The sequence below is a fragment of the Bacillus sp. 2175 genome, assembly GCF_057812155.1.
In genome coordinates this window covers 737,844-853,186 of record NZ_CM173819.1, presented here as the reverse complement: position 1 = coordinate 853,186, position 115,343 = coordinate 737,844, and the positions used below count along the sequence as shown (strand labels likewise).

General features: G+C 34.7%; 114 protein-coding genes, 5 pseudogenes and 1 riboswitch (1 of these 120 only partly in view). Of the genes and pseudogenes, 36 read left to right on the top strand and 83 right to left on the bottom strand.

What is annotated here, in order from left to right; genetic code table 11:
* Window positions 1-5: 5 nt before the first annotated feature.
* Window positions 6-995: a lipoate--protein ligase gene (gene lplA / locus ACXKY9_RS04585; protein ID WP_000897275.1), complete on the bottom strand. Its 990-nt coding sequence runs from the start codon at window positions 993-995 to the stop codon at window positions 6-8.
* 9 nt (window positions 996-1,004) lie between these two features.
* Window positions 1,005-1,739 (bottom strand): MBL fold metallo-hydrolase, encoded by a 735-nt coding sequence (locus tag ACXKY9_RS04580; RefSeq protein ID WP_000784680.1) that lies wholly within the window; start codon window positions 1,737-1,739, stop codon window positions 1,005-1,007.
* 180 nt (window positions 1,740-1,919) lie between these two features.
* Between ACXKY9_RS04580 and yhfH the strand changes: the two genes are divergently transcribed.
* Entirely contained in the window at window positions 1,920-2,048 is a 129-nt protein-coding gene (gene yhfH / locus ACXKY9_RS04575; protein WP_000567010.1) for a protein YhfH, read from the top strand.
* A gap of 39 nt (window positions 2,049-2,087) precedes the next feature.
* Here the strand turns inward: yhfH and ACXKY9_RS04570 are convergent, their stop codons facing one another.
* Entirely contained in the window at window positions 2,088-3,101 is a 1,014-nt protein-coding gene (locus ACXKY9_RS04570; protein ID WP_000103715.1) for a LacI family DNA-binding transcriptional regulator, read from the bottom strand.
* Window positions 3,102-3,295: 194 nt separating this feature from the next.
* Window positions 3,296-3,805: a GNAT family N-acetyltransferase gene (locus tag ACXKY9_RS04565; RefSeq protein ID WP_000620467.1), complete on the bottom strand. Its 510-nt coding sequence runs from the start codon at window positions 3,803-3,805 to the stop codon at window positions 3,296-3,298.
* Between the two features lie 133 nt (window positions 3,806-3,938).
* Here ACXKY9_RS04565 and ACXKY9_RS04560 point away from each other — a divergent pair, with 133 nt between their 5' ends.
* Window positions 3,939-4,292 (top strand): PH domain-containing protein, encoded by a 354-nt coding sequence (locus ACXKY9_RS04560; RefSeq protein WP_001068226.1) that lies wholly within the window; start codon window positions 3,939-3,941, stop codon window positions 4,290-4,292.
* Window positions 4,293-4,318: 26 nt separating this feature from the next.
* Here the strand turns inward: ACXKY9_RS04560 and ACXKY9_RS04555 are convergent, their stop codons facing one another.
* From ACXKY9_RS04555 to ACXKY9_RS04545, 3 genes are all read right to left on the bottom strand, one after another.
* Entirely contained in the window at window positions 4,319-4,624 is a 306-nt protein-coding gene (locus tag ACXKY9_RS04555; protein ID WP_000140294.1) for a DUF2087 domain-containing protein, read from the bottom strand.
* Between the two features lie 36 nt (window positions 4,625-4,660).
* On the bottom strand, window positions 4,661-4,876 hold the full coding sequence (locus ACXKY9_RS04550) for a hypothetical protein (protein ID WP_001988614.1): 216 nt from the start codon (window positions 4,874-4,876) through the stop codon (window positions 4,661-4,663).
* 138 nt (window positions 4,877-5,014) lie between these two features.
* On the bottom strand, window positions 5,015-5,209 hold the full coding sequence (locus ACXKY9_RS04545) for a hypothetical protein (RefSeq protein ID WP_000254586.1): 195 nt from the start codon (window positions 5,207-5,209) through the stop codon (window positions 5,015-5,017).
* Between the two features lie 51 nt (window positions 5,210-5,260).
* Between ACXKY9_RS04545 and ACXKY9_RS04540 the strand changes: the two genes are divergently transcribed.
* Window positions 5,261-6,013, top strand: a complete 753-nt coding sequence (locus ACXKY9_RS04540) for a hypothetical protein (protein WP_003283506.1) — start codon at window positions 5,261-5,263, stop codon at window positions 6,011-6,013.
* Window positions 6,014-6,201: 188 nt separating this feature from the next.
* Here ACXKY9_RS04540 and ACXKY9_RS04535 read toward each other — a convergent pair whose 3' ends face one another.
* The 4 genes from ACXKY9_RS04535 to ACXKY9_RS04520 all read right to left on the bottom strand — a co-directional run bounded on the left by ACXKY9_RS04535 (window position 6,202) and on the right by ACXKY9_RS04520 (window position 12,843).
* Window positions 6,202-9,537 (bottom strand): YhgE/Pip domain-containing protein, encoded by a 3,336-nt coding sequence (locus ACXKY9_RS04535; protein ID WP_000676867.1) that lies wholly within the window; start codon window positions 9,535-9,537, stop codon window positions 6,202-6,204.
* 217 nt (window positions 9,538-9,754) lie between these two features.
* Window positions 9,755-10,327: a TetR/AcrR family transcriptional regulator gene (locus ACXKY9_RS04530; protein WP_000963381.1), complete on the bottom strand. Its 573-nt coding sequence runs from the start codon at window positions 10,325-10,327 to the stop codon at window positions 9,755-9,757.
* Window positions 10,328-10,540: 213 nt separating this feature from the next.
* Window positions 10,541-12,439 carry a M56 family metallopeptidase gene (locus ACXKY9_RS04525; RefSeq protein ID WP_002133329.1) on the bottom strand — a complete coding sequence of 633 codons (1,899 nt, stop codon included), beginning with the start codon at window positions 12,437-12,439 and terminating at the stop codon, window positions 10,541-10,543.
* A 2-nt stretch (window positions 12,440-12,441) separates the two neighbouring features.
* Window positions 12,442-12,843: a BlaI/MecI/CopY family transcriptional regulator gene (locus tag ACXKY9_RS04520; protein WP_000184503.1), complete on the bottom strand. Its 402-nt coding sequence runs from the start codon at window positions 12,841-12,843 to the stop codon at window positions 12,442-12,444.
* A 229-nt stretch (window positions 12,844-13,072) separates the two neighbouring features.
* On the opposite strand from ACXKY9_RS04520, the gene ACXKY9_RS04515 reads away from it, so the two are divergent.
* On the top strand, window positions 13,073-13,918 hold the full coding sequence (locus ACXKY9_RS04515) for a hypothetical protein (protein WP_000984162.1): 846 nt from the start codon (window positions 13,073-13,075) through the stop codon (window positions 13,916-13,918).
* A 54-nt stretch (window positions 13,919-13,972) separates the two neighbouring features.
* On the opposite strand, the gene ACXKY9_RS04510 is transcribed toward ACXKY9_RS04515, so the two are convergent.
* The gene (locus ACXKY9_RS04510) at window positions 13,973-14,272 is read right to left on the bottom strand and encodes a hypothetical protein (protein ID WP_001176844.1); all 300 of its coding nucleotides are present in this window, start codon (window positions 14,270-14,272) and stop codon (window positions 13,973-13,975) included.
* 132 nt (window positions 14,273-14,404) lie between these two features.
* Window positions 14,405-16,771, bottom strand: a complete 2,367-nt coding sequence (locus tag ACXKY9_RS04505) for a DUF6359 domain-containing protein (RefSeq protein WP_000279281.1) — start codon at window positions 16,769-16,771, stop codon at window positions 14,405-14,407.
* A 239-nt stretch (window positions 16,772-17,010) separates the two neighbouring features.
* On the opposite strand from ACXKY9_RS04505, the gene ACXKY9_RS04500 reads away from it, so the two are divergent.
* Window positions 17,011-18,363, top strand: coding sequence for a DUF4026 domain-containing protein (locus ACXKY9_RS04500; RefSeq protein WP_000453717.1), 1,353 nt, complete (start codon window positions 17,011-17,013; stop codon window positions 18,361-18,363).
* A gap of 56 nt (window positions 18,364-18,419) precedes the next feature.
* Here the strand turns inward: ACXKY9_RS04500 and hemY are convergent, their stop codons facing one another.
* The 4 genes from hemY to ACXKY9_RS04480 form a co-directional block, all read right to left on the bottom strand.
* Complete coding sequence (gene hemY / locus ACXKY9_RS04495; protein WP_001228110.1) at window positions 18,420-19,841, bottom strand: protoporphyrinogen oxidase; 1,422 nt, start codon at window positions 19,839-19,841, stop codon at window positions 18,420-18,422.
* 19 nt (window positions 19,842-19,860) lie between these two features.
* Window positions 19,861-20,796, bottom strand: coding sequence for a ferrochelatase (gene hemH / locus ACXKY9_RS04490; protein ID WP_000726800.1), 936 nt, complete (start codon window positions 20,794-20,796; stop codon window positions 19,861-19,863).
* A 14-nt stretch (window positions 20,797-20,810) separates the two neighbouring features.
* Window positions 20,811-21,857, bottom strand: a complete 1,047-nt coding sequence (gene hemE / locus ACXKY9_RS04485; RefSeq protein ID WP_000252605.1) for a uroporphyrinogen decarboxylase — start codon at window positions 21,855-21,857, stop codon at window positions 20,811-20,813.
* Window positions 21,858-22,034: 177 nt separating this feature from the next.
* Entirely contained in the window at window positions 22,035-24,152 is a 2,118-nt protein-coding gene (locus ACXKY9_RS04480; protein WP_000756296.1) for a transglycosylase domain-containing protein, read from the bottom strand.
* A 127-nt stretch (window positions 24,153-24,279) separates the two neighbouring features.
* Between ACXKY9_RS04480 and hmoB the strand changes: the two genes are divergently transcribed.
* Window positions 24,280-24,783, top strand: a complete 504-nt coding sequence (gene hmoB, locus ACXKY9_RS04475) for a heme-degrading monooxygenase HmoB (protein ID WP_000644052.1) — start codon at window positions 24,280-24,282, stop codon at window positions 24,781-24,783.
* 185 nt (window positions 24,784-24,968) lie between these two features.
* Here the strand turns inward: hmoB and ACXKY9_RS04470 are convergent, their stop codons facing one another.
* From ACXKY9_RS04470 to ACXKY9_RS04410, 13 genes are all read right to left on the bottom strand, one after another.
* Window positions 24,969-26,384 (bottom strand): PH domain-containing protein, encoded by a 1,416-nt coding sequence (locus tag ACXKY9_RS04470; RefSeq protein ID WP_000278151.1) that lies wholly within the window; start codon window positions 26,382-26,384, stop codon window positions 24,969-24,971.
* A complete protein-coding gene (locus ACXKY9_RS04465) occupies window positions 26,377-26,853 on the bottom strand; it encodes a PH domain-containing protein (RefSeq protein WP_001182725.1) in 477 nt (158 codons plus the stop codon). Before ACXKY9_RS04465 ends, ACXKY9_RS04470 begins: the two co-directional genes overlap by 8 nt.
* A gap of 230 nt (window positions 26,854-27,083) precedes the next feature.
* On the bottom strand, window positions 27,084-28,025 hold the full coding sequence (locus tag ACXKY9_RS04460) for a DMT family transporter (RefSeq protein ID WP_000939630.1): 942 nt from the start codon (window positions 28,023-28,025) through the stop codon (window positions 27,084-27,086).
* 88 nt (window positions 28,026-28,113) lie between these two features.
* A complete protein-coding gene (locus ACXKY9_RS04455) occupies window positions 28,114-28,860 on the bottom strand; it encodes an SDR family NAD(P)-dependent oxidoreductase (RefSeq protein ID WP_001208941.1) in 747 nt (248 codons plus the stop codon).
* Window positions 28,857-29,594 carry a 2OG-Fe dioxygenase family protein gene (locus ACXKY9_RS04450; protein WP_000144819.1) on the bottom strand — a complete coding sequence of 246 codons (738 nt, stop codon included), beginning with the start codon at window positions 29,592-29,594 and terminating at the stop codon, window positions 28,857-28,859. The genes ACXKY9_RS04455 and ACXKY9_RS04450 overlap by 4 nt, the downstream gene beginning before the upstream one ends.
* Before the next feature lie 477 nt (window positions 29,595-30,071).
* Complete coding sequence (locus ACXKY9_RS04445) at window positions 30,072-36,125, bottom strand: SpaA isopeptide-forming pilin-related protein (protein ID WP_038415558.1); 6,054 nt, start codon at window positions 36,123-36,125, stop codon at window positions 30,072-30,074.
* A 60-nt stretch (window positions 36,126-36,185) separates the two neighbouring features.
* Window positions 36,186-36,278, bottom strand: a riboswitch (cyclic di-GMP riboswitch).
* Window positions 36,279-36,450: 172 nt separating this feature from the next.
* Complete coding sequence (locus ACXKY9_RS04440; RefSeq protein WP_000028010.1) at window positions 36,451-36,987, bottom strand: TetR/AcrR family transcriptional regulator; 537 nt, start codon at window positions 36,985-36,987, stop codon at window positions 36,451-36,453.
* A gap of 449 nt (window positions 36,988-37,436) precedes the next feature.
* Entirely contained in the window at window positions 37,437-37,862 is a 426-nt protein-coding gene (locus ACXKY9_RS04435; RefSeq protein WP_002098741.1) for a hypothetical protein, read from the bottom strand.
* A gap of 224 nt (window positions 37,863-38,086) precedes the next feature.
* Entirely contained in the window at window positions 38,087-38,740 is a 654-nt protein-coding gene (locus ACXKY9_RS04430) for a DUF975 family protein (RefSeq protein WP_000625400.1), read from the bottom strand.
* A 200-nt stretch (window positions 38,741-38,940) separates the two neighbouring features.
* A complete protein-coding gene (locus ACXKY9_RS04425; RefSeq protein ID WP_000278202.1) occupies window positions 38,941-40,383 on the bottom strand; it encodes a PH domain-containing protein in 1,443 nt (480 codons plus the stop codon).
* Complete coding sequence (locus ACXKY9_RS04420) at window positions 40,376-40,852, bottom strand: PH domain-containing protein (protein WP_000371346.1); 477 nt, start codon at window positions 40,850-40,852, stop codon at window positions 40,376-40,378. The genes ACXKY9_RS04425 and ACXKY9_RS04420 overlap by 8 nt, the downstream gene beginning before the upstream one ends.
* 79 nt (window positions 40,853-40,931) lie before the next feature.
* Window positions 40,932-41,099, bottom strand: coding sequence for a hypothetical protein (locus ACXKY9_RS04415; protein ID WP_000783813.1), 168 nt, complete (start codon window positions 41,097-41,099; stop codon window positions 40,932-40,934).
* A 2-nt stretch (window positions 41,100-41,101) separates the two neighbouring features.
* On the bottom strand, window positions 41,102-41,683 hold the full coding sequence (locus ACXKY9_RS04410) for a TetR/AcrR family transcriptional regulator (RefSeq protein ID WP_000164832.1): 582 nt from the start codon (window positions 41,681-41,683) through the stop codon (window positions 41,102-41,104).
* A 155-nt stretch (window positions 41,684-41,838) separates the two neighbouring features.
* On the opposite strand from ACXKY9_RS04410, the gene ACXKY9_RS04405 reads away from it, so the two are divergent.
* Complete coding sequence (locus tag ACXKY9_RS04405; RefSeq protein ID WP_000522761.1) at window positions 41,839-41,982, top strand: YjcZ family sporulation protein; 144 nt, start codon at window positions 41,839-41,841, stop codon at window positions 41,980-41,982.
* Between the two features lie 40 nt (window positions 41,983-42,022).
* On the opposite strand, the gene ecsC is transcribed toward ACXKY9_RS04405, so the two are convergent.
* From ecsC to ecsA, 3 genes are read right to left on the bottom strand one after another with little or no spacing between them, the layout of a single operon-like run.
* Entirely contained in the window at window positions 42,023-42,730 is a 708-nt protein-coding gene (ecsC, locus tag ACXKY9_RS04400) for an ecs operon protein EcsC (protein WP_000634139.1), read from the bottom strand.
* 13 nt (window positions 42,731-42,743) lie between these two features.
* Complete coding sequence (ecsB, locus tag ACXKY9_RS04395) at window positions 42,744-43,955, bottom strand: ABC transporter permease EcsB (RefSeq protein ID WP_001089103.1); 1,212 nt, start codon at window positions 43,953-43,955, stop codon at window positions 42,744-42,746.
* Window positions 43,948-44,691 carry an ABC transporter ATP-binding protein EcsA gene (gene ecsA / locus ACXKY9_RS04390; protein ID WP_001292595.1) on the bottom strand — a complete coding sequence of 248 codons (744 nt, stop codon included), beginning with the start codon at window positions 44,689-44,691 and terminating at the stop codon, window positions 43,948-43,950. Before ecsA ends, ecsB begins: the two co-directional genes overlap by 8 nt.
* A 562-nt stretch (window positions 44,692-45,253) precedes the next feature.
* Between ecsA and ACXKY9_RS04385 the strand changes: the two genes are divergently transcribed.
* From ACXKY9_RS04385 to ACXKY9_RS04375, 3 genes are all read left to right on the top strand, one after another.
* Complete coding sequence (locus tag ACXKY9_RS04385) at window positions 45,254-45,688, top strand: HIT family protein (protein ID WP_001016834.1); 435 nt, start codon at window positions 45,254-45,256, stop codon at window positions 45,686-45,688.
* 179 nt (window positions 45,689-45,867) lie between these two features.
* Window positions 45,868-46,230, top strand: coding sequence for a YtxH domain-containing protein (locus ACXKY9_RS04380; protein ID WP_000030299.1), 363 nt, complete (start codon window positions 45,868-45,870; stop codon window positions 46,228-46,230).
* 299 nt (window positions 46,231-46,529) lie between these two features.
* A complete protein-coding gene (locus tag ACXKY9_RS04375; protein ID WP_000834924.1) occupies window positions 46,530-47,087 on the top strand; it encodes an HTH-type transcriptional regulator Hpr in 558 nt (185 codons plus the stop codon).
* Window positions 47,088-47,092: 5 nt separating this feature from the next.
* Here ACXKY9_RS04375 and ACXKY9_RS04370 read toward each other — a convergent pair whose 3' ends face one another.
* The gene (locus tag ACXKY9_RS04370; protein WP_000383653.1) at window positions 47,093-47,428 is read right to left on the bottom strand and encodes a YhaI family protein; all 336 of its coding nucleotides are present in this window, start codon (window positions 47,426-47,428) and stop codon (window positions 47,093-47,095) included.
* A gap of 115 nt (window positions 47,429-47,543) precedes the next feature.
* On the opposite strand from ACXKY9_RS04370, the gene ACXKY9_RS04365 reads away from it, so the two are divergent.
* The 3 genes from ACXKY9_RS04365 (at window position 47,544) to helD (ending at window position 51,804) form a co-directional block, all read left to right on the top strand.
* Complete coding sequence (locus ACXKY9_RS04365) at window positions 47,544-47,738, top strand: hypothetical protein (protein WP_000172690.1); 195 nt, start codon at window positions 47,544-47,546, stop codon at window positions 47,736-47,738.
* A gap of 423 nt (window positions 47,739-48,161) precedes the next feature.
* Window positions 48,162-49,034 (top strand): peptidylprolyl isomerase PrsA, encoded by an 873-nt coding sequence (gene prsA, locus ACXKY9_RS04360; RefSeq protein WP_000710068.1) that lies wholly within the window; start codon window positions 48,162-48,164, stop codon window positions 49,032-49,034.
* A gap of 433 nt (window positions 49,035-49,467) precedes the next feature.
* Window positions 49,468-51,804, top strand: coding sequence for an RNA polymerase recycling motor HelD (helD, locus tag ACXKY9_RS04355; RefSeq protein WP_001035432.1), 2,337 nt, complete (start codon window positions 49,468-49,470; stop codon window positions 51,802-51,804).
* A 6-nt stretch (window positions 51,805-51,810) separates the two neighbouring features.
* On the opposite strand, the gene ACXKY9_RS04350 is transcribed toward helD, so the two are convergent.
* The 3 genes from ACXKY9_RS04350 to ACXKY9_RS04340 are packed head-to-tail and all read right to left on the bottom strand — an operon-like array spanning window position 51,811 to window position 54,020.
* Window positions 51,811-53,067: an FtsW/RodA/SpoVE family cell cycle protein gene (locus tag ACXKY9_RS04350; RefSeq protein ID WP_001034651.1), complete on the bottom strand. Its 1,257-nt coding sequence runs from the start codon at window positions 53,065-53,067 to the stop codon at window positions 51,811-51,813.
* A gap of 7 nt (window positions 53,068-53,074) precedes the next feature.
* On the bottom strand, window positions 53,075-53,482 hold the full coding sequence (locus ACXKY9_RS04345) for a PadR family transcriptional regulator (RefSeq protein ID WP_000390089.1): 408 nt from the start codon (window positions 53,480-53,482) through the stop codon (window positions 53,075-53,077).
* Window positions 53,483-53,486: 4 nt separating this feature from the next.
* Entirely contained in the window at window positions 53,487-54,020 is a 534-nt protein-coding gene (locus ACXKY9_RS04340; protein ID WP_000344021.1) for a sigma-70 family RNA polymerase sigma factor, read from the bottom strand.
* A gap of 288 nt (window positions 54,021-54,308) precedes the next feature.
* Between ACXKY9_RS04340 and ACXKY9_RS04335 the strand changes: the two genes are divergently transcribed.
* Window positions 54,309-54,464, top strand: coding sequence for a hypothetical protein (locus tag ACXKY9_RS04335; RefSeq protein ID WP_000469930.1), 156 nt, complete (start codon window positions 54,309-54,311; stop codon window positions 54,462-54,464).
* A 424-nt stretch (window positions 54,465-54,888) separates the two neighbouring features.
* Here ACXKY9_RS04335 and ACXKY9_RS04330 read toward each other — a convergent pair.
* From ACXKY9_RS04330 to ACXKY9_RS04260, 15 genes and pseudogenes are all read right to left on the bottom strand, one after another.
* Window positions 54,889-55,095: pseudogene (locus tag ACXKY9_RS04330) on the bottom strand (hypothetical protein); the annotation flags it as partial.
* Between the two features lie 57 nt (window positions 55,096-55,152).
* Window positions 55,153-56,835: an aerobic glycerol-3-phosphate dehydrogenase gene (gene glpD / locus ACXKY9_RS04325; RefSeq protein ID WP_000672799.1), complete on the bottom strand. Its 1,683-nt coding sequence runs from the start codon at window positions 56,833-56,835 to the stop codon at window positions 55,153-55,155.
* Between the two features lie 133 nt (window positions 56,836-56,968).
* Window positions 56,969-58,459, bottom strand: coding sequence for a glycerol kinase GlpK (glpK, locus tag ACXKY9_RS04320; protein ID WP_000760011.1), 1,491 nt, complete (start codon window positions 58,457-58,459; stop codon window positions 56,969-56,971).
* A 13-nt stretch (window positions 58,460-58,472) separates the two neighbouring features.
* Window positions 58,473-59,294: a glycerol uptake facilitator protein GlpF gene (gene glpF, locus ACXKY9_RS04315; protein WP_001272195.1), complete on the bottom strand. Its 822-nt coding sequence runs from the start codon at window positions 59,292-59,294 to the stop codon at window positions 58,473-58,475.
* Window positions 59,295-59,520: 226 nt separating this feature from the next.
* A complete protein-coding gene (gene glpP, locus ACXKY9_RS04310) occupies window positions 59,521-60,081 on the bottom strand; it encodes a glycerol uptake operon antiterminator GlpP (RefSeq protein WP_000394285.1) in 561 nt (186 codons plus the stop codon).
* Window positions 60,082-60,178: 97 nt separating this feature from the next.
* Window positions 60,179-60,628, bottom strand: a complete 450-nt coding sequence (locus tag ACXKY9_RS04305) for a helix-turn-helix domain-containing protein (RefSeq protein WP_000577638.1) — start codon at window positions 60,626-60,628, stop codon at window positions 60,179-60,181.
* 385 nt (window positions 60,629-61,013) lie between these two features.
* Window positions 61,014-62,210 carry an oxalate decarboxylase family bicupin gene (locus ACXKY9_RS04300; RefSeq protein WP_000747522.1) on the bottom strand — a complete coding sequence of 399 codons (1,197 nt, stop codon included), beginning with the start codon at window positions 62,208-62,210 and terminating at the stop codon, window positions 61,014-61,016.
* Window positions 62,211-62,439: 229 nt separating this feature from the next.
* Complete coding sequence (locus ACXKY9_RS04295) at window positions 62,440-62,610, bottom strand: hypothetical protein (RefSeq protein WP_002100810.1); 171 nt, start codon at window positions 62,608-62,610, stop codon at window positions 62,440-62,442.
* On the bottom strand, window positions 62,570-63,235 hold the full coding sequence (locus tag ACXKY9_RS04290) for a DUF7018 domain-containing (lipo)protein (RefSeq protein ID WP_000644831.1): 666 nt from the start codon (window positions 63,233-63,235) through the stop codon (window positions 62,570-62,572). Before ACXKY9_RS04290 ends, ACXKY9_RS04295 begins: the two co-directional genes overlap by 41 nt.
* Window positions 63,236-63,632: 397 nt before the next feature.
* A complete protein-coding gene (locus ACXKY9_RS04285) occupies window positions 63,633-63,833 on the bottom strand; it encodes a sporulation YhaL family protein (RefSeq protein ID WP_000449223.1) in 201 nt (66 codons plus the stop codon).
* 78 nt (window positions 63,834-63,911) lie between these two features.
* Window positions 63,912-64,782 (bottom strand): annotated as a pseudogene (locus ACXKY9_RS04280) (alpha/beta fold hydrolase).
* Window positions 64,783-65,022: 240 nt separating this feature from the next.
* Window positions 65,023-65,214 carry a hypothetical protein gene (locus tag ACXKY9_RS04275; protein ID WP_001227132.1) on the bottom strand — a complete coding sequence of 64 codons (192 nt, stop codon included), beginning with the start codon at window positions 65,212-65,214 and terminating at the stop codon, window positions 65,023-65,025.
* Window positions 65,214-66,302, bottom strand: a complete 1,089-nt coding sequence (locus ACXKY9_RS04270; protein WP_000500592.1) for a response regulator aspartate phosphatase — start codon at window positions 66,300-66,302, stop codon at window positions 65,214-65,216. Before ACXKY9_RS04270 ends, ACXKY9_RS04275 begins: the two co-directional genes overlap by 1 nt.
* A gap of 256 nt (window positions 66,303-66,558) precedes the next feature.
* Window positions 66,559-67,536 carry a ring-cleaving dioxygenase gene (locus ACXKY9_RS04265; RefSeq protein ID WP_001072572.1) on the bottom strand — a complete coding sequence of 326 codons (978 nt, stop codon included), beginning with the start codon at window positions 67,534-67,536 and terminating at the stop codon, window positions 66,559-66,561.
* Between the two features lie 43 nt (window positions 67,537-67,579).
* Window positions 67,580-68,524, bottom strand: coding sequence for a ring-cleaving dioxygenase (locus tag ACXKY9_RS04260; protein ID WP_000276675.1), 945 nt, complete (start codon window positions 68,522-68,524; stop codon window positions 67,580-67,582).
* A 621-nt stretch (window positions 68,525-69,145) separates the two neighbouring features.
* Between ACXKY9_RS04260 and ACXKY9_RS04255 the strand changes: the two genes are divergently transcribed.
* Window positions 69,146-69,334, top strand: a complete 189-nt coding sequence (locus ACXKY9_RS04255) for a hypothetical protein (protein ID WP_000712159.1) — start codon at window positions 69,146-69,148, stop codon at window positions 69,332-69,334.
* Window positions 69,335-69,356: 22 nt separating this feature from the next.
* Here ACXKY9_RS04255 and ACXKY9_RS04250 read toward each other — a convergent pair whose 3' ends face one another.
* The 5 genes and pseudogenes from ACXKY9_RS04250 to ACXKY9_RS04230 all read right to left on the bottom strand — a co-directional run bounded on the left by ACXKY9_RS04250 (window position 69,357) and on the right by ACXKY9_RS04230 (window position 77,075).
* Window positions 69,357-69,557, bottom strand: a complete 201-nt coding sequence (locus tag ACXKY9_RS04250) for a hypothetical protein (protein ID WP_000858032.1) — start codon at window positions 69,555-69,557, stop codon at window positions 69,357-69,359.
* Window positions 69,558-70,205: 648 nt separating this feature from the next.
* Window positions 70,206-71,632, bottom strand: a pseudogene (locus ACXKY9_RS04245) (serine hydrolase domain-containing protein).
* A gap of 294 nt (window positions 71,633-71,926) precedes the next feature.
* The gene (gene yhaM, locus ACXKY9_RS04240; protein WP_000726639.1) at window positions 71,927-72,871 is read right to left on the bottom strand and encodes a 3'-5' exoribonuclease YhaM; all 945 of its coding nucleotides are present in this window, start codon (window positions 72,869-72,871) and stop codon (window positions 71,927-71,929) included.
* Window positions 72,872-72,912: 41 nt separating this feature from the next.
* The gene (locus ACXKY9_RS04235; RefSeq protein ID WP_001217601.1) at window positions 72,913-75,837 is read right to left on the bottom strand and encodes an ATP-binding protein; all 2,925 of its coding nucleotides are present in this window, start codon (window positions 75,835-75,837) and stop codon (window positions 72,913-72,915) included.
* Window positions 75,834-77,075, bottom strand: coding sequence for a metallophosphoesterase family protein (locus ACXKY9_RS04230; protein WP_000815698.1), 1,242 nt, complete (start codon window positions 77,073-77,075; stop codon window positions 75,834-75,836). The genes ACXKY9_RS04235 and ACXKY9_RS04230 overlap by 4 nt, the downstream gene beginning before the upstream one ends.
* A gap of 208 nt (window positions 77,076-77,283) precedes the next feature.
* On the opposite strand from ACXKY9_RS04230, the gene ACXKY9_RS04225 reads away from it, so the two are divergent.
* Window positions 77,284-77,469 (top strand): YhzD family protein, encoded by a 186-nt coding sequence (locus ACXKY9_RS04225; RefSeq protein WP_000539552.1) that lies wholly within the window; start codon window positions 77,284-77,286, stop codon window positions 77,467-77,469.
* A gap of 26 nt (window positions 77,470-77,495) precedes the next feature.
* Here ACXKY9_RS04225 and ACXKY9_RS04220 read toward each other — a convergent pair whose 3' ends face one another.
* On the bottom strand, window positions 77,496-77,858 hold the full coding sequence (locus tag ACXKY9_RS04220) for a hypothetical protein (protein WP_000582775.1): 363 nt from the start codon (window positions 77,856-77,858) through the stop codon (window positions 77,496-77,498).
* A 154-nt stretch (window positions 77,859-78,012) separates the two neighbouring features.
* On the opposite strand from ACXKY9_RS04220, the gene ACXKY9_RS04215 reads away from it, so the two are divergent.
* Entirely contained in the window at window positions 78,013-78,153 is a 141-nt protein-coding gene (locus tag ACXKY9_RS04215) for a YflJ family protein (RefSeq protein WP_000273536.1), read from the top strand.
* A gap of 121 nt (window positions 78,154-78,274) precedes the next feature.
* On the opposite strand, the gene bsh is transcribed toward ACXKY9_RS04215, so the two are convergent.
* Window positions 78,275-79,261: a choloylglycine hydrolase gene (gene bsh / locus ACXKY9_RS04210; RefSeq protein WP_000337594.1), complete on the bottom strand. Its 987-nt coding sequence runs from the start codon at window positions 79,259-79,261 to the stop codon at window positions 78,275-78,277.
* A gap of 149 nt (window positions 79,262-79,410) precedes the next feature.
* On the opposite strand from bsh, the gene ACXKY9_RS04205 reads away from it, so the two are divergent.
* The 4 genes and pseudogenes from ACXKY9_RS04205 (at window position 79,411) to ACXKY9_RS04190 (ending at window position 82,818) form a co-directional block, all read left to right on the top strand.
* Window positions 79,411-80,403, top strand: coding sequence for a zinc-dependent alcohol dehydrogenase family protein (locus tag ACXKY9_RS04205; protein ID WP_000901744.1), 993 nt, complete (start codon window positions 79,411-79,413; stop codon window positions 80,401-80,403).
* 112 nt (window positions 80,404-80,515) lie between these two features.
* Complete coding sequence (locus ACXKY9_RS04200; protein ID WP_001056899.1) at window positions 80,516-81,196, top strand: FadR/GntR family transcriptional regulator; 681 nt, start codon at window positions 80,516-80,518, stop codon at window positions 81,194-81,196.
* Window positions 81,197-81,266: 70 nt separating this feature from the next.
* A pseudogene (locus ACXKY9_RS04195) lies at window positions 81,267-82,456 on the top strand (MFS transporter).
* A 56-nt stretch (window positions 82,457-82,512) separates the two neighbouring features.
* On the top strand, window positions 82,513-82,818 hold the full coding sequence (locus ACXKY9_RS04190; protein WP_000264240.1) for a hypothetical protein: 306 nt from the start codon (window positions 82,513-82,515) through the stop codon (window positions 82,816-82,818).
* Between the two features lie 96 nt (window positions 82,819-82,914).
* Here the strand turns inward: ACXKY9_RS04190 and ACXKY9_RS04185 are convergent, their stop codons facing one another.
* From ACXKY9_RS04185 to ACXKY9_RS04165, 5 genes are all read right to left on the bottom strand, one after another.
* A complete protein-coding gene (locus ACXKY9_RS04185; RefSeq protein ID WP_000498632.1) occupies window positions 82,915-83,061 on the bottom strand; it encodes a hypothetical protein in 147 nt (48 codons plus the stop codon).
* A 352-nt stretch (window positions 83,062-83,413) separates the two neighbouring features.
* Window positions 83,414-83,725 (bottom strand): heavy metal-binding domain-containing protein, encoded by a 312-nt coding sequence (locus tag ACXKY9_RS04180; RefSeq protein WP_000637506.1) that lies wholly within the window; start codon window positions 83,723-83,725, stop codon window positions 83,414-83,416.
* A gap of 142 nt (window positions 83,726-83,867) precedes the next feature.
* Window positions 83,868-84,071, bottom strand: a complete 204-nt coding sequence (locus ACXKY9_RS04175) for a DUF4028 family protein (protein WP_000635852.1) — start codon at window positions 84,069-84,071, stop codon at window positions 83,868-83,870.
* Between the two features lie 138 nt (window positions 84,072-84,209).
* Window positions 84,210-84,740 (bottom strand): general stress protein, encoded by a 531-nt coding sequence (locus ACXKY9_RS04170; RefSeq protein ID WP_001100090.1) that lies wholly within the window; start codon window positions 84,738-84,740, stop codon window positions 84,210-84,212.
* Between the two features lie 36 nt (window positions 84,741-84,776).
* A complete protein-coding gene (locus tag ACXKY9_RS04165) occupies window positions 84,777-84,917 on the bottom strand; it encodes a hypothetical protein (RefSeq protein WP_001004570.1) in 141 nt (46 codons plus the stop codon).
* A gap of 235 nt (window positions 84,918-85,152) precedes the next feature.
* On the opposite strand from ACXKY9_RS04165, the gene ACXKY9_RS04160 reads away from it, so the two are divergent.
* From ACXKY9_RS04160 to ACXKY9_RS04150, 3 genes are all read left to right on the top strand, one after another.
* On the top strand, window positions 85,153-85,404 hold the full coding sequence (locus tag ACXKY9_RS04160; protein ID WP_000991345.1) for a hypothetical protein: 252 nt from the start codon (window positions 85,153-85,155) through the stop codon (window positions 85,402-85,404).
* 204 nt (window positions 85,405-85,608) lie between these two features.
* Window positions 85,609-88,299, top strand: a complete 2,691-nt coding sequence (locus ACXKY9_RS04155) for an ATP-binding protein (RefSeq protein ID WP_001084954.1) — start codon at window positions 85,609-85,611, stop codon at window positions 88,297-88,299.
* Window positions 88,300-88,315: 16 nt separating this feature from the next.
* Window positions 88,316-89,173 (top strand): CheR family methyltransferase, encoded by an 858-nt coding sequence (locus ACXKY9_RS04150; protein WP_000429042.1) that lies wholly within the window; start codon window positions 88,316-88,318, stop codon window positions 89,171-89,173.
* 39 nt (window positions 89,174-89,212) lie between these two features.
* Here ACXKY9_RS04150 and ACXKY9_RS04145 read toward each other — a convergent pair whose 3' ends face one another.
* The 5 genes from ACXKY9_RS04145 to ACXKY9_RS04125 form a co-directional block, all read right to left on the bottom strand.
* Window positions 89,213-90,355, bottom strand: a complete 1,143-nt coding sequence (locus tag ACXKY9_RS04145) for a fused response regulator/phosphatase (protein ID WP_000025534.1) — start codon at window positions 90,353-90,355, stop codon at window positions 89,213-89,215.
* A gap of 167 nt (window positions 90,356-90,522) precedes the next feature.
* Entirely contained in the window at window positions 90,523-90,963 is a 441-nt protein-coding gene (locus tag ACXKY9_RS04140; protein ID WP_000017765.1) for a ferritin-like domain-containing protein, read from the bottom strand.
* A 69-nt stretch (window positions 90,964-91,032) separates the two neighbouring features.
* Window positions 91,033-91,809: an RNA polymerase sigma factor SigB gene (gene sigB / locus ACXKY9_RS04135; protein ID WP_002100806.1), complete on the bottom strand. Its 777-nt coding sequence runs from the start codon at window positions 91,807-91,809 to the stop codon at window positions 91,033-91,035.
* The gene (gene rsbW / locus ACXKY9_RS04130; protein WP_000970579.1) at window positions 91,772-92,254 is read right to left on the bottom strand and encodes an anti-sigma B factor RsbW; all 483 of its coding nucleotides are present in this window, start codon (window positions 92,252-92,254) and stop codon (window positions 91,772-91,774) included. Before rsbW ends, sigB begins: the two co-directional genes overlap by 38 nt.
* Window positions 92,255-92,260: 6 nt before the next feature.
* On the bottom strand, window positions 92,261-92,599 hold the full coding sequence (locus tag ACXKY9_RS04125; RefSeq protein ID WP_002060869.1) for an STAS domain-containing protein: 339 nt from the start codon (window positions 92,597-92,599) through the stop codon (window positions 92,261-92,263).
* Window positions 92,600-92,795: 196 nt separating this feature from the next.
* Between ACXKY9_RS04125 and ACXKY9_RS04120 the strand changes: the two genes are divergently transcribed.
* Window positions 92,796-92,996, top strand: coding sequence for a hypothetical protein (locus tag ACXKY9_RS04120; protein WP_000391011.1), 201 nt, complete (start codon window positions 92,796-92,798; stop codon window positions 92,994-92,996).
* Between the two features lie 181 nt (window positions 92,997-93,177).
* On the opposite strand, the gene ACXKY9_RS04115 is transcribed toward ACXKY9_RS04120, so the two are convergent.
* The 3 genes from ACXKY9_RS04115 to ACXKY9_RS04105 form a co-directional block, all read right to left on the bottom strand.
* Entirely contained in the window at window positions 93,178-93,429 is a 252-nt protein-coding gene (locus ACXKY9_RS04115) for a GlsB/YeaQ/YmgE family stress response membrane protein (protein WP_000522903.1), read from the bottom strand.
* A gap of 75 nt (window positions 93,430-93,504) precedes the next feature.
* Window positions 93,505-93,705, bottom strand: coding sequence for a CsbD family protein (locus tag ACXKY9_RS04110; protein WP_001293468.1), 201 nt, complete (start codon window positions 93,703-93,705; stop codon window positions 93,505-93,507).
* 50 nt (window positions 93,706-93,755) lie between these two features.
* On the bottom strand, window positions 93,756-94,145 hold the full coding sequence (locus tag ACXKY9_RS04105) for a YflT domain-containing protein (RefSeq protein WP_000448802.1): 390 nt from the start codon (window positions 94,143-94,145) through the stop codon (window positions 93,756-93,758).
* Between the two features lie 213 nt (window positions 94,146-94,358).
* Between ACXKY9_RS04105 and ACXKY9_RS04100 the strand changes: the two genes are divergently transcribed.
* Window positions 94,359-94,814: a hypothetical protein gene (locus tag ACXKY9_RS04100; RefSeq protein ID WP_000720859.1), complete on the top strand. Its 456-nt coding sequence runs from the start codon at window positions 94,359-94,361 to the stop codon at window positions 94,812-94,814.
* Between the two features lie 81 nt (window positions 94,815-94,895).
* Here the strand turns inward: ACXKY9_RS04100 and ACXKY9_RS04095 are convergent, their stop codons facing one another.
* Window positions 94,896-95,309 (bottom strand): hypothetical protein, encoded by a 414-nt coding sequence (locus ACXKY9_RS04095; RefSeq protein ID WP_000120205.1) that lies wholly within the window; start codon window positions 95,307-95,309, stop codon window positions 94,896-94,898.
* 279 nt (window positions 95,310-95,588) lie between these two features.
* Here ACXKY9_RS04095 and ACXKY9_RS04090 point away from each other — a divergent pair, with 279 nt between their 5' ends.
* The 3 genes from ACXKY9_RS04090 (at window position 95,589) to ACXKY9_RS04080 (ending at window position 97,857) form a co-directional block, all read left to right on the top strand.
* Complete coding sequence (locus tag ACXKY9_RS04090) at window positions 95,589-95,696, top strand: YjcZ family sporulation protein (protein WP_000505670.1); 108 nt, start codon at window positions 95,589-95,591, stop codon at window positions 95,694-95,696.
* Between the two features lie 649 nt (window positions 95,697-96,345).
* Window positions 96,346-96,876 carry an RNA polymerase sigma factor SigX gene (locus ACXKY9_RS04085; protein ID WP_000955501.1) on the top strand — a complete coding sequence of 177 codons (531 nt, stop codon included), beginning with the start codon at window positions 96,346-96,348 and terminating at the stop codon, window positions 96,874-96,876.
* Between the two features lie 3 nt (window positions 96,877-96,879).
* Window positions 96,880-97,857, top strand: a complete 978-nt coding sequence (locus ACXKY9_RS04080) for a DUF4179 domain-containing protein (protein WP_000650408.1) — start codon at window positions 96,880-96,882, stop codon at window positions 97,855-97,857.
* 376 nt (window positions 97,858-98,233) lie between these two features.
* Here ACXKY9_RS04080 and ACXKY9_RS04075 read toward each other — a convergent pair whose 3' ends face one another.
* The 4 genes and pseudogenes from ACXKY9_RS04075 to ACXKY9_RS04060 form a co-directional block, all read right to left on the bottom strand.
* Window positions 98,234-98,845: a DUF2812 domain-containing protein gene (locus tag ACXKY9_RS04075; protein WP_002100804.1), complete on the bottom strand. Its 612-nt coding sequence runs from the start codon at window positions 98,843-98,845 to the stop codon at window positions 98,234-98,236.
* A 13-nt stretch (window positions 98,846-98,858) separates the two neighbouring features.
* The gene (locus ACXKY9_RS04070; protein WP_001078063.1) at window positions 98,859-99,173 is read right to left on the bottom strand and encodes a PadR family transcriptional regulator; all 315 of its coding nucleotides are present in this window, start codon (window positions 99,171-99,173) and stop codon (window positions 98,859-98,861) included.
* Window positions 99,174-99,348: 175 nt separating this feature from the next.
* Window positions 99,349-99,573 (bottom strand): annotated as a pseudogene (locus tag ACXKY9_RS04065) (hypothetical protein); the annotation flags it as partial.
* Window positions 99,574-99,698: 125 nt separating this feature from the next.
* Window positions 99,699-101,432 carry an S-layer homology domain-containing protein gene (locus ACXKY9_RS04060; protein WP_000288181.1) on the bottom strand — a complete coding sequence of 578 codons (1,734 nt, stop codon included), beginning with the start codon at window positions 101,430-101,432 and terminating at the stop codon, window positions 99,699-99,701.
* A 1,206-nt stretch (window positions 101,433-102,638) separates the two neighbouring features.
* Here ACXKY9_RS04060 and ACXKY9_RS04055 point away from each other — a divergent pair.
* Window positions 102,639-103,529, top strand: coding sequence for a helix-turn-helix domain-containing protein (locus ACXKY9_RS04055; RefSeq protein WP_000395458.1), 891 nt, complete (start codon window positions 102,639-102,641; stop codon window positions 103,527-103,529).
* A gap of 419 nt (window positions 103,530-103,948) precedes the next feature.
* Here ACXKY9_RS04055 and ACXKY9_RS04050 read toward each other — a convergent pair whose 3' ends face one another.
* The 3 genes from ACXKY9_RS04050 to ACXKY9_RS04040 form a co-directional block, all read right to left on the bottom strand.
* On the bottom strand, window positions 103,949-104,101 hold the full coding sequence (locus ACXKY9_RS04050; RefSeq protein WP_000942238.1) for a DAK2 domain-containing protein: 153 nt from the start codon (window positions 104,099-104,101) through the stop codon (window positions 103,949-103,951).
* A 43-nt stretch (window positions 104,102-104,144) separates the two neighbouring features.
* Window positions 104,145-104,534 (bottom strand): hypothetical protein, encoded by a 390-nt coding sequence (locus tag ACXKY9_RS04045; RefSeq protein ID WP_000940662.1) that lies wholly within the window; start codon window positions 104,532-104,534, stop codon window positions 104,145-104,147.
* Between the two features lie 268 nt (window positions 104,535-104,802).
* On the bottom strand, window positions 104,803-104,931 hold the full coding sequence (locus ACXKY9_RS04040) for a hypothetical protein (protein ID WP_000733538.1): 129 nt from the start codon (window positions 104,929-104,931) through the stop codon (window positions 104,803-104,805).
* A gap of 980 nt (window positions 104,932-105,911) precedes the next feature.
* Here ACXKY9_RS04040 and ACXKY9_RS04035 point away from each other — a divergent pair.
* The 4 genes from ACXKY9_RS04035 to ACXKY9_RS04020 all read left to right on the top strand — a co-directional run bounded on the left by ACXKY9_RS04035 (window position 105,912) and on the right by ACXKY9_RS04020 (window position 109,347).
* Entirely contained in the window at window positions 105,912-106,370 is a 459-nt protein-coding gene (locus tag ACXKY9_RS04035) for a hypothetical protein (RefSeq protein WP_000464469.1), read from the top strand.
* A gap of 257 nt (window positions 106,371-106,627) precedes the next feature.
* Window positions 106,628-107,923, top strand: coding sequence for an IS21-like element IS232 family transposase (gene istA / locus ACXKY9_RS04030; RefSeq protein ID WP_000275580.1), 1,296 nt, complete (start codon window positions 106,628-106,630; stop codon window positions 107,921-107,923).
* Window positions 107,913-108,665 carry an IS21-like element IS232 family helper ATPase IstB gene (gene istB / locus ACXKY9_RS04025; protein ID WP_000798699.1) on the top strand — a complete coding sequence of 251 codons (753 nt, stop codon included), beginning with the start codon at window positions 107,913-107,915 and terminating at the stop codon, window positions 108,663-108,665. Before istA ends, istB begins: the two co-directional genes overlap by 11 nt.
* Before the next feature lie 379 nt (window positions 108,666-109,044).
* Window positions 109,045-109,347 carry a hypothetical protein gene (locus ACXKY9_RS04020; protein ID WP_000717611.1) on the top strand — a complete coding sequence of 101 codons (303 nt, stop codon included), beginning with the start codon at window positions 109,045-109,047 and terminating at the stop codon, window positions 109,345-109,347.
* A 1,130-nt stretch (window positions 109,348-110,477) separates the two neighbouring features.
* On the opposite strand, the gene dhaK is transcribed toward ACXKY9_RS04020, so the two are convergent.
* The gene (gene dhaK, locus ACXKY9_RS04015) at window positions 110,478-112,229 is read right to left on the bottom strand and encodes a dihydroxyacetone kinase subunit DhaK (RefSeq protein WP_176887148.1); all 1,752 of its coding nucleotides are present in this window, start codon (window positions 112,227-112,229) and stop codon (window positions 110,478-110,480) included.
* 178 nt (window positions 112,230-112,407) lie between these two features.
* On the opposite strand from dhaK, the gene dhaS reads away from it, so the two are divergent.
* Together dhaS and dhaQ are read left to right on the top strand one after the other, a co-directional pair.
* Window positions 112,408-112,974 carry a dihydroxyacetone kinase transcriptional activator DhaS gene (gene dhaS / locus ACXKY9_RS04010; RefSeq protein WP_000204212.1) on the top strand — a complete coding sequence of 189 codons (567 nt, stop codon included), beginning with the start codon at window positions 112,408-112,410 and terminating at the stop codon, window positions 112,972-112,974.
* Between the two features lie 19 nt (window positions 112,975-112,993).
* Complete coding sequence (gene dhaQ, locus ACXKY9_RS04005; protein WP_000723344.1) at window positions 112,994-113,992, top strand: DhaKLM operon coactivator DhaQ; 999 nt, start codon at window positions 112,994-112,996, stop codon at window positions 113,990-113,992.
* A 204-nt stretch (window positions 113,993-114,196) separates the two neighbouring features.
* On the opposite strand, the gene ACXKY9_RS04000 is transcribed toward dhaQ, so the two are convergent.
* Complete coding sequence (locus ACXKY9_RS04000; protein WP_000274243.1) at window positions 114,197-114,826, bottom strand: LysE family translocator; 630 nt, start codon at window positions 114,824-114,826, stop codon at window positions 114,197-114,199.
* 181 nt (window positions 114,827-115,007) lie between these two features.
* On the bottom strand, window positions 115,008-115,343 hold the 3' portion of the coding sequence (locus ACXKY9_RS03995) for a DUF2306 domain-containing protein (RefSeq protein ID WP_001080302.1). Its footprint extends 318 nt past the window's final position; the window shows 336 of its 654 coding nt (coding positions 319-654); its start codon lies beyond the right edge, outside the window; its stop codon occupies window positions 115,008-115,010.

Sequence of the window (115,343 nt, the reverse complement as noted above, 5' to 3'; positions counted from 1 at the left end):
CATTTTTAGAAGAATAAATGTAAGAAATCTTCTGTTGTAATGTTACCGAAGTAGCGTGCGATATCTACGCCTTCTAAAGCTGCAGTGAATGCATCTTTATCGAACTGAACGCCTGTTAGACGCTCTTCGATATCATGAACATCTAGTGAACCGAAGAAGTCGCCGTAAATTTTACATTCTGTTACTGTTCCCTTTTTCACTTCAAGACGAACGTCAACTTGTCCAACTGGGAAGCGGTGTGAATGTTGTAAGTTGAACTTCGGTGATTTTCCGTAGTTCCAATCCCAATTTTGGTAACGTTCTTCAGAAAGTTTATGGATTGCTTTCCAATCCTCTTCTGTTAATTCATACGTTGGGATTTCTGTTTCTCCTTCGAAAATTGTTTCTAGAAGAAGTTGTCTAAACTCTTCTGTCGTCATTTCTTCGTTTAAGAACTCTGTAATGTTCGCAACGCGGCTACGGATTGACTTAATTCCTTTTGATTGAATCTTATCCATTTTTACTTTTAACGCTGATACGACGTGATCGATTTCAGAGTCAAATAGTAACGTACCGTGGCTGAACATACGACCTTTCGTTGCGAACTGTGCGTTACCTGAAATTTTTCTACCTTCAGCTAAAATGTCGTTACGACCACTTAGTTCTGCATTTACGCCTAATTTACTAAGCGCTTTCGTTACAGGTTCTGTAAATTTTTTGAAGTTGCTGAAACTGTCTCCATCATCTTTCGTAATAAAACTGAAGTTTAAGTTTCCTAAATCATGATATACTGCGCCTCCGCCTGATAGACGACGAACGACATGAATACCTTTTTCTTTTACGTAATCTGCATTAATTTCTTCTACTGTGTTTTGGTTTTTACCAATGATAATCGAAGGTTCGTTAATGTAGAACAGTAAATATGTTTCGTTAATATCTAAATTTTTCACACAATATTCTTCAATCGCTAAGTTTATTCTAGGATCTGTAATTCCTTTATTATCAATAAATAACATCGTATCACCTCATGAGTTCCATACGTAGCCACTATGCGCTAGCGTAATGTGGCCACTGAAAATTTGTTTTGCTTCTGTTACTAAATCAGATGGGTTGCCTGTATGCGGTAAGTGCGTTAATAAAAGTTCTTTTACATTCGCATCTTTTGCAATACTTGCTACTTCTGTACTATTCATATGCCCTGCTTTTGCAGCCTCTTGATGTGCATACATATTACACTCACAAATGAAAAGATCAGCATCTTTCGTGAATGGAATGAATTCAGGAATATAACTTGAATCAGCGCTGTATACTACAGCATCATCTCCAGCTGTAATACGCATCGCAAAGCATGTAACAGGATGAACAGTTTTTAAGAACGAAATCGAGAATGGTCCAACTTGAAGTGTTTCTTCTGGATTGTACGCGATTCCTTTCGTATGTGGTTCATGCGTTAAAGAATGGAATCCATTCTCGTCAAAGGTATGGCCGTATATTGGTAATTCCGGTAGTTGCCCCTTCGCCCCGCTCATAATTAATCTCGCATATTGCAATACCCCGATATCCGCAACATGATCATGATGATAGTGTGACAGTACAACTGCATCTATATGAGATGGTGTTATATATTTTTGAAGCTGTGCTAGTACACCACTACCACAGTCTACAAGTAAACGAAAACCATCGTGTTCAAACAAATACCCCGACGTTGCTTCTCCCGCTTCTGGAAAGCCGCCCCAAAAGCCGACAACAGTCATTTTCATATGTATCCATCCTTTCTAAAACCGAGTAGAAATGCATGTTTTACTTACATCCTACATTGTTAACTATAATCCATTTCCTAAACTTTTTCATTAATTTTCAATTTTGTTATAAAACAGTTGTTGACTTTTATTTTTTGTACTAATACAATGATAGTAAGAAATGGAAATGGAGGGATTGACATGATCGATCAACCAATGGAGTTTTTCAGAAATTTACCGACGAAAACTTGTGCGCACTGCGGGAAAGAAATTGATGAGCAACACGAAGCATACCATAACAAATGTGACGATTGCGTTCACGAAGAATAGTAGTTTGTGAACATAAAAAAACCTAGCAGACATAGTCTACTAGGCTAATAACATCTTATCCTTCATCGTTGAACCTTTCACCAAGAGCTCCAGTTCAAACTCATACAATTCTTTTTTTCGATAATTTTTCGTATGGATTTTATCCATCATCAGGTCGACAACTTTTCGGGCCATTTCATCAATTGGCTGTTCAATTGTCGTAATACCTGGTTCTGTAATCTGCGATAATATTTGATTATCAAAACCGATAACAGCGAGATCATCTGGAATGCTCCAGTTATGGCGTTTCGCCTCTGAGATAATTCCAGCTGCTACCTCATCGCCTCCTGCCAAAATCGCGGTAGGATTTTTTTTGTCCTTTAATACTTCATGGAATATTCGTTTTCCATCTTCCCAAGAGAAAGCGTTTTCAAGAAAGTCAATCGCTTCTACTTGGCGGCTCTTCTCAGTTATTGCACGTAAAAAGCCCATTTTTCGCTGCTGGCTAACGACTTTGGTTTCGTTACCACGGCAAAAAATAAGATTACGATATCCTTGATCTAACACATGCTTCGCAGCTATGTATGCTCCTTGCGCATGATCAAACTTCACTGTTGGAATATTTGCTTCCTCAATATATTCATTACACAACACGATTGGACCGTGCTGTAAGTATGGCTCTACATCTTCCCACGGATTTTCTAGTGAACATAGAATAATCCCATCTACTTGTTTCGTAGATAATAATTGTAAATACTCCATCTCTTTTTCCGGTAAATATCTTGTTTGACAAATAATCAGTTTATATTTATGTTCAGAAGCAGCAATCTCGATTGCTTCAATAAATCTACTGAAGAAAGGATTTGTAATCCTTGGAACTAGCACCGCAATTGTTTCCGTTTTTTGTTTACGAAGCCTTCTCGCCGCAGAATTAGGAACGAAGCCTAAATGCTTCATTGCTAATTGAACCCTTTTTTTCTTCTCATCTGAAACATATGGATGATTATTAATCACCCTAGAAACCGTTGTCCTTGATAACCCCGCTAATTTCGCCACGTCCTCTATAGTCGACACGAAATTCTCCCCCTTTGCATGAAAACGTTTTCTTAAATTGATTATATAGTATATTATTGGAAACTGCAATATCGGTTGTTATGATTTTACTATATTAATATTATACATAGGTAAAAGTCTGTTAATGCATGGGCAATATACTGCTTTTAGAAATTTACGTTATGTACATTCCTTTTCTTAATACCATATATCCTTTATTCAATATAAAACCCCATCAATACGTCATCTCCATATGATCCATCTTCATACTTTATTTGCTTTCGTTGTCTGCCTTCTTCTACAAAGCCCATACGTTTGTACACTTTAATTGCCCGATCATTAACAGAAACTACACCTAAACAAATTTTCTCTAAACCTTTCTGCCCTTTCGCCCAACTAATAAGAAATTCAATTAATTTCGTGCCGATGCCTTGATTACAATACGCCTCTTTAATCCCCATTCCCATTGTGCCTGCGTGTTGTAACCGTTCTAGTTCATATCGGTTGAAAATTAAAAAGCCAACTACCTTCCCATCTACTTCATACACGATATAAAGATTACCTTTCTCATTACTTTTCCGTATCTTTTCTCTTTCTGCATTCATATCATTCGGTAACTTCTTTGGGGATACTATGAAAAATTTTGTAGTAGTTTCCGATAATATAATTTCTTTTCTAATATTCATAATTGCTTCTGCATCAGTCTCTTTTACTAACCGTATCATTAAATCACCTCGTACTTTTTCTTTTGAAAAATAATATTACAACTATAAAACGCCCAATATGCAATATTACATATTGAGAATCTTTTTACTCTTGATACAATATTCATACATCAAAATAAAAGGAATGTATGCAATGAATCCAATCTTAACAGCTGCAAAACAACTATTACATAAAGAAGAAAAGGTTTTATCTACTTTAAAATGTTCACTTACTGGCTATATGATTACGCATAAAGTCCCGTATCCTGGCATGTTACTTGCTACTAATCAAAGACTTCTCTTTTTTAGCCAATATAAAAACACATTCATTGCCGAATTTGATTATGAAAAAATTCTATCCATAGAAACGAAGAGAAGAATCTTTGACAAAAAAATAATATTTTACTATGAAGATGAATATATAACGCTTGGATACATTACAAGTTCGAATGTTGAAGCGTTCATAGACTTACTACAAAGAAACAGCAAGACTAGCACAGGCTTATAATCAGCGGGGATCCCCTCGCTGATTCATTATTTTAACTCCTCCCACTTCGTCCAAACTTCCCTCCCGTTTATACAGTACATATTATCCTCTCTATTCATAAACCCCTGTACAATAAATTCACGTCTAATTGTACAAAAATCATCATGATATTGTTTTATAAATGTATTCATTTCTTTTTCTGTATATTGATTTTCAGCATTTAACTTGCTAATTAAATGCTCTAACAATACTAGTTTTTTCTTCTTTTGACCTGGAATCGATTTTAAACGATCCTCTTTATCGAAAAAGTTACGAATGGTCGTATCCCGGAATTTCATTTCACTTTCAGTCATTTTATTGTCCTCCATTAATTTTTATACAACAAAACTTTATTGTTTGTCCTTACTATTCTTCTTCATTCTTTCACTTACAACATCCATAAAGTAATACCCACTAATAAGCACATAGTAAACTACAAGTATTCCTAGTGCATCTTTCATATTTATATATTTTTCTTTATGAAATAAGATAGGTGAAAGGGCGTAAACAAGAAAGATGATTAGCGGATTTAAGATAAAATAATAAGTAAGATTTCCTTTCATCATATCAACTCCTCTATTCTAGTTTTCTCTGTAAATTGTTGTAAATCCTTTTCTTTCGTTTAAACTGCACATGCGATATGGTGAAATTAAGGAGAAGGATGATTATAAATGATATTTCACTCTAAAATTGATAAATTTTTCTTATTCATTATCTTTTTTGCTATTTTTCACCATAGGTGCTTCAACACTGCTTCCTCTCTTATTCGATAATGAAGCTACTACGACAGACGTATATATTCTACTACCTATTTTCTTTGTATCTTCTGGTTTCCTATTATGGAATTCCTTTTCATTTTTACTCCTCTCACCCACACTTTCTTCAAACTGACTTACCACTTTTACATTTGCAACCTATTATTCAAATTAACAAATTAAAAATGGTAAATTATGTTACAATTAACTTATACATACTTTGGAGGGTACATAGTGAAAAAAGCTATTATAGTATTAAGCATTCTATATCTTATTTTAACCGTACATACAGGAGCTGTTCTTTTAGGAAAAGAAGATTATAGAAGTGCTATCAATACATTAAAAGAAACGAAAGAAGTCTCTTCATTTCAATCTGCAAAAGACGGTGTGATTTTATTAAAAGGAGCATTAACTACTGCGCAACCTATTACAGAGGAAAAACTTCAAAATAAAGAATTCGCACTCCTTGAAATTAATACGTATAAACGACGAAAAGCAAATTGGATAAACATTGATACAGAGCAACATATTGCAAAGCAGCTCTTACTAAATAATGAGGTTCTTCCTGCATTAAAAGAAATTCGTTTTTCGATGGAACCAATTACACTGTCAGGAAAAGATATTTCCATCGAAGATTACTCACTAAAAAAGGATGATACTCAATTAACAATTAAAAGTAAAGGATACCGATATACGGGAATAGAAAACAAATCAGACACTCTTATTTTTGGCATAAAAAAGGGGGATACCCTTGAAGGGTATAGTGGTTCTGAAATTCTAATAGGAAAAACAAAAGAGGAAATTGCTAGTAATATGAAACTATATACTTTTGCTGAAAAATATGGTCCATTTATTTGGATTGTAGCTACAATTATTCTTATAAGTATCGTTATATACTTGTTCCGTAAAAACAGAAAAACAAATGAACTTTCTCAACCAATGAAGTGAAACTTTAATCAGTGGGGGTTTCTTCATCCCCCACTGATTATTAGCCCTCACCAATCGGGCTTTAATGGGCAGTTGATCCCCACCTAACTTCTTTGCTTTCGCTGAATTTTGAGGTGGGGTCTTACTGCCCATCATTAAAGCGGGATAAAACAAAACTAATAAAAAAAGCACCAAAAAGGTGCTTTTATCTACGCTTCAACCGATTGATTTTCAAGCACATTTTTAAATTTTCGTTTGTGCATCAAAGTTAAAGAAACGATTGTTCCAAATGATAATACAACGATAAAAATCATGAGTATTCCTATGTTTTTCCACATGAAGTCAAAGTCTCCACTCGATACGACTGCTTTCAATCCTGATACAGAGTATGTCATCGGTAACCAAGCATTGAATGGTTGTAAAAACTTCGGAATCAATTCTAGCGGGAATGTTCCGGCACTCGTTGTAAGCTGCATAATTAATGTGATGATGGCGATAAAACGGCCTGCATCACCGAATGCTGTTACTAAACATTGAATTAATGCGATAAATGCTAAACTTGTAATGATACTAAAGAGTATGAAGTATGGAATGCTTTGTACTTCTACACCCAATCCGAACAGTAATATAACATCTGCTACTATCGCTTGAATAATACCAACTGATAGTAAAACACCGAACTTACTAATAAACCAACTAAATCCTGATTTTGGAACGCCTACTGTATCACGTAATGGGTATACGATAGATAATAATAATGCCCCAACAAATAAACCGAGTGATAAGAAATACGGCGTAAATCCAGTTCCGTAGTTAGGAACTTCCGCCATTTTCTCTGTCTTCACTTTTACAGGACTTGCAAACATATCATACGTTTTATCCGTTCCTTTTACTTCCCCAGTTTTCTCTGCCCCTTCGCCAAGTTTCTCTGCAAGTTCACCTGAACCGTCGTTTACTTTTACGAGACCATCTGTTACTTTTCCTGAGCCATCTGCTAGTTTATTTACGCCGTCGATTAGCTGGGTTGAGCCATTTGACATTTGATTTAGGCCACCATTTAGAGTACCTAAGCCCGTTGTTACTTGACCAGATCCGTCTGCTAATTGATTTACTCCACCTGCCATTTGATTTGCTCCTACAGATAATGTCCCTAAACCGCCTGTTACTTTACTCGAGCCATCTGCTAATTGATTTACTCCACCTGCCATTTGGTTTGCTCCTGCAGATAATTGACCTAGGCCGCCTGTTACTTGACTTGAGCCATCTGCTAATTGATTTACTCCAACTGCCATTTGATTTGCTCCTGCAGATAATGCACCTAAACCGCCTGTTACTTTACCCGAGCCATCTGCTAATTGATTTACTCCTGCAGATAATGTTCCTAAACCACCTGTTACTTGGCTTGAGCCATCTGCTAATTTCGTTACACCTACAGATAATGTCCCTAAACCGCCTGTTACTTGACCAGACCCATCTGCTAATTTGGATACTCCTACAGATAATGTTCCTAAACCGCCTGTTACTTGACCAGACCCATCTGCTAATTGATTTACTCCTGCAGATAATTGACCTAATCCTGCTGTCACTTTTCCAGAGCCACTTTGCAATTGCGTTACTCCATCAATTAATTGAACTGATCCATCTTTTAATTTATCGGCACCTATTTTTGCATTATCTAATCCCTCACCAAATCCATGAAACTTACTAACAAATTCATTTTGTGCGCTCGTTAGTTTCTCAATAGCACCTGCTAGAGTTTTTATCCCTGCTGGATTTGGTAAGTTTTTTTGCAACCCATTTGTTGTTTGATGTATTTCACCTTTTAATTGTTTCACTTCTTCATTTAATTTATTTGTTCCACCTGCTACTCCGGCAGCTTTTTGCTGAACTGTCGCTGTACTTTTTACAGCACTTGTTACGAATGGCTGTAACTGCTCTTGATATTCTTTTGGTAAACTTTCAATTTGCTTTTGTAAATTCGCTACCTCTTGTGCTGCATTTTTTGCATCTCCTGCTGTTGATTGTGTAAGTTCATTTAACTGATTTACATTCGCCCCAGCTCCATCTATTTTTTCATTTACTGTATTCAATATAGAAGGAACTTTCGACTGCATTTCCTCTAAGCCTGCAGCAGACTTTTGTACGTTACTATTTAACTCTTGCAATCCCTTTTGGATCGCTTGAGAACCTTCCTCTAATTGGCTTTGCCCTTCAACAAGTTTTCCCATACCATTTGATAGATCCGTTGTTCCTGTTTTTAATTCACCGGATTTACTTACTAATTTGTTCAAGCCACCGGTCACTTTCTCAGATCCATCACGCAACTCACCCGTTTTACTATTTAACGTATTTAAACCGTCTGTTACTTTGCCCGATCCGTCTACTAACTTCCCAATACCTGCATTGCTATTTAATGCATGTAAACCATCTGTTACTTTGCCTGATCCATCTACTAGTTTCCCAATACCTGCATTGCTATTTAATGCATGTAAACCATCTGTTACTTTGCCTGATCCATCTACTAATTTTCCGATACCTGCATTGCTATTTAATACGTGTAAACCATCTGTTACTTTGCCTGACCCATCTACTAATTTCCCTATACCTATCTGCATTTCACCTGTTTTGCTATTTAGTGTATTTAAACCATTTGTTACTTTGCCTGACCCATCTACTAATTTCCCTATACCTATCTGCATTTCACCTGTTTTGCTATTTAGCGTATTTAAACCATTTGTTACTTTGCCTGACCCATCTACTAATTTTCCGATACCTACCTGCATTTCACCTGTTTTACTATTTAGCACATTTAAACCGTTTGTTACTTTGCCTGATCCATCTACTAATTTATTAGATCCATCTGCTAATTTCTGAACTCCATCCTTCATCTCCCCAGAATTCCCTTGAAGTGTATGAAGGCCATCCGTCACTTTACTTGAACCATCATGCAGCTCACTTGATCCGTCGTGTAGTTTATTTGCTCCTTCCGCCCCATCTGCTAATCCTTTTGAGACGTCTTGAATGGAATCAAACATTTTCTCTGCATATGTTTTCGTTAACGTGCTTGATACTTCAGTTTTAATCTTTTCAATGGCTGTTCCTCCAATTTGTGAAGATAAGAAGTTTAAGCTTTCGTTTGGAATGTACTCTAAGTTTAATGGCTTTGGATTGTCTTTTAGTAACGTTGTAGCGTTACTTGAGAAGTCATCTGGAATGCGCACTAACATGTAATACTTTCTAGCTTCCATTCCTTTCTTCGCTTCTTTTTCACTTACGAACTCCCATTTAAAACTTTTATTATCTTTTAAATTATCAACGAGCCCTTTTCCGACCTCAATTGATTTCCCATCAAATACTGCGCCTTTATCTAAATTGACTACTGCAACTGGTAAGTCATCTAACTGTTTATACGGATCCCAAAAAGCCCACAAAAACATCCCTGCATATAAAATTGGTACGAATAAGACCGCAATAATTGGAATTAATATTTTTTTACTTTTTATAATTTCCGTGAACTCTTTCCGAAGTAACTGCTTCCCTTTCATAATTTCTCCCCCTTTTATAAAATGACCAAAATGTTCATATAGTCATTTTTACCCAAACAAAAAGGCTATACTTGTTCATACATATGCCTTATCCCTGAATTTATTACTATGCAATTTTTTCTTATTATGATTATAATTTTTCTATATCCCCCCTTAACTTAAATATATGACCGAATTGTTCATTTGGTCATTTTTTTATAAAATTAAAAGGATTATCTTAGTTTGACAATCCTTTTAGTAAATAAAGTTCAAATAACTCTGCAATTTTTTCTTTTTCTAGCGGTTCGTGATTTTTTTCCCAATCAAAAATAAGCGATACATATAGACGAAGCATAATAAATGCTGTAATTTCTGGATCACATTTGCTAATTTCACCTTTTTCAATCGCAATCTTTAAATACGATTGAATAACAGAAACGATTTCCACATCAACTTGTTGCATCACTTCTTGTACTTCTTTCGTTCCCATATCGCGCTCTTCTTGAATTAATTTAATCATGAGCTGATGTTCTTTTCTAAATTCCAAGATGCTATATAATGCTCTATGTACATTTTCAAAAAATGAAACATCTGAACGAATTGCACTTTCTGCAACTTGCTTCATTTCTGTAATTAAATTAGAAATAATTTCACCAAATAACTCTTCTTTATTTTTGAAAAAAGTATAAATCGTTCCTTTCCCTACATTCGCTAACTTCGCTACTTGATCCATCGTTGTTGCTTTATAGCCGAACGCTGAAAAAGACTTTGTTGCAGCTTCAATAATAGAACGTTTTCGATCTATCGCCACATTGTCACCTCCAAAAATGACCAATTGGATAATATAGTCAATCAGTACATCTTTGATATTACCACACGCTTACATTCTATACAAGTTCTCTTTTTATTATTTCCAGTATAAAAAAATTTCAGTCAGTGTATATCATACTTTCCATAGTTTATCAGAAGAAAAGAGAAAAGGAAAAGATGTTCTAGAGATATACATCTTAAGAACACCTTTTTGCTATTTCAACATAGAAAGCATAATTTTCTCTAATTCTTCTTTATTTACATTCTTATCGAATACTGCTTCTCCTGGGTTCTCTAAACTATGATTAATAATAACGATTTGGTATGCACGATTTTTCCCTTTTGCTGGAACAATCATCTTCATACCTTGTAAATTCCTATCCGAGTTATGAGTCGCATAGAATATTTGATTACCTTCTAATTCGTACTGTTCAATATTTTCTTCTACAACAAATAAACCATGGAACGGATCTTTACTTTCTCCAAATACTTGTGATTGATAAGTTGTATAGTTTCCTTTTCCGTTTGTATACTCTAATTCTATAATTAACTCGGGTCTTCTCTTAATAAAACAACTTACCTTTTCATCCTTTAGATCGTAGCCTTCAATTGTGTAAGTTGGCTTCTTAATTTGAAAATCTACATGTTCCTGCGCTTCCTTTACCGTGTAATTTAAAGATTCTTCCACTTTGTCATTAAACGGTTTTGATTGATCATAAAGTGCATATAATTTTTCACGATCAGTTTCTGTTAAACGTTCTTCCCTAAAAAATATTGACTCGTAGTCAGAATCTCTCGGAGCACCTTTTTTCTGTATATTAATAATTTCTTTATACAATTTTATGTACTGTTGGAACTCATCTGTTGTTAAAGCCTTTTCAGCTAAATATAAATAATCTGTCTTATTTTCATACACTCTTGCTGAATACCTATATTCTTTTTTTGCATTTTCTTCTGTACCAAACAGCATATCTACAGCATGTTGGAAAGCATCCTTTGACTGCTCTACTTTATCCTTTTGTTTTTCTTTCCCTTCCGTTGCACGTGCGTTGAATAAAGAAAGGGATGCTATAGCAACTATGACAATAACTCCAAGTAAAGAAAGACGATACGATTTCTTTTGGAATTTTTTAATCATAATGATTCTCCTTTTTAGTGTTCGTTTATTTCTACTTAAATTTGCCAGGCTTGGTAATTGATAGGAATAGTGTTCTAAAAGGGTAATAATTGTATGACCGTATGCAATTTGTTCCTCTTTATCTATAAAAGTAAGTGCATATGCATCACAGGCTAATTCTTGATCTTCTCGCATACAAAAATAGGCGTACCAAAGAATTGGATTGAACCAATTTAATAGGATTAAACTGTACATAATCCAATTTACAGCTACATCGTTTCTCTTAATATGAGCTAACTCATGGTAAAAGACATATTGTAATTGTTGTTCATTTAATACTTTCATATGTTTTTTTGATAGTAATACTTTCGGGCGAAAGAAACTAAAAACCGTTGGACTTGCAATCTTTCCTGCAAGACGTAATGAAACTGCCTTCTTCATTTTCATAGACTGCTTACAGCGATTAAACACTGTAGTGACCTGTTCGTCCGTAATATCCGGTTGTTTCTTTATGTAAGAATATAAACGTCTATTTGTAAGAAACGTGATGGCTGCTAATATGATTACCCCAGCTAGCCACACATACAAAGCAAGTTTGTATAAAGAAAATGTAGTCTGTTTTTCCGAACTGACTTTTACTTCCGGTTCGCTAGTTTTTGTCACCATTTTAGAATTTGATTCCAATTCCACTTTTCGGTCGCTTTCTATGTTCACTATATTCTCAGTAGCCGGCATATTTTTTGGAATAACTTCCGATACGCTAGAACTATAAGAAAGTAATGAGTAAATGCTATAAGAGCTATCTGGCGACCACGGTAAAAGGAGTCTTATCATTAATACGATCCACAGCATATATTGCCACCGGGGGGTTAATTTATTTCTGAATAGAACTTTTATACACAAAATAAATCCGACTAATATGCTAGCCATAAGTGACGTTTCTATAAGCCAATCAAAAAAATGAGGAAGGTATACATTTATAAGCGTGTTTATCATTTTTATCGATCCTTCCTCTTATTCTCCTCTGTCTTCTCATCTAAAATGCGTTTTAATTCATTAATATCTTCTGAAGATAATTTCTCCTCTTTTAAGAAATTAACAAGTAATGGCTTAAACGCTGCACCGCAAAAACGCTTTAGTAAAGATTTCGTTTCCACTTGCAAATAATTATCTTGTGATACTAACGGGTAATAAGCGTACATACGCCCTTTATCTTGATGGTAAGAAACGGCTTCCTTTTGCACTAATCGATTAATTAATGTGCGGATTGTTTTCGGTTTCCAGTCCATTGCATCTTCCAGTTCTTCTATAATTTCATTCGCTGTTTGCGGAGAATTCGACCAAAGCACTTTCATAATTTCTAATTCTGCTTCAGATATTTTAGGTAATTGATTTGTCATAGTATATTTCACTCCTAAGTATTACATTTGTAATCTATAATTAAGATTACAAATGTAATACTTAATTGTCAACCATATTTTAGAAAAATTAATTTCAGCTAAACCTTACTTACCAACAACAAAATTCCTCTTTTTCAAATAATCAAATAAAAAAACAAGAAAATCTTTACAATTAATAGTAATATAGAAAATAGACAAGTTTATCAAAACAGTGGAGGCTTTTTCAGTCATGATGCGTGCACTTCGTTTAAATATAAAGCAAGCTTTTTGTAATCGTGTTTCTTTAATTATTATGTTTAGTGGACTAGCTCTTATTTTTATTTACCATTATTATTATGTAATTCGTTACATTGGGGATGGAACGGATGCGTTTGTAACAACAGCTTTTAAATGGATTGGATTTCGCGACAATGAAATGGATGTTTATTTATTATTAATGCCCGTTATTGCCAGTTTCCCCTTTAGTACAAGTTACAATTCGGATAAATCAGATGGTTTTAAACCGTTTGTAAGTAAAGGGATTTCTTTGTTCCCTTATTCAGTAACGAAATATATTGTTACATTCTTTTGTGGCGGACTTCTTTATACATTCCCGTTCATCTTATCGTTATTATTTTGCAAATTAACCATTCCAGACGGAGAACCGACGGCTGGTTCAGGCATTATAAATGATAATGGGATGTTTGCAAACTTATATTACGAATCTCCCCTCACTTACATTACTGTATATATCGGAATTAATTTTTTATTTGCAGGTTTAATGGCCCTTTTAGGACTTGCTGCATCTGCGTGGTCACAAAAGGACTATATGGCGATTCTTTTCCCATTTGCAGTTGCCTCCATTCCATACGTCCTGCTAAATACGATATTCCCTACAATAGGCGGAGCTCCTTTTCATTTATATGACCCAAAACAACCTTTGCATGGCATGTCGCCGTATATTTTGACAATACAATGTGCATTCTTCCTCCTCGTTAGCTTAATCATGTATATACAAGGAGTAAAACGTGATAAAAAAAAATATAGAAGAAGGTTGCAAAAAAGAGAGCGGTGTAGAAAAGCGTTTCAAGTATAATAAAACCCTAATTTCCTTACTATATTGGAAATTAGGGTTTTATTTACTATTCACTTACGGTGTACCAGCCAATCCCCATAAAATAACAACCGCTACAAAATAAATCGCTTTAATACCTACAACTAAACATAATGAAACAATTGCATATTTACTTAATTCTCTTCTTGCACCTATTAAAGTGAAAATAACCGCCAAACTAAATGTTATATAAGAAGCTGCTGTATGTATTAAGTTATACGTAATATCTAGATTGCTTGTAAGTCCTGTTATATCAGCTACAAACTGAAGCATGATGATCGTACTAAAAAAAATTGCAAACTGATTCATTACCTTTCCATTTATTTGTAACTGCATTGTTGTCCCCCTTATTAAAAACTAAATATTCAATCAATTTTATCGTTAGATTACAAAAAAAGGAATCATCTCTTTATACTATTCTATAACGATGCAAAAAAAGAACGCTTAGTCACCTAAGCGTTCCCCACTTTAAGAAGCCTTCTTCAAATCAATTTGAGCAAGTACTGGGTCGTGGTCACTTACACGTCCGTGTTCTTTCATAATGTTTGAGTTTAAGTGTACTGGGTCTACAATTGTGTGTGGTGCGATGTTGTTTGTTACTAAAATATGATCTAACACTTGTGCATTTCCTTCGTGAATGTACGTGTAACGATTCTCTTTCGGCACTGTGTTTAACATATCTTTTAAGATTGTTCCCTCTAGTGTTTTTAGTGGTTTAGAGAATTCGAAATCGTTCATATCACCTAACACAACAACTGGTGCATTTGTATTCTTTTTCTGAATTCCTTGCACGAAATAATTTACTTCTTGTGCTAACTGAATTCGTTTGTCTTCACTCTTTAATACGAGCGGCTGCACTTTTCCAAATGGCGTTGCATCTCCTAGTTTTGAGTTTAAGTGATTTGCAACGACAACAATGTTTTGTCCTTGGAACGTAAATTCTACCGCTAGCGGTTTACGTGTACTTTCAAACAATGGATTTTCGTCTCCAATACGAACAACATTCTTATCAAGTAACTTCGGTACCGTCGCTAATTTCACGCGTGATGGATTATAGAAGAAGCCGACGCGAATATTCGCTCCTGGTGCTCCTCCATCTTGATTATTGTTTGGAGCGATTTCTACATACTCATACTTCGGTCCACGAATTTCTAGAACTGCATCAATGATACGTTTTGCGCTTAATGACGCATCTGTTGTACCGTCATTAATTGATCCGTTATTATCTTGCATTTCCTCTACACCGATAATATCTGGCATTTTTAAATTGTATTTAATAGAATACGCTAACGCTTTTACTTTTTCATCTGTTGTTTCTTTTTTATTCGCCGAGAAGTTTTCAATGTTATATGTAGCAACCGTTAACTTATCAAGACGTGGCTGAATATTTGCCCCTACTTGCTTAAATCCACCATCCACTACAGCTGGCAGTTCTGTTATTGGCGAAATACGGAAAGAACCGTAATCATATCCTACTACCCCTGTTATATCTCCAGTAAAAGTATCTCCTACTTTTGCTACATAATCGCGAGGTACTTTTACAGAAAGGCGCTCTGGGTTTAATTGATTTTCATCTAATAGAGGTGTGCCATATTGTGTTACTATTTTATCTCCACCATTTTTTACTGTTACATATAAATTTCCGTTTTTCTGAGGTGTAATAATTTTTGGTGTTGGCATCGTAACACGCATACCTTCTATACTTTCATAGAAGTCGATTGCATCTTCATTTGGATCAAATAAACCAAATGCATCATTATCAATAATCTGGTCCGGGATTTTCACACCGTTTTCCCCAAGTACAATCGGTGCTGGCAAAGATTGATCTTTTGCGATTACAGCAACGCGGCTCGCTTTAATTTCAGTCGTCGTTAAGTCTGTTTCAAATCGCTCTGCATATCCTGGTCCAACATATTCTTCTACTACTCCATCAACTTGAATAAGATCTCCTACTGCTACATTCACATCTTTTTTATATACGTACATACCTTCTGAAGTAGCTGGGTCATTATCTGGCTGATTATCTTCTATATAAAAGCCGTTTTTATCAAGCGCTGTGACAACGCCTTCCACATTGTTTACTTTCTTCCCGTTGTAAGGAGACATATGTGATTTCCCTTGAATGTCATGAATACGAACCTGTTCATTATTTACGATAATAAATGAAAATGTCGAAATTGCTGAAGGAGTAAGTCCTTCTTTTTCTGCGATTGCTTTCACTACACTATTTTCATTGACTATAATTTGTCCATTATAACGAACGCTTTTATTAGTAGGATTAGAGCCATCTAACGTATAGTAGATTGTTGCGCCTTCTGTATTCGTCGTTAATGTTACCGCTGTTCCTTTAGCAACTTCTCCACCGTTCGGTGAAGCTACTACATCGCTAACACGGTTTTGTCCTTCACCTTGAAACTTATAAGCTGTTACTGATTTTAGACCTGGGTTACTAAAATATAATTCAAGGGTCCCAGTCAAACTAACTTTCTTCCCGATATTTTCAGGGTGATCTTTTACATTCACTGCCGTTCTCACATCACCTTTCGGTAACTGAACGGGCATGATTTTGTCTGGATTCGTTTCGTTTGGCGAATCTGCAATTGCTACGTTTGTATCATCAAACTTAGCTGGATCCTTCGTATATTTAGAAGAACTTTGCGTATATCCAACAATATATCCTTCTACTATCCCCTTCGTTTTCCCTTGCTGCTTAAATACTTGAATTGCTTTTTCTACTGACATAGAAGCAGTTTCTTCTGCTTGCGCTAAAGTTCCAGTAAATGAAAGCAATAGCAAGAATGATAAAAAGACACTTAACAATTTCTTCACAGCCATTTTCCTCTCTCTATTTCATATTTTCTCAGCATTTCTATCATAACAAATGATTCGTTATATAGAACTATATTTCGACAAATTTTACAAAAGATTTATTTAATTTACAAGCTTTCAAACTATAATACAAAATAATAATTTTACACCTTCTACAAATACACTCTATAATGTTAGAGAGAAAACAGAAAATATCGAAAGTTTATTGGCATGTAAAATGGATTCATTTGAATAGGAGTGATTGGATGGAAGTGCAAACAGAAACATACCGCGCAGCTATGAATGGAACATTAGAACGTCATTTTTCAGATATGATTGCCGTTATACCAACTAGAATTACAATTGAGCAGTTAAAACAGCGACTAGAAACGATCGCTACTAAAGTTGATGATTTAAAAATTGTTTATAGTGATGAGACAAGCCTTATTGTTGAATTACATATGGGTGAAACAGTCATACCGTATGAACTGCATATTGATGAACCGAACGATCCAGAAGGATATAAAATGTACAATAGACAAGATGCTACAATCGTAGATCGTAATTTTGAAGATGCAGCTTTCGGCACTGAAATTTTCACTCGTACGCTATTTGTAGGCGATGTACTGGACTGCTTTTTCCAGCAGTTACAGTTCTTATGGAATCTCGCCCCAGATTTGTTATTTGTAATCGATTCAAGTGCAGCAATGAAAGTGATATCTAGAAGCTATATTGAATATCACGTTGAAAATGAATTATTACCTGACATTCCTGACTTATACGTTATTCATTCCATTTATGAAGACGATAAAGACGGTGAGCCTACGCAATATTGGTTTCATACACACGGTCTTTTAAGAGCAGGCGTAACTGAAATAGAGTTAATTATTCCAAATCGCATTTCTTCCTACTACGGCATTAGCGATCTCTTTCAAACATTTGCTAATAATGCCGTTGAGAATGGACAAGTCCCTATAAATGAGCCTATCGTTATCGCACATAGTCAGCAAGGTTCTATACATACAGTCGCTGTTCCGTGGGAAAAAGGATTATCTTATATAGGGCATAAAACGAGTATGGACCAATTATCTTCAATCGAGGATGAAGAAGTGAAACTACAACCAATAGATGCACAAAATACATTCTTAGGCGGTATGGATGACCGAGATGAATACCATCAATCTCCATCTGTTCTCTTATTCAAATTTAATACTTCAGAAGAATATATTGAAAGCTTTTTCCAAGAACACGAGGAAGCTACAGGGCTCATGTTCTATAAAACAAATAGTGAAACTGATCGTATGGCTTACAATGCGAAGAATACTTTCGGGTATTTCAGCAACATTTTTCACATTGAACAATCAAATGAAGATTTTCGTTTCCTTGCTAAATTTGGTGTATCCTACGAAGAGGGAAAAAGTGAACATATGTGGTTTGAAATGCAAAACATTACGGAAGATTTCATTCAAGGAATACTCATTAATGAACCATATTTTATAGAAGATATGAGTGAAGGAAATAGTTATCATTTAGATTTTGATAACTTAACAGAGTGGGTTATTTATGCAGGAGATGCTGTTATAAAGCCAAATAACTTATATATGTTTATTGGCGAATAAGTATTTTATATAATAAACGAAACGCCTTCAATATGATTGAAGGCGTTTCTTATAATTTATTGTGCGATTAATTCAGCATCTATTACTTTCTCCAAATGAGATAATACACGCTTTGCAGCTTCCTCACCTTGATTAATACAGTCTGGAAGTCCAGCGCCAGCATAGGAGCTACCTGCCAAGTATATACCTGGCAACTCTTTCTCCATAAATGTTGTGAGCTGTTTCATTCGCTCGTTATGGCCTACTGTATATTGAGGCATCGCTTCTTTCCAGCGACTTACAATTGTAAACTCTGGATCCTCTGTAATGTCCATCGTCTTCTTTAAATCTTCTAGTACGAGCTGAACGAGTTCTTCTTCAGTTTGTTCTACAACCGCTTCATCACCAGCACGCCCGACGTAGCAACGAAGGAGTGTTTTTCCTTCTGGCGTTGTATGCGGCCATTTTTTATGCGTCCACGTACATGCTGTAATGGTGTAATCGCTATTTCGTGATACGACAAATCCTGTACCATTAATATCACGCTGGATTGCAGACTTTTGGAAAGCAAGTGCCACATTTGCAACGGATGTGGATGGAATATTACGGAAGAAACGAAACTGCTTGTACTGAGCAAACATGGACGGCAATACTTTATGCGAAGTTGCCACTACGATGGCGTCCGCTTCTATTTCTTTTCCGTTACTAAGAGTAATTGTATAACCATCACCCTGTTTTGCAACTTTTTCAATGCGAGTTCCCTTTATTATCGTACCTTCATGCATCTTTACTTCGAGAGATTTTACGATAGATTCTAAACCTGTTTTCACTGTTTGGAACATTCCCTTTTTCGGTTCAGCTTTCTCTTCTTTCGGAGCGAGCGTACGCATACCGAGTGAAATACTGCGATGTTTCTGCTCAATCTGATACATTTGCGGGAATGTTGACATTAAGCTCATTTGATCAATATCCCCTGCATAAATACCCGATAGTAACGGTTCTATTAAGTTTTCAACCACTTCGTTTCCAAGACGATGTCTGAAAAATTGTCCGAGTGATTGGTCAGATACTGGCTTTGACCTCGGCATTAATAGATCAAAACCAGCTCTTAGTTTACCAATTGGGGAGAACAGCCCGGAAAATAGAAACGGCGTAATTTGCGTTGGAATTCCCATCATTGATCCAGTCGGCATTTTATGTAACCGATTGTTTACGAGGATAAATGATTGACCAGCTTGATTATTTACAAGTTCATCGCCGAGACCCAATTCTTTCACTAATCTAGCTGCACTTTCTTTTCGTGCTAAGAAAGAATCCGGTCCGCGCTCAATTGTAAACCCATCTTTTCGAACGGTTTGAATTTTTCCGCCAAGTTTACCCGATGCTTCTATAAGTAATGTATCAATCGGCAAGTTTTTTTCATGAATATTTTTTTGTAAGTTATACATTGCTGTTAATCCAGTAATACCTCCGCCGACGATCACAACTTTTTTCCTCAAGCAGGCTCCCCCTTTCTTCTTACAGTACAGATTCTTTTTTCTTTAATACAACATCTGTTAAACAATCAATAAATGCGTCCGATGCATTTGGCATTTCTGGACGATAATATTTCGCACCAATTTCATCCGTTACAACTTTACACTCAAAGTCGTTGTCATATAAAACTTCTAAATGTTCCGCAACAAATCCAACTGGTGCATATACGAATGAAGTATAACCGTGCTTTTCATTTAGTTCTCTCGTTAAATCTTGTACATCTGGACCAATCCAAGGATCTGGTGTGTTTCCTGCACTTTGCCAGCCTACTGCATAGTTTGCTACTTCAGCTCCGCGCGCGATATAATCCGCTGTTTCATTTAATTGATCTGGATATGGATCGCCCATTGCAATAATTTTCTCTGGTAAGCTATGTGCAGATACGATTAATACTGCTTTTTCACGCTCTGCATCTGACATACCGTTATATATACCTTTCACTGCATCAACCCAGTACTGGATGAATTTCGGCTCTTTATACCAGCTATCAATGCCGTGAATTGTTAAGTTTCCAAGTTTCTCAGCTTCTTCTTGTGCTCGTCCAACGTATGATTTCACGCTAAACGTAGAATAGTGAGGTGCAAGAACAAGTGCGATTGCATCTTGTATTCCGTCGTTATGCATATCTTTCACCGCATCTTCAATAAACGGTTCAATATGTTTTAAACCAAGATACATATGGTACTCTACTTCATCTTGTACTTCATTTAAACGCTGTTCTAACTTCTTAGCTTGCTCTAATGTAATAGTAGCTAAAGGAGAAATACCACCAATTGCACGGTAACGCTCTGTTAAATCTTCCAGCATTTCAGGACTTGGCTTTCTTCCTCTACGAATATGTGTATAGTAACGTTCAATATCTTCTTCTTTATATGGCGTTCCGTATGCCATTACAAGCAAACCAATTTTCTTTTTCATACAGCAATTCTCCTTTACTTCGCTAACTGCCCTTTAGAGTATTCATGAATAAATGTAGTTAAACGTTTTAATGTATCCGGATTTACTTCTGGGAATACACCGTGACCTAAGTTAAAGATATAACCCGGCTGTTTCATCCCTTGATCTAAAATACCTTTTACATGTTCTTCAATAACAGACCATGGTGCAAGTAAGAATGAAGGGTCCATATTACCTTGTACCGCCTTATGAACGCCACGTGCACGTGCTTCTTCAATCGGTAAGCGCCAGTCTAAGCCGACTACATCAAGCGGTAAGTCGTGCCACTCATTCACTAAGTGTGCAGCTCCTACGCCGTGCATAATCATCGGTACACCCATCTTACGAACTTCTGCAAAAATACGCTCCATTGCTGGTTTAATAAATACGCGATAATCTGCTACATTTACTGTTCCAACCCAAGAATCGAAAATTTGAACTGCTTTTGCTCCTGCGTTTATTTGCGCTTTTAAATATGTAATAACCATATCTGCTAGTTTATCCATTAAAGCAAACCAAGCTTTTGGCTCTGCATACATGAACGCTTTCGTATTATGGTAGTTACGAGATGGACCGCCTTCAATCATATAGCTCGCTAATGTAAATGGAGCTCCTGAAAAACCGATTAACGGTACGTCTAACATTTCTGTCGTTAATAAACGAATTGTATCTAGTATGTACGGTACGTCATCTTCTGGATTGATTTCCCCTAGTTTTTCTACGTCTTGTAAAGAACGGATTGGATTATCAATAACTGGGCCAATACCTGATTTAATTTCTACATCCACACCAATTGCAGGTAGTGGTGACATAATATCTTTATAAAGAATTGCTGCGTCTACGTTATATTGATCAACCGGCAATTTTGTAACGTAAGCACATAACTCTGGATTATGTGTAATTTCAAATAAAGAATACTTTTCTTTAATCTTTCTATATTCCGGCTGTGAACGACCTGCTTGACGCATATACCATGCTGGTACATAATCGGTACGTTCCCCCCTACATGCTTTTAAAAATGTCTCATTTATAGTTCTTACCAAGACCCTTGCTCCCTTCCTTACCAATGCTTCGAATACGTTCGATATTTATCTTTTTTTACTATACAGCTTGTAAAAACAAAATGCATAATATTATGTACGTTGTTCATTAAATTGACACAAACATTCTTAAAAACGCTTACTATTTTCACAACATTCTTATTATAACACAGAGAAAAACTATGGTTTAGCTACTTTTGACTTTTCTCCTTCACGATTCGTTTGTGTATTATATGGTACAACGTAAAAGCTCGGTTTTGAAAATATGTTAACGAACTTTTCCTCATATTCCCCAGCACCATTTACAGTGCTAACATGTGTATGAATTCCGTTCTCCACTCTATAGATTCGGTACATAATTCTGTTATCTGGAAGTGGTTTCCAACTTAATTTTGCTTTAAATAAACCGAAAGGGCTAAATGATAGTTTCATTTTTACATCTTCAATTTTGCGCAGTCGAATCGGAGCGCCGATTGTTTCCACACCTTCAGGCTTCATAAACTTCTCTTTATGTTCTACATTAGCCTTCGTTAAAATTTTCTTAAACAATTTTGTCGCAGATGCACTTTCTCCTTGCAACTGATGCTCCTTATCCGTACGGTCATAACCAATCCAAACAGCGCCTACTAAGTTAGGTGTATAGCCGACGAACCACATATCTCTTGCTCCCTTATCGTCATTTGGCAATGAAGTTGTACCTGTTTTTCCAGCTAGCGCACCGTTATATACACCAACTCTCGCTGTCCCTTCCTTCACAACTCCTTCTAGCATTTTCGTCATATACCATGCTGTCTGCTTCGAGAAGATTTTCGTCTCTACTTTTGGAGATTCCCCAATGACTGCACCGTGTCTATTTAATACTTTATCAATAACGTGCGGCTCAATTATATTTCCATTTGCTAAAAATGAACGATACATTTTTACAAGATCAAATGTTGAAACGCCATTTTTTAGTCCCCCAAGAGCTGTACTTAAACCAGCATCTGCAATATGGACATTTCCTTTTTCTAAATATTGCTTTCCTTCTTCTACCCCTAACTCATTTAATAGAGAAACTGCCGGTACGTTTGCCGACTCTAAAATCGCATCATACATCGTCATTTCTTTTGAATACTCATGATTATAATTTCGAGGTTCATACCCTTCAAAAGAATTTCTTTCATTTGTTAATAAAGAATACGGATTATACTTTTTCGTTTCTAGTGCTGGTGCATAAACGATAAGTGGTTTTAAAACAGATCCGGGCTGCCTTTTGGCAAAAACACGATTAAATCCTCTCGGGACGTACTTTCTTCCCCCAATCGCCGCTTTAATCCCTCCCGTACGATTATCCATTAATAAGAAAGCACCTTGCGCCCCTTCTTCTTTCCCAGGAAAATTCCTTGCATCTTGAAACTGGTTATATGCTACCTTTTGAATCTTTTCATCCATAGGTACGACAAACGTATATCCTCCGCGAAGTACTTCTTGATGAGACAACCCGTATAAACGAGCGGCTTCATCTATGACCATATCAATATACGGCATATATGCAAGCTCATTCTCATCTAAATTTTTATATAGAGCAATTGTCTTCCCTTGATAACGAACGCTTTCTTCTGCAGTCAAATAGCCTTGTTTATGCATAAGTGACAATACTAGATCGCGGCGTTCCTTACTCTTCTCTGCAGAATAGTACGGTGAATATCCGTTTGGTGACTTCGGAAGGCCTGCAAGCATTGCCCCTTCCTCTACTGTTAAATCCTCAACATTTTTATTAAAATACAACTTTGCTGCCGCTTGAATACCGTAAGCCCCATGACCAAAATAAATATGATTCATATACATTTCAAGAATTTGTTGCTTCGTATATTTTTGCTCTAATTGAAGAGAAATTGCGACTTCCTTCAATTTGCGCGTAAATGTTTTTTCACGAGTTAAAAAGACGTTTTTAGCGAGTTGCTGCGTAATGGTACTACCGCCCTCTACCTTCTCTCTAGCTAACGTATCTTTATAAAGAGCACGGAATATCGACGGATAATCAATCCCTTGATGCTCATAAAAACGAGAATCTTCCACCGCAACAAACGCCTGCTGCACATACTTCGGAATTTGCTCGATCGGTACAAGGTCTCTATTTTCTACGTATAATTTCGTAATTTCTTTCCCTTTCTGGTCAACGATACGTGATGAAGAGTGGAAAACGAGCTGCTTTTCATCCATCATATAGCCACCAGCTAACACGATAAGTTTATAGAGTACAATCGCTACTACGAACGTTGCGACGCCGCCTAATAAAGTCCACTTTACTTTCTTCATACATCGTCCTTCTTTCCAAATGATGGTACATTTATTATTTGAAAAAGAAGTATCTTTATGTATATAATCTTCGAAGTTTTTTAAGAGAGTTGATATAATAGAAACAAACTAGTAAGGGGGCATTAAAATGAAGGCTATTATTTCATACGAAACACCTCTAGAACAAGCACATTTCACTGCAAAAAATGATGAGGAAAATATGTTTTATAAAGAAAATACAGAAGAATCTGTAGAAGGTTCACTTCAGTATGACGTACTAGATGCTGTCGGTGAATTCAAAGGACAACCTGGCTATATCGTTTGTAACAACATTTCTGTAACAGACGAAGGTCGCCCTGTATTTGAAAACCGCTTTAAAAACCGCGCAGGCCTTATCGAAAACGAACCAGGATTCCAAGCGATCCGTGTTCTACGCCCATTAAGTAACGATACATATGTCATCTTAACGATGTGGGAAACAGAGCAAAACTTTAAAGACTGGACAGAATCACGTTCATTCGAAAACGCTCATAAAAAACGTCCCACGCAAGTAGAAGGAAAACCTCAGGCTCAAGCGCATCCACATGCAGAACAGCAAAAGAGTATTTTCTCTCGCCCTTCTTTTGTGACTACTTTTGATGTGTTAGTTTAATTTTTTTGAGTTTGGAGTTCGGAAACCACGGTATGTGAAATTATATCGGCGATTTTTCGAATATATCGGCGCAACTCGAATTATATCAGCGTTTTTCTGAATATATCAGCGCAACTCGAATTATATCAGCGTTTCTTCGAATATATCGACTTATCGACAAATCATGACACAAAAAGGAAACACCATTACACACCGGTGTTTCCTTTTTCTTTGTACCAATTATATATACGAAGTGAATCTTTTTTTCTCATATGCTTTACTTCATAACCCCGCCCAGCTACCGCTACAAGAGTTGTACATAATTCATCCTTTCTTTGAAAATACGATTGATTATAACCTACTGCTTGAACATGTCTTCTTCGCATTATTCCTGTATATTTCGAAAAATTACGATATACAACCGTTAGTTGATTTTCTCTTAATTCATAACCACCACTTTTATATCTAGCATACGCAAGTAACGAAAACACGATAAATAACGGTAAAATAAAAAATAAAGCAATATATTGTTTCAAATATATACTCACGCTAGCAATTAGAACTGTGAGTATGATACTTATTAACCAGCTCATAATGAAATAACGACGCAACGCTGTTTTTGGTAAGTGAGCGATCTCCGCCTCAATTTCATAAGGTAACTCTAAATATGTGAGCAGGTGCTGTACATCTTTTTTCTTCATAAAAGGATGCAACATCACTTCATTACTTGCTGCTCCAATACTGTGAATTGCTTCCACTTCAACAGCGCAATAACCAAATGGCTGGCGAAGCATACATTCTTTTACAGTAATCGCTTGAATTCGGTGCAATTTTAAGACAAATTCTTTCTTTTCAAATAACCCTTGAACGATACGAATTTCTTCCCCTTTTCGCTCAATTTTAAAGTTTGCATATTTCAACACATATCCAGCCGTGGAAATAATCCATGAAATTGCCATTAAAATTAATGCTATTACAATTAGTTTATAAACACCGTTTCCCATCACATACGCTTCTACTTTACTTGTGAATCCTTCAGGAAGAACAAAATCAAACTTTGTGTAAAGAAGTACCAGTCCAGAAAACACTAGTCCGAACCGACCAGATGTAATCGCTGCTGCTAAAACCTCTTTCGCTGTTAACTGATAAACCGTCTTGCTTTCTTCCTCTTCTATTTCTTCTTTTACAGTAGTTTCTTTCTTATGTAATAAAGAGATTAAATGTTTTGCCTCGTCTTCTTTAATACCAGCCAACATCACTTCTGGTTCACTACCACCACCCGCTACTTCTATATTTAACTTCATAAGCCCAAGCATCTGATAAATGACGTTAGAAGACGTACTAACATTTTGCACACGTTCTTTATTTAAATAACTTTCCTTCTTTACAAAAACACCGTGCTTTATATGTAAAATATTATTCTCAATCCAGTACACTTTAAAATACCATTTAATTGCTGAAAAAATAGCCATGATGAATAAAACAACCAGAAGGAAAAGATAAAATAAATACCAAGGTTCCACTTGTTCATCAGGTTTAAATAAAACAAGAATAATAAGTGGCAACAAACTCGCAACTCTAATACCTAACAATATCGTAATCGGATGTTGCCTCTTATACATCCTTATCACTCACTTTCGCAAGTTCTCCAATTTGTCTTTTTAGCTGTTCTGCTTCTTCTTTCGTTAAACCTGGAATACTATGAGAAGTTGCGGCTGTTGAAATGTGTAATTCTGCTAAATTATACTTTCTCATGATCGGCCCTTGCTCAATCGTTACGTGCTGCACACGGATCATCGGAATAAGTACGCGTTTTACAACGAACATTCCCTTTTGAATCTCAATCTCTTCTTCATTTAATCTGTAACTATAATAGCGCTGACGTAAATTTGGAAACACAAAATAATCAAGTGGAATAAATGTAATAGCTCCTGTTACTAATAGTCCAAACAACCAGCCCCACCAGTTAAAGTTAATCATAAAAAAGAAATACGCAATTACGACTGTTAGTATAACTGCCGTCCCAATTAAAGCGTGAATTCGCCACACTTTCAGCATATTAGAATGAATCTCCCTTTCTAACGGCTGCATCTCATCACTCCAATTCTATGAATTTATTACTTATATATTATCAAAAAATAAGATTTCATATACATTTTTGTAAATTTATAGTCAAATAAAAATATATGAATCAAAAGCAGATTAAAGAAAAACATACCTCAGTTTTGAAAATTATATATTATAAATATGAATTATATTGAACTAAAATAAACCTTACATGATTCATGTAAGGTTTATCGTTTTATACACAATATATTTCATTATTGTTGAGATATACTAGCATCGCTTTCAATTCGCTTTTCTTTTTGGCTCAGTTTTTTATCTTTAGATTTTTTTAATGTTAAAGTCATACCAATAAAAATAAAAAGAATTCCTGTTATTTGCATTAAAGTTGGACGGAATCCAGTAAGTACAGTATCTAATAATATTGCCACTGCCGGATCCAAAAAAACTAATATTGAGATTGTTTTTGTAGATAAATAGCGTAAACTATCAAAAAACAGATAATATACTATCCCTGTGTGAATAAAACCAGTAGCTATAATATATGTCCAATTACTTTGAGTGAGGCCACTAAAAGCATCTAAATCTATAAATGGTATTAAAAGAAATATCCCCAAGAATGTTTGTAAAAATGTCATTGCATACGCACTCATTTTGTTAATCCCTTTACCAAATAAAGTTGTAAATGCATAAAAGAGAGCTGCAAGAAATCCCCATATCATACCTGAAGACATTAATGAACCGACAGAGAAACTTCCATCGATACCAGCAATTAATAAAGCTCCTGCAAAACACACAACTATTGAAATGATAGATATTAATGTTAATTTTTCTTTAAAGACGATACTTCCAATTAACAGTACAATTACTGGTGCAAGATGATAAACCGAGATAGCAATTGTAACTGACATATTTTCAAAGGCTTTAAATAAGAAAACCCAATTAAATACTAAGAAAAAGCCACATATTAAAACTTGAATAACTTCTTTTCGTTCCCATTTATCTTGTTTATATTGCCCTGTAAGCAACCAGCATACACTTAAAAATATTGTCGCAAAAATACACCTTACAAACACTAATTCAAACGAAGGTAAGTTTGTTTGAACTGAAAAAAATCCAACTGATCCAAAGATAACCATTGATGCTATCATCTTTAAAGCCGGTACCGTTTTCTCTTGCTTAAAACTTTTTTGAAGCAAATTAATCCCCCTCCAATAAAAACTCGGTTTATAGTGAGAAAAACACCAGCCTAAAAAAGGACAGGTGCTTTTCCTCAAAAACACTCAATTATAAATTTTTCCCAGCAGTCCAACCACCATCAATTACAAAATTAGAACCAGTAATAAAGCGGGCCTGATCAGAAATCAAGTACTCAATACATGAAACAATATCCTGCGGCAACCCCCAAGTATCTAAAGATTGATTACTTTTTATCATAGACATCAAGGCTGTATTACTAAAGTATTCTTCTGTAAGTTCAGTTCTAATAACACCGGGAGAAATGCTATTCACCCTTATATTTTGCTTTCCAAATTCCATAGCCATCTGTTTAGTCAATCCGATTAAAGCATGCTTTGATGCAACATAAGCAGCTCGCTCTGGTTCAGCCATTAATCCAGAAACCGATGCTATATTCACAATACAACCTTTTATTTTCGATTCACACCATCGCTTAGCTACTTCCCTAGAAAGGATAAATGGGGCTACTAAATTTACATCAATTACTTTTTTAAACATATCATCGGATAAATGTAAAACAGGTGTTATCTCTCGAATACCAGCTGCATTTATTAATATATCAGGAGAAAGCTTTTCTAAATCTAATTGAGTAAACAGATTATGAATCGCTTCGCTATTACTTAAATCAATTTGCACTACTTTCAAAGGCATATCTGTTTTCATATAATCTATTAAGTTATTATTATTAATATCAAGCGCTATTACATGAAATGATTTTTCTAAAAAGTATTTTATACAAGCATGACCTATACCGCTATTGGCTCCAGAAATCATAATTATTTTATTCTCTCTCATTTTGTCTCCTTATAAGAAAATGTTACTAATAAAATATCACGAAAAGCCTCCGTACTACATTCTGTTCCAAGTGGCGTTACGGCATGGAAGACCTTTTGTCCAAATACTAAAGTTTCTAAAGGCTCCTTCAAACTTATAAACTGATTAATTTCCCGAGGAGAATTAGCTATTAAATTATCTCCACCAATAGCTGTATTACTTAAATTCATAAGGTGTAAAAACACTACTGGTTCATCATCTTTATGTAACCAAATAGGTGAACTAAAAGATGGTCTTTCTTTAGTAGCTTTATATCTTACTTGATGTAAACCTATAATTAAGTCTTTACTTGTATCTATTATATTTGTTTTAAATGCAAATTCAGTATCGAAGCGCACGATATTTTGAATTAAAGGATTACATAAAAAGCTATCATTTATGCTATTGAACTGTCTAACTTTCCCGCCATCGTCATAGTTATATTCTTTAGATTGGAAGTAATCATTACTATTATCTAAAATATAATCTGGTGAATCAACATACTTTATATACCTTGAATAAGATCTAGCACGACATTCACCGTATGCATCATCTTCCAAATTATAATAATCTAACTGTGCTTGTGTTAATAGACGATGATTCTCTTCCTCTTGTAAAAAGATTTCATTTGAAATTTCAAGGAATCCTTTAGATTCAAATTCATGTACCTTTTCTTCTATGCTAAAGCCACTCATTTTACTAAGAACAAACGTCATTATAAAAACCTCCACACTATTGTATTTTTCTATCTCACCCTATGTTAGAAATGCAATAAGTAACCGAGATTCTTGCTTAATAAAATTAAAAATTATGATATTCAATTAATACACCAAATGAAATATACGTAATTCATTAAAATTATTTATTAAGCAATATTATATATCCTTTCGGGTATTTTTTCTAATTATCTGAAGATTTATCAACATTAGTCTTAATATTCAAAAATAAAGAAATAGATTTTTCAGAAAGATAAAACTGCGCGTATTGCAATTATTTATGTATATAACTTTTTTTAAAATTATATTTTAAATATAGCTAGTTTTTTATAAATTTTTTGATATAATTACATACGGGAAAAGGGAAGAACTTTGTCTTCCCTTGTGTTTTTATTTGCATCTAGTACTTTTGCTAGATGCTTTTTTTATGCTAAAAAAGGTATCCTCAAATACTTTGAGGATACCTTTTCACCTTTATTATCTCTGCTGTTTTCTACCTAATATGAGTAATCCAAAACTCATCATTACAAGAAGTGCTCCCATATATGGTTCCACAGGCATTTTCTGCCCTGTCTTCGGTAATTCTTTTTCAGGTTTCTCTGGATTCGGTGTCCCAGGCTTTTCTGGATCTGGTGTCCCAGGTTTTTCTGGATTCGGTGTTCCAGGCTTTTCTGGATTCGGTGTTCCAGGTTTCTCCGGATTCGGTGTTCCAGGTTTCTCCGGATTCGGTGTTCCAGGTTTCTCCGGATTCGGTGTTCCAGGTTTCTCCGGATTCGGTGTTCCAGGTTTCTCCGGATTCGGTGTTCCAGGTTTCTCCGGATTCGGTGTTCCAGGTTTTTCTGGATCTGGTGTTCCAGGTTTTTCTGGATCTGGTGTTCCAGGTTTTTCTGGATCTGGTGTTTCTGGGCCTGGTGGCGCTAAATGATTCAATTTGTTTAATACTTCTAATTGAACTGCATTTATCATTCCATTTGTAATTTCAAATGGAATTGGATTAGTTAATTTTTCATATCCTTTTGGTGCTTCTACTTCTACTAGTGTGTAGTTACCTACAGATAGATCTGTGATTTTTGCCTTTCCATCTTTATCTGTTGTTACTTTCACTACTACTTTTCCCTTTTCATCATGAACCTCAAACACAGCTCCTGATAAGACTTCCTTGCTTTCAGCGGCCATTTTTATAATCTCCACTGAACCTTTGTCTAACTGTTCATTCTCTACTTTCAATGATAAGACTTTTGTCATACCTTTTGTAATTTCGAATGATACTGGTTCCGTTAACTTTTTGTAACCTGGTAAGCTCTTCGTCTCTACTAATTTGTATTTTCCTACTGATAGATCTGAAACGTTTGCTTTTCCTTCTTTATCCGTCGTTACTTTCGCAACTACTTTTCCTTTTGAGTCACGTACTTCAAATACAACATTTTCTAATGGTGCTTTACTGTCTTTATCTATTTTTGTGATTTCTACATTCCCCGTATCTACCATTTCATTTTCTACAGTGAACGCTAAAGATTTTGTCATACCTTTTGTAATTTCAAATGGTACAGGCTTTTCTAATTTTTTGTAGCCTGGTAAACTCTCTACTTCTACTAGCTTGTACTTTCCTACTGATAAATCTGAAACTGTTGCTTTTCCAGCTTTATCTGTCGTTACTTTCGTTACTACCTTGCCTTTGTCGTCTTGTACTTCAAAGACTACACCTGCTAACGGTGCCTTATTATCTTTATCTATTTTTGTAATTTCTACATTTCCCGTATCTACCATTTCATTTTCTATGTTTAATGATAGAACTTCTGTCATACCTTTTGTAATTTCAAACGATACTGGTTCTGTTAATTGTTTGTAACCTGGTAAACTTTCTTTCTCTACTAATTTGTACTTTCCTACAGATAAGTCTGAGATTTTTACTTTACCATTTTTATCTGTTTTTACTTCTGTTACTACTTTGCCTTTGTCGTCTTGTACTTCGAAGACTACGCCTTCTAATACTTTTTGACTATCTTTATCTACTTTTGTGATTTCTACTGAACCTTTGTCTAACTGTTCATTCTCTACTTTTAATGATAAGACTTCTGTCATACCCTTTTTAATTTCGAATGATACTGGCTCTGTTAGTTTTTTGTAGCCTGGTAAGCTCTCTTTCTCTACTAATTTGTACTTTCCTACAGATAAGTCTGAGATTTTTGCTTTACCATTTTTATCTGTTTTTACTTCCGTTACTACTTTTCCTTGTTCGTCTTGCACTTCGAAGACTACGTCTTCTAATACTTTTTGACTATCTTTATCCACTTTTGTGATTTCTACTGAGCCTTTGTCTACTAGTTCATTCTCTACTTTTAGTGATAAGACTTCTGTCATACCTTTTTTGATTTCAAATGATACTGGTTTCGCTAGTTTTTTATATCCTGGTAAGCTCTCTACCTCTACTAGCTTATATTTTCCTACTGATAAATCAGCAATCTTTGCTTTTCCTTCTTTATCTGTCGTTACTTTTGTTACTACTTTGCCTTTTTCATCTTGTACTTCGAAGACTACGCCTTCTAATACTTTTTGACTATCTTTATCTACTTTTGTGATTTCTACTAAACCTTTGTCTAACTGTTCATTCTCTACTTTTAATGATAAGACTTCTGTCATACCCTTTTTAATTTCGAATGATACTGGCTCTGTTAGTTTTTTGTAACCTGGTAAGCTTTTTTTCTCTACTAATTTGTACTTTCCTACAGATAAGTCTGAGATTTTTGCTTTCCCTTCTTTATCTGTCGTTACTTCTGTTACTACTTTGCCTTGTTCGTCTTGTACTTCGAAGACTACACTTGCTAATGCTTTTTGACTATCTTTATCTACTTTTGTTACTTCCACATTTCCCTTGTCTAACATTTCGTTTTCTACTGTTAAAGCAAGAGATTTTGTCATGCCTTTTTCAATTTGGAAAGTAATCGGATCTACTAATTGTTTATATCCTTTTGGTGCTTTTACTTCTACTAACTTGTATGTGCCGACTGATAAATTAGTAACTTGTGCTTGTCCTTTTTTATCTGTCGTTATTTTAGCGACTACTTGTCCTGCTTCATCTTGAATTTCAAAGACTGCATCAGCTAAAGCATCTTTATTTTCTTTATCTACTTTTGTAATTTCTACATTTCCTGTATCCACTAATTCATTTTCTACAGTCAATTGTAATGCTGTTACTCTACCCTTTTCAATTTCGAATGAAATTGGCTTTTCTAGTGGTTTGTATCCTGCCGGTGTTTCTACTTCTACTAACTCATACTTTCCAATAGATAAATCTGAAACGTTTGCTTTTCCTTCTTTATCCGTCGTTACTTTTGCAACTACTTTTCCTTTTAAATCACGTACTTCAAATACAACATTTTCTAATGGAGCTTTACTATCTTTATCTATTTTTGTTATCTCTACATTCCCTGTATCCACCATTTCATTTTCTACTTTCAATGATAGAACCTCGGTCATGCCTTTTTTGATTTCAAATGATATTGGTTTTTCTAATTTTTTATAACCAGGTAAACTTTCTACCTCTACTAATTCATACTTTCCTACAAGTAAATCTGAAACATTTGCTTTTCCATCTTTATCTGTCGTTACTTTTGTAACTTCATTACCCTTTTCATCTTGGACGATGAATGTTACTCCCGCTAACGGTGCTTTATTATCTTTATCTATCTTTGTTATCTCTATATTTCCCGTATCTACCATTTCATTTTCTATTTTTAATGATAGAACTTCGGTCATGCCTTTTTTGATTTCAAATGATACTGGATCTGTTAGTTTCTTATAGCCTGGTAAACTTTCTTTCTCTACTAATTTGTACTTTCCTACTAATAGATCTGAGATTTTTGCTTTACCATCTTTATCTGTTTTTACTTCCTTTACTACTGTTCCAGCTTCATCTTGCACTTCAAAAACTACGCCTTTTAATGCTTTTTTGCTGTCTTTATCTATTTTTGTAATTTCTACTGAACCTTTATCTAACTGTTCATTTTCTACTTTCAACGATAGGACTGTTGTCATACCTTTTTTAATTTCGAATGATACTGAATCTGTTAGCTTTTTGTAGCCTGGTAAACTTTTCGTCTCTACTAATTTGTACTTCCCTACTGATAAATCAGAGATTTTTGCTTTACCATCTTTATCTGTTTTTACTTCTGTTACTACTTTTTCTTGCTCATCTTGCACTTCGAAGACTACGCCTTCTAATACTTTTTGACTATCTTTATCTATTTTTGTAATTTCTACTGAGCCTTTGTCTAACTGCTCGTTTTCTACTTTTATTGCTAAAGCTTTTGTCATACCTTTTTTTATTTCAAATGGTACTGGTTCTGTTAGCTTTTTATAACCTGGTAAGCTTTTCGTCTCTACTAATTTGTACTTTCCTACTGATAGATCTGAAACATTTGCTTTTCCATCTTTATCTGTTACTACTTTTCTTACTACTTCATCTTTCTCATCTTGGACTTCAAATTCGACACCCGCTAATACTGCTCCGTTTTCTTTGTCCACTTTTGTAATTTCTATATTACCTTTGTCTACCATTGCATTTTCCACTTGTATTGGGAATATGCCGTCCCCTGTTACACTTACTTCGAACTCTGTTTCTTTTAATTGGTAGCCTTCAGGCGCTTTCGTTTCTTTTAAAATATATTTTCCTAGTGCTAACGGTTTAGAGATTGCCTTACCATCTTTATCTGTAACAATATGTTCGACTACTACACCGTCTTTTACTATATCAAACTCTGCATTTGCTAATGGTTTTTCACCATTTTCCGAATCAATTTTCTTTATTTCAATTTGACCCTTTTGCACAGTATTTTTAATTTCAATTGTTTTTGTTTCTCCAGCTTGAAGTGTAACCTCTACTGGGCTTGTTAATTTTTGATATCCTTCTGGTGCTACTGTTTCATAAACTTTATACGTCCCAGGAGCTAAAGTTTGAGGTACTGAAAAACCTTTTTCGTCCGTTGTCAGTTTTGCAACAACTTCATTTGCACTATTTCGAACTTCAAATTCGGCACCTTTCAACCCTTTGTTCGGATTCTCAGAATCTATTTTATGAAGCGATACTGTACCATCTTTTGGAGCTTCAGGCGGTGTAATAGTTACTTCTTTTGATGTTAATGTTTTATCATCAAAATGTAATTCCGCTTTATTAGGAATCTTCTTATCTACGTAAGAAGATAAGTCTGCATTATTTTTAATTTTCGCCTTGATACTAAGATTAATTATCTGGTCTTCATATGACTTATAATCAAAATTCTCACCAAACGTAAATGTTACTTCACTTCTTTGTTTATCTATATTTAACGTCCCTTTAGAAGTAATATCTTGGCCATTTTTATCATACACTTTTGCCTCTAATACTTCTAAAACATCTTCTAAATCATCACTAATTACCATAGATGTGTATTTAGGAGGATCGTTCGGTATATGTGTACCAACTTGGTATTGAATAACTTGATCCATTTGTGTTAGCTGCTCATTCTCTACAAGCTTGTCATTCTCATCAACTATATTTTTTTCAATGCTAGGTGGATTATTGTCACCTGAACCGGATCCTCCCCCACCACTCACAAATACTTGTCCTACTTTTTCTTCAGTTTTAATATTTTTACCTTCTAATTTCACAGTATTTTTATGAGGTTTTGCAGCAGGATTTGTAACCTTTGTTTTATATCTTAAAATATAGCCTTTTGAACTGTCTGGAAATTCAATTGTAAATCCAGTCTTTGTTGCATTTATTTTAATGTTAGATAAATTTGCTGGCTTAATATTTGTTGGTGCATAACCATCTTCAAATACAGCCTCTTCTAATACTACGCTGTCTGTAATTAACTCATGCCCAGGTCCTAATGTATCTGTTAATTTAAGATCTTGCATTTCTGTTCCAGTTGCATTTACATATACAAGCCAATCAGCAATAGACGGATCTTCTTGATTATAAGAACCCCATTTCAATAGATTTTCCGTATTGGGTTGTGGCTTCGGTCTCTCTGTCGTATTACTTACATTTACTTCTTTATTTACGATTTGACCATCAACGTTAAATTCTAATGGAATTTCTTTAACACCATCATATGCTTCTAGACCAAAGTAGAATTCTACGAATAAAGAACCTTTAATGTTGTTCTTTCCTTCTACGTAATCACCCATAGTACACGTTAATAGACCCTTTTTCATCTCACATGTACCAACTGTTTTTCCTTCAGCATCTTTTAAAGGAAAACTCATATTCATAAGGTCTTTTCGAAACTCTTTTGGCATATCAATTGTGAATTGATCTCCACTTTTTATTTTTTCTTTAGCTGACCACTTCACTTCTACTTTCATACCATCTGAGGCTTGATATGGTTCAGATGTCGTGCCATCAGTACGGGAAATATTAATTTCGTCCACTGGACTTTTCATCACAGCAGCTTGAATAACTGGAGCCCACACATTCAGCACTGAAAATAATACTAGAAAAACTAATGAAACCATTGAAATATGTCTTTTAGTACTTTTCATTTGCATAGTTCCCTCCTAAATTTTTATATTTATATAACAAAAAAAGATCGTCCGGTTGCATCAAAAATGTGCAACCAGACGATCTTAGTAACCAATATGTATTACCGTAGACTCTAAGCTTTGCGGCCTATCCTTTCGAATAGTGTGCTAAAAATATCTTTTATTCTTTTTTTGTTTCATTTTCCTCTTAAACCAAATATTACTATACCGTCTGGACGGTTATAATTCAATACTCTATAAAATTGTTCTATTTTTCTAATAAAAAAAATAATTCACCACTACATTAAAGAAGCAATGGTGAATTATTTTCTCATTATATAGTTCGCATATTCTATTTATATGAATTACTAATAAGAGCTTGAATCACTTTTTCTCTTAACTCGGGGCTTAGCCTTCCAACCCCTAAATATTCCGAATACCATAATCCATCTGCTGCTAATCTAATAATTGTTGCACAAACTGAATCTATCTCATCATTTTCTATATTTTTTTGCAGTTGCTGAAATGATTGTTGTAATGGCTCAAGTAATTCAGGTTTTAACATGAGTGCTGCCATCATACTGCTAGACAACTCTTCTGTTCTTCTCTCATTACTTAATCTTTCCTCTACAAAAGAGCGAACCCATCTCCCTTTCCTCTCTGAGTCTTCCGCTACTTTATTGTAAATGGCCCCTTCATAATCCTCTACCCCTCGGACTATCATACCTTCTATTAAAGCTTCTTTATTTGAAAAGTGATACAATAATCCACCTTTGCTTAAACCCGCCTCTTTTGCCACTGCTTCTAAAGTTAATTTAGCAACCCCTTTACATTGTACAATTTGAGAAGCGGCCGCCAAAATCTTTTGCCGCGTTATGCTTATACTCATTCCTTTTTAAAACCCCATTTCTACTAAATTTATATAAATACGAATCTTATTTTTAATATTGTTGATTACTACTAAGTATTTTCTTTATACAACAAAAGCTTCATTACCTTTGAATTTTTAGTTACTTATTCTATTAAAAATTTCCATATCATTCAATATGATAACATTAAATACACAAAGCTGACTATACATCTATACTTTTGTATTTATTGAAAATATATCCATTAATAAAATTTACCGATTTAGTCCTTCTTATTACTTTAAGACAGCAGTAATTCTTTCAGTACTAAATAAAAAATGTTATTACTCCCATTAAATTGAGTAATAACATTCTACTTAACAAATTCGCTGCCAACTAGCATCCTTCACATCTTCACTAGTCGGTTTTCTAACTGATCCAATAAAGTGAAACTTTATATCCGCAACATGGACAGGTGTATTTCATTTTGTCACTCCATTATTAACTTGTTTTCCCATATATTCCGACTCACAAAGAATGTAACAGCACAAATCATAGTTATCCCCATGAAAAATGTATTAGAATCTTCATATGTAGTTGGAATGCCTACCGTTACGAAAACAATACTAAAAGCTAAAAATAGATATAATAATAAAGATATAATATAGCTTAGTTTAAATCGTAAAATGATACCTCTAAACAATAGCTCACCAAGTAGACAGCCACCTAAAATAATAGGTACTCCGAAATACAATGTAAGGACTCCCATTTGCGCAGTAGATTGAATTATCTTTCCAATTATGTTCGGCGAAACCAGCTCACTATCGTTTCCCATCCTATCATATAAATCAAGTGCTGTTGCTGAAATAAAGAAACTTAATATAGAAAATGAATACGGTATTAAAAATTTGCTCACTCTCATTCACCTCGCTTTTTTCTTTACATATATTATTCATTATTTCCTATCATTTTTACATAAAAAAATAACCCTCTATGATAAAACATAGAGGGTAGCATTTCTATATAAAAATCTATACCTTATCCTGAAGTGAATCCCGAAAATAGGACAAATATCAAAACACCTAAACCATCTGCTATCTGCTCCCTACATTCTTTAGGGTAGATAGTTTATATGTTTTATTAGAAAGTAGTGCCTTCTTTTTTATAATATTCTTTTGAAATCTCTTCATAAAATGCGGCTGATGTCGCGTAGAAATAAGGTGCTAACCATAAGAAACCGATTCCTACAGTAAGAATACTTAAAATGAACCAACCTAAGAAACTTAAGCATAGTAAAAAGTAATCCATTTTATGTCCATTCATCATATGACGACTCTCAGTAATCGCTTGATTCGCTGTATATTCTGGATGATCATTCAAAATAAAATATGTCATAGAATAAGAAAATGATTTAATAATACCTGGAATAATAAGAAGTAATGTCCATAGAGTCAAGTATACATACATTAGTAAATATGTTAAAAACGACTTCATCAACTTACTTCCATCGCTAAACCATCTAAATATATGACCAATGCGAGCATCAGTCCCACGAATTGCATTTAAAACAAGATAATAGGCACCTATTGTTAATGGACCAATAACAAGCATTACTATAATACTTACTGTAAGTGAATCACTTGCTTCTTCCCAACCCCAAAATATCGAGAAAATACCTGTTGTTAGCATTTCAACAGCTCCAATAAGGATTCCAATTAATAAGGTTGCCCCTACCGCTAGTCCCCATCTTCCTTTTAATGCATCAAGTGCTTCTCTTTTCAACTGACTTATCATATATAACCTCCTAATACTATTTCCATTTTATTATACCATTTATATCAAAAATCCCACATATTTTCCTAAAACAGAAGCATATTACCTTTTTTCATACGTATTGATACATGTGTGCTGTAGTTGTACTAATATATGGATTAAACGACTCTTTTCCCTATAACAAAAAAGCCTGCCTTTCATAATAGGCAAGCTTTCTCAAGTTACATCTCATTTATTTTCTTCTTATACCAATCCTGCATTCTCTCCGCATCTTCTACTCTCGTATGCTCTATTTTATAACTAGATGATGCACTCGAAAACTTATACGTACATAAATCCGCACGGCGCTGGAAATATGATTGTGTCTTCTCCATTGATTGGACGTGTCTTCTTCTAATAAGTCCTGTATATTTTCCGACGCTACGATAGACAAGTGTAATTTGTTCTCCGTTAACACTGTAGCCATTTGTTTTAAATGTTGCGTATCCAAGTGTAAAGATAAGGATTGCGAGCGGTAGTAATGCCCACATGATGTAATACTTTTCAAAGTATATGCTTATTCCAGTAAGCGGGATTGCGAGCATAGCGAAAAAGATAAAACTATCAATGAGATAGCGGCGCAATGCTGCTTTTGGTAACGAAGTAATACTTGCATTCAGTTCGTATGGTAATTGTAAATGCGCGAGTAATTGTTGCACTCGATCTTTTCGAATGATAGGATGCAGTGTAACTTTTTCTTCTTTCCCTTCACTTTGAATGACTTCTACTTGCACAGCACAATAACCGAACGGTTGGCGTAAAATGCCTTCTTTTATCGTAATCCCTTGAATGCGGTGCAATTTTAGTACGAGTTCTTTTCTCTCCAGTAACCCTTGCGAAATACGGACTTCATCATTTTTTCGATTCACTGTGAAGTTACCGTGTTTTAACGCGTAGCCAATTGTAGATATCATCCAAGAAACGACAAGTAAAATAGCTACCATGTAAATCCAGCCATATATATCGTGGTCCATTACATATGACGTCACACTATTTTTTATCCATTTCGGAATATACTCATCTACTTGGTGATAAACGAAAAAGATTAAAGAGAACAATACTCCAAATTGACCAGATGTAACAGACGCTATTAAAATCTCTTTCCACGTTAACTTGTACTCTGTCGTTTGTTTTTCCTCTGTAACAATTGCTTTTTCTACTGTATTTTCTGCTGCTTCGTCTAACGTTTTTTCTGCTTTCACTTCTGGAGTTGGCTCATTTAGCAAAGTAATAAGCTCCGTCGCCTCTTCTACCGTAATTCCAGCTAAGCTAACTTCTGCTTCATCGCCCCCGCCAGCTGTTTCAATCTGAATTTTTTTCAAACCGAGCATTTGGTATAGTACGTTAGAACTTGTATTAATTGTTTGAACACGTTCTTTATTTAAGTAGCTCTCCTTTTTCACAAAGAGACCTTGTTTCACATGTAATACGTTATTTTCGACCCAGTATACTTTGTAATACCAGCCTACGATAGCTGAAATAATTGTGATCAACGCAAAACCAATAGGAACTAAATACCAAAATGGAAACTTTCCCCTTAAGCTAAAAAGAAAAATAATGAGTGGTATAAAATCTGTTATTTTTAATTCTAATAACATCGTGATTGGATGCTGCCTCTTATACATCCTCATCACTCACTTTCGCTAATTCTGCGATTTTCGTTTTCAACATTTCAGCTTCATACATCGTTAAACCTGGGATGCTATGAGAAGTTGCTGCTGTTGAAATGTGTAATTCTGCTAATCCGTATTTTCTCATAATTGGCCCTTGTTCAATCGTAACGTGCTGCACACGAATCATCGGTACTAATACGCGCTTTACGACGAAAAGACCATGCTGAATTTCAAGTTCTTCTTCATTTAGTTGGTAGCTGTAATAACGTTGACGTAGTTTCGGAAACGTAAAGTAATCAAACGGTGTATATACAATTGTTAATCCGATGAGCACATAGAAAATCCAAGCCCACCAATTAAACTTAATCATAAAGAAAAGATATGCCAAAATGACTATAATACTGATTCCTAGCTCAATTAAAGAACGCGCTTTCCACACCTTGACCATGTCAGGGTGAATTTCATTTTTCAATGGATCCATGTAACCACTCCAAATCTAGTAATCTAATATATGAATACTCTCAATCTATATTTTACGTAACTTTACAGAAAATTGAAATTCAATCTTCTTTCTTCTCAGGAATAAAATATCCGAACCAAAGTAGCCAAATGAAACCGATTAACTTCATCCAATTTCCATCCGCTTGAAAAGCTTCAATCATACCTGGTATTTTATAAACCCCAATAAATCCAAGAAAACCGAGCCACCAGTTTTTTTGCATTTTCATCTTTACTCCTCCTTCATTACGTTTTTCACATTTCGAATCCAAATTTCTTTATACTTTAACTGGAATCCCATGAGCATATAGTTGCTCATATTATCAATCACGAGTGCTAGCGTATGAGCATTTTCTTCCGTTTCATGTTGTGACACTACGTCAAGTTCTACGCCTTTCTTCAATAAATCGTGGAAACCATTTAAGAAATCTTCTTGTATTTCAAATAAGCGTTTCTGATACTTTTCATTTCGCGATGCAGTTACGAGAAATTCATTGATAACGCGTAATATCCCTTCTTGCCCTTCATATTCAGAGAGCATATGTAAACCATCAGCAATTAACTTTTCTGCAAAGTTTTCTTTCGTATATTGCTCTTTATCGAAATAACTCACGAAATGATATCCAGAGAAAATTTCTTCAAATAAAAAATCGATTAACGCTTCTTTAGAAGAAAAATGATAATAAATAGCCGGTTTTGAAATACCTACCTCTTTCGCAATCATGGAAAGACTCATCTTCTCAATGCCGTGTTCTGCCATAAGTTTAAATGAAGCCTCTACAATGTTTTGCGATGTTTGTAAATTCTTCGTCATACTGTACCTCACTTATTTTTACTTACCGGTCGGTAAGTAAATTATAAAACAAAACGAAATGATTTTCAATTTAGTTAGCACTACAGAAGGTGTTTATCAGAAAATACAGAAAGTTATAAAGTAAAAGCAACATATAACAATAAGGAGGATATCATATGGGGCTTGGTGGTAATGGCGGTAGTGGTGGTAATGGCGGCGGTGAAGCAGGACAAACTGGTAAGAGCGGATTTTCATTAATCATTGTACTTTTTATCGTATTGATTATAGTTGGAGTTAGCTATATCGGACTTGGCTTCTAAGAAAAGGCGTCCTACGTTACACATGTAGGACGCCTTCTTTTTAATCCCTATTCAGCAATCGCATACGATAACAATTCATCGTCACTTCTCCGAGTCTTTGCAGTAGTTGATAGTTCGCATATGCGCCTACCGGGGCACCGATTATTGGTACGAGCTGCAGCATTTTGGCTAAATCGATATAGTCTCGGTACTCTGTTTGGAACTTTTCCCAGTCCATATGATTTTCTTCTTCTGTATCCCACGTTTCGATTGCTTTCCATATTTCTTTTCGGTGATCGTCACTTGAAAAGGCAAGCTGAAAAACATGAAGGATAAAAAGGCGCTCTTCTTTGTTGCTCGTATCAAATCCGTACAATGTCGCTGCATCGAATAAAAATTTAATTTTAATGCCGAGTAAAAGCGGAAAGTCAGCAAGACCGAGGAGAATACCGCCAGCCCCCGTCCCTGCCCCTTCTGCCGCTGCTATTTTTTTATACTCATCCATTTTTTTACGAACTTCATCGTCACGTCTTTGCAGTGACCATGTCGTCTCTTTTAGCTTCGGCTTTATAAAGTTTGACCCGGCGCTGATTGTTTGCACCATCATACGAATCGTCTCTGTTAATACCTTTTGTACTTTCGCCGGAATGAGCTGTTGCACCTTCGTCTGCACTTTCTTTGAGAACCGTGTCATCATAGAAGAATCTTTCATAAATGTAGCTTTCCACTGCTCCAGTTCTTTTATAACCTTTTCTTCATATGTAATCATAGGTTCATTCCCTTCAATTTAAACGCTCAATGCGCTTCGCCCCGTATTGGTAAACGAAACCGATACTAAATAATATGCTTACGATAAGTAAAATTCCTGTCATCATGAAATCTTTCGTTGCTAGTGCAAATATAACTGTAAAGATTACGCTCCCGATGATTAGAATCGCGTTTAATAAAGTAAGAAAATCTTTCTTCTTCTCTTCTCCCCCTACCGGATACAAATCAAGCCAAATCTTCATGCGGTGATGTTTCCATAAAGTTAAGAGCTGATAACCGATTAAGTATAGGAAAATAAGGCTTACGATAAATCGTCCATATAAAAACGGAATGAAGTACAAAATAACTCCTCCAAGAGCGAGCAAACGCACATATAATCCAAAATAGTTACCTGATCTTAAAAACGTTCTCGTATATAAGTATAAATATGTACGCTTTTCACCAATCATCGAAAGAATGAAATCGAGCCATTTTCTGCGTGCTACTCTTTCTTTTAATGCTGGTACATCAACGAACATGTTCGCGATGCGGTACAGCAGCATCATCTTCTTACCTTCTTCAGAAATTAAATACTCCCAGTTTAGCGGCTTTCCCTTCACCATTTGATGCAGTACTACGAGGTATAACACCATGAGAAGGACGATTCCACCAATAAACATAACGGAAGTACGCTCTAAAAGGAAATAAACAAATAAGCCGTTTAAAATAAAACGAATGAACCAATCAGCTCTTTGTATATTTTGATCTGTTAAAAATGACTTTTCCCATGCTACGAATAAGTTCCACGCTTTTACGATGACAAACGCGAGTACAATCCATATGTAAGCCGCTCCTGTTTGTTTCATTTGCTGGAAGTATAACGGAGCAAGCGCTGCCGCTACAATTGCGATTATGTACAACTGAATCATAAACGTAAAAAGAAACGCCTTTGTAAAGTATGGTTTTAATTTTTGTTCAACTGGCAGCAAGTAAACGAGATCCGCTTCTTTTAATAACGTTTGAATGGATCCAGCCGTTAACACGAGTCCAATTAATACTGCCATTACGAGCGCCGCCGGAAACGAAGGTGTTAACGTTTGTAACCATTGCTGGTAATAATACGCTCCCGCACCAATGATGAACACGAAAATAAATTTCAAATGATCATTAAATACGTATTTACTATATGTACGAACTTCTTTTAGAAAGTGACGAAATCGTTCTTTCCATAACGCTGTGCTATTCATAATCTTCTTCCTTTGTTAGCGCGATGTAAATATCATCTAACGTTGCACCTGGCATATTAAACTGTGATTGCAGTTCAGATAGCGTTCCCTTCGCTCTTACTTCACCTTGATGCAAAATAATGAACGAATCACAATAACGCTCTGCCGTCGCTAAAATATGTGTGCTCATTAAAATACCGGCACCACTCTTTTTCATTTGGTCCATCATTTGAAGAAGGGATTGAATCGCTAACGGATCTAATCCAACGAAAGGTTCATCTACTATGTAAAGAGATGGCTCCACTAAAAATGCGCTCATAATCATTACTTTTTGTTTCATTCCTTTTGAGAAATGAGATGGAAACCATTTTAAACGATTTTTCATACGAAACTCTTGTAGTAGTTGTCCTACACGTTCTTCATATTGTTTTTCATCAATGCCATACGCCATAGCTGTTAATTTCAAATGCTCTTCTAACGTTAATTCATCATATAATACTGGCGTTTCCGGAATGAATGAAAAGCTAGAACGGTACGCTGTCATATCATCACGAATTGTTTTCCCATTAATTGTGACAGTTCCTTTTTTCGGTTCCATTAAACCGATAATATGTTTAATCGTCGTACTTTTACCAGCTCCATTTAAACCGATTAAGCCGACAAGTTCGCCTTTATTAACAGAGAACGAAACGTCTTTTAATACAGGTCGTTTCGTATATCCTCCTGTAACATTTTCTACACGCAATAACTCGCTCATACGACACCACTTTCTTCATTAGTATTCATTCTATATTCATCTTACCAAAAATTATGCTGTACTACATAGTATCCATGTACTCAAAAAAATTTTTTAAATTTATTAGCATATATTTTTCCGAAAGCGGACATCATAATTATTGAAGAAGGAACACATTGAAAAAGCAACCACCAATTGATGAGTACAACAACATAGTGAAGTCATCATGAAATGGGGTGTCCAAGTTGGACAATGAAATTTACACATAACCAGATCATTTGTTTCATTTTCGAAACGGGGTGTCTCTGAAAGAGCATATACTGTTTTAAAAAATAAACAATTTCATTTTAAAAAAGATTGCAATTCATTTCACTTGAAAATGGGGTGTCTACGGCAGAAACTTTAGCCGATTTACCGTGCATTTCTTAAATAAATGAGGTGTCTGCGAAACGTAAATTACGATAATGCTTTTTCAATCCCTCTTCAGAAAACAGGAAGCTGAGTCAGCTTCCTGTTTTTCGTGTTTGTTCTCTTATATAATTATGGTAAAATACGGCTAAGGATATTTGAAAGGATGAGATCAATGAATCATACAGCAGACAATTGTATTTTTTGTAAAATCATTGACGGGCAAATCCCTTGCTCAAAAGTATACGAAGATGAACATGTGCTTGCATTTTTAGATATTAGTCAAGTAACAAAAGGACATACTCTTGTTATTCCAAAAGTTCACAAACAAGACATTTTTGCGTTAACGCCAGAAATCGCATCACACATTTTTTCTGTCGTTCCAAAAATCGCAAATGCGATTAAAGCAGAGTTTAATCCAATTGGCTTTAACCTACTTAACAATAACGGTGAAAAAGCTGGACAAACTGTGTTCCACTTCCACCTTCATTTAATTCCACGCTACGGTGAAAAAGATGGTTTCGGTGCTGTTTGGAAATCACACCAAAATGAATACACTATGGAAAATTTACAAAACATCGCAAGTACAATTGCAAATAGTGTGAAATAATGACACTATAAGAAGGCGTAATACATAACAAGCCAGTTCCCTGAAGTCATCAAATTCCGCATGGCTTGTTTCTTTACTTAAAATGCTCAGGGATGATTGTTTGTGCATAGCACATATAAGAAAGATATGCATATTTTTCCCATCATGAATACGAACAAAAAATAAGGAGGTCTCCTTTTATGTCAAAAGCTAAATCCTTTATTACAGGTGTTATTTGCGGCGGAGCAGTTGCTGGACTAGCTGTTCTTTTCTCAACTCCTTCTTCTGGTAAAGACATGCGCGGCAAGTTAAAAGAAAAAGGAAATGATATTAAAAAGACTTTAGCTGATATTACAGCTGATACGAAATTATTAAAGCGTCAAATTATTGAAACTGCTTCAGAAGGTAAAGAAGTGTTTCAAGAATTAAAAGATGACATGCAAGACACGCTTTCTAACTGGAAGCAAGATATTTCTCAAAACAAGCGCCATATTGAGAAAGAAATTTTGGACATCCAAAAGTCAATTGAGAAACTACAAGAAGCTGTTCCAGAAAAAGCGTAAACAAATTCCTGCTTAGTTTTTTGCATATAACAAATATTTTTTATATAAATTGACCTTGACACGGCATATCATATAGATATGCCGTGTTTTTATGCATTTACAATATATGTTATCACTTAACATGTAAGGACAACGTATGTATTCACGACTCATAAAACGCTTCCATAGTTATGCATGATTTGTATAGAATGTCATTTTTCCGAAAAATTTTCACAATTCTCACAAAAAGACTTTATTAATTTTTATTTTACTGGCATAATAGATAGTAATGAAAAAAGAATGTTAAAGTGGGTGAGTAAATGAAAAGTGGAGAAAAAGATTACTCGGTAAAAGAAGCGATGATTTTCAGCCAACGCATTGCTCAATTATCGAAAGCGTTATGGAAATGTGTAGAGAAAGATTGGCAGCAGTGGATTAAACCTTACGATTTAAATATTAATGAACATCATATTTTAACAATCGCTTATCATTTAAAAGGGGCTTCTATTTCTGAGATTGCTAAGTTTGGAGTTATGCACGTATCAACAGCGTTTAACTTCTCGAAAAAGCTGGAAGAACGCGGCTATCTTGTATTCTCGAAAAAGGAAGATGATAAACGAAATACGTACATTGAAATTACAGACAAAGGGGAAGAATTACTACTTCGCTTAATGGAAGAGTATGATCCTGAAAATAATTCAGTGTTTAATGGGGCTCTTGCACTTCGTAATTTTTATGGGAAGTTCCCAGAAAATATCGAACTGATTGCAATCCTGCGTAACATTTACGGACAAGACTTTATCGATATTTTTGAGAAATCATTAGAAGATATTGAAGAGAACTTTACAGAATCCGATCAAAAGTTAGTTAAGAAATAATCTATTTATTTTTTCGCAATCATGCTTAAGAATTCATTCATAAGCGGCTTAAATAAACCTTGTTTTGCTAGCGCTTCCGCAGTTTCGTGTACTTCGAGCTGATGTGGAAGCGCTTTTTCAAATTGATCTAACAGCGCATCGAACAAAAGAAGCCCTTCTGCTTTCTCCACTACATATTGATCGTTCAGTTTTTCACAAAGATTTAGTATACGTTCAATATCTTTTTTACGAGCTTTTTTCTTTATGATCAAAGAATAAAATGGACACTTCTCTTCATCAATCATTTTAAATAATAAGTCTACATAGTATTCAGCTTGTTCTAATCTTCTAACAACGTCCATTTTCTCCCTCACTTTCTAACACAAAGTCTTCTATTTCTGAATTTTGTAACACGAACAAAATATCGTGTGATACAATATATGTATATGTATTTTAGCCAAAAGGAGGTCTCGCCTCATGACACTTATAACAGTTGTTTTTGTCGCATTCGCACTTCTTGTTATATTTTACACGAATTTCATGACACATACACTGTGTGAACGAAAACAAATAGCTGCGAGCCGCCAGCCCGGTGTCTTTCGGGTTATTAATGTATGTATAACAATTTTATTAATTTCTAGTTATATAGAAATTATATTTCATGGAAAGTGAGGAAGGAAAGCCCCTTCCTCACTTTTTTCCTCTATAAGCAAATTATACCTACAATAACCAATAAAATAAACAGTACAAGTAATAAAATAAGTTGAGAATTCATCCCCATCCCCTCCTCTATTCTGTATATGCGGCATACGCCCAATATGGCACACTTTCAAAATCTGACACGTACTGGTTAATTTTTCTTTATCAATATGAAAATGCGTCGAAATATGATATATTAAATTTTGTACATATTGCTTATACTATAGAACAAAACATTCATCAAAACTTTATCCTCAGCCACGGTAAGCCCTGTTAAGCGCGCTTTACCAATATAAAAAAGCAAAAGTATCAGTGAGACTTAATCGGGCTCTTATGAATGAAAATTCATCGGTGTAGGATAAATTAAAAATACATAATAGTAGGAGTGTTTATCGAATGAAGAAAGCTATGCTTGCCTTAGCCGCAACAAGTGTAATCGCATTATCAGCATGTGGAACATCATCATCAGACAAAATTGTTACATCTAAAGCTGGTGACATTACAAAAGAAGAATTCTACGAACAAATGAAAAATTCACAAACTGGTAAACAAACACTAAATAACATGGTTATGGAAAAAGTACTTATTAAAAACTACAAAGTTGAAGACAAAGATGTAGACAAAAAGTTCGATGAAATGAAAAAACAATACGGTGATCAATTCGATACACTAATGAAACAACAAGGTATTAAAGAAGAAACTATTAAAAATAGTGTGCGCGCTCAATTAGCTCAAGAAAAAGCGGTTGAACAATCGATTACTGATAAAGATTTAAAAGCAAAATTCGAGGATTATAAAAAAGAAATTAAAGCAAGTCATATCCTTGTAAAAGATGAAGAAACTGCTAAAAAGGTGAAAGATGAACTTGCTCAAGGTAAATCTTTCGAAGAATTAGCAAAACAATACTCTGAAGATACAGGCTCAAAAGAAAAAGGTGGCGACTTAGGATTCTTCGGACCAGGAAAAATGGTAAAAGAATTTGAAGAAGCAGCTCAAAAGTTGAAAAAAGGTGAAGTAAGCGAACCTGTAAAAACACAATTTGGTTACCATATTATTAAAGTAACTGATAATCACGCAGATGCAACTTTCGATAAAGCAAAAGCTGATATTAAAAAAGCACTAGTTCAAGAAAAAACACAAGATGCTCAATTTATGAACGATCTTATGATGAAAGAAATCAAAAAAGCTGACGTAAAAGTTGACGATAAAGATTTAAAAGATCTTTTCAAAGAGCAAAAAGCTGACGATAAAAAAGACGAAAAGAAATAATGAAGTAAAAAGCTTGGGCTTAGGCCCGAGCTTTTTTTATCTCCTCTTCTCTCAGTAGTTAATCTAGATTCGGTAAATGAAATTATATCGGCGATTTTTCAAATATATCGACCGCAACTCCAATTATATCGGCGATTTTCAAAATATATCAGCGCAACTCCAATTATATCAGCGATTTTCGAAATATATCGACTTACCGACAAAAAACGACAACAAGCGTGACTCCCTCTTCAAACACAAAAAAACCTTGATCCACGCCACGTAGAACCAAGGTTTATCTTATTATCATTGATTAAATGAAAAAACTATGTTAAATTAGAACAGAAACACGTTTTACAAAACAAAAGGAACGTATTTATCCGTATCTTAATTGTACACCAAAACACATCTTCAGTCAACCTCTATTTTTCACTTTTAAAGGAGTGCTTACCGTATGAACAAAAAACTTGATCTAGAGCAAAAAAGATTGGATACCGTAATTGAAACAATTACGGAGCAAATTGATAAACTGGAAAACGAAACTGGCAGACGCCGAGCAGAAGTAATCAATATTCGTAAACACTTTTGGGATGATGTGAAAGTGAATACTGATACTTTCGATGATTATCTTGAAACAGTTATCAACTTAAGACAACAAGCTCAGTCACTAGCTGTCACACAAATTACCCATAAGCACACCTTTAATCGACTTGCCGCATTAAGACGCATGCATAAAGCACCTTATTTCGGACGAATTGATTTCAAAGAAGAAGGAGAATCTGCCGCGGATCAAATTTATATCGGCGTCGCTACACTTACTGATGCAAGCGGAGAAAACTTCCTTATATATGACTGGCGCGCACCTATTTCGAGTGTGTACTACGATTATCCACCAGGACCGGCTGAATACAGTACACCAGGCGGCGTAATCCACGGTAATGTGGAGAAAAAATTACAATACATTATTCAAAATGGCGAGATTGATTCTATGTTCGATACGAGCCTTACAATTGGTGATGAAATCTTGCAGCAAGCGCTCGGAAAAGGGACGAATAAACATATGCAGAGCATCGTTGCTACAATTCAGCGCGAGCAAAATGAAATTATTCGTCACGATGAAGGCCGACTCCTTATCGTGCAAGGAGCTGCTGGTAGTGGTAAAACGTCAGCTGCCCTGCAACGAATCGCCTACTTACTATATAAATATCGCGAATGGTTAAAAGCAGATCAAATTATTCTCTTCTCCCCTAACTCTATGTTCAACAGCTATGTTTCTAACGTACTACCTGAACTCGGCGAAGAAAATATGCAGCAAGTGACTTTCCAAGAATATTTAAACCATAGACTAAGTAAGTCATTTGACGTTGAAGATCCTTATGAACAATTAGAATATATGTTAACTGAAACGAATAATCCTACCTATAAAACGAGAAATGCGAGCATTCGATTTAAGGCATCTACTCAATTTTTCGAGATGATTAGAGCGTACAGACAATCTCTTGAATCTTCAGGCATGCTATTTAGAGGAATGAAATTTAGAGGGAAACTGATTGTTTCTGCGAAAGAAATTACAGAACAATTTTACAATACCGACTCCTCCCTCCGCTTCCATAGTCGAATTGAGAAGTTAACGGATTGGCTAAACAAGCAAATAGATGCACTTGAAAAAGCAGAACTGAAAAAGCCTTGGGTAGAAGAAGAAATTGAATTACTTAGTAAAGATGAATACCAAAAAGCTTATAAATATTTACAGAAAAAAGGCGAGTTTGACGACAACTCCTTTAATGATTTTGAAAAAGAAACGAGAGTACTTGGACGTATGATTGTCCGTAAAAAATTGAAGCCACTGCGTAAAGGCGTTCAAACATTACGCTTTATCAATTTCACAGGCATATATAAACAACTTTTCACAGATGCATCATGGGTTACTGAGAAAAAACCGAAAGAGTGGGATGACATTTGCTCCTTAACAGTAAACATGCTTGATGAAGGAAAACTATATTACGAGGATGCGACTCCATTCTTACTTTTAAAAGAATTAATTGAAGGCTTCCAAACGAACAGATCGATTAAACACGTACTCGTAGACGAAGCGCAAGATTATTCGCCGTTTCAGTTCGAGTTTTTAAAACGTCTCTTCCCTGCTGCAAGAATGACTGTACTCGGAGACTTTAACCAAGCGATATTTGCTCATGCGAGTGAAACGGTTAATTTCGATACACTTACAAATTTATACGGTCCAGACGAAACAAACGGCATTAACTTAACTCGTAGCTACCGCTCAACAAAACCGATTATTGAATTTACACGTGCTCTCGTACCGGAAGGCAAGAACATTCACGCCTTTGAACGTGACGGCGAGAAACCTACAGTGACGAAAGTATCGAATGTCAACGAACTGCACGAACGTATTACTGCCAAAGTTGCTGAACTACAAAAAGAGCAGCACAATACGATCGCAATTATATGTAAATCTGCAGCTGAAAGCGCAGCTGCATACGAAGCACTTAATCATATCGATAATATTAAACTCGTGAAGAGTAACTCAGCCGAGTATGAGCAAGGGATTGTCGTAATCCCTGCTTACTTAGCGAAAGGTATTGAATTTGATGCTGTTATTATTTACAATGCTTCTAAAGATGTGTACAGCGATGAGAGCGTTCGTAGATTGTTCTACACTGCTTGCACACGCGCAATGCATGAATTGCAACTTTATAGCGTTGGCGAGGTTAGTCCTTTTATACTTGGAGCTGATTCGGAGAGTTTTGAGCTTATAATGAAAACACCTTGATAATCATCAAGGTGTTTTTCTCATTCTAAAAGGAATATCTTTACGTCGATATACACTCAGCACAATCCCCATTATAAATGCATGAAACAGAGTTGGTATCAAGCCGTAACTAATAAAGGGTAATGATATAGAAACACGTGGTAATATCCCAAGAATCATGCCAACGTTATAAACGAAATGGAATACAAAAAGAGTTACTCCACCAACGAGGAGTAATTTACCATAACCATCATTTATTTTATAAGCTATATTCATTATTCTTACTGCAAAAAGAGACAAAATCAAGACAAGAACTAGCGCAAGCACATATCCATAATAGTAAGTCAAACTTGCAAATACAAAATCAGTATGAGTAGCAGGGATAGACTTTATATTTCCATATGTACCAAACCAACCTGCCGATGCCATTGCCTCTTTTAAACGTAAATACCATTGATCATGCTCTGGGTTTAAAAACCCTAAAATTCTAGCTATCCGGTATTCTTTTACAGCAGACCAGGAAAATAGATCTCTAATAATAAGAAGAAAAATTGGTAACATTGTAATGAGCCATGCTGTTTTCTTTCCTATCTTACTCCACCAAAGCATAACGAATACCATCGTCATATAGATGAAAATTGGCACCATAATCGATGTCGTTAAAAATAGATATAAAGAAAATAAATACAACATGAAAAGATGTATAAACTTTAATCTACTGTTATTAAAAAAAGAAGCCCAGGCTAGAAAAAAGAATGGTATCGTCATTAAACAGTCAATTTTGATGGGACCAATTTTCATTAACGCTTCCCCATTTATAGAAATAGTCGGAAAACATTTTATAGCTAACAAGATAAGTATTCCAATTGTATAAAACAGCCATCCAAACCTCTCTAGCTTCCGGTAATCAAGCAACATCATCCCAATGGCTGTTGCAATCCCAAGAATTACAAAAATTACTTTGTTCATTAGTAAATCATCCGTATGCCCAAAAGCGATTATTGGTAAAAAACCTAATCCCATAGCAGCTACTAATAAAATAAGTAAAAACCAATCCACCTTTGGCTTATGAAGTTTATTAAGTTCTTGCCCTAGTTTAATCGGACTTCCCATTTGTTCCACCGCTTTATTTTCAGCGACTTCCTCGCTCAAACCTTTTTCTATCCATGTGTTCTTCGCCTGTTTTAGGTGAAAATCTAGTTCCGTTGCTACAAAATCTTTCGCTTCTTTTGATTTAATATAATTCGTAACTTCGCTTACAAAACGCTCCCCTTTTTTATTCAATTTCTCCTCACTCCTGTACTAAGCCTTTTAATATAAATTGTACCTTCGTAGCATTTTTTTCTGCCTTTCGCAGCATCTTTCTCCCTTTATCGTTTAATTGATAATATTTCGCTCCTGCATGATCCCAGCTAGATTGGATCAAACGGTTCTGTTCCAGACGATGTAATACGGTATATAAAAACCCTTCATTTCCTTCGAATTTCCGAATCCCTCTCCCTCGTAGTAGCTGTGACAATTCGTACCCTGTTTTTTCATTACTGAGGAGTTGTAAAATCGCTAAAGAGATGTCCTCTTCCTTCTCGTTTGAAGCATTGATTTTTTCGCGCACCTGCTTTCGATGTTGATCAGAAAAACTCAAATGTTTAAACGTTGTATTCTCCATTGATTTTCGCAGACCTTTTAATTGATCTTCCATTTGATTATTCCTCCAATCCTTTCTTCAAAAGCTCCTTCGCTTTTTTCAGTCTCGTTTTTATCGTATTTTCCTTTACGTCTATTACTATAGCAATCTCTTTAATTGATAACTCTTCATAATAAAATAGATAAATGACTTCTCGATATTTTATCGGTAAATTCATTACTGCAGAAGCCAGTTCACGGTCCTCCGCATTTTGAATGACAGTTTGTTCGACACTACCATTTTGAACCCCCATATAAGCAGCTTCATCCTCTGTCACGATCACCTTGTTGTTATACCAACTTTTTATATAGTCCTTACATTGATTAATCGCAATTCTCCATAACCACGTTTTCACATTCGACTTCCCTTTATATGTATGCAGAAATTTATAGCATTTCACAAATATATCTTGCGTTACATCCTCAGCAATCTCTTTATTGTTTACATATGAATACACAAGCTGCAGGACTTCTTGTCCATACTTGTTCATAATTTCATCGATAAGGAGTTCCTTATCTTCTATTTCAAACGCTTCTACCGTTAATTCATCCACATCATTTCCTCCTTCCCATATATTAGACGACGCACTGTATGAAAAAGTTTTATAAATACATAAAAAAATACGGATGGTAATGTCCATACCGTTTTTTTATGAATATTTATTTACTTCTTTTCCCCTGACACTAATGCTCTGCTTAAAAACAGGAATTTTCATCCATATATCTTGTTCCCTATTTTAAAACATAATACAATTAAAATGTAACTTAATAAGCTATAACTAGTAGGTGTGGCAATCATCTCTTCCATTTTGAAAAAGGGGGGAGGTGATAATATAATCGCGATGTTTATAATTAAATTAGTGTATGGTATCCTAACCGGAGCTGGCGTTGTCATCGGTAGAAGATACGTCGGTCCGTGGCTAATTTCTGTATACAAAAAAGCGAGAACCACCCTGCTTCGTGGAAAAGGTAAGGGCGGTTCTCGGCTAAAACGTTAATGTAATTGTCTTATAACCGCACCTACTACCACCACAATAGCAAGTTAGGTTACACAAGGCAGAAGTTTCTCAGGCTTCTGTCTTTTTTATTTTATGCAAAATTCACACTACATACTCTATCATCATTGTAACACATTTTATTTATTTTTAGTCAAGAGAAAAACCACCTAAAGGGCTCCCCTTCAGGTGGTTCTCTATTTTACGCTAACGCAGCTAGACTTTTTCAAGTTCAGCTGTGCCGCTCTCATCATTTATAGCACCAATAAAGACGGATTATGTACCCGCTTCATAACAGTATGAGTAAACAAGGAACAACACCTATTACGAATATAAAAAATCCTCTCACTATATAGCACCTATGTTTTCAGCAATACTCTATTACCATCAAACTAAATTTGTATAATTTAAACTACAGAATAGCAAGCTAATTTTCAAATATCTTCTTGCGCATTATCCTAAATTTATTATCTATTTGTATCATGCTTATAAATAAAAGATATCCTACCGACGCACCGAGCATATTTATAGCAATCCGCCACACATCAAAAACATCAGACAAAGTTAGTAAATGTAATATCTCCCAAACAAGAAAGGTCATAACATACCACTTACGAGCTTTCTTATAGTTAGAAGAATATTCCATAAAAAAAGAACCACCTCAAGGCTCCCCTTCAGGTAGTTCTCTATTTTACGCTAACGCAGCTGCTTGCTCTTGTTGATCTACAGGAATTACAGCATCTGTTAATGCTTTTTCTAATTCTGCTGTGTATTTCATTTGCTCTTCTTTGCTCCAGCCTAGTTTCGCAGCCATGTAGTTGATTACTGCTTCTTTCCACTCGTATACCCAGTGGATATTGAAGAATACAGTGCCTCTGCGGCGTACGAAGAAGTCAACTGGTTTTGCTGTCATTTCGTAATCCATTGCGTATACAAGAGGGATTAGAACGTCAAGCGGCATGTTGTATTCTTTCGCTTCGTCTTTATGTTTTTTCGCTAAGTCAAATAGTACGTCAACGTTAGAGCCGTAGAATTTCGCGAATTCTTCTGCTTGTGCTGTTGTTAAACCATATTTCGTACCTTCGCCAGCTTTTTTCGCAACAAATGCTGGGAATCCGTGTGAACCATCTACATGTCCACCAGAGATTGGCATATGTTTCGTGTCGCTCTTCGGATATGCGCTATGACCTTCTTTTTGTAGTAAGTTCGTTACGTAGTCTACTACCATTTCAGCCATTTTGCGGTATCCTGTTAATTTACCACCTGCGATTGTAATTAAACCAGATTCAGAAGTCCAAATTTCGTCTTTACGAGAAATTTCAGATGCACTCTTACCTTCTTCGTAAATTAACGGACGTACACCAGCCCAGCTTGACTCGATGTCTTTTTCCGTAATTTTTACGCTTGGGAACATGTAGTTAATCGCATTAATGATGTATGTGCGATCTTCTGTTGTCATTTGTGGTACAGCTGCGTCTTTATCGTAGAACGTATCTGTTGTACCTACATAAGTTTTTCCGCCGCGAGGAATCGCGAATACCATACGTTTATCTGGTGTATCGAAGTAAATCGCTTGGCCTAATGGGAAACGTTTTTGATCAATTACTAAGTGAACACCTTTTGATAACTGAAGTACTTTTCCTTTTTTCGAGTTATCTTTTTCACGAAGTGTATCTACCCAAGGACCTGCTGCGTTTACAATTTTCTTACCGTAAACTTCATATACTTCACCGTCTAGTAAATCGATTACACGTACACCACATACTTTTCCATCTTTATATAAGAAACCATCTACTTTTGCGTAGTTAACAGCTTTTGCACCGCGTTCAATTGCTTCTTTCATTACTTCAATTGTAAGACGCGCATCGTCTGTACGATATTCTACGTAGTAACCGCCGCCTTTTAATCCTTCTTTTTTTACAAGAGGCTCTTTCTTCAGCGTTTCTTCACGGTTAAACATTTTTCTGCGCTCGCTTCGTTTTACACCTGCTAAGAAGTCGTATACACGAAGACCAATTGATGTACTAAATGATCCAAACGTACCGCCTGTATGGAATGGAAGTAACATCCACTCTGGTGTTGTTACATGGGGACCGTTCTCATATACGATCGCACGCTCTTTACCTACTTCTGCTACCATTTTCACTTCAAGTTGTTTTAAATAACGTAGACCACCGTGTACAAGTTTCGTTGAACGACTTGATGTACCTGCTGCAAAGTCCTGCATTTCAAACACAATTGTTGATAACCCGCGTGTTGCTCCATCTAATGCAATACCAGAACCAGTAATACCTCCACCAATTACGATCACATCTAACTCTTGTTTATTTACTCCGTTTAATACGTCTTTACGTTGTTTACTTGAAAATTTCATGGTAATTCCTCCCTTTGATAACGAAAAAAGAGACCACAAACTCCGCTATAGATTTCGCCTCTATAGCGCGTTGTGGTCTCTCCAAATCTCCTACCGAATTATTAACTTGTCACCATTATAACACTGTTTATGATTATTTGAAAGCTTTTGTTGCTTCAATTGCTTTTTTCCATCCAGCATATAGCTCTTCGCTTGTTTTCGCTTCCATCGTTGGTTCAAAGCGTTTGTCCATATGCCACTGTTCTTTAATTTCATCTTGGTTTTTCCAATATCCAACCGCAAGACCAGCTAAGTATGCTGCACCTAGAGCCGTTGTTTCGTTGATCACTGGACGCTCTACAGGAACATCTAAAATATCACTTTGGAACTTCATTAAGAAGTTATTTTTAACTGCTCCGCCATCAACGCGTAATGTTTTCAGTTCAATACCTGAATCTGCTTCCATTGCGCATAATACATCTTTCGTTTGGTAAGCTAAAGATTCTAGCGTTGCGCGAATGAAGTGCTCTTTCGTCGTACCGCGTGTTACACCAAACATAGCGCCGCGTACTTCACTATCCCAATAAGGTGTTCCTAGTCCAACGAATGCTGGTACAACGTATACACCATCAGTTGATTCAACGCGACTCGCATACACTTCACTCTCACTTGCATCTTTAAACATGCGCATTCCGTCACGTAACCACTGAATTGCAGAACCCGCTACGAAAATACTTCCTTCTAATGCGTAGTTTACTTTACCATCTATTCCCCATGCAATTGTTGTTAATAGACCGTGCTCAGAAGCTACTGCTTTTTCACCTGTGTTCATTAACATGAAGCAACCAGTTCCGTAAGTATTTTTCGCCATACCTTCACCGAAACAAGCTTGTCCAAATAATGCTGCTTGTTGGTCACCAGCTACACCTGCAATCGGTACATTTTGACCGAAGAAGTGGTAATCAATTGTTTCTCCGTAAATTTCAGATGATGGACGTACTTCTGGAAGCATGCTCTTTGGTACTGTTAACATTTCTAGAAGCTCATCATCCCACTGTAAGTCGTGAATATTAAACATTAACGTACGTGATGCGTTTGAATAATCTGTTACGTGTGCTTTACCACCAGATAGTTTCCATACAAGCCACGAATCAATTGTTCCGAATAATAGATCGCCGTTTTCTGCTTTCTCTCTTGCACCTTCAACGTTATCTAAAATCCATTTTACTTTCGTACCAGAGAAGTATGCATCAATTAAAAGACCTGTTTTTTCGCGAACCATTTCGCTATAACCTTTTTCTTTTAACTCATCACAAATTTCAGCTGTTTGGCGAGATTGCCATACAATTGCGTTGTAAATTGGTTTACTAGTTGTTTTATCCCAGACAACCGTTGTTTCACGTTGGTTCGTAATACCGATACCAGCGATTTGTTCTGGTTTTACATCTGCTTCGCTTAAGCAAGTTGCGATAACTGCTAAAATAGATCCCCAAATTTCTTGCGCATTATGCTCTACCCAGCCCGGCTTTGGAAAATGTTGTGTAAACTCTTTTTGAGCTGAATGAACAATTTCACCTTTTTTATTGAATAAAATTGCGCGTGAGCTTGTTGTTCCTTGGTCTAATGAAAGAATATATTTTTTCATATCGGTTTCCCCCTTATGCTACTTTTCTACTATTTGTATTGCTTCCGCTTTTTTTACTTGTCATATAAGAGATTGCTAGTACAATCACAGTTGCGATAATCACATAAATAAGTGCTGAATTTTGTTTTCCTTCAAATACAACTTGATGGAATAAACCTGCAAGTGATCCACCTAAAATTGGACCAACTACTGGAATCCATGCATACTTCCAGTTTGAACCGCCTTTTCCTGCAATCGGAAGGAAGAAGTGTGCGATACGCGGACCCAAATCACGCGCTGGGTTAATTGCGTATCCTGTTGTCCCGCCTAATGATAAACCAATACTTACAATTAAGAAACCTACGATAAATGGATTTAATCCATCTGCAAATTTATTTGCACCAATTGCTAATATACCAAATACTAAAACGAATGTTCCAATCATTTCACTTAAAAGGTTTGCAAATGTGTTCGGAATTGCTGGACCTGTTGCAAATACACCTAACTTTGTTCCTGGATCTTCTGTTTCTTTCCAGTGTGGTAAGTAATGTAAATATACGATAACTGCCCCGATAATTGCCCCAATCATTTGTGCTGCGATATAACCAGGTACGTCACTCCATGGGAACGCTCCCTTAAATGCTAATCCTATTGTTAAAGCTGGATTCAAATGTGCCCCACTAATTGATCCAACCGCATATGCTGCAACCGCTACCGCTAAGCCCCAGCCCATTGTAATTACAATCCAACCAGAATCTTTCGCAAACGACTTCTTTAAACTTACACCAGCACAAACGCCGCCACCAAGTACGATTAACAACGCAGTCCCTATTAACTCTCCTAAAAATGCTGACATAGTATCCCTCCACAATCAATTTAAACGCTTCCAAATGTGATAGAGGTAAAATGAATGGCCATTCGTTTTTGTCAAAAGAAAAAGACCCACAGCTTGCACGCTTCTATATAAATTTATATAGAAACAATGAAATGTGGATCTCTACTTTTCTCCGTCACGTTTATTAACTTGTCTATAATGTTAACCGTAAATGAAAGCGGTGTCAACGAAAAAATTCACATTTTCGTCACTTTTTTTGGTAATGTTTCCATAGTTCGCGTTTTGATGTCGTAATTGCTGTCGCACCAGCGTTTAAAGCTCTTTCCACATCTTCTACAGTACGAATAAAACCACCTGCTAAAATCGGTACACCAGTACGCTCTTTCACTTCAGCGATAACGTCCGTTAATGCTCCAGGAAGTACCTCAATATAATCCGGTTTCGTCTTATCTAAAAGATTGCAGCTCTTCTCCATCGCACTCGAATCGATTAAAAAGATGCGTTGTATTGCCACAACACCTTTTTGCTTCGCCTTCATAATAACGCTCGCCTTTGTTGAAAGTAACCCGTACGGTCTAAACTCCTGACATAAATATTCCGTCGCATGCCCATCACTCTGCAAACCATGAATTAAATCCACATGTAAAAACACCTTTTTACAATATTGCTTCGCAAGCGATATAACACTCTTCAATTGGCCGACATGAATATCTAAAATAACAATATATTCATACGAACTATGTAATAGCTTTTCCAAATCTTTAATTTGCCTCACTGCCGGCAAAATCTTCTGTTCATGAAATTCCATTCTCTATATCCCCTTCTTTATGTCATCCTATCCTTTATAGTACACAATTTAAGTGAAAAGAACAGCCAGTGTAGGGGATTTCTTTCAAATCTTTCCTCTATCTATATATTTTCTTCAACTTATCCGATCCCATACCACCTATAATCATGAATGCAAGGGGTAAAAGATTCATTACATATGGTGCATCTGCTACAATTGTAATACTTGCTCCAGCAAACTTATTTAGCATCCATACAACGATTTTTGCAATAAACAAAAATACTCCTATCATAAATAGACTATCAAAAAACACCTTCCATTTTGGATACGCCAATTGCTTACTATCTTCAATTACTTTCTGCGTCAATTCTTCATCACCCCTTAGCAGTTCATCAATTGTAATACCGAACAGATCACTTAAATGAATAATAATTTCAATGCTCAGATAGTTCTTTCCCGTCTCCCATTTCGAAACAGATTGCCTGCTCACATGAATTTTTTCAGCCAAATCATTTTGCGACCAATTTCTTTTTTCCCTTTCTTCTTTTAAACGCTCACTAAAAATCATACTGTGTTTATCACCTCTCTATGCCCATTATGTTCAAATAAATGATGAAGAGTAAAGCTAGTTATCGTTGCATTTCCTGCGCAACTTATGCGTTACAGCTTATAATGGCGCTCTTTTATATGTATCTTCCCTATACTATGCTCCAATAATAATTTCCCGAACAATAATACAAGGAACGGATACTAATAAAGTGAAACTTTAATCAACCCTCACCAATCGGGCTTTTACGGACAGCCCGCCCCCCCACCTAACTTCTTTGCTTCCGCTGAATTTTGAGGTGGGGTCTTACTGCCCGGCAAATAGCGGGATAAAGACTAGATTAGGCATAAAAAATACGCCATCCCTTCTTATCAGTCTCCAGAAAGAATAACGCAAATTTTCATTTTTACTCATCATTTTTCGGACTATATGAAAACCCCGGATATTTCACAACAGGCCTCTTCTCCTTACGCAGGGAATCCATTACTTGCGGGCCAACATGTATATTACTCTCCACTATTTCTTTAGGAGTCAGTGCCATCCATTGATTTAACGATACATCTTCAAAACGATTACTTCTGAACATCTCTAAAAACCATAATGTTTCGGTACCTGTATTTTGAATATAATGCCCCGTCGCAAACGGTACATATCCGACATCGCCAGCTCTATAATCAAATGTACGAGCGGTACCATTTCCAAGAAACACAGTCATTCTCGCTTCCCCTGTCAAATAATATTGCCATTCATCATTATTCGGGTGCCAATGAAGTTCTCTCATTCCGCCAGGCTCAACCTCAACGAGCGCTGCTGCGATTGTTTTGGAAATAGGGAAATTTGTAGAATCTACAATTCGAACGCTACCACCAGGCGTCTTAATCGGATTTTGTTTTAACAATTCATGTTTAAATGTTAAAGGAACTTCTCCTTTCGGTGATTGAATTTCCTGACTTTCAAGCGAACCTGGCACCTCTCCTTGATAAATATAAACTTGATCTGAAGGGATAGAACGAAAAGCACTCTCAGGTACTCCGAAATTAGCCGACAACACTTCTTTTGGCGTATGCGCAAACCAATCAGAAATAGCTAAAGTAGATAAATCAGAAAAATGCCCATCATCGAAAACGAGTAGAAATTCACAATGTTCCAATCCTTGAATGGAATGTGGAATACCAGGCGGAAAATACCAAAGATCACCTGGTCCAACATCAGCAATAAAATTCCGTCCATTTTGATCAACAGCCGTTATGCGTGCCCGTCCTAAAAGCATATACGCCCATTCCGCTTCTTTATGCCAATGTAGTTCTCGTACTCCACCGGCCGTTAAACTCATATTTACTCCCGCAATCGTCGTCGAAACCGGTAGTTCTCGAACAGTAATCTCCCGAGACCACCCGCCTTGTTTCAAAATCATAGAAGTGTCCGAGAATGAAAACTTCAAGTTAGGAACTAATCCTGCATCCGTTATAGGCGGAACAAGCATATTCGGATTTTGAATATCCCGCATAACATTACGAGGTCCAGAATCAATCGTACCTGCTCCGTCGCTGCGGATTGGTTGTGGCACATTCCCTCCCGCTTCATTAACAGTACGTTTCTTCATGATTACACTCCTTTTTCATCCAATTAGTAAGTAAAAAGCCTCCATCATAGTGTATGAATTGGGCTTTGGATGGTTACAGTTACTATGGAGTTACATCATCTGCCTATCATTATCGTTTTGTTCATTTCTCAACTTATACTAGTATGCTTAGCGCTTAGGAAGACAAAAAAATAAACTAGAACTAACAAAAAACCCTGTAAAATTTATTACAGAGTTTTTCACCAATTATTTATTGTTTTACATATCGAATACGAACATTATCGTCCATTTGATAAATTTGTAATGTGTTTCCATAACTAATTCCTAACTCTTCACTTACACCAACTGCACTTACAAATACCCCTTTAAATACTTTATTTTTAGTTGGTTTTACTACCGATACTCTTCGCTGCCTCTTCAAACAGTTTCGAACCTTCTTGTGCTTTACTTACTGATTGATGCATTTTACTTTCGTCTTCCTGATCTAATGCATCAAAGAGAAGTTGAAAACAATCCGCATATAGTTCCATCGACTGCTTTATCTTCGCCTGTTCTCCCTGTAACTCTGGAGGCGCTTGTAGATTCTTCAGCTTTGTAGCAGTTGCCTTTGCTCCACCTAAACTCAGTTGTACTTCACTTTTCTTTTGTTTGTATGATTTTACGTCTGAATCTGCTATTCCTTCAATTAATTTCATTGTATTTTCAATTTGAGTAGCACTATTTATGATATCTGCCTTGTACCTTTCAACATCTGAACCAGTTACCTTACCAGTTGAAGAACTAGAAGAAGTTGAATTATTTGAAGAAGAACTTGGTTGACTACTTGATGAACTACTGTTTGTACCTTCACCTTTCGCTACAGATAAGCTATCCTCTTTCTTGCCATCAGTTGACTTACTCTCTTTTTCAGAAGTCTTATTCTCTTTCTCTACCTTTTGCGTTTCTTCTTTCTTTGGTTCAGCTTTCTTACCATCAGTTTCAATTGTAATACAACCACTCAATAACATAACTGGTAACGCTAAACTTACTAATTTCTTTGCTTTCATGATTACTAATACCCCTTTATTTGTAAAATGTAGTGCAAACAAGTTAATATACTTAACTAATAAATTCCCCCCGAATAATTTATTAAAATCTACTATCCATAGATTTCCTGTATATTCATAATCTTTCCATATATAAGATTTTACAAAGAATTACATATTTGGTCAAAGGGATTTATGTAGTTTTTAAAAGGAAATTTACTAAACGAAAAGAAAATTTTAATCACAAAGAAAAGAAGCTAACAATAAATTGTTAACTTCTCAGCTTAAGGAAAAAATAGTATCTTTCCTTATCTTCTACTATCTAGATTGTGGATGAACCATATACCGCTCCCTCAAAAGAAAAAAGCTACCACCTAGGCAATAATTTCTACTAAGTGGTAACCTTTCAAAATTTCTATTAAAGCAATACCGAATCTTTATCACTATCCTGATTACGTTTCTCACGCTCTTCTTCTAAACGCTTCATATATACTTCGCCTTCTTTTTCGATAAACTCATTATCCATATCTTGCTCTTTTTTCGAAGTATATAAAACCATGTAGCCACTTAATACAATCCCAACAATTACAAGATAAACCCACCATGGTAAAGTTTCCACTCTACTTCATTCCTTTCCTTAGACAAGCCTTATTAGTTTCACTCTATGAGGAAAGAAGTGGATTTATGCTTAAAATTTTTATTGTGGATGCTTCGCGAAAAATGCTTGTACATATTCCATAAACTCAATTGGTTCCTGACGAAACGGTGCGTGGTATCCTTTTTCAATAATATGAAACGTACTATTTGCAAATAGCCCATGATACAGTTCACCATTTTTCCACGAAACACTCTTATCATGTCGTCCCCATATAATTAAAGTCGGTGCCTTAATTTTATCAGCTTACGAAAATGCGGCGCTCTCGCATTTTCGTAAGCTGATCATAATGCTCTTTATCATCACGACTATTTTTTACTTCATTTTTATTATACTTCGTAATCTCAGTTACAGTTTGTAAGTCCGTCGATAGCGGTGGTACTTCATAACTTTCTTTTTGCTGGAAAGACTCTATCCCTTTAGCATCCGCCAAGATGAGATGCGTCACTGCATCCGGATATAAATACGCTAAATTGAGAGACATCTCTCCGCCCATCGAATGACCAAGTACTGCGAATTGATCATACCCGAGCTTCTTCATTAACTTATAATATAAATTAACTTGCGCAGGAAACGAATACTGAAAATCAACTGGCTTAGAAGAACGTCCAAACCCTAAAATATCAACCGCTATAATCGTGTGATCTCGTACAAGTTCCGGATAAATATCACTAAACCCATCAGAAGAACCACCAAACCCATGCAACATGAGTAACGGAGGTTTCCCCTCACCAATTTGCTTAAAATAAATCGTCTGCCCATCAATTTGCGCCATACTCTCTTTCGTATTCAGCTTCATCATAACAGTATCTTTCACTTCTTCAACCTTCGCAATCGGCTTATCAACGAAGTTACATACGATAAGCAAAACAAGCACAATACCGCTAATCAAATAAAACTTAAACCGTTTCAAAGTTCCCGTCTCCTTTCTTGAGTTGCTATTTAAAGTTTTTACATTTTTTGGTTATTTTATGTTCTCTTTTTAATTGTAACTAAAACAGTTACAATTATACTAAAAAAATATAACTCACTTCTATTACTAATGGTTATTCTGTAACTATTATAGTTACATATTTAAAGTAAGTCAATTCTTTTCTCTACATGGCCTGAAAATAGAAAAAGGGACTTCATGTTGAAGTCCCTTTCTTTGTTATTATAGTTGGCTTACTCCGCCGTCGCCTTTATTATCTGCTGGTGCTCCGCCTGTGTCACCAATGTTAACGTAGTCTGGTCTTGCTGGTGCTCCGCCACCATCTCCTTTATTAAGTGCAACTGAATTAAAATCATGAAATCCTAGAGATAAAGTAAATGCGAACCCTATTACCGTTAATACAATTTTTCTCATTATTTTAACGCTCCTTTTATCATTTGTTTTTTTCTTGCTTCTTTACTCATATGATAATATTCGCTAGATTTTTCATGATTGTTTTCATAATAAAATTTATCTGCTAAGCGTTCCGTATACTCTTGAATACAATCAAATAATTCTTCTTTTTCAAAATAAGAAATCGCATCTAAAATAACATTTTCAAATTCACCAGTAGTCGCATTCATTTTATTTAAAATCATGAATCGGTATTGATACTCTTGATTTTTTAACTGATTACAAATACGTAACCCTTTATTTATTAACGACTCTGCTTTTTCTAATTCATTTAGTTTTAGGTATTCGTCTGATTCCAAGTATAGTGCTCGAAAATGATTAGGAGATTTCTTTGTTACTTCTGATAAGTGACGGATAGCTAACTCAGATAAATTTTGATTCGCGTACAATAAACCTAAATTATTTCTAACCATTAATATATATTTTTCATGATTAACTTGTTGGAAAACATTCAATGCTGTATTAAATGTTTCTTCAGCGAACTCGAATTGTTGTAAATCAATATAACACAACCCTAACATATTCTCGCACAACGCAAGATTAATCTCATAACCTGGTTGTTTTAAAAAAAACTCTTTTGCTGTTTTTATTTGATCAATCGCTAACATTTGTTGATATGATTGGTTATAAAGATATCCATAACGATAATGAAACTCCGCATGTTCTATCGGATCGGCAATATATTTCAATAACTTCTCAGCTTGCTCATACTGTTCTTTCGCTTCATTATAATTTGAAATTAATGTGCAATGAAACCCTTTAAAAAAGTGATAGTAATAAGCTAGAACACCTTCTGCCGGGATTTCAAAAGATTCTACTTTATCAAAACTATCTTCTCTAACCCCAATCCAATCAACTAATGCACCATATCTAAAATTCAACAACGCATGATAAAGCAATACATCCTGATCCACGTCCAACCCACTAATCTTACTTTCAATCTCCTCTTTCATTTCCGTGGCCTTCTCTATATTTTGCTGCAACATTACACGATACCAATCATCTAAAGAATGTTTCATTTGCTCCCGCGTTACTACATCTGCTCCCATACACTCGCATCCCCTTTTCTCCAAAATTACAAAATTAGGATTTTTATACAATTATTAAAATTGTATATTACCACTCCTTTTCTATGCATTGAAAAATAATTATCAGAAAATTTAATATTTTAATTAATTACACCAAAGTTTTCCTTTTTAATAACTTGAGAAATAATTGTCAGAAAACTTACTAGGATAAATAAAAAAGCAAGTAGTTCCAGCACTCCGCTAAAACTACTTGCTCTCCTACTTACTATCTCTATTTTTACTCTTTAATAAATTCCTTCGTACTTCTCACTGTATCAATTGGACGAACTAATTTTTCAATTTCTTCACGTTTTGGCTCTAGGAATGGAGGTAAAGATAATTTTTCGCCAAGTGTTTCGTATGGCTCATCTCCCATAAATCCTGGGCCGTCTGTTGCAAATTCAAATAAGATTTGTGGTGCAACTCTTGTGTATAATGATTCGAAGAAGTGACGGTTTACATAGCCAGATGAAGGAAGTCCAACGCTACTGATTCTCTCAATCCATTCTTCTAATACAGCGCGATCTTCTACGCGGAATGCCGCATGGTGCACTGTACCAAAACCTTGTTGTGCTTCAGGAAGAACTGTATTATGTTCTACAATGACAGAAGCACCGTTTCCACCTTTATTCACTTCAAATAAATAGAATTCTCCTTCTTGCGCAACCTCTTTAAATAATAAAACTTTTTCTAGCACTTCTTTGAAGAAACTAAAGTTTGCAATACGGATGAATACAGGGCCTAAACCAGTAATTGCATATTCTAATGGAACTGGTCCGTTTTGCCATGGTGTACCTGATTCTATACCGTTATCAAGCTCATCTGAAATTAATTGATATTGTTGGTCATCAAAGTCAACGAAAGAAAGAGTTTTCTTACCAAATTGCTCTTTAATTCCTGTATGTTCTACTTCCAAACGGTCAAAGCGTTTCACCCAATACGCTAGTGCTGCATCAGTCGGAACACGGAATGAAGTTTTTGAAATTTCATTCGTACCGTGTACACCTTTCGGAACACCTGGGAAATCAAAGAATGTCATATCTGTTCCTGCACTACCTTTATCATCTGCAAAGAATAAATGATACGTTTGAATATCATCTTGGTTTACTGTTTTCTTAACTAAACGCATTCCTAAAACGTGAGTGAAAAACTCATAGTTCTTTTCTGCACTACTTGTAATCGCTGTAACGTGGTGAATTCCTTTTAATTGGTTCATTTTATATTCCTCCAATGTTTTTTAATTTATATTTTCTCTCCTATTACTTCTCTTCAATAGGTGCTAAATTCGCTTCAATCTCTGCACGCTGATCTTCTAAGAACGGTGGTAAATCAAGTTTTTCTCCTAAATGTTCCACATCTCCATCAACTGTAAATCCTGGTCCATCTGTCGCAATTTCAAAAAGGATTCCGTTTGATTCACGGAAATATAAGCTTTTAAAGTAGAAACGGTCGATGATTCCTGAAGAATGGAAGCCTCTTTGTTTCACCTGTTCTTCCCAATAAGCAAGCTCTGCATCGTTTTTCACGCGAATTGCTAAATGGTGAATGCTACCGCGGCCCGGTTTTTCAGTAGGACCATCTAAATATTTCACAACGATTTCTCCAAAAGCCTCTCCTTTAATGGACTGGAAAATTGCTTCTTGATCATTTCGGCTAACCTCTGTATAACCGAACATCTCTGTAAGTGTACTCGCCATTTTATCAAGTCTACGAACTGTCATTTCTACAGAACCCATTCCTTGAATTTGATGCTTTGTAGGAACTTCTGATTTCTCCCAAGTTTCCCAGTGCTCTACTTTTTCTCCGTTTGAAACGAGTAATACTAAGCGAAGACCTTCAGCATCCTCAAATTGCAAAGCAGGACGATTTGCATATGTTGTTATTTCACTATGTTTCACATCAAATTTCTCAAATCGTTCTTTCCAGTAATGTAAGCTATCCTCTGAAGGAACGAGCAATCCAATTCGAGTAATTGCATTTGTACCGCGATATGTTCTTCCTACTAAAGGAATTTCAAAAAATGATAATTCCGTACCTGGACTTCCTGTTTTATCTCCATAAAATAAGTGGTACATTGACGGATCATCTTGATTTACTGTCATTTTCACACGACGTAAGCCAAGCACATTTTTATAAAAGTGATTATTTTCATTTGCATTTTTCGTAACCATTGAAATGTGATGATGCCCTTTAATTTTATACATTTGTAATTCCTCCACTTCGTTTTACTAGTCAAGTGATGATAAAAAAATAATATGTTTTTTAGCTGTTCAATTTATTCTCATTATGTTTTTGTAAATTCATCTTGGTTTTTACTGCATAAGTTACTTTCGTTTTTAACTCGAAAACAACTGAGTGTATGTTTTTCATATGACTCAATCGCTTTCGTTACTATCACTTTACAACTCAAGTGATTAAAAAGCAAGTAATTTATCTCAAATTCGAGATATTTTTTTATTAAATAACATTTTGGACTAAAAACACGAGAAATTCTTGGTTTGAGGACATTATAAAATTCATAAGTTGATGGATGTGAGATATCGCCAGCATTTTTGAAAAAAACACGCTAAGAGTATGCGAGATTTTATACAGTTTTTTCGTTAATCCAATAACAGACAAGAACCCTAAAACCGCACCAGAATAGGAATGTATAAAAAATTGCATAGATTGATAGAACAAAAAAAGGAGGTTCCCTTGTGAGAGTAGGGTTCCTCCTTTTTCCTTGCTACCGATAATAGGACGTTATGTTAACTGATCATGTATAGGATATTCATATAGGAATTGTTTCTATCAATGCTGAATTATACAAAGAAGGAGGCATGATAATGAAAAAAGAACAATTAATATTAATTGCTAGTCTTACTCTTTTATTTCCTGTCCTTGAATTTTTCTTCCAGAAATATGATTACTTCAATTTTTACGCACATATAGGTATTATAGCCATTGCTGTATCAACTGTCGTATTCACACTCCATTATATAAAACAAATTTATTGGAAATTATCGATCGTATGAGGAAATTATGAAAGAATAGAATTTAATTGAATATGTTTTCTATTACCCGTTTCAAGCTTTTCCCCATACCTTTTACTGCCCATACTAGTTTAAGGAACACTTTAAAGATAGCATCCCATACGTGTTCATTAATAAAAAATTCGTATACTTTCTTTAACCACTCTTTCGGGGATTTACTCTTACGTTTAAACCTTTGCCAATGCGTTTCTTCACTAGTTTTCATAACTACCCCTTCTTTCTTAATCGAATATGCTTTCTATTAGAAGTTTTAACACCTCGCTATAATGATGAAAAGAACGAGGTTTATCATATCTGGCAATTTAATCACTCCTAATTTTAAATTAAATTCATTATATAACGATTTCTAAATTTTTAGTTAATTACTAGTGAGAATTAAGCAAAATTTAAACAAAAACACCTATGTTAGGCTTTAGTTAGAGGTTTTCCCCCTATAAAATCAACTATTTGCGCCACCAACTATGGGGTACGCGAATTACTTTGATATTATCTTTGAACGAACAAAATAACTCCTTTCGAAAAACAAATGAACTGATATTAATCAACTTCCAATATCGAGAATTATGTAAATAAGCTGCCCATATGGACAGCTTATTGTATTTTTTGCTTAACATATTTTTTCTGAAATGCTGGCGGTACTCAATTTAAAAGTTGATATGCCCCCATTCTAGTGGCAAGATATGTTTTATTAGTTCTTCGTTACACCCATGCGTACTTCTTAACTATTTTATTTCATTTTTAATAAAGTGAAACTTTAATCAGTGGGGGTTTTCTTCACCCCCCACTGATTATCAGCCCTCACCAATCGGACTTTAATGACTTAACATTATGCTTATCTTAGGAGCAAGGTATTTTATCGGTGAGTGTATACAAACCATGTAATGCTTGCTGTTAATAATGCTGACGAAATCAAAGCTGTAAGAACACTATATGTTTGCCACATAAGTATTGTTGACCAATCGAAAGCGCAGCACAGTATACCCAGAGCAATCGTAGCGATCAGGAAAATAACTGTTACGGTTATTCTCTTTTTTGTCATTGGCTGTCGCTCATTCGTTCTCCTTCTGCGTAATCCTAAGAGAAATAGCAAAACGGCCAATAGGCAAAAAATAATTGTGATAGACGACAAAATGATATCCAAAAGCTGTGTGCCGCTTATTTCATATGACTGAGTTAGATTGCCTTCTAATATATCTTTAACTTTTAGTACCATGTTTGTATTGGTATTTGTGCCGTTGCTCAGCAAGGAGACGGCTGTTCGTTCATTTGGCAGTATGACTACTTCGGTTCTGAAATTTGGATTGCCCCCAGTGTGTTCTATAATCGTTTGTTCGGCATTTACGGACCAACCTGCCGCATAATACATACCGTTGACAGCCGAAACAGACATATCACCCTATGTGATTTTTCGATAACCGTGTGAAATATTTCGGGTATGTCCTGCACGATACCCATCTGTATGCCCATCCAACGAGCCATATCTTTTGTATTAGAAATGATGTAGCCTGCGGGTTTATTCCCAGCATAATCCGGAGCTTTAAATGGAGTTGTCATAAAAAAGGAAGAACGGTAGCCCTGTGCCAACTGTCCAGTAGCTTGAGCATCTTCTTTATAAACATACGTCTGGTGAAGACCTAGCGGCTGAAATACCTGTTCCTTCATAAAGTCTTCATAGCTTTGTCGCGACACAATCTCAATAACCAAACCCAATACGTCATAATTAACGGTTCCATAGTTATACTGTTCACCGGGAGGGAACGCCAATTCAGCATCAACGAGCATTTCCACAGTCTTTTGCAACATATCCGGTGTATTGCCTTGTGGAATATTTTGAAGATGCCTAATATTTGTTAGACCACTGGTATGGTGAAGAAAGTTATTTAGTGTAAGACTTTGCATATCAACAGGTTTCCCTTGATACTTTAATGTAAACCAAGGTAAATATTTTTGGACAGGGTCAGTCATTGAGAGCAGCCCTTGCTCTTCCAATAGCATAATACCCATACCGGTAAAAGCTTTACTGACCGAGGCTAACTCATAGAGTGTATTTTCACTTGCAGACACCCCCTTTTCACGGTCTGCATACCCTGAAGAAAAGTAGAACACTTCATCATCAGCAAGTATTGAGATTGACATTCCCGGCACACCTGATATACGACAGGCATCATCTAGCAACGCTTGTATTGCCGCAGATTGCGAATCTGACAACGCATAACTTTGTGTTGCGAATCCTGAGAATAATATAAATATCGTTAATACAAAAACAATAATCTTTTTCATAAACTCTCCCTTTTGGAAAATTATAAGAGAATAATATAAATAACCTCCTTTTACAACTACGAAACTAATTTTTAATGTATCTTTCTATTCACCTATATAATATCAAATAATTGCGAATAGTTACACTTGAACGAACAGATGGATGTAATTTGAAACAACTTTAAAGAGCCTTGCTACGTAGAATGTAGTAAGGCTCTTAGCTTTTTAATAATCAAAATTCAATAACTTTATTATCATTATACAACAGCCCCACTAAGCGTATTAACACTTAATGAGGCCACTTTATTCACACTATTAATTATGGAACGTCGGTTTATAGAACGAACGATTATCAAGTGCAAAGACACGCTCTGTGTATTCGCCTGGTTTTGTGCGTCCTAATGCGCGGTCCATCATGTTCATTTTTGCATCTAAGTTATCGATGTAATGCAGAATTTCTGCTTCTTTTACTAATGGTGGTTTTGGGCTACCCCATTCCGCTTTTCCGTGGTGAGAAAGGACGATGTGTTGAAGAATTAATACTTCTTCTGCATCGATTTGCAATTCGTCTGCTGCTTTACCAATTTCGTTCACCATAATAGAAATGTGGCCTAGTAAATTTCCTTCTAACGTATACGTTGTAGAAATTGGGCCAGATAGTTCGATTACTTTACCAAGGTCATGTAAAATAACGCCTGCATATAGTAAGTCTTTATCTAACGATGGGTATAGATTTGAGATAGCTTTCGCTAAATCAAGCATTGATACGACGTGATAAGCTAGTCCAGATACGAACTCGTGATGGTTCTTTGTCGCTGCTGGATAGTCTAAAAATTCGTTTTGATGCTTATTTAATAAATGTCTTGTTAGACGCTGAATGTTCGGGTTTCTCATTTCAAATATGTATTGCGTAATTTTCTCAACCATATCTTCTTTTTTCACTGGTGCTTTTTCTACGAAGTCTGAGATATCTGTTACTTCATTTTCATTCGCAACACGAATTTGTTTCACACGTAATTGAATACGTCCTTTGTAGTTTAAAATATCACCAGCTACTTTCACGATTGTTTCCGCTACATATTGTTTCTCAACTTCTGGTGATACGTCCCATAGCTTCGCTTCAATGTCTCCACTTGGATCTTGTAAGATTACTGTTAAAAATGGCTTTCCATTGCTTGCGATACCTTTTGTCGCTGTTTTAATTAACAAGAAAATATCGACTTGTTCACCAACTTCATACTCTGCAATTTTCTTTTTCATTCGAATTCCTCCACCAAATCAGTTACTTTTAGTATAGCACACTACAACTCATTTTCTTTACGCATATGTGTTAATTTTATAATCTGTTTTTCTGGAAAATACGCAAGTAAATGCGCATGACATGTAAAGAATATGACTTGTCTATCCTTTGCAATTTCCTTTATAAGTTCAATCGTTCGATTCGTCCTTACCGCATCAAAATGCACGAAACTATCATCAATAATAAATGGATAATCATGTTCGAATGTTTTCGCGAGCGCAAATCTCAGCGATAAATATAACTGCTCCGCTGTCGCTTGGCTTAGTTCATGACTGTAAAAACGCATACCATCGTTACGTTCAACGATAAACGGTTCTGCCTCTGACGGTGAAAAGATTTTACTATAGCGTCCGCCTGTTAAATAGACGAAATACTCTTCTGATTTTTGTAAAATACGAGGAAGATGAACTTCATGATAATAGTGCTTCGTTTTCGTTAACACTGTCTTTGCGGCCGCATAAGCAGCCCACTTCTTCACTTGTTCACGCACTTGCGCTTTTTTCATTTCCCATTCATGCATTAAATCGCCGTACGTACTACCTTCTTCTAAATTCGCAATTTCCATACGATGTTTCGCAATACGCTCTGTCAGTTCTTTCTCTTTCGTAAGACAGTTTTGGACAGTTGTAATTTCTTGCTTTAATTTTCCTTCATAACCGTCAGCTTCATAATGTTCAGCTAATGATAAACTCGTTAAACGTTGTTCTAACAGATCAATTTGCGGCAATAAACGCCCCACTTGCTTCTCTGCATCCTCACGTTTTTCCGCTAATTTACCTGCTTCTAAAAACACCTCTTCATCTATAGACTCTGCAATATGCCATAAACCATCTCGTTCTATTAGTAATTGCTTTAATTGTTCTTGCATAAACTCATATTCTTCTTGCCATTCCGCCAGTTTTTCTTTTAACTGCTTACAAGTTTGGCGCTTCTCTTTCTCATTTTGCATACGGCTTTGTGCCTCGTGTAGCTTACTATACTCCGCACTACCGATAACAGTTTCTAGTTTATGTTCAAATTGCGAAATCATTTCATATAATGAAGATTTTCGCGTACCTTGCTTCTCTAACTCCCGATATAATTGCTGCATTTTTTCAATACGCTCAAACGCCGGCAAGATGTGTGCATACGTATAAAATTCAGGAAACATATAGCGCGTTTTATATGCATCGACTTGTTCTCCCGCCTGGAACGTTTCTCTCTCCCATTCCTCATACGATGAAACGACTTTATCATACGCTCGTTCCAATTGCTGTAACTTATAAGACTCGCGCTCAAATAACTTCCGAATCTCTTCATCTTTTTCTAACTGATAGCGAACAGACATCGCTTCTTCACTTTGTCTCCCGCCAGCACTTTGCTGAAGTGTAAGGAGCTCTTCTTGTAATCCACTTGATGGATCTTTATATAAAACAAGGGCGAGAACAATCCCTACAAAAACAATGACACTAATAAATAAGAGCGCTCGGTTATCTATAAATAAGCTTGTGAATAAAACGCCTGTGTTAATAAGAAGTAAAAGAAGACAAACTCTTTGCCACTGCTTTTTCTTTTGCTTAGCTGCTCCTGCTTTCTCTTCATACTTGCGCTTCATTCTCTCTGCGCCCATACCGATAAACGCCGCATCTTGGAACGATTTCTCTTTCTCAACTAACACATTTCTCTCTTCATCCGCTAACATTTGTTTCTTAATCTGCCTTATATTTTCTTCTTGTTCTTCTAATTGCTCTTGCGCTACTTTAAAACGATCATCGAGCTGTGCTTTTTGCGTTTCTAATTCGCGCGCCTTTTGCACTGTTTGCGTAATTAACTCTTTCGTTGCCAAACTCATATCAAATGAAAGAACTGTTTCCTTTTCAAAAGTAGCACCAATTTGTTGTTCTAGTTCTGCGATTTCTTCTTTTATATTCGTAATACTTCCTGTCATATCACGCATTTCTTGGCGTGCATTTTCGTAAGACATATGCTGCATACGAAGTTCTTCTACATAACTTTCTTTTTGTAAAAACTCTTCATCTATTTGAATCGAGGCAATTTCCGATTGCACTGTCTCAATTTTCTTGTGGAGCGAATCAACTTGTAATTGAAGCGGCTCCATCTTCGCCTTAATTGCTTCATAACGCGCCATTCCGTTTACAGGAAACTGCCCGCTCTCGTTCTCTAACACTTTCTCGTGCGCACGCTTTTCAATAACGAGAGGCTCAAGCGCTGCTAATATTTCATAATCTTGCTTCCGCTTTTCTGCATTCTCTTTTTCCACGCGAACAGAAGCAAGTTTCTCTTCACTTTCTTTTAACTGCTCCACTTGCTTTTCATACGTGCCAATTTTCCCTTGCCACTCTTTCATCTTCTCTTCAAGTTTCTTCATCTCTTGCAATGACACGTTAATTTCTGGTTTACGACCACTCGGCTTGAAGCGCTGGTCCATTTCTTTTTCTAGCTTTTTATCTAACTGCAATAGCGCATCACTTCCGACTGCACTTGCCGAAAATAAATAATTGCCAATATCTGCTTCGCCAAGCTGATGAATGTTTTGAAGGCCATGCATATCAAATGAAAAGACAGATTCAAATAAATTTTCATTCATCCCGCTTAATATATCGTTTAAAATTTCTTCTCCGCCCGTTTTCCCGTCTTCAAAATAAACGGTCACCTCGCCAGCTGCCGTCTTTGGCAATCGCTCAATTTTCAAACGACCGTACTGCTCTGTTTGCACAGTGATCGCACCGCCATACTTCCCGCCTTCTTTCGGCTCATAACGGCGCTGTCCTCTCGTCGGAAAACCGAATAAAATACTTTTCATAAATGAGCGAATTGTCGATTTCCCCGCTTCATTTTCACCGTATAACACTGTCAGCAAGGAAAGATCCATTTCCACATTTTCTAATTTTCCGTACCCATAAATATGGAGTTTTTCAATTCTCATTTTTTATCCCTCTCTTGCTGGAATAATTGTTCTAAAATAATATTTTCTGCTTCCTTTTGAATCTCTTTCTTCTCTTCTTCTGTAAAAGATTCAATACTATTACGCGCTACAGGAGATGTCCAAATAGTGCGCAATACTCCGTCCATATTAGTGAAAGCTTCTAACTCCTTTAGCACACTACCGACGAAATGATTTTCCGCTTTCAAACGTTCGATTTCCGCAAAAGAAACCGTCTCATTTTTCCACTTCATTGCATATACGAAATCTTTTCGCTCTTCTCCAGATGCTAAAATGTGAAAAATCTCTTCCACACGCTTTTCGTCGCGCAAATAAGGTGAAAGTGGGCCTTGTCCTGTAAATACGACAGTTAATAGCGTACCTTCCTCTTCTCTTCGGCATTCATTCATCGCAGTAGATATGCTTGTCATAAGTTCATCAACAGTGTCAAGTCCATCAATACCAACCTCGATTTCGTCCCATACAACATCTGCCGTATGGAAAAATGAACACTGCGATCCTTTTTTCGTAAGTTCAATAAGGTATGCACCCTTCTCGCCTGTTTCCTTACGATGACGACCTTGTATGTTCCCTGGATAAATAATGTATGGTTCTTCTGATAAAATTTCACGTTTATGTATATGGCCAAGAGCCCAATAATCAAACTGTTTTTCTTTCAACTCACGAATTTGAAACGGTGCATAGCGATTATGCTCTGCATCTCCTTCCACACTACCGTGAAGCATACCAATATGAAAAGGCGCATCACTCATTTTCGTATACTGCGCTGTCATATTATCCGTTACCGCTTGCTGCAAATAACTAAACCCGTAAATAGAAGCTAACAATTCACCATTTTTATAAAATGATTTCTCTTCTACATAAGGCTCCGTAAATACATGAACATTTTCTGGAAACTCAATTGCTGCCCAGCTTCCCCCTAAATGATCATGGTTACCGTGAATAATAAAAACAGGGATATCGTATTGCGAAAGTCTCTTCATTTGCTCACGCACAAACACTTGCGCCCTCAAACTTCTCGTCTCCGCATCATACAAATCCCCAGCTAGTAATACGAAATCAACGCGCTCTTGAATCGCTTTATCAACAATACGCTCAAATGATTCAAACGTACTTTGCTTCATTCTCTCCCAAACAGACTGGGCAACATTCATCTCCATCCCTTTAAACGGACTATCCAAATGCAAATCAGCCGCATGTATAAACTTTACTTGTTTCACAAATAACGATCCTTTCTATCTTTCAAAAGTTTCATCTTATCAAAATTAAAATCGCTGAAAACTAATAATCACCGAGAATAAAAATATTCTCGATGATTAAAGTTTCATTCTATTTTACCACGCAATGTCATATATTTCTTTGCATATTGTAGCGTTTTATGTCAAAATAATTATAAGATTCTGATTTTAAATATTGGAGGGAATTTTCATGGGAGTATACGTTCTAACAGTCTTTGAAAAAGATGGTTCAAAAGCATTAGACGAATCATTCGAGGCGGCAACTGAAAAAGAAGCGAAAGCAAAAGGTGAATCTATCTTACAAGAAAAAGGATTGTATGAAAAAACACATCGCTGTACATCTACTGCAGGTAAGCTCGTTTTATTCCAGCGCTAAAAAAAGAAGCGTCATCCGCTTCTTTTTCACTCTACTATATCTTCGTCACACCACGTAAACACCACATCTAGAATGCGATTACCGATACGTACGCGTTTATCCCATTTACCTGTTTGGATCTGATGTTGCAATTCTGCTTTCATCTTTTCCGTCCAGTCGTGAATCGTTTCACTACCGTCGTACGGATATACGCCTGGAAACTCTTCCTGCAGTAAATGCAAGCTCTCTGCATCAAAATGAAAATGGAAGAAGTAGTTTGCTGTAAGCGATGGTTCTTGCAATCGTAAAAAATGATCATCAATTTGCTTTCTATTTCGATAGAAAGTAAAGATATTCACTTTACCGCTCGTAATTTGGTCAATTTGAATTTCGTGCTTCTCTATAATCACGTCTTGTCCACCTCGTTGTATACTATCTTTAGTATATATGTCTTTTGCAACAAAGTTAACCATTTTCGCGCGAAATTCATTTCCTTCATTATAATTCCTGTACCTCCATATTCAATCAGGATAAATAAAAACAAAGTTGAAGGGGAGCGATCACATGTATTTCGGAAGCAAAGGTTGGTATGTAAAAGAACTTAAAAAATTAGGTATCCGTACTTATGAAGGTAAAAAACTAGAATCTTATCGTACGCATGTGTTGTCTAGTTTACTTGAGAGAATGAAGAAGGCTTCGGCTTAATAGAATAGCAAGAAGTAAACCTGAATATTGGTAAATGATAAAAAACACCTCCTAAATTCGCATACTAAGTATGCAAATTAAATGGAGGTGTTTTTATTAGTTTCACTTTTTCAGGGGCGCTTCAGTTTTCATAAAATATTTTTTGTTTCCGCTGAAACGGATAAGTTTTAATCTCAGCTGTATCTAAATTTTCATGGAATAAATGAATAGCTATAATTTGTCTACAATCGTAAGTATGGTAATAATATGTTCCAGATTCCATACACATTGCACTCGTATAGATGGTATTATCTAATGTTCCGTCTTCTGTTATTACTGACCCTTTAGGAACCTCACAATTTGATAAGATATGAAAAATAGCAGATATCCCCTCTTCTTCGTTCTCTATACCTTGAATGTTTTGTTTTCCATATGCTGCCCGCACAAATCTTGATGGCGGGGTAAAATCTCCAGGAAGTCCCATCGTTCCTGAACCTTGGCCAAAAGCACTTAATGGTACATCTCCCCACTCCGTTGGCGCAAATGGCTGCGATTTAAGTCCAATATATTGTCTTAAATTTTGTAAATGCCAATTAAACTCCGGACTATTAGTCATCACTCCTAATGGATTGTCATACATTTTTAGTCCATCAGTTGTCGGCTCAAGTACAATACACTCTCCCCATTTATCTGCTAAAATCCAATGTAGCGGCGGAGTAATTCCTAAAACTGGTAATGGTATATCTATAAGGGAAATGTTATCAACAGATTTTTTTAACTCTTCAACAGAATTAAATTGCGTGAGGCTCCAAGCTACAAAATCAAATGGCGCTAAATTCGTTTTATGGTTATCTATACTGTTACTATAAGTAGCGAATCCCGGGAAATAGAGAGTGGCACACGTCATACCAGCTTCATTTACTCCGTCCGCCATAATGACCCTTCCTTCATGATTAATTCCCATTCCGACAACAGCCTTTTTCGCTCGGATAGTTTCACCAGTTATATTGTTCCACTGATAACGCCGAGGAATGATTATTACTTCCTGATTCATATCTAATGTGAAATCCATTGTTCTCGCAAAAAGATGTTGGAAATTTTTAGTTTGTAACGTCAAACTAGTACACATGAAGAAATCCCCCCATTTTATAGTTATATACACATTTTATAAAATTCTGATAAATACGTAAATTAAAAACCCTATTTATCACTAACAAAGTAACCATCCAAACTAAAAATGCTATAATAAACCCAATCAAACTAAGGGGGCAAATTACTTTGCTTGGAACATGCATTCAATTTCATAAGTTTGGCAATCCAAAAGACGTATTACAAGTTGAATATAAAAATATAGAACCACTGAAAGATAATGAAGTTTTCGTCCGTATGCTAGTTAGACCGATTAATCCATCTGACTTAATTCCCATCACAGGAGCGTACGCTCATAGAATTCCTTTACCTAACATACCTGGCTATGAAGGTGTTGGTATTGTAGAAAATGTTGGCGCTTTTGTTTCTCGAGAGCTTATCGGTAAACGAGTGTTACCTTTACGCGGGGAAGGTACTTGGCAAGAATATGTGAAGACATCAGCTGATTTTGTAGTCCCTATTCCTGATTCCATTGATGATTTCACAGCGGCACAAATGTATATTAATCCCCTTACGGCGTGGGTTACTTGTACAGAAACGTTAAACTTACAGCGTAATGACGTTTTATTAGTGAATGCTTGTGGGTCCGCTATTGGACATCTATTTGCGCAGTTATCCCAAATTTTAAATTTCCGATTAATTGCCGTTACAAGAAATAATAAGCATACAGAAGAATTACTGCGCCTTGGTGCTGCATATGTAATTGATACTTCCACTGCCCCGCTTTATGAAACTGTTATGGAATTAACAAACGGGATTGGTGCGGATGCTGCGATTGATTCTATCGGAGGACCGGATGGAAATGAATTAGCTTTTTCCTTACGTCCAAACGGGCATTTTTTAACGATCGGTCTTCTATCAGGAATACAAGTGAACTGGGCCGAGATTGTCACAAAAGCAAAAGTGCACGCAAACATATTTCATTTACGACATTGGAATGATGAAGTGTCACCATATAAATGGCAAGAAACGTTTCGTCACTTAATTCGTTTAGTAGAAAATGAGCAATTACGTTTTATGAAAGTCCATTCTACGTATGAATTAGCGGATGTGAAAGCGGCAGTTGATGTTGTACAGTCTGCTGAGAAAACGAAAGGGAAAGTGTTTTTGACGAGTTATTGAATGCCATAAAAGAATCTCTTTTAGTATCTCGGCTTCAACTACCTAAAAAATAACATTGTCAACACAACTTAAATTGGTTATCATAAAAACGAATATAACAGGAGATGAGCAGATGAATATGAACGAAAAGAAATCCTTTTCAAAAGTTTCTCGGCGAAAATTAGTCGATGAAGTATTGGAACGTCTACAAGAGAAAATCTTTTCTGGCGAGTATGAAGTTGGTGATCGCCTCCCTACAGAGCCGCAATTAATGGAAGAGCTAGGGGTAGGACGTTCAACGCTGCGAGAGAGTATAAAGATATTAGTACATGCTGGCGTATTAGAAGTTCGACAAGGACAAGGCACTCGTATTGTCTCATTAAATACAACGCAAGATTCATTTGAAAAAAGACTGCAAGCAGCTAATATAAATCATGTGTATGAAGCACGAAATATGTTAGATAAAGAAGTAGCAATGTTAGCGGCACAACGCCGAAGCGAAGAGGATCTTTTATATTTAAAAGGACATTTGAATAAAAGAAAAAATGCCCTTCAAGAAGGAAATTATGTAGCATACATAGATGCAGACATTCAGTTTCATCTAGCCATTGCAAAGGCGAGCAAAAACGAAGTTCTATTTGATTTGTATCAATCTTTCGTACCTGCCCTTCGCCATATTTTAAGTCAATTAATATTACATACAGCGAACTATGAAGACAACTCTGGCATTCATGAAAAGTTATTCCAAGCTATTTTAAAGCAAAATACCGAAGAGGCGCGAACATACGCTGTTCAAAATTTGGAGCTGAAATAAGCTCCTTATCTATTACACAAAAACGTCAGATGATATACTCAATAACATCTGATGTTTAAGAAAGGAGAAAATGAAATTGAAACAGCAAGAACGAACTTATTTGTATATACTAGCACTATTTTTTGTTTCCATTAATTTACGTATCGGAATTACATCTGTTTCACCTTTATTAGAAACAATCCGACAAGACTTAAATATAAGCAATTTTTCCGTTAGTTTTTTAACAGCTATTCCTGTTTTTTGTATGGGGACATTCGCCTTACTGACTGGGAAGGTAATTAAAAAATACGGGGCAGAAAAATCAATTATGACTTGTCTTATTTTAATCGGCTTGGCAACATGTATGAGAGCTTTTACCTTTTCCATTTCCACATTATTCGCGAGTTCTTTATTTATCGGTATTGGAATTGCACTTGCAGGTCCTTTACTATCAGGTTTTATTAAAGAAAAATTCCCTACAAAAATTGGCTTAATGATTGGCATATATTCAGTAGGTATGGGAACTGGCGCTTCTTTAAGTGCAGGTTTAACAATCCCTTTACAACATGTATTAAAAAGATCTTGGAATATGGCACTCGCTTTTTGGGGTGCACTAACTATTATCGCTATTATGTTTTGGTATCCTGTTATGAAACGAAAAAAGAAGACGAACACACAAAATAAAAGAATAATAAATTGCCTTTAAGAAATAAAAAAGCATGGTTATTTACAATCCTTTTCGGGCTACAATCAGGAATCTTTTATTCCATTACGACTTGGCTTGCGCCGGCAAATCAAAGTATGGGTGTGAGTAGTAAGCAAGCAGGTACTCTTATAACTGTTTTTACCGTGATCCAAATGATATGTAGCTTTTTAATTCCGACATTAGCGGATATTTATAAAAACAGAGCACTTTGGTTATTAGGGAGTATATGCTTTGTAATCGTAGGTTTATCGCTTATGATTTACCCACTAACTACACCATGGATCCCTTCTATTTTACTAGGTATCGGGCTCGGCGGCGTATTTCCACTCGCTCTTATGCTGCCGCTATATGAAACAAAAACTTCAGAAGATGCAAGTGCATGGACTGCTATGATGCAATCAGGAGGATATATTATGGGCGGATTCATTCCTGTCCTAGCTGGGATAGCTCGTGACTATTTTGATAGTTATACGCAAGTTTTTATTATAATGGCACTTTTAAGCTTAATTTTACTCCTATTAACTTTAGTCATGAATAAAAGGAGAAGAAATGCAGAAGACCTTTTCTCCGCTTAAATTTAAAATGTTAATATATGGTATAATTTAATTAAAAAACGAATGGAGCTTCTAACATGTGGTTCATTTCGGCAATTTGGCCTATTATACTAGTCGGGGGAATTGTAGTATTTGTAATAAAAAGATTGGAACATAAATATAAGCACGGCAAATTAGGTAAGAAAAAATCAAAAAACACTCAAATTTTATTAGACAGTTTAATACCAATGGCAATGCTTTTAGGGTGTTTGATCGGTATTATTGTCGGCATATTTTCTCCTGATTCTTTACTACTTTCAATTAGTTTAGGATCCGGAATAGGCTATTTATTTGGTTTTTTTGCCTATGAATTTTATAGCAAGACAGGAAACAATTTTTCCTAATCCAAAAGGAATAAGCGGGACAGTACATAGTAATCATATGAAATATGTAACTGTCCTTTATTTTTGCATCAATGTTATCACCTTACCTTTCGCCTACTATACACCTCTTTTATTGATTTTTCTCTCCTCCCCTTTTTGCATATCCGCTTTTTTATTTTCATTGGATCTATATCCAAAGTAAAGTAGCGCACATGTAATAACAGAACCTACAATGTATCCTAAAAAACATCCTAACCAAAACATAAAAATTGCCCCCAATCCATTATAAATTTTATGTAGTAGACATCTGTAAAACGTTCTCGGTACCTCCGTTTTTTATTACAGATTGGAAAATCCCCTTAACCATTCCATCCATGAACATTCTGTCTTCTCTATTGTGATTATTATCTATAAAGTTATTTATACCACTAATTCTTCCATTATCTCAAATAACAACTTTATTATTTATTATAAAGTTTGCACTCACACTACATATATGTAGCATCACTGTCTCTTTTTCATTTTACCCTTGCAACTGGAGTTTACTTCTACAACTTAAAAACAAAAAAAACCCTCAAAGCATAAACTTCAAGGGGTGAGCCTGTTTTTTATTTACTTATATACGTACAGCTGTACCACTTACAGCAACCATTAACATTCCATCACGAACAACTTCATAATCTACGTCAATACCAACGATAGCGTTCGCACCTTTTTGTCGTGCAAGTTCTTTCATTTCATCCATTGCAATATCACGTGCGTCTTTTAATTTACTTTCGTAAGCACCAGCACGACCACCGACAACATCACGAACGGAAGCGAATAAATCTCGGACAATGTTTGCACCCATAATCGCTTCACCATTTACAATATCAATATACTCAATAATTTCTTTACCTTGAATTCCAGAAGTTGTTGTTACAATCATGACTGACACTCTCCTAATAAGTTGTAGTTTTAATTAGCTTTCTTATGTCTTTATTATGACATGGAAAAAGTAACTAATCTATTGAATTACCTTACAGGAGTGTGACAATTTTGTAATAATAAAATGCGCTTTATGTTTCATTTTAATAAAGCGCTTTAATATTTGGATACATAAACGAGTCTCTATTTTCTTTCCAATCCTTTTCTACTTCTTTAAAAGTTGGTCGCCCTAATTCTTTATTATTTTCATGTTTACTAAACCATTTTTTCACATACTGATCTCCATTTTTATTTTGAACTGTGCAAAGGAAACTATTACTACTATCCTTTAATATTTTTACAATCACGAATAGACACCTCTTCCCTTCTCAATATCATAATAGGACTTGATCTTTTACTATAAGCCCTTCCTCTCTTATAGTCATACGACTCCTCGGCCGCGCCAAAGTTGTAAGATCAAAAACGATATTCACTTTGTTTACATTTTATTTAAAGAAATCAGAGTTATAGGCATTATGCTTATCAAATATTTTATAGATTTCTAACTTATCATCTAATTTTGCATCTACTAAAATTAATATATTTCCATCGTAAATATATTCTTCATACTTTTTAGCATGGTCTTCAGGGATTCCTAAGCCGATAAATGCTCCTATTAAACTTCCAGCTCCTCCGCCAATACCGGCTCCTCCAATAGCTGCTGCGATTGGTCCTGCTGCTACAATTGGACCCATTCCAGATACGGCAAGTATACCAAGACCTGTTAATAAACCACCGAGCCCGCCTGCTACTCCTCCAGCTACAAGCCCTGTCGCTGAAAAGATATCTGCTTTATGTGCAGTTTCGCTATTCACTTTTTCACCCGATTTTTCTTCTAGATGTTCAATTTCCTTTTGATCTTTCGCAATAGCTGAAATGTTATCTGCTGAATATCCTTTATCATTTAATTCATTAATAACGAGTGCTGCATCATCAATTGTTCTAAAAACACCTACTATTTTTCTATCTACATTCATAACTATTAACCTCCTAAAGTTTTATATAATGTATTTTTATTTTTCTTCATTTCTGTATACACTAATTTTCTTATTAACATAACCATTTATGAAAAAAGCGAATAGTAAAAGCACTACAAGTGAACTACTTAACAAGTAAATTAAATCAAATGTAATATTAATCATCATTTCATTCATGTATACCAGGCTCCTTTTTATTTAAAGTAAAAGTATATTTTGATAGACTAATCTACTAAACATAGACATCTTACAATTCATCTTCAGTCAATCTCTTTGTAGTATATGTATACCCTTCCTAACCTTTTCTAAACGTAAAAACTATAATTATATTTTTTCTTATTTATGTGTTTAACATTTTTTAAAACGGGTATGTTTATATTGTTATGCTTACTATATGGAAAGGAATATTACGATGAACGCCATTCACTCTACTACTATTTCTTATAATGAAATACCTACAATAACGCAGATTCATCATTTTTATGCTTTAATGACAACATTTCAAACGAATGTATTTATAGGTAAACACGGAGCACTTACTTCTATTAAAAACTTAAGCACTCTAGTATCCTTTTTCCTTACTGTAAAAAAGAGAGATCTTGTATTATTTATTTTTGAAGGAATAGATGCAAAAAGAGCTTTAAGAACACTCTTCCCTTCTTAGAATATTTGTTATCCTCTATTCCCTCGTTTACTACCTTTCATATATGTTTTTATATTTCAAAATGATTTCCCCTATTAAAAAAGAACCCCCTAATACAATAGGGGGATTTCTAGTTTAGCCTTATGAAAACTGATATAATATATATTACGTTTTTCATTCTTTAAAATAGAAAAGTTTTAATAACCTTGAAGGTAGGAATTTTTAATGAACTCGAAAGCAAAATTTAGTATTCGCTACAAAATTATGGCTGGTTATTTAGTTATCATTTTGTTCTTACTTGTTTCTTTCATTATGTTGAACAATGAGATTTCTAATTTACAAAAATCTCGTAATTTTATTATTGATCACGATTTTAAAGTTCTCAATTTAACAAATCAAGTGGAGAAAGATTTACTAACAATTGAAAATAAAGCGAAAGGGTTTATCATTTCTAATAATCCAAATTACGTACAATCTCTTAATTCTGCGGAAAAGGATTACGAAAAGCATTATCAAGATCTTTTCTCATTATTAGAGGATAACCCATCTCAGCAAGAAAAATTAAAACAGATTAACGAAAATATTATTAGTTGGATAAATAAAGAGATTCACCCGTTAATTGCAAATCATAATAGTAATAATGTACAAACAATCGACACGACTCAAATTCAGTCATTACAGTCACAGGTAACTAACTTCCGTAGCACTGAGGAGCAATTAACGAAAAAAAGAGCAGCACAATTAGATACTGAAAATAATAAATTAGAAATTTGGTTATACAGTTTATTGTTCTTACTTTCTTGTATTTCTATTATCATTTCACTCTATATTTCGAATTCCATTACAAAAACGATTAAAAATGTAATTCAAGCTATTAAATCCATTTCTTCTAAAGAAAAAATCACGGAAAGAATTCATGTAAACACACGTGATGAAATAAAAGATCTTGCTCATACAACGAATCACTTACTAGACGAAATATCGAAAAGAGAATGGTTACAAACTGAGCTTGCAGAATTAATTTTAATGTATCAAGGTGTATCTTCTATTGAGATGTTAGGTAAAAAAATTCTTAGTGGAATTATACAAAAAACGCAAACTTCTTGCGGAGCATTTTATGTACGTGAAGAAATTGAAGACACTGTCTACTATGTGAAGAAAGCTTCTTTCGCCGATCAAGGTGCTGATATTGGGAAACAATCCATTCAAATGGGTGAAGGTTTTATTGGACAGTCTGCCTTAGAAAAGAAAAGTTTTATTCTCAGGGATATACCCGAAGAGTTTCGTTATGTCACTAGCGGAGTATTAGAAATACGTCCTAAAAATCTATTAATCATCCCTATCTTATTTGAGGATAAAGTGATCGCAGTAATGGAGTTAGTAAGTGTAACTGAGATTTCAGATTTACATCAAGATTTAATTCAACAAACCGTTGATAATCTAGGTTTAACAATCCATAGCATTATGGGACGTATGCGAATTCAAACTCTTTTACATGAATCACAAGCAATGACAGAAGAGTTACAAGTTCAATCAGAAGAATTGCAAACGCAAGCGGAAGAACTACAAATGCAAGCAGAAGAATTACGAACAACGAATGAACAATTAGAGTCTAGAACTGAAGAGGCTGAGCAGAAAACAGCTGACTTACAAATTACTAAATCAGAATTAGAAGAAAAAGCAAGCGAGTTGTTACGCAGCTCAAAATACAAATCTGAGTTCCTAGCAAATATGTCACATGAATTACGCACACCGTTAAATAGTATTTTACTATTATCTGAAATGTTAAGAGAAAATCATAATAACAATTTATCCGACGATGAGATTGAATTAGCAACTGTCATTCATTCATCAGGGAAAGACTTACTTACTTTAATTAATGACATACTCGATTTATCTAAAGTAGAAGCAGGCAAACTAGACATCATTTTTGAAGCAACGAACATAAGTGACATGGCAGCCAATATGCATCAAAACTTTTTACATATAGCTGCACAAAAAAATGTCGAATTTACTATTGAAGACAGTGATACGATTCCTGATCTGTTTTATACAGATGCAAAACGGATTGAGCAAATTATTAAAAACTTATTATCCAATGCATTTAAATTTACAGAAAAAGGATCCGTTTCTTTACATTTCGATTCGATAGAAACAAGTAATTTAAGTCATGATATGCAGTCTATAAGTAAAGATTGGATTACAATTTCAGTAAAAGATACTGGTATTGGTATCGCTAAAGAACAGCATCAACTTATTTTCGAAGCCTTTCAACAGGCAGATGGCGCAACGATTCGGAAGTATGGTGGTACAGGATTAGGTTTATCTATTTGTAAAGAGTTTGCTAGATTGTTAGGTGGTTGGATTACGTTAGAGAGTAATGTAGGAGAAGGTAGTACTTTCACGGTATATATTCCTAACCTTCCAAATGGATTACCAGATATACAGTTATCCAATTTAGAAGTCGCAGCAACGATAGAAGATGTTATTCCTGCTGAAGTTGTTGAAGAAACTATCGTTACTCCCGAAACAAATAACGTCTTCCAAGAGAAAACCATTTTAATTGTCGATGATGATCATCGAAATATATTTGCGTTACAAAACGCATTAAAAAAACAAAATGCCAACATTATTACTGCCCAAAACGGCTTAGAGTGTTTAGAAATACTAAAAAGTAATACAAATATTGACCTTATTTTAATGGATATTATGATGCCTAATATGGACGGTTATGAAACGATGGAAAATATCCGAATGAACTTAGGGTTAAATGAAATACCTATTATCGCATTAACTGCTAAAGCAATGCCAAATGATAAGGAAAAATGTTTATCTGCTGGCGCTTCAGATTATATAAGTAAACCATTAAATCTACATCAACTCTATTCGGTAATGAGTGTATGGTTAATAAAATAAGTGAGGTTTAGTTGGAGTGGAAAATAAGTATTATAATTTTGATCCATCAGTAGATACGGATGAGCGCACGAACTTAGAAATTGAATTACTATTGGAAGCGGTATTTAAACTATCAGGATTTGATTTTCGCCAATATGCTCGCACATCTATTTATAGAAGAATTTGTAATAGAATGCAGCTCTCTAATATCCCTACCATTTCAAAATTAATTGAAAAAGTAATTCACGAGGAAGGGGTTTTAGAACAGTTATTAAATGATTTCTCGATTAATGTAACTGAGATGTTCCGTAACCCTGCCTTTTTTAAAGCGCTTAGAGAGCATGTTATTCCTGAATTAAAAAAGCAACCTGAAATTAGAATTTGGCATGCTGGATGCGCAACTGGTGAAGAAGTATTATCAATGTCCATCTTACTTCACGAAGAAGGATTAAGTGAAAAGTCGGTTATTTACGCAACAGATATGAATACAAATGTGTTAGAAAAAGCAAAACAAGCTATCCTCCCGTTAAATAAAATGCAAACTTATACGAAAAATTATTTACAAGCTGGCGGTACACAAGCATTTTCTAACTATTATTCAACAGATAATCGTTTTGCTTATTTTAATCCATCACTTTTACAAAACATTATTTTTGCACAGCATAATTTAGTAACCGATCAATCTTTTAACGAGTTTCATATTATACTTTGTCGTAACGTTTTAATTTACTTTACAAGTAAACTTCAAAATCAAGTGCAGCAACTATTTTATGAAAGCTTAGGTCACAATGGTTTTCTATGTTTAGGAAATAAAGAAACTCTTCGTTTTTCAAATATAATGCCGCATTATACCCAATTTAATCCTAGCGAACAAATTTATCAAAAAATACAATAAAAAGCGTATGAAATCCTCTGTTTGGATTTCATACGCTTTTTATTTCGCATTCGTTTGTATCATAATTAGACACATATCATCTGATTGCGCTTTCTTTTGTTCTTCCTTGTAAAACCCTTCTATCTCGCCTTCTAAATCTCCCCATTTTCTTTCTGTAAAAGTACGTAATTTCTCTTCAGCCTCAAATTCATCATTTGCAATTGCTTCAAGAACACCATCTGTAAACAATACGATTTGAGCGTTCTTCTCAAAAGGTATAACTGTCTTTTTAACTTTTATTTCATCAAAAAATCCTACCGCACAACTCCCGTGATTTAGTTCAAACATATTTGTTTCATCGACTAAAACGTATCCAGAAGGATGCCCTGCATTTACATATTCAATCGTTCTCTTTTCTGTATCTACTACTAAATATATCGCTGTAAAATAATATGGAATATCGTCATTCTCATTATGTAAAAGAGTCATATATTTATTTAAATCTTTAATGACAAGTTCTGGATCGATTAAAGATTTAATCGTTTCACGTAATACAGACGAAATAAACATACAAACTAATGAAGCAGATATACCATGTCCCATCACGTCTAATAATATAATACCGTAGCGGTTTTCATCGATTTTATACCAATAATACATATCTCCAGCTAATTTAAATGAAGGTAAGTAACTTGCTTCAATTTTTATATAATCTTCTCTTAATGGGCTACTTAATAAGTTTCTTTGTACTTGCGTAGCTAAATCTAGTTCATTCCGAAGATTTTCTTCTTGTTCTTTATGCCAATTTAATTCCGATTTCAAGCGTAACGCTACACGCATACGTGCTAATAGTTCAACTTTATTTATAGGTTTCGTAATATAATCCATTGCCCCCATATCAAGAGCTTCGGCCAACTTATTGGCATCCTCTAAAGCTGTAACAAAAATAATAGGAATATCTTTAAACTTCTCCTCTTTTTGTAATCGCCTACAAACTTCAAGTCCATCAATTTCAGGCATCATAATATCTAACAGTATTAAATCAATTTCATTATACCTGGAAGAATCTTCTCCAAATTGAATGTATTCGAAAAGCTCTTGTGCAGAATTCAGCGATACAAGATCCTGATATCCGGCTTGCTTTAAAATTTTTTCAATTACAAAGATGTTAACCGGATTATCATCGACAATTAAAATGGACACAAGTTATTTCCCCTTTTCTTATTTAAAATGTAAATCTATTATCATTTTCTAGTATTGCATACTCAGTTACAAAATGAAAATTTCCTACTCTAACATAATTTTTATACAGCAAAAGAACAAACCCCCAGAAATGAGAGTTTGTTCTTTCATTCTATAAATTTCCACTATTAATTTAATACCATTGCTTTGTCATTTAAAAGACGATCTAATTCTTCCATATGATTTGTTTCATCTGCAATCATATCTTCTAACTTTACAACTAACTCTGTCATATTTAATTTCGCTGCCTGTTCTTTTCTCGTTTCATAACGCTTAATTGTCTCATATTCTGATTGTCTAGCGTATTCTAACATTTCTCTAACATCTTCTGCTTGTTTCACTCGTAAAGGGATTGTAGTAGGTGTACCACCTAACGTCTTAATTTTCTCCGCTAAATATAGGGCATGTCCTTGTTCATCACTAATTTCAGATTCAAAGAAAGGTTTTAACACTTGTCTATATATACCAGAAACTGTAGCTGCATTATGGTTATACATAATAATTGCTGAGTATTCTCCTGCTAAATCTTCATTCAATCCTTCGATTAGTTCTTTCACATCGTGTGACATTTTTATATCTCCTCCTATATTTAATAAGTACCCCTTTTCTCATGTTTTAAACATAATGATTTTAAATTTTTATGTATCTAAAAATGCTGCTTGCTTCAATTTACTTATCGCTTGTCTTTTAATACGAGAAACGTGCATTTGTGAAATACCTAACCGTTCCCCTGTATCTTTTTGATTTAAATTTTCTCCAAATATATAATGAATAACACTCTTTTCTGTGTCATTTAATACGTTGAAAATATCCTTTAAAACGAGACGCCTTTCTGCCTCTTCATATCCTTGCTCTACTTCACCTACAGATTCAATCCTCGCTACCGAACTGCCATCAGATGAATTTTCAACTACATCATCTAAGGAAGATACGCGATAATTATTTTTCGCATCCATAATTTCTAGCACTTCCTCTTCGGATAGTCCTAAATGATCTGCAATCTCTTTAATCTTCGGTGAACGCTGGAAACGATCTGTTAGCTCCTCTATAGCAAGTTTAATCTTCCCGCCTAAATCTTTAATTCGCCTTGGAACGTGAATACCCCAAGTTTTATCACGTAAATATTTCTTTATTTCGCCTACTATTGTAGGTATTGCAAACGGCTCAAAAGCATTCCCTATCGAATAATCATACCTTCTTATTGCGCCTAAGAGCCCTAACATCCCTACTTGTATAATATCCTCATGCATAGGCCCGCCTTTTGAATAGCGATATGCAATGGAGTATACAAGATTTTTATAGTGATTAACCAATCTTTCCTGTGCTTCATCACATTGGTTTTGTTGGAAGTCTGCAATTAGTTTAATAACGTCTTCTTTAGTAAGATTTGTAGGTTGAGATTGGATTTCCATCATTCTCCACCTGCTCTCTTTGTATATATTTTGTCATTAAAACTGTCATGCCCTCATCATGCATAATTTGTATATCATCCATTAACGTATTGATTAAATATAAACCTAAACCATTTTCCGGCAAATGTTCTACTGGTTTACTAATATCATACGGACCAACTTTCCTTTTTAAGCTATTAAAATCAAAGCTAACCCCATTATCCGCAGCCATAATTTCTAATCGATCTTCATATAGCCCGAAGACAATTGTAATTTCTCCAACGTCTTCTTTGTATGCATGTTGTACAATGTTTGTACAAGCTTCACTAATAGCAATTTTCATATCTTCTATATCGTCATAAGCAAAGCCCATTCGATTCGCAACACCAGCCATTGTTAAACGAATAATAGCCACATATTCTGCTTTTGCAGGAATTTTCATTTCTATCTTTTCAAATCTCTCCATCATCCCTAGTCACCTTCTTTCTACTTTTTCAAAATCGGAATTCAAATTTAATATTTCTGTTAGCCCTGTAATATCAAATAATCTTTTTAGCCTTTTAGACACACCAGTAAACTCTAGCTTCCCATCATTTTTCTTAACTGCTTTTAATAAAGCTATAAAAACTCCTAAGCCTGTACTATCCATATAATCTACGTTATGAAAATCTACTACAATATGAACCTCTTTTTCGCTTGTAATAGGCATTACCTTATTTTTTAAATCTGATGCCGTATACGCATCAATCTCACCATTAAGTTGTACCGTATAACCTACATCATTTTGCAAAATATTTATTGCCAAATTCATCATTTCCGCCCCCTTATCTCGAACTTTTACTATTTAATTACCCATAAAAATTAGTTTTAAACATATTTTTTTATTTTCATTATAAATAAATTTTCTACACCTTTCTCGGCTTAACACTTAAATCGTACTAATAAATGTTTAAAACTTATAATTTTGTGTATGTATAATGTATAAACATTATTTTTAGGGGGATCTATCTATGGAAGAGCACAACTTTAAAAAGGGAGATTTCGTTCAATTTTCTTATCGACACGATCATGCTACAAAATTAGTTGGTTCCATTATTAACATACTAACGAATACAATTGTAGTTGATATAAGTAATAGCGAGGACTTATCTCATATAGAACCAAGGCAAGTCGTAAGAATAAATAATTGTAAAAAGGTAACGATGGCTTAATACATAATAGAAAGTGTAATGTTAATGAGTGGGGGGTTCTTCATCCTCCACTCATTCCTATGTAAAATACATAAAAAAGCATCCAAATTAGTTTAATTGGATGCTTTTTTATGTATTTTTATCAGTTCATTAACTTTATAACTATATATAATAAACTTAAGATTACTATTTATTATCATACTTACGCTTTCCGCAGCATTCTAGAGAAGAATGTAACGATTAAAATAAAGACGATTGCACCTAATAACGCTGGAAGAACAAAAATGCCTCCCCATTCAGGACCCCAATGACCAAATAACGCACTACCTACCCAAGATCCGATTAATCCGGCAATCACGTTACCAACTATACCTAACGGAAAGTCTTTTCCTGTAATCATTCCAGCTAACGCACCAATAAGTCCACCTACAATACACGTAATAATAAGTCCCACAATTAAACCTCCTATATTCGTTTTATATTGAATTCATCAAGCTTTAGTATGTAACTAAAGCTTGATGAACATATATTATTCTTTATTATCCAATTCATCACTTATCTTTTGTTTCACTTTTCCGACTTTTTCTTTTATCGTTCCCTTCGTTTTTTCCCACTTACCTTCATTTTTCAACTCTCTATCTTCTGTAACTTCACCAATTCCTTCTTTTACTTGTCCTTTTTTCTTTTCAACTTTACCTTTAACTTGTTCTTTTAGTCCGTTCTCACTCATATTTACAATCTCCTTTTCGTAATAGATTTATAGATTTAAAGGATACAAATTTAAATAGAATACATGCATCTTCTTTCTTGTAACCATTCACCGACTCTTTCTAAATCCTTAACGAATAACAAGATTTTCCCTTCATCCAGTTTTTCTTCATAAAAGTTCGCTTCTTCCTCATTAAGCCCTAACTCTTGCATTTTATTTCTTAACTGATCTCCTGTTTTTTGAAAGACGTTAATAATGCTTGTCCCAAGTCCCTCCTCTTTTATCCCAATTGTATTCACGTCTGCATTGTCCGCAATTCTATCTGTCCTATCTTTCTCATGCGTTAATACGTAAATATCTTTTTGGTCTATTCCTTTTTTCACGAGATCATTCGCCGCATTCATGACCTCTTTCTCCGTAATAAATTCATATACAAAAGGTTTACTATACTTCGTTTCCATCTTTAACTTCCTCCTTTAAAATGAATTATTTGTTATATTATATGTAGTACACCCATTTTCGAAATGTTAAACATAAAATATGAAAAAAGTTATGTGAATTTTAATTTTAATAGAGAATGAACATCATCATTTACCACTTTAAAACATCTTCTCCTTACAATAACCACCTAAATTAACAGAAAATTGTTATAATTAAGCTTGAGGAGGGATACTATGAAAAAAATCATATCTATATGCGCTCTAACCGCTTTATCTTTCACTTTAATAGGTTGTACAAGTACCTCGGCTACAGATAAAGCTTCACAAGTTAAGCAAGAACATAAACAAAATACCTTTCAATTAAATTCTGCTAATATTACAGACATTGAAATACTGAAAACAACAAATCATACTACTTCCAAATCTCAAACAGACAACGAAAAAATGATACAATCTATCGTTTCAGCAGTCCAAAAAGGCACTCCTAAACAAATCACACTAGATCAAAAAAAGAGAGAATCTGCACATTCTACTATTACTGTTACATATAAAGATGACTCAAAAGAAGAATTTCTTGTGTGGGCTGATAATAAGGAGCAAATTACGATTGCTAAAGATGAGAAGAAAGATAAGGTAGAAGGTGTGATAGTGAATATTAAAGATGCTAAAATAATGAAGGATTTCTTTTAAAATTCTAATTAACGTTAAAAAAAGTAGGATTACATCCTACTCTTTTTTTAATCATGCTCAATAAATAGACCTTTATAAAATCTATTTAAGGTCTAATTTTTCTAAATCATGTTGTAAAACATTGTTTCCTTCTTGTGGGTTAAATACGATTGCACTAAGACCAAAAACATTCGTAACAACATCTCTATCTTTCGGACGAATGATTCTTACTTCATAAGCAAAAAGTGCTGGAGGAAGAGCTGCTGAACGAAAAGTAACATATCGATTAGGTGGCAATGTTTGTGTTGAAGGGTCTATTAATGGTAACAATACCGGAGAACCAGATGACCAATCAAACATTTCAACTGTTACTCTACGAGTATCATCTGGATCAACATTCATAGCTTCAACAGTAAGAAATAACGTAGCGGAATGTCTACGTAATACACCCGTTGACAAAGTTTCATTGTGATGTTTATGACATCTTCCAGGAGGATGACCATAGCCATAGCTCATATCAATTCCCCCCTTTCATTTACAATTAAGGACAAGTATTCCTTATAATATATAATGCTAGTATTATTTTAATGAAAGGTATAAAAGCGGATTTCTATCTATTCGCTCTTAAAGAATAATATGGATTCTCCTGTTTTTCCTTTGAACTCCTGCTAAGAATAAATCTATTTTGAAAAGGACCTGCTCCATTTATTCGTAAAAAGCATAAAGTAAATGGAATCCGTTAAAACACATGAGTGAACCTTTGTTTTTCTCCTCCTATTTAAAGGAGGAACTGTTATGGGCTTTGGTGGTAGTTGTGGCGGCTGTGGCTTCGCTGGAGGATTTGCTTTATTAGTTGTATTGTTTATTTTATTAATCATCGTTGGAGCTGCTTGCTTCTGCTAAAAACTATCGAAAGGACACTCACGTGAGTGTCCTTTCTTCATGAAAAAAGCTCTACGCAATGTGCAGAGGTTCAAGTGTAACGAATACTTTAAAAATGTAGTATTACATTCCCCCTCCAAAATGAACTTCGATGCTATAAATTTCGTTTAAGTGCAATCTTAATATTTTAGTTTAATAGCAATATGGTGAAACTTTATTCCAAACAATATTGCTATTGCACCAAAGTAAAACAAACTGGACAACCTAGATTTCAAAAGGAAGACACCTTAAAGGTTGTCTTTTCTTTATAAGTAAAAAAAGCCCGCCTATTTCCGTAGGCGGGCTTTATCTTTATTACACAATATGAAAGTATACTCTCTTTTTCTTTGAAATTTTATGTAATTATACATATTCATGAAAATAGAAGAAGTGAAATTGTACGTTTAGATACAGTTTGGCAACAAACTAACTGTTTTCTTGTGCATTAATAGACAACTACTGCAAGAGTTATAGTTTTTATGTTTTCATTTCCTTTTTGCATTTCTCTTTTAATTAGACGAATGCTTTTTTTAGTACATAATAAAAAATATCCAGAAAAACTGTCACAAAATCCGTTTTTCTGGTTTCTCTATAATACAGGTATCAAATTGAAAGTGAGGTTTAAACGAACATGTTAACCATAGAAAATGAAGAAAGTCATGCTTCTGATATGACCTTTGAAGATTTATTTAAGCAGTACTATGCTTACGCTGTGAAACAAATCATCTGGATTGTTAAAGATCAATCTATCGCTGAAGAGTTAGCACAAGAAGTATTTTTACAATTATATCGTAGTGATTGGAAAGAGATTGAAAACATACCTGGATGGTTGATTAAATCTTCTACTTATGTAGCCTATAACCATTTTCGATCTGAAAAAAGGCAGCAAGCGAAGATTGATAAAGAAATACAATACCATGAAGTACAAAATGTTTCATCATTAGACGATGATTGGATAAGAAAAGAAGAAATTACAAAGGTCCAAACGATACTAAATAAAATGAATGATCGAGAACGAACCCTTTTACTAATGAAATTCTCTGGTTTTCAATATAAAGAAATTGCAGAAGTACTTCAAATTGAAATATCTTCTATTGGAACATTATTGGTCCGAGCCAAAATGAAATTTCGCAAGATTTATAAACAAATGGAGGAGGCATAACAGATGAAATGTTATGATATCGGGTTTATTCAAACATATATTGATGGAGAACTTTCTCATGATATAAGAAAGGAATTCACAAAACACCTAGATACATGTGAAGCATGCCAAGATTTATTAATAGAAATTAGTAAATTAAATCAATGGGAAAACGTAATGCTAGATGAAGAATCTGCAAATTCACCACAAGAAATCAAAATTGATATAGAACAAGCATGGAAAACATTTGAAAGTCGTTCCAAGTTAGACAATGTTTCTAATATAAATCACAAAAAACAACAAAAGAAGGGACTCTTTACAAACATGAGTAAAAAATCAAAACGTTTTATTTATACAGCAGTAGCTGCAGCAGCACTTTTCACAACAGCAATGATTCCACAAGTACAAGTGGCGGCTACAAATGTTGCTTCCTATTTTTCTAATGCAATTACAAATGATAAAGTTGTAAATGAAGGAATAAAAGATGAAAATGGTATCACACAAGATATGATGAAGAATGGTAAATATATTCCTATTGATGAAAAAATTACAGATCAAGGTATTACTGTACATCTCAAAGAAGTATTTATCGCAGATTCACGTATATCAGTTCATTATAGAATGGAAAAAGCGGACGGAAGTTTAGTACCATTTGAATTTGATACATCAGGATTAAATCTTGAGAGTGATGGTAAAATTGATGGGCAACAAGAGGAAAACCCTGAGATTAAAAATGACGGGAGACTATCATTTATCCATGATTCAGATGATTATCTTCCTTTTGAACTTATGGCAGCAGGTAAAAAGTTAGATAAAATAGGCATTCGTGATAATGATAGACCTGAAGGTGTTGCTACATTTGTTATAACTACTGAAGAAAAAGACGTTTTTAAACAGCCTCTTACTTTAGACGTAAATATAACTAGAATTGGAAAAGTAATTGGTTCTTGGAAAGCTCAAATTCCAATTGATACTTCACATTTGAAAAATAATACGAATTAACATGAAAAAAAGAATAGAACAATATGTATCTAATTCTCAGTTTATATGTTTCCTTGTTTTCGTTACATTTATTTCGTATATAGTTTTTACTCTATATTTTATTTATGATTTAAGTTTATAACCTTAAATCAATCATTTAAGACCATTATAAGAAAAAGCCCTCTAAAAAAGTGGGGGAATAAATAACCGGTTTCTTAACGTATAAGGAATCGGTTATTTTGTATTTAAAATGCGTCTAAACGTACAATTTTCTTTTTTTGATATGGTGACCTCCAATACATCATTGTCCTTCTCTAAGCTCATATCTATTTTAAGAAGAGTCATTTACAAATTCAAAAAAACCCTCAAAGCATCTACTTTAAGGGGATTTCTCCTATCATCTTCTCTCTTCATACAATCGATTTGCTTTATACGAGCAAACGAAAAACATACATGTCGCAACGGGGATAAATGTCAAAAAAAGTCCTCTCATTAATGCAAATGGCGTTTCAAATAAGAATGACCATAGAAATGATACACCTTGCTTATCCCATAATCCTGGCGTCAAGTATAGTTCTTTCGGATTTACAAAGGCTCCTAAATTCATTGTATTACTATACATAAATAAAAATAATATCGGCAAATAACAGATCGCTAATTCTAAAAATGTTTTAGATAGACGCTTATACTTCCCTGCTCGTGACATTGGATCTGAAAAAATGTCATCTTCACTTTCTTCATCTACCTTTTTAAAATATTGCGTACCTGACCACCGATTACCAGCTATATGCTCCCAACCACTATCTTCAAATAATGTGCAGTAATTAATAAAATCACTTTTTCTACTAAATACTCTATGGTCTATTTTAATCGTCGCATCTTCCGGTTCTGTATATCTAAATGTATAACCAAATGTATTGCTTTCTAGTTGATAGCCTTTCCAAGCCATCTCTTCTAACCATTTTTCCTCTTTCTCAAAGTCTAAAAAGAATTTTAATCTCCACATCATCGTTTCCTCCTAACTATACGTGTAATAAACTTTTTGTAACCGCAATAATGTGCTGCATTCTCATAAAATCTAAATGCAATACTTCTTTCCCGCGTTCCGTAATGACATACACTTTTCTTCTTTTATCTTCACTTTTTACCGATTCTATTAACCCTTGTTTTAATAAATTTTCCACCGCACCATACAATGTACCCGCTGCGATTTTCACTTGATGATTACTCAGTTCCTCCACCTTTTGCATAATTAAATATCCATGAGCTGGCTCTAATAAAGCTAAAAGAACGTAATACGTTGTTTCCGTTAATGGTAAATTTTTATCTCTATTCATAAAGACCTCCAATGTAACGATAACTATATAGCTAAACTATATAGTTAAACTGTATAGTTTAATTTTATACAGTCAGACTGTATATGTCAAATGTAGGAATAACTTTATAACCCAAAACAAAAACGCTACCTTTTTAAAAGATAGCGTTTTTGTTTTACCCTTGCTTATTCTTCGCCTTCATTTGCTCTTCAAGAGATTTTTTTTCAGTTTCTAACACACTCATATCACTTTTCAACTTTTGCGTTTCTTCAAAATGTTCATCTACTAATTTATTATATTCTTTCTCAGAGTACATTTTTTCACTGGTTGATGTCGTTTTTTCTTTCGTAACAACTACATTAATAATTACAAATAAGGCTACAATTCCTATTAACGCAACGAAAATCTTCTTTTTATTCATGATTAATCCTCCAAAATGTAAAATTTCAAAAATTATCATAACAGACCAATTCGCTTTCACCTGTCACATTTTGTCGAATCAATATAATAAAAAAAAGCATCTGAAACAGATGCTTTTTCTCATTCTTAATACGTAAACGTAATCGTCACTAAAGAATACCCTTCTTTCGCATTGTAAGGCTCCGCTTTATAAGAAACACGGTTGAACCCTTGCGGATAACCGATTTCCCCAATTGCATTTTTCACATCTTGCAGCGCACCGTTCATTGATTGCTTATAAAGTACTTCTATCTTTTCTGGCTTTGCACTATAACGCTGCTGCATTTTATTTTTTAATTCAGTATAGTTATTTGCAATATATTCATTTCCTAAATAGTTTAACTTTGTATCTTTTAATATTTGCTGATATGCAGACGTTTTCGTACTACCTGCCGCAATTTTATTTGTCAGTGTACTATAATAATTTGTTGTAGCTTGCGGATAGTCTCCACGGTTCCACTCATGATTTCTTGCGATTTGTTCATCTGATAAATTGAAATACGAATACGTTACGCGGCCCTGCTCATCTGGCACCGGATCATCGAATGTTGTATCAAGGTGATACCAATTGTTTTCGATTTTCACTAAATTCCAAGCATGAGGTTGTCCGTCCCCAGTTCCTGTCACGAAATGATTTTCAATTCCTGCTTCTTTTAATAATTGATAAGTTAATAGTGCGTAACCTTGGCAAACCGCAGAACGATTTACAAGTGCTTCATATGCTGTGTAAGCTTTATAAGACGTATCATAAGAAACATGCTTTACTACGTAATCATGAATCGCCTTCACTTTTTCGTGATCATCCATTCCAACTTGAGTGATAGAAGAAACGATTGCTTTCGCTTGTTTCATGACATATTCCGTCTGTTCTTTCGTTTCACGATATGTAATCTTAAGCGTAAACGTATAATTTCCAGGTGATCCAGAAAGTCCATATGAAACATTCGATCTATTATTATTTGTATACTCATTCTTACTTGCCACTTCTTTATATGCGTTAAAAAGTGTATTCATCACTTCGTCTGTATTATTATTTTTCGTTTTATATGGCAGTGTAATATTTGTCTCGTATGTATTAATACGCTTTTGTACTTCCTCTTTAAACGCTGTTAATAATGCCGCATCTCCTGTATCTTTCACATCAGCATTTTTATACTTCAAAGTTTTATATAAAAACTGCGCATACTGTTCACGTGTTACTGTGCCATACGGTTCAAAATTCCCGTTCCCTGTGCCATCTGCGATTCCATTTGACTGCACCGCACTAATTGCATTTTCTGCCCAAAATGGATTTGGAACATCCTTAAAGGTATGTTTTTGTTTTGCCGCAAGATGGAAAGCATTCGTAAGAATTTGTGCCATTTCTGCACGATTCACAGAAGCTTTCGGTCTAAATTGGCCATTTTCATCACCTTTAAAAACTCCTAAATTTGTTAAAGTTAATACCTCTTCTGGGAACATTGTAGAACTTTGATTAATATCACCGTAAGGATTTTTAAACGTAGACCCATCCTTTAATACGTAACGAGTTCCATCATTACTAAACGAGCCGCCTTGTTTATTTGGTACTAACACTCGATAAATTAAAGCCGCAACTTGCTCCCTTGTCGCAACATCTCCAAAACCAAATATCCCATTTCCATAACCGGAAATAATATTTTTACTCGCTAAATCTTTAATCGCAGGATATGACCAATGTGATGTCGGCACATCAGAAAAAACACCCACTTCAGCAGCTTTTACATCGCTGCCATTTGTATATAACAACGCACCACCAATAAGTGATAATGATGTAATTGATTTTAATAGTTTTGTATACATAATGTCTTCTCCCAATACGCTCTCTATTTTTGTTGGTTTATGTCGAAAAATCTAAAAATATGACAAAATATATTATACAATTAAAACTTTTTAAGGGATATATTAAATTTTAAAATATGCAAAAATTCATATTGTTATAAGGATTCATAGTGATATTATGTTATTTTACTTGCGAATATATAAATAAAAAAACGCTCATCTGAGCGTTTCATCTATATACCTAATAATTACTTTTTTCTACACTTCGAACTCTTCTTCGGTAATAATCCTTTGATCTAACAACTCTTTATACTCCAATATTTCTTTAGCCCCACGACTCTCCATGCGTATATTGTATAACACTTTTTGTATTGACCTTTGATTGGTCCGTTGAAAGATTTACTCCATTTAGAAATAATTCTATTGAATTTTTCACCACTAGCCACAAAAACATCTTATAATCTTTATATAATAAACTACAGTATTAGGAGTAGATAAAATGCCAGTTACACTCGAACTTATTCTTTTCATTCTTATAGCAATTAGTGCTGTTGGCTATTTAATAAAAGAATTTCAAAAAACTAGGAAACGAACACTTGGAATTTCACTAGAATTTTTAGTTCTTTTCTGGTCAATATGGAGAATATCAACTCTCATAATCTAATTTATAAAACATGAATTCCTTCGAATGAAGTGAAACTCTAATCAGTGGGGGTTTTACGGGATAAATTTACCAGTATTTTCACCACAACATTCATGTTAAAATCCCTTGTGAGTACGACATAACTCGACCTTATGAAGCTCCGCAGCTTTTATCGCGGAGCTTTTTTTATTTAAATTAACGCTTTTGTTCACTTTTTTGATACATTTACGAAACATTCATATGTTACGTTATATAAGTCCTTTTTTAAATCATATTCATTCTAGTAAAAAGTCCTAGTCCCCCTAGGACTTTTTGCATTCAAATAATGAGTTGTCTTTTTTCTCAATAACCGAAACTATTTAACATGGTAAAATAATAATTGGACTGGCATCCAATACCATATTACAATGGAGCAAATCGCAAGAAGGCACCTTAGAGTGTCTTTTTTGTACATAAAAAAATCTTACCATCTTATAGAAACGATAAGCCCTTTAAAACAATAATTGCAACTATATTAACTTTACATTACATTAAGGTTAGAGAATGTTCTTATATTAATAAAGTGCTAAATAGTAGGTGAAAAAATGGAATTTAACGATTTGGGTATTACCATTAAAGAACTTAGAATTAAAAAAAATATATCACAATCCGACTTATGTCACGGAATATGTTCACAAAGTCAAATTAGTAAGATCGAAAAAGGTATGATTTATCCATCTAGCATATTGTTATATCAATTATCAGAAAGACTCGGTGTTGATCCAAATAGTATATTTGCACTAACTCAAAACAAGAAATTAAAATATACAGAAAACGTAAAATACGTAATGAGGGATTGCATAAGGCAACATCAATATAAAGAGCTTTATGAAATAGTAACAAGAGAAAAATACACAAATAATTTTCAAACAAAAGAAGATAAACAATTTCTAATATGGCATGAAGCAATTGCTATATATTGTGTGAATAACTCAACAAAAGTGGCTTTAACTCTTTTAAATAATGCACTAAAACTAACTGTAACCAATATTGATTTTTTATCAGAGAGAGAAATAGATATTCTACATACAATGGCTATACTTCATGCAGAAAATAAAGAATACAAAAAAAGTATTACTATCCTTAAAAGATGTTTAAATAATTTTAACAAATTAGATTTTCCTAGAGATAAAGAAATTAAATTGAAAATCATTTATAATTTAGCAAAAAATTTAAGTTACACATATCAATACGAAGAAGCAATAAAATACATTGATAAGGGTATCCAATTAGCTATTAATCTAAATACTTTTTACTTATTGGGTGAACTATACTATGGAAAAGGTTCAAATTTATTAAAGCTTAAACAATATAATGAAGAAGATGTTGCTAATAACATGAGAAAATCATTATTTATATTTGAATTAACAAAAAACGAAAAAAAATTACAAATAATTAAAGAAGAATATTTCGAAAACAAAAATAACCACTCATAATTTCTTAAAAACTACTTATAAAACTCACAGGAAAAATCCCAATAGTTTTTAAACTTAGAACCATATTATTGTTTTAATTCAGAGGAAGGCACCTTAGGGTGTCTTTTTTTATTTTCAAAAGGACCTGCTCAATTAATTCTTAAAAACATACTAAGAAACATTGTTTTATTTATCCCATTTTCATTCATGCTATATAAAATTCGTTAATAAATCCACCTCAAACATATTTATATGCATTGGAGTATGTTTGAGGTGGAACTCCTTCAAATACTAGTTCCTTTTATAAGCCGTTTTTTTGATGTAGATGACATTATTCTCAATACAATAGAATGAATTATGGGAACATACTTAGCAATATATATCAAAAAACAATATTAAGAAAACCCCTCCACCTTAAGGTAGAAGGGATCTTCTAATTTCTATTTCAAACTACCTAAAATTTCCGTAAAGATAACCCAAAGCGTATGTGCACCTGCATCTGGATATCCTAAACTTTTTTCACCAACTACCGCTCCTCTGCCGAATGATCTTTCACCGATAGATTGTATGCCGTGAAGTGCTACTTGTAACATTTCAATTCAGATATACGACAGGAAAGAATACATCATCACAGTGTCAGCAAGCAAAAGTGTATTCTGCATTTCTGAAAACAGTAGATGGCAGATTGTGACCTACTGAATCTGCTAAGAAAGAATATACAAGAACATCCTTAACATCCTCTTTATTTCCACTAATGATGACATCAAGGAAATCTTCTACTTGAAATTCTGGAGTAAACAACACAATCTTAGTTGTTCTGTTTGGTTCTAAAGAAACAAAAGTACGAGAGATTTCAACTAATTCATTTTGAGTTGGGAAAAAGGTGTTTCGACTTCTCTTAACAGTTACCGTTACATTACTAGTATGGCAGCGTGAATCATTGTTTAACATAATGTTGAGAGCAGTTGGAATAATCCCATTTTCAGAAACTGGAACTCGAAACACTCCAGTAGATTTATGAGCCATATAATCAGATCCTTCCAAAATAAAATATATTTACAATATATTAGATGCAAAAAACGTTCATTTTGATATGGACAAATTATATGATTAATATATCTATAATAACCCTCGGTATTACTAAGCCAATGTTTTAAAAGATTAACAAATAATTACCTCTGCAAATTTAGAAAATATCTACACTTTTTACAAACATTATTACAATTAGATAAACTAAAGCAATATCTCATTAACAAAGGGACTCCATAATTGGAGTCCCTTTGTTAATGAGATATTAAAAATGATCAGCATGTGAATATTGTATAATTTCTTCCTTTTTTAGAGCATGTTGTGTATCACCTGTATTGTTACTAAATGATAATACTATCACTAATCCTAACGTCGCTAATATAAGCTTCTTCATTATTTTAACGCCCCTTTGCTTAGTAGTTTTTGTTTCGCTTCGTAACATACATCGAAATAATCACTAACTTTTTCATGCTTATTCAATTTGCTGCGACAACATCATTTGATAAAAATCATTAAGTTGTTGCATAACTGCTTCATACATTAAAATATTTGTGCTCATATCACTACGTCCTCCTCAACTACTTCTATTTACCTAAAAATTATCATAATTCTGTAAATTATATAATAGTTCAACCTCTAATTGTAAATCGATAAAAAACAACAGAATATTCCGAATCAAGAGAAGGGATTGGCTAACAAATGGTTACTGTATAAAAATAAAAAACTTGTGATATTGCTTTTATCATATTTGCTCTTATATATGGTTCTGTTACAAAGTTTGCTAAGTTAATATAAACTCTAGAAAAAATGAATAAAGATCACCACAGCTGAGCTATCTTTAATCCGTATAATAATATAAACATTCTATTAATTCATATTATTAATAAGGAAATACTTAAATATTCGATTTTTTTCTAAAAGTGTATTATACTGTAAATTGCTGAGGGATACATTTTAGTATTTTCTGGTAAATATTCAGTTTGTTAGGTTGTTATTAGTATTATGGTAACGAAAAACTTATATTTTCCCTTGAAGATAAAGCATTAGCAGCAATTACATCCAGATATCATAATAATAATTATTTTCTTAACAATATCACGGAATTTTAATTCAGAAAATTCGAACCCTTAAGTAATATAAAGTGCTAAATAAAATATTTAGACAATTGAAGTCCAACAACGATTAGAAGATATATATATTAGAAAAGGAATTTTGGGAGAGCTTATCCTATATAACTAATACATATAGCGTTGTATCTTTAAATCAATAAATTTTTCGATAAGCTAGTTAATAGATTATTGAATTTAATCTTTTAATAGAGTTAAAAAAATCAACTTTACATTCTAATTTAGAAATTATTAGGTGGTGTCGGTAGTGTTTGAGTATCTTTTAGTTAAAGCTTTATTTACTATTTTCTTAATTAGCCTAATCGTGTTAATCAGTTTAATATGGACTAAAATAGAAAAAATTCTGGACGAGACTGTATTTAAAAACGTTTCTGAAAAATCCAGATATGTAGTAACTATGGTAATTGTTATGGTAGGAGAATTTGTTCTCATAGTCATTACTTCATTAAATTGGAGAGCTTCAATTATTGACACACTCTTTTTTGGTAGTATTATTTTATTCTGCTGTATATGGCTAATACCTTATTTTGTTAATCAACAACAAAACGTCGCTAAAGTTATGGATAAGCATTTTAGTGGAGGGGTAGATTTAGGTGAAATTCAAGTTCATCGTGCGAAACTTTCTGCATTTAATTTAGGAAGTATTGTATTTTCTATAGTGGGAATTATTATACCTATTTGTTATTATTTTAAATACTTTTTATAACGGTTTATTGGTTCTGTTGGAAATTTTTTAAAGATATAGTAATAGGTGAGATTACAGATATTTATGTAGAAACAACTTAGATGTATAAGACAATCCATGTGAGCGAAAACAGTAAAATACCCTATAAGGTCTCTTTTACTTGTATTAATTAAAAAATGATACTAATTATAAATGCTAACTTAAATATGTACATTAACGCTTGAATAAATATGTACATTTTCAATTGGATTCTCCATACTGACTCTGAGGTGGTTAGTATGTATATTAAGCTAGATATTCAAACAGAATTTGAGGTTAAAAGTCTTTCAGACTTACCAAATTTTAAAAAACTAATGGGGAACTTAAAAATGAAGATAAATAAAAGTCAATTAGCCAGAGAATTGAATGTGGATCGGCGTACCATAGATAAGTATTTGAATGGTTTTACACCAAAAGGGACAAAAAATAAAACATCGAAAATCGATACATATTATGAAGTGATTGCAGCTCTTTTATCTAGTGATTCTAAACAAATCTTCTACTACAAACGAGTGTTATGGCAGTATCTAACAGACAATCACGGTTTAAAATGTTCACAGTCTGCATTTCGTGCTTATATTAATAGAAAGCCTGAATTTAGAACATATTTTGATGAGGGGAAGCGTATTTTATCAGGTCATTCAGTGGGTGTCCGTTATGAGACACCTCCAGGAGAACAAGCTCAATTAGATTGGAAAGAAAGCATACGATTTGAAACCAAAAGTGGCGAAATCGTATATGTGAATGTAGCTGTACTTTTATTGTCCTACTCGAGATTTAAAGTTTTTCATTTGAATATTTCAAAATCACAAAGTGTTTTAATGTCATTTATGACAGAGGCATTTGAAATGTTTGGTGGTGTACCGAAGGTAATTGTCACGGATAATATGAAGACGGTAATGGATGAAGCTCGAACAGAACACTTTACAGGAACGATTAACAATAAGTTTGCCCAATTCGCTCAAGATTTTGGATTTAAGGTACAACCTTGTATCGCAGGGCGACCAAATACCAAAGGGAAAGTAGAAGCGCCAATGAAACTTCTAGACGAAATTCATGCTTATCAAGGAAGATTCACTTTTGAAGAATTACATGAATTTGTGCAAAAATTATGTGCAAGAATTAATCAAACATTTCATCAAGGGACTGGTAAGATTCCAGTGTTTGCCCTAAAACAGGAAAAGAATCTCCTACAACCACTCCCGAAGAGCGCGATAAGAGATTCCTATATGATTAAGCATAAACTTGTAAAAGTTAATACATCAGGCATGATATCTTACAAATCGAATCAATACTCAGTTCCAGCTGAATATCAAGGTAAAACCGTCGGTTTACAAGTATATGATAATCAAATATATGTTTATCATAACATGAAGTTAATTGTACAACATAAAATCAGCCAATCTAAGCTCAATTATAAAGAAGAACATTATAAAAAAGCATTGGCTAAGTCACTACCTAAATATCCGAACATTGACAATTTGGCGAAACAAAATTTATCAGTAATTGGTGAGGTATATAGAAATGAAGAATAGCTATCAACAATTAACAACAAACCTAGAGTATTTAAAATTAAAACAAATGGCACAACATTTAGGTGACGTAGTCGATTTTAGCATTAATAATGAATTATCCTTCGTAGAGACACTTGTTAAACTGACAAACTATGAGATTGATGTACGAGAACAAAATATGATTCATTCTATGGTGAAAATGGGCGCATTTCCTCATAGAAAGGAGGTTGATGAGTTTGATTTCGAATTCCAGCCGAGTATTAATAAACAACAAATCTTAGATTTTATTTCTCTACGTTTCTTAGAGCAACAAGAAAACATAGTATTTTTAGGACCTAGTGGTGTTGGTAAGACCCATTTGGCCACGTCTATTGGTATAGCAGCAGCTAAAAAGCGAACAAGTACTTATTTTATTAAATGTCATGATTTACTTCAAAATTTAAAACGTGCCAAGATTGAGAATCGCCTAGAATCTCGTTTAAAGCACTATACAAAATACAAATTACTTATTATTGATGAAATTGGGTACTTGCCTATTGATCCGGAGGATGCAAAATTATTCTTTCAATTAATCGATATGCGTTATGAAAAGCGTAGTACCATCCTAACGACCAATATCAACTTCAAGTCTTGGGACGAAGTATTCCAGGACCCTAAACTCGCCAATGCCATACTAGATCGTGTCTTACATCATGCCACGGTGGTCAGTATTGTAGGACAATCCTATCGAATTAAAGATCATTTTAGCAAAGAAAATGATTGATTTTGTACATGCTTAAACAAGCGAAAATGTACATGTTTATCTTGACATTTACACTAATTTCCAAAACTTCCACCAGGACTTCTTTTTAGCTGCCCTCCCACCACTATGAGAGGTAAATGAAGGAAACCGATACAGCTTGTGCGTATGCAGTGCATTTTGGTCTGGGTCACAGTCTTTTAACGTGGTCGAACTACAGGGGGAGTAAGCATATTCCCGATGGATCCATTTCTATACCTCCATTATCTAGGGAAATCCCCCAGTATCCAAGACTAAATTTTACCCATACATCATTTTTTGATGTAGCTCTTGAAGATAAAAACTATTTAATTTTCAAGGAACAGTTATTAACTTAAAACTTATTATATGAGGAGGGTGTATCATGAAAAAAATATGCTTTGTATTAATTGTCGACGCTGGTATAAATTATGGTTCAATATTTTCTCTACCATTTTTAAGGAATCAGGATGATTTGAAGGAATATTTCTCTAAGTATTATGATGTCTCAATTAATTATATTAGGGATAAAAACTCAGTTGACTATTTGGTAGTTCCCAAACCGTGTCCAGCTTTTGATAATGAAAATAATCTTCCAATAATTGAAGTACCAGCAATCTTATTTATGGAAAAGAATTTTGAAAAAATAAAGACTTATATAGATAATTATTTTTCCAATAACTCATAAAGAAAATAAAAGTACAATAAAAAGAAGTCCGATAAAAAACGAATATTTCTATTAATCATTCGTTTTTTATTATATTTACATATATTTTTTAAAAGAGGATTATAGACGTTCTGAAAAAAATTAATTATAACAAGAACAGTGTTCGTGCTACTATCTACGGTTATTTTTTGTACTAAGTACCCCTTTAACTAACAAGACAACAAAAAATAATTAATATATTAAAGTGAATAATGTTACTATTTTTCAAACCTAATCTAGAAGACACCGGAATTCTTTCGGCTTCATATTCCTTCATCAGCTCAAAATCAGCCTGATTATTAACATCTAACTTTCGTAAATCTTACTTTTTATCTATTTGACGTATCATATTTGAAACCTTCAAGCTGAAGCTACTTTCTTGCACCTTTTCAAAACCAAATTTAGGATAAAATTCTAACACCGTATCATTCGCGAATAAGTATATAAAATTATAATTCTTCTCGTATTTTTTAATGATATGATTCATTAATTTAGTCGCTAATTAATTGATATTCATTCATGATAAATCCTCCATTTTTTATTATATTTTCCTAAAAAGAGTGTATATTTCTTACAACAATCTACTACTAAGTTTTCGTTAATCACCGCCTTATAATAGGTGTAACGGCATAAAAACATGCTTCCGGAATCAAAAAACGACAAAAAAAAGACCACAAGAAGAAACATCTTCTCATGGTCAAATTTCTGTCTATTATAAATACACCTATCCCGAAAGAATAGATATCGTGAAATAACATGAAATTTTTTGATAAGATATAATGTCTTCTAACCGCTACTAGTAAAAGGGTATAACAAATAAAATCAAGGAATTGTCCTTAATTTGACCTTTTACAGTATAAAATTCGTTTGAATTTTAATTAGCGATTAATAAGCTTCATCATATACAATCAAAACCTCTTTTCAATATAATTTCTTACTAAGAATATCTCCTTTGAAAACCGTTGTAAATGAAGACATAACAAAAAACAAGATTTATGTCCTTCTGTATCACCAAAATCGGTCGTTTTTGGTGATACAAAAAGACACATACTATTATTCTCGAAAACTACAGAAAAATCCCTCCGTCTTAAGACAGAGGGACTTTCTCATTCCTATTTCAAACTACCTGCAATCTCCGTAAAGATAACTCCAAGCGCATGTGCACCTGCATCAGGGTATCCTAAACTTCTTTCGCCAACTGTACCAGCGCGGCCCATGCGAGCTACGATTTCTTTCGTGTACTCTGCTCCTTTAACCGCTGCTTCTGCACCTTTTTCAAAGGCAGTTTTTACGTCTACTTCGTTTGAGGCGCTATCTAACCAAGAGTCTACACATGGAGCAAGTGCGTCAACAAGCGTTTTGTCACCAACTACTGCTCCTCTGCCGAATGATCTCTCACCGATCGATTGGATGCCTTGCAGTGCTGCTTGCAGTATTTCAGCGAATTCTTTCACTGTTAACTCACGCTTCTCGCCTGCTGCTTTACTAGCTGCGCGGAATGCACCGCCCCAAATTGGACCAGAAGCGCCGCCGCAATGTTCCATAATAATCATGGAGCAACCATCAAGGAATGATCCGATTGTTACGTTCTCTTGATCTACAATAGAATGCCACTCACGTTTTAATTGCTTAAATCCTTTTGCTACACTCATTCCGAAATCGCCGTCACCAGCGTGCGTGTCTAACTCACAGAATGGTACTTCATTTTTAATGATAATATCGCTCATTTTATCAACGAAATAAATCATGTTGTTTAATGTAATGACATTATCTTTAATAACAGCGTGTTCTTCTGCTGTTTCTAGTTCAAATGAAACTTCCTTCTCTTCTGTTTCTTCAAGTACATTTACATACTCTAAACTTTCAACTGGTCCATCTACTTTAAACGCTGGTGTATTACATTCTTTTGATAGTAATGTTTTTAACTCATCATCTAATTTCATTACAGTTAAAGACATACCAGCCATATCGATACTCGTCATATAGTTGCCGACGAATACTCTATTAATTTTAATGTTTCTAGCAGCTAATTCTCGCGTCACTGCATTGTTAAATAAGTAAAGTTCCTGCAGTGGTGTTCCGCCAAAACCGTTAACTAGAAGTGCGATTTCCTCGCCATCTTTTACTCCTAAATCTTTTATAAGGTCATTTGTCATACGGTTCGCTAGTTCATCTGCTGACAACATTTTTTCACGCTTAATTCCTGGCTCGCCGTGAATACCTACGCCGTATTCCATTTCATCTTCCGCAAGTGTGAAAGTAGGTGATCCGCTCGCTGGAACTGTACAAGACGTTAACGCTAAACCAATTGTGCGCACGTTAACCGCTGCTTTTTCTGCGACAGTTTTCACCGCTCCTAAATCCATACCTGCTTCCGCTGCTGCACCGGCAATTTTATGAACTAAAATAACTCCTGCAACGCCGCGGCGTCCTACTGTATACAGACTATCTTCTACCGCAATATCATCGTCCACTTTGACGTAGTCGACTTCAATTCCATCTTCCGTCGCTAAATGCGCACCGTTTTTGAAATTCATAATATCGCCGCTATAATTTTTAATAATTAATAACGTACCTTTTTTACTAGCTGTTTCTTTAATTGCTTGATATACCTGAATTTGTGAAGGAGAAGCAAAAACATCTCCGCACACCGCCGCATCTAACATTCCTTTTCCGACTAATCCTGCATGTGCCGGCTCATGGCCACTACCGCCGCCACTAATTAACGTTACTTTGTTTTCGTTCATTTCTTTCTTCTTAATCACTTTATATTTTTTCAAAAGTTCAAGCTCTGGGTGAGCCATAACCATTCCGTTACACATTTCCATTACTAATGTTTCTGGTTTGTTTATAATCTTTTTCATTGTGATTATCCCTCAATTCCTTTAATATATTGTGATATATTTGAAATCTTCTTCTTACTACTCATGTTAAAATGAAAGCGTTTTATAGTAAACGGACAAAATGGACAATCTGTCTAAAGACACCGCTCTCATTTATAGATAGGATTTTTATATTACTAACATTCTAGGGATGATTCAGATGACCTCTTCTATAATTTCTAAAAAGATAATCGCGAACTCATTGAAATATTTAATGGAAACAGAGTCGTTTCATAAAATATCAGTGAGCGATATTATGTTACACTGTCAAATGCGTAGACAAACTTTTTATTATCATTTTAAAGATAAATTTGAACTATTAAGCTGGATTTATAGAGAAGAAACGAAAGAAAATATTATAGACTTTCTCGATTATGAAAAATGGGAAAACATTTTTGATTTATTATTTGATTACTTTTATGAAAATCAAAAATTTTACCGAAATGCTTTTAAAGTTATTGAGCAAAACTCGTTTAATCACTATTTATTTGAGCATACGAAAAACTTATATATGAAGATTATTGATGAACTATCTGTAAGCTGTGGATTCAGCCTTTCTGATGAGACAAAAAATACGATTGCCTCCTTTTATAGTCACGGCTTCGTTGGAACAATAAAAGATTGGATTGAAAGCAAGTGCGAAGTAGATCCTTCCATTATGTCTTCTCTTATGAAAAATATGATAAACAATCAATTACTACTATTACTTGAGCAATCAGCAAAGTAATTAAAGGGTGGCAAAAGCAATGAAAAAGATTATGAATGATGTACAACATATCGTTCAAGATATGCTGCATGGCTTTTATTTTGAACATAACGACAAAGTAAATTACGACGAAACAAATAACATCATTTATGTAAAGGATATCGAAAAACTAAAGCAAAACGTCGCGATTATAAGCGGCGGTGGTAGCGGACATGAACCCGCTGATATTGGCTATGTAGGAAAAGGTATGCTTACAGCGGCAGTAAACGGCAGCATTTTCACTCCGCCTACAGTGGAACAAATTGTAGCGGCTACTCGCCTCATGCCAAAAGATAAAAGTATTTTATTCATCATTAAAAACTTTAAAGATGACGTTGAGAACTTTCTAGCGGCTGAGCAGATCGCTAAAGAAGAAGGAAGAAAAATTGACCATATCATCGTAAATGACGACGTTTCAATTGAAGATGATGCTTCTTTTAATAAAAGAAGACGCGGCGTTGCTGGTACTGTTTTCATTCAAAAAATACTTGGTGCGTCTGCTCTTGAAGGTCATTCTTTAGAAGAGCTAACAACAATTGGCCGTTCTGTTACAGAAAACTTACACACATTAGGAGTTGCTCTTTCACCTGCAAACGATCCAGTGCAAGGAAAAGCTTCATTCACATTAAATGACGATGAAGTGTTTTACGGCGTCGGCATTCACGGAGAAAAAGGATATCGTAAAGAAGCACTATCCTCTTCTGAAATATTAGCAATCGAACTAATGAACAAACTTAAAAGCATTTATCGCTGGAGAAAAGGAGACAACTTTGCCATCCTTATTAACGGACTCGGCGCAACGCCATTAATGGAGCAATACATTTTCGCAAATGACATTCGCCGTTTATGTGAGCTGGAAGGATTACAGATTACATTCGTAAAAGTTGGTACATTGCTAACTTCTTTAGATATGAAAGGTGTTTCGCTCAGTTTGCTTAAGGTAGAAGATTTGGATTGGGTGAAGTGGTTGAAGGAAAGTACGGAAACTGCTAGTTGGTAATACAAATAAAGTGAAACTTTAATCAGCCCTCACCAATCGGGCTTTTACGGGCAGACCGATCCTCACCTTGAAATAAACTTTTAGATAACTCAAAATAACAAGCAAAAAGTCCCTTCAAAGTTAAAGGGACTTTTTAGTATGTAGAAATTAGCCTAAACCTAAGATTACATCTCTTGAAAGGGGGCATTTTTATGTTATTCAGGTTTATTGAGGAGCTTTTGTTTGAAGCAACTTTAACCCCATACCAATAAAAATCAGTCCTGTTATCTTATTTAGAATCATTCCTACCTTTTGGTTTCCTCTTAATTTTTTTGTAACATATGAAGAGAAATAAGCAACAAATAAACACCATAATAGTCCAGTTACTGTAAAAGTAAGTCCTAAAATGATAAAAGGCATAGGACCTGAAGCCTTTGTATCTATAAATTGCGGAAGAAACGCAATAAAGAATAAAGAGACTTTTGGATTCGTAAGACTTGTTAAAAGCCCTTGTATATATATTTTTCTAATGTTCAATTTATTGGACGAGACCTGGAAAGCTACATTCGTCTTATCAAGTATCATTTTAATCCCTAAATATACAAGATAGATAACACCTATAACCTTAATAGTGTTAAATAGCACAATGGATTTTGTAAGTATAATAGATAAACCAAAAGCAACCAACAACGTATGAACTAAAGAACCAGTAATAATACCAAACACAGAATACATACCTGCTTTTCTACCTTGTGAAATACTTCTCCCCACAATGTACATGGTGTCTGCACCAGGAATTAAATTCAATAAAATTCCTGTTAGTAAAAACACTTCATAATTAATAATACCGTACATTTTAGCACCTCTATCTATTTTTTTGGTGCCCTTATTGATATTAAATTAAATAAACGAAAAAAGAAAGTATTTTCTATTTATTCAATAAAATTAGCGGATTTTTGAATCTACAAACGAAATCCAGCTATTTAAAAATTCAATTACTGAAGAATTCTGCCCTCAATATTACAGCAAATTTACATTAAAAATGTAAATCCTCATTTCCTTTGTATTTTCCTTTATTAAGTCTTTTTCTTATGAATAATTCTGCAACAATTAAATTGGGTACCCACGCTAACCAAGCAATAATAGCGTAACTAAGTTCAAAACGCTCTATTCCAAATAGAACGATAAACAACGGTAGCCAAATTCTTAATGTAACTGCTCCAAAGGTTAAAGAATAATTTCTAATCATCCAATTCCGATGCTCTTTAATTTTTTTATTCTTAACTCCATGTAACGCTTGATATGCTGATGTTAGCCAAAATACAGATAACAAACCGAAACCTAGCTTCGCTACCAATCCTCCCGTAGCATA

Excerpts from the sequence above, each read along its gene's own strand:
- lplA (WP_000897275.1), bottom strand. The coding sequence starts at position 995 with ATGTTATTTATTGATAATAAAGGAATTACAGATCCTAGAATAAACTTA.
- ACXKY9_RS04580 (WP_000784680.1), bottom strand. The coding sequence starts at position 1,739 with ATGAAAATGACTGTTGTCGGCTTTTGGGGCGGCTTTCCAGAAGCGGGA.
- yhfH (WP_000567010.1), top strand. The coding sequence starts at position 1,920 with ATGATCGATCAACCAATGGAGTTTTTCAGAAATTTACCGACGAAAACT.
- ACXKY9_RS04565 (WP_000620467.1), bottom strand. The coding sequence starts at position 3,805 with ATGATACGGTTAGTAAAAGAGACTGATGCAGAAGCAATTATGAATATT.
- ACXKY9_RS04560 (WP_001068226.1), top strand. The coding sequence starts at position 3,939 with ATGAATCCAATCTTAACAGCTGCAAAACAACTATTACATAAAGAAGAA.
- ACXKY9_RS04555 (WP_000140294.1), bottom strand. The coding sequence starts at position 4,624 with ATGACTGAAAGTGAAATGAAATTCCGGGATACGACCATTCGTAACTTT.
- ACXKY9_RS04550 (WP_001988614.1), bottom strand. The coding sequence starts at position 4,876 with ATGATGAAAGGAAATCTTACTTATTATTTTATCTTAAATCCGCTAATC.
- ACXKY9_RS04540 (WP_003283506.1), top strand. The coding sequence starts at position 5,261 with ATGTTACAATTAACTTATACATACTTTGGAGGGTACATAGTGAAAAAA.
- ACXKY9_RS04535 (WP_000676867.1), bottom strand. The coding sequence starts at position 9,537 with ATGAAAGGGAAGCAGTTACTTCGGAAAGAGTTCACGGAAATTATAAAA.
- ACXKY9_RS04525 (WP_002133329.1), bottom strand. The coding sequence starts at position 12,439 with ATGATAAACACGCTTATAAATGTATACCTTCCTCATTTTTTTGATTGG.
- ACXKY9_RS04520 (WP_000184503.1), bottom strand. The coding sequence starts at position 12,843 with ATGACAAATCAATTACCTAAAATATCTGAAGCAGAATTAGAAATTATG.
- ACXKY9_RS04515 (WP_000984162.1), top strand. The coding sequence starts at position 13,073 with ATGATGCGTGCACTTCGTTTAAATATAAAGCAAGCTTTTTGTAATCGT.
- ACXKY9_RS04510 (WP_001176844.1), bottom strand. The coding sequence starts at position 14,272 with ATGCAGTTACAAATAAATGGAAAGGTAATGAATCAGTTTGCAATTTTT.
- ACXKY9_RS04505 (WP_000279281.1), bottom strand. The coding sequence starts at position 16,771 with ATGGCTGTGAAGAAATTGTTAAGTGTCTTTTTATCATTCTTGCTATTG.
- ACXKY9_RS04500 (WP_000453717.1), top strand. The coding sequence starts at position 17,011 with ATGGAAGTGCAAACAGAAACATACCGCGCAGCTATGAATGGAACATTA.
- hemH (WP_000726800.1), bottom strand. The coding sequence starts at position 20,796 with ATGAAAAAGAAAATTGGTTTGCTTGTAATGGCATACGGAACGCCATAT.
- ACXKY9_RS04480 (WP_000756296.1), bottom strand. The coding sequence starts at position 24,152 with ATGAAGAAAGTAAAGTGGACTTTATTAGGCGGCGTCGCAACGTTCGTA.
- hmoB (WP_000644052.1), top strand. The coding sequence starts at position 24,280 with ATGAAGGCTATTATTTCATACGAAACACCTCTAGAACAAGCACATTTC.
- ACXKY9_RS04470 (WP_000278151.1), bottom strand. The coding sequence starts at position 26,384 with ATGTATAAGAGGCAACATCCGATTACGATATTGTTAGGTATTAGAGTT.
- ACXKY9_RS04465 (WP_001182725.1), bottom strand. The coding sequence starts at position 26,853 with ATGCAGCCGTTAGAAAGGGAGATTCATTCTAATATGCTGAAAGTGTGG.
- ACXKY9_RS04455 (WP_001208941.1), bottom strand. The coding sequence starts at position 28,860 with ATGAGAGAGAATAAAATAATTATGATTTCTGGAGCCAATAGCGGTATA.
- ACXKY9_RS04450 (WP_000144819.1), bottom strand. The coding sequence starts at position 29,594 with ATGACGTTTGTTCTTAGTAAAATGAGTGGCTTTAGCATAGAAGAAAAG.
- ACXKY9_RS04445 (WP_038415558.1), bottom strand. The coding sequence starts at position 36,125 with ATGCAAATGAAAAGTACTAAAAGACATATTTCAATGGTTTCATTAGTT.
- ACXKY9_RS04440 (WP_000028010.1), bottom strand. The coding sequence starts at position 36,987 with ATGAGTATAAGCATAACGCGGCAAAAGATTTTGGCGGCCGCTTCTCAA.
- ACXKY9_RS04430 (WP_000625400.1), bottom strand. The coding sequence starts at position 38,740 with ATGATAAGTCAGTTGAAAAGAGAAGCACTTGATGCATTAAAAGGAAGA.
- ACXKY9_RS04425 (WP_000278202.1), bottom strand. The coding sequence starts at position 40,383 with ATGTATAAGAGGCAGCATCCAATCACGATGTTATTAGAATTAAAAATA.
- ACXKY9_RS04420 (WP_000371346.1), bottom strand. The coding sequence starts at position 40,852 with ATGGATCCATTGAAAAATGAAATTCACCCTGACATGGTCAAGGTGTGG.
- ACXKY9_RS04415 (WP_000783813.1), bottom strand. The coding sequence starts at position 41,099 with ATGAAAATGCAAAAAAACTGGTGGCTCGGTTTTCTTGGATTTATTGGG.
- ACXKY9_RS04410 (WP_000164832.1), bottom strand. The coding sequence starts at position 41,683 with ATGACGAAGAATTTACAAACATCGCAAAACATTGTAGAGGCTTCATTT.
- ACXKY9_RS04405 (WP_000522761.1), top strand. The coding sequence starts at position 41,839 with ATGGGGCTTGGTGGTAATGGCGGTAGTGGTGGTAATGGCGGCGGTGAA.
- ecsC (WP_000634139.1), bottom strand. The coding sequence starts at position 42,730 with ATGATTACATATGAAGAAAAGGTTATAAAAGAACTGGAGCAGTGGAAA.
- ecsB (WP_001089103.1), bottom strand. The coding sequence starts at position 43,955 with ATGAATAGCACAGCGTTATGGAAAGAACGATTTCGTCACTTTCTAAAA.
- ecsA (WP_001292595.1), bottom strand. The coding sequence starts at position 44,691 with ATGAGCGAGTTATTGCGTGTAGAAAATGTTACAGGAGGATATACGAAA.
- ACXKY9_RS04385 (WP_001016834.1), top strand. The coding sequence starts at position 45,254 with ATGAATCATACAGCAGACAATTGTATTTTTTGTAAAATCATTGACGGG.
- ACXKY9_RS04380 (WP_000030299.1), top strand. The coding sequence starts at position 45,868 with ATGTCAAAAGCTAAATCCTTTATTACAGGTGTTATTTGCGGCGGAGCA.
- ACXKY9_RS04375 (WP_000834924.1), top strand. The coding sequence starts at position 46,530 with ATGAAAAGTGGAGAAAAAGATTACTCGGTAAAAGAAGCGATGATTTTC.
- ACXKY9_RS04370 (WP_000383653.1), bottom strand. The coding sequence starts at position 47,428 with ATGGACGTTGTTAGAAGATTAGAACAAGCTGAATACTATGTAGACTTA.
- ACXKY9_RS04365 (WP_000172690.1), top strand. The coding sequence starts at position 47,544 with ATGACACTTATAACAGTTGTTTTTGTCGCATTCGCACTTCTTGTTATA.
- prsA (WP_000710068.1), top strand. The coding sequence starts at position 48,162 with ATGAAGAAAGCTATGCTTGCCTTAGCCGCAACAAGTGTAATCGCATTA.
- helD (WP_001035432.1), top strand. The coding sequence starts at position 49,468 with ATGAACAAAAAACTTGATCTAGAGCAAAAAAGATTGGATACCGTAATT.
- ACXKY9_RS04345 (WP_000390089.1), bottom strand. The coding sequence starts at position 53,482 with ATGGAAGATCAATTAAAAGGTCTGCGAAAATCAATGGAGAATACAACG.
- ACXKY9_RS04335 (WP_000469930.1), top strand. The coding sequence starts at position 54,309 with ATGTTTATAATTAAATTAGTGTATGGTATCCTAACCGGAGCTGGCGTT.
- glpD (WP_000672799.1), bottom strand. The coding sequence starts at position 56,835 with ATGAAATTTTCAAGTAAACAACGTAAAGACGTATTAAACGGAGTAAAT.
- glpK (WP_000760011.1), bottom strand. The coding sequence starts at position 58,459 with ATGAAAAAATATATTCTTTCATTAGACCAAGGAACAACAAGCTCACGC.
- glpF (WP_001272195.1), bottom strand. The coding sequence starts at position 59,294 with ATGTCAGCATTTTTAGGAGAGTTAATAGGGACTGCGTTGTTAATCGTA.
- glpP (WP_000394285.1), bottom strand. The coding sequence starts at position 60,081 with ATGGAATTTCATGAACAGAAGATTTTGCCGGCAGTGAGGCAAATTAAA.
- ACXKY9_RS04305 (WP_000577638.1), bottom strand. The coding sequence starts at position 60,628 with ATGATTTTTAGTGAGCGTTTAAAAGAAGAAAGGGAAAAAAGAAATTGG.
- ACXKY9_RS04300 (WP_000747522.1), bottom strand. The coding sequence starts at position 62,210 with ATGAAGAAACGTACTGTTAATGAAGCGGGAGGGAATGTGCCACAACCA.
- ACXKY9_RS04290 (WP_000644831.1), bottom strand. The coding sequence starts at position 63,235 with ATGAAAGCAAAGAAATTAGTAAGTTTAGCGTTACCAGTTATGTTATTG.
- ACXKY9_RS04275 (WP_001227132.1), bottom strand. The coding sequence starts at position 65,214 with ATGAGAAAAATTGTATTAACGGTAATAGGGTTCGCATTTACTTTATCT.
- ACXKY9_RS04270 (WP_000500592.1), bottom strand. The coding sequence starts at position 66,302 with ATGGGAGCAGATGTAGTAACGCGGGAGCAAATGAAACATTCTTTAGAT.
- ACXKY9_RS04265 (WP_001072572.1), bottom strand. The coding sequence starts at position 67,536 with ATGAACCAATTAAAAGGAATTCACCACGTTACAGCGATTACAAGTAGT.
- ACXKY9_RS04260 (WP_000276675.1), bottom strand. The coding sequence starts at position 68,524 with ATGTATAAAATTAAAGGGCATCATCACATTTCAATGGTTACGAAAAAT.
- ACXKY9_RS04255 (WP_000712159.1), top strand. The coding sequence starts at position 69,146 with ATGAAAAAAGAACAATTAATATTAATTGCTAGTCTTACTCTTTTATTT.
- ACXKY9_RS04250 (WP_000858032.1), bottom strand. The coding sequence starts at position 69,557 with ATGAAAACTAGTGAAGAAACGCATTGGCAAAGGTTTAAACGTAAGAGT.
- yhaM (WP_000726639.1), bottom strand. The coding sequence starts at position 72,871 with ATGAAAAAGAAAATTGCAGAGTATGAAGTTGGTGAACAAGTCGATATT.
- ACXKY9_RS04235 (WP_001217601.1), bottom strand. The coding sequence starts at position 75,837 with ATGAGAATTGAAAAACTCCATATTTATGGGTACGGAAAATTAGAAAAT.
- ACXKY9_RS04225 (WP_000539552.1), top strand. The coding sequence starts at position 77,284 with ATGGGAGTATACGTTCTAACAGTCTTTGAAAAAGATGGTTCAAAAGCA.
- ACXKY9_RS04215 (WP_000273536.1), top strand. The coding sequence starts at position 78,013 with ATGTATTTCGGAAGCAAAGGTTGGTATGTAAAAGAACTTAAAAAATTA.
- bsh (WP_000337594.1), bottom strand. The coding sequence starts at position 79,261 with ATGTGTACTAGTTTGACGTTACAAACTAAAAATTTCCAACATCTTTTT.
- ACXKY9_RS04200 (WP_001056899.1), top strand. The coding sequence starts at position 80,516 with ATGAATATGAACGAAAAGAAATCCTTTTCAAAAGTTTCTCGGCGAAAA.
- ACXKY9_RS04190 (WP_000264240.1), top strand. The coding sequence starts at position 82,513 with ATGTGGTTCATTTCGGCAATTTGGCCTATTATACTAGTCGGGGGAATT.
- ACXKY9_RS04185 (WP_000498632.1), bottom strand. The coding sequence starts at position 83,061 with ATGTTTTGGTTAGGATGTTTTTTAGGATACATTGTAGGTTCTGTTATT.
- ACXKY9_RS04180 (WP_000637506.1), bottom strand. The coding sequence starts at position 83,725 with ATGATTGTAACAACAACTTCTGGAATTCAAGGTAAAGAAATTATTGAG.
- ACXKY9_RS04170 (WP_001100090.1), bottom strand. The coding sequence starts at position 84,740 with ATGAATGTAGATAGAAAAATAGTAGGTGTTTTTAGAACAATTGATGAT.
- ACXKY9_RS04165 (WP_001004570.1), bottom strand. The coding sequence starts at position 84,917 with ATGAATGAAATGATGATTAATATTACATTTGATTTAATTTACTTGTTA.
- ACXKY9_RS04160 (WP_000991345.1), top strand. The coding sequence starts at position 85,153 with ATGAACGCCATTCACTCTACTACTATTTCTTATAATGAAATACCTACA.
- ACXKY9_RS04155 (WP_001084954.1), top strand. The coding sequence starts at position 85,609 with ATGAACTCGAAAGCAAAATTTAGTATTCGCTACAAAATTATGGCTGGT.
- ACXKY9_RS04140 (WP_000017765.1), bottom strand. The coding sequence starts at position 90,963 with ATGTCACACGATGTGAAAGAACTAATCGAAGGATTGAATGAAGATTTA.
- sigB (WP_002100806.1), bottom strand. The coding sequence starts at position 91,809 with ATGATGGAAATCCAATCTCAACCTACAAATCTTACTAAAGAAGACGTT.
- rsbW (WP_000970579.1), bottom strand. The coding sequence starts at position 92,254 with ATGATGGAGAGATTTGAAAAGATAGAAATGAAAATTCCTGCAAAAGCA.
- ACXKY9_RS04125 (WP_002060869.1), bottom strand. The coding sequence starts at position 92,599 with ATGATGAATTTGGCAATAAATATTTTGCAAAATGATGTAGGTTATACG.
- ACXKY9_RS04120 (WP_000391011.1), top strand. The coding sequence starts at position 92,796 with ATGGAAGAGCACAACTTTAAAAAGGGAGATTTCGTTCAATTTTCTTAT.
- ACXKY9_RS04110 (WP_001293468.1), bottom strand. The coding sequence starts at position 93,705 with ATGAGTGAGAACGGACTAAAAGAACAAGTTAAAGGTAAAGTTGAAAAG.
- ACXKY9_RS04105 (WP_000448802.1), bottom strand. The coding sequence starts at position 94,145 with ATGGAAACGAAGTATAGTAAACCTTTTGTATATGAATTTATTACGGAG.
- ACXKY9_RS04100 (WP_000720859.1), top strand. The coding sequence starts at position 94,359 with ATGAAAAAAATCATATCTATATGCGCTCTAACCGCTTTATCTTTCACT.
- ACXKY9_RS04095 (WP_000120205.1), bottom strand. The coding sequence starts at position 95,309 with ATGAGCTATGGCTATGGTCATCCTCCTGGAAGATGTCATAAACATCAC.
- ACXKY9_RS04090 (WP_000505670.1), top strand. The coding sequence starts at position 95,589 with ATGGGCTTTGGTGGTAGTTGTGGCGGCTGTGGCTTCGCTGGAGGATTT.
- ACXKY9_RS04085 (WP_000955501.1), top strand. The coding sequence starts at position 96,346 with ATGTTAACCATAGAAAATGAAGAAAGTCATGCTTCTGATATGACCTTT.
- ACXKY9_RS04080 (WP_000650408.1), top strand. The coding sequence starts at position 96,880 with ATGAAATGTTATGATATCGGGTTTATTCAAACATATATTGATGGAGAA.
- ACXKY9_RS04075 (WP_002100804.1), bottom strand. The coding sequence starts at position 98,845 with ATGATGTGGAGATTAAAATTCTTTTTAGACTTTGAGAAAGAGGAAAAA.
- ACXKY9_RS04070 (WP_001078063.1), bottom strand. The coding sequence starts at position 99,173 with ATGAATAGAGATAAAAATTTACCATTAACGGAAACAACGTATTACGTT.
- ACXKY9_RS04060 (WP_000288181.1), bottom strand. The coding sequence starts at position 101,432 with ATGTATACAAAACTATTAAAATCAATTACATCATTATCACTTATTGGT.
- ACXKY9_RS04055 (WP_000395458.1), top strand. The coding sequence starts at position 102,639 with ATGGAATTTAACGATTTGGGTATTACCATTAAAGAACTTAGAATTAAA.
- ACXKY9_RS04050 (WP_000942238.1), bottom strand. The coding sequence starts at position 104,101 with ATGTTACAAGTAGCACTTCACGGCATACAATCTATCGGTGAAAGATCA.
- ACXKY9_RS04045 (WP_000940662.1), bottom strand. The coding sequence starts at position 104,534 with ATGGCTCATAAATCTACTGGAGTGTTTCGAGTTCCAGTTTCTGAAAAT.
- ACXKY9_RS04040 (WP_000733538.1), bottom strand. The coding sequence starts at position 104,931 with ATGAAGAAGCTTATATTAGCGACGTTAGGATTAGTGATAGTATTATCA.
- istA (WP_000275580.1), top strand. The coding sequence starts at position 106,628 with ATGTATATTAAGCTAGATATTCAAACAGAATTTGAGGTTAAAAGTCTT.
- istB (WP_000798699.1), top strand. The coding sequence starts at position 107,913 with ATGAAGAATAGCTATCAACAATTAACAACAAACCTAGAGTATTTAAAA.
- ACXKY9_RS04020 (WP_000717611.1), top strand. The coding sequence starts at position 109,045 with ATGAAAAAAATATGCTTTGTATTAATTGTCGACGCTGGTATAAATTAT.
- dhaK (WP_176887148.1), bottom strand. The coding sequence starts at position 112,229 with ATGAAAAAGATTATAAACAAACCAGAAACATTAGTAATGGAAATGTGT.
- dhaS (WP_000204212.1), top strand. The coding sequence starts at position 112,408 with ATGACCTCTTCTATAATTTCTAAAAAGATAATCGCGAACTCATTGAAA.
- dhaQ (WP_000723344.1), top strand. The coding sequence starts at position 112,994 with ATGAAAAAGATTATGAATGATGTACAACATATCGTTCAAGATATGCTG.
- ACXKY9_RS04000 (WP_000274243.1), bottom strand. The coding sequence starts at position 114,826 with ATGTACGGTATTATTAATTATGAAGTGTTTTTACTAACAGGAATTTTA.